At 55.6% G+C, this 91,492-nt stretch carries 85 protein-coding genes; 32 read left to right on the top strand and 53 right to left on the bottom strand.

Annotated features, from left to right (window positions below; translation table 11 throughout):
* From tuf to fkpA, 9 genes are all read right to left on the bottom strand, one after another.
* Positions 1-1,157 (bottom strand): elongation factor Tu (gene tuf, locus OGY62_RS02510; protein WP_286458992.1); only part of this gene is annotated, 1,157 nt, incomplete at its 3' end.
* A 70-nt stretch (positions 1,158-1,227) separates the two neighbouring features.
* Positions 1,228-3,342, bottom strand: a complete 2,115-nt coding sequence (gene fusA, locus OGY62_RS02505; RefSeq protein ID WP_012135435.1) for an elongation factor G — start codon at positions 3,340-3,342, stop codon at positions 1,228-1,230.
* Between the two features lie 97 nt (positions 3,343-3,439).
* Positions 3,440-3,910 carry a 30S ribosomal protein S7 gene (gene rpsG, locus OGY62_RS02500; RefSeq protein ID WP_002920113.1) on the bottom strand — a complete coding sequence of 157 codons (471 nt, stop codon included), beginning with the start codon at positions 3,908-3,910 and terminating at the stop codon, positions 3,440-3,442.
* A 96-nt stretch (positions 3,911-4,006) separates the two neighbouring features.
* Positions 4,007-4,381 carry a 30S ribosomal protein S12 gene (rpsL, locus tag OGY62_RS02495; RefSeq protein ID WP_000246815.1) on the bottom strand — a complete coding sequence of 125 codons (375 nt, stop codon included), beginning with the start codon at positions 4,379-4,381 and terminating at the stop codon, positions 4,007-4,009.
* A 125-nt stretch (positions 4,382-4,506) separates the two neighbouring features.
* The gene (gene tusB, locus OGY62_RS02490; protein WP_024131005.1) at positions 4,507-4,794 is read right to left on the bottom strand and encodes a sulfurtransferase complex subunit TusB; all 288 of its coding nucleotides are present in this window, start codon (positions 4,792-4,794) and stop codon (positions 4,507-4,509) included.
* A gap of 7 nt (positions 4,795-4,801) precedes the next feature.
* Positions 4,802-5,161, bottom strand: a complete 360-nt coding sequence (gene tusC / locus OGY62_RS02485; RefSeq protein ID WP_283316500.1) for a sulfurtransferase complex subunit TusC — start codon at positions 5,159-5,161, stop codon at positions 4,802-4,804.
* A complete protein-coding gene (gene tusD, locus OGY62_RS02480) occupies positions 5,161-5,547 on the bottom strand; it encodes a sulfurtransferase complex subunit TusD (protein WP_012135438.1) in 387 nt (128 codons plus the stop codon). The genes tusC and tusD overlap by 1 nt, the downstream gene beginning before the upstream one ends.
* Entirely contained in the window at positions 5,547-6,269 is a 723-nt protein-coding gene (locus OGY62_RS02475; RefSeq protein ID WP_003023643.1) for a helix-turn-helix transcriptional regulator, read from the bottom strand. Before OGY62_RS02475 ends, tusD begins: the two co-directional genes overlap by 1 nt.
* Before the next feature lie 166 nt (positions 6,270-6,435).
* On the bottom strand, positions 6,436-7,254 hold the full coding sequence (gene fkpA / locus OGY62_RS02470) for an FKBP-type peptidyl-prolyl cis-trans isomerase (RefSeq protein WP_012135440.1): 819 nt from the start codon (positions 7,252-7,254) through the stop codon (positions 6,436-6,438).
* 232 nt (positions 7,255-7,486) lie between these two features.
* Between fkpA and OGY62_RS02465 the strand changes: the two genes are divergently transcribed.
* Positions 7,487-7,705, top strand: a complete 219-nt coding sequence (locus tag OGY62_RS02465; RefSeq protein ID WP_012135441.1) for a protein SlyX — start codon at positions 7,487-7,489, stop codon at positions 7,703-7,705.
* A 112-nt stretch (positions 7,706-7,817) separates the two neighbouring features.
* On the opposite strand, the gene slyD is transcribed toward OGY62_RS02465, so the two are convergent.
* From slyD to kefG, 4 genes are all read right to left on the bottom strand, one after another.
* On the bottom strand, positions 7,818-8,411 hold the full coding sequence (slyD, locus tag OGY62_RS02460) for a peptidylprolyl isomerase (RefSeq protein ID WP_041851431.1): 594 nt from the start codon (positions 8,409-8,411) through the stop codon (positions 7,818-7,820).
* Between the two features lie 94 nt (positions 8,412-8,505).
* Positions 8,506-8,706 (bottom strand): YheV family putative zinc ribbon protein, encoded by a 201-nt coding sequence (locus OGY62_RS02455; protein WP_047460809.1) that lies wholly within the window; start codon positions 8,704-8,706, stop codon positions 8,506-8,508.
* A gap of 9 nt (positions 8,707-8,715) precedes the next feature.
* A complete protein-coding gene (gene kefB / locus OGY62_RS02450) occupies positions 8,716-10,521 on the bottom strand; it encodes a glutathione-regulated potassium-efflux system protein KefB (RefSeq protein WP_047460805.1) in 1,806 nt (601 codons plus the stop codon).
* Positions 10,521-11,072: a glutathione-regulated potassium-efflux system ancillary protein KefG gene (gene kefG / locus OGY62_RS02445; RefSeq protein WP_024131006.1), complete on the bottom strand. Its 552-nt coding sequence runs from the start codon at positions 11,070-11,072 to the stop codon at positions 10,521-10,523. The genes kefB and kefG overlap by 1 nt, the downstream gene beginning before the upstream one ends.
* 128 nt (positions 11,073-11,200) lie before the next feature.
* Here kefG and OGY62_RS02440 point away from each other — a divergent pair, with 128 nt between their 5' ends.
* Positions 11,201-13,102, top strand: a complete 1,902-nt coding sequence (locus OGY62_RS02440; protein WP_012135447.1) for an ABC transporter ATP-binding protein — start codon at positions 11,201-11,203, stop codon at positions 13,100-13,102.
* A 16-nt stretch (positions 13,103-13,118) separates the two neighbouring features.
* Entirely contained in the window at positions 13,119-14,051 is a 933-nt protein-coding gene (locus OGY62_RS02435) for a LysR family transcriptional regulator (protein ID WP_286458991.1), read from the top strand.
* A gap of 117 nt (positions 14,052-14,168) precedes the next feature.
* Here OGY62_RS02435 and mdcH read toward each other — a convergent pair whose 3' ends face one another.
* The 8 genes from mdcH to mdcA all read right to left on the bottom strand — a co-directional run bounded on the left by mdcH (position 14,169) and on the right by mdcA (position 21,218).
* The gene (gene mdcH / locus OGY62_RS02430) at positions 14,169-15,065 is read right to left on the bottom strand and encodes a malonate decarboxylase subunit epsilon (protein ID WP_047460795.1); all 897 of its coding nucleotides are present in this window, start codon (positions 15,063-15,065) and stop codon (positions 14,169-14,171) included.
* Entirely contained in the window at positions 15,066-15,683 is a 618-nt protein-coding gene (locus OGY62_RS02425; RefSeq protein ID WP_286458989.1) for a malonate decarboxylase holo-ACP synthase, read from the bottom strand.
* A gap of 3 nt (positions 15,684-15,686) precedes the next feature.
* Positions 15,687-16,646, bottom strand: a complete 960-nt coding sequence (locus tag OGY62_RS02420; RefSeq protein ID WP_047460789.1) for an AEC family transporter — start codon at positions 16,644-16,646, stop codon at positions 15,687-15,689.
* Positions 16,647-16,770: 124 nt separating this feature from the next.
* The gene (gene mdcE, locus OGY62_RS02415; RefSeq protein ID WP_101744221.1) at positions 16,771-17,571 is read right to left on the bottom strand and encodes a biotin-independent malonate decarboxylase subunit gamma; all 801 of its coding nucleotides are present in this window, start codon (positions 17,569-17,571) and stop codon (positions 16,771-16,773) included.
* A complete protein-coding gene (locus OGY62_RS02410; protein WP_012135453.1) occupies positions 17,571-18,404 on the bottom strand; it encodes a biotin-independent malonate decarboxylase subunit beta in 834 nt (277 codons plus the stop codon). The genes mdcE and OGY62_RS02410 overlap by 1 nt, the downstream gene beginning before the upstream one ends.
* The gene (mdcC, locus tag OGY62_RS02405; protein WP_286458987.1) at positions 18,397-18,696 is read right to left on the bottom strand and encodes a malonate decarboxylase acyl carrier protein; all 300 of its coding nucleotides are present in this window, start codon (positions 18,694-18,696) and stop codon (positions 18,397-18,399) included. The genes OGY62_RS02410 and mdcC overlap by 8 nt, the downstream gene beginning before the upstream one ends.
* Before the next feature lie 9 nt (positions 18,697-18,705).
* On the bottom strand, positions 18,706-19,563 hold the full coding sequence (locus OGY62_RS02400; RefSeq protein WP_286458985.1) for a triphosphoribosyl-dephospho-CoA synthase: 858 nt from the start codon (positions 19,561-19,563) through the stop codon (positions 18,706-18,708).
* The gene (gene mdcA, locus OGY62_RS02395; protein WP_047460778.1) at positions 19,563-21,218 is read right to left on the bottom strand and encodes a malonate decarboxylase subunit alpha; all 1,656 of its coding nucleotides are present in this window, start codon (positions 21,216-21,218) and stop codon (positions 19,563-19,565) included. The genes OGY62_RS02400 and mdcA overlap by 1 nt, the downstream gene beginning before the upstream one ends.
* 249 nt (positions 21,219-21,467) lie before the next feature.
* Here mdcA and OGY62_RS02390 point away from each other — a divergent pair, with 249 nt between their 5' ends.
* From OGY62_RS02390 to OGY62_RS02380, 3 genes are read left to right on the top strand one after another with little or no spacing between them, the layout of a single operon-like run.
* Positions 21,468-22,490 (top strand): hydrolase, encoded by a 1,023-nt coding sequence (locus OGY62_RS02390; protein ID WP_012135458.1) that lies wholly within the window; start codon positions 21,468-21,470, stop codon positions 22,488-22,490.
* Positions 22,487-22,705, top strand: a complete 219-nt coding sequence (locus OGY62_RS02385) for a YheU family protein (protein WP_012135459.1) — start codon at positions 22,487-22,489, stop codon at positions 22,703-22,705. Before OGY62_RS02390 ends, OGY62_RS02385 begins: the two co-directional genes overlap by 4 nt.
* A gap of 53 nt (positions 22,706-22,758) precedes the next feature.
* Positions 22,759-23,628, top strand: a complete 870-nt coding sequence (locus tag OGY62_RS02380; RefSeq protein ID WP_012135460.1) for a phosphoribulokinase — start codon at positions 22,759-22,761, stop codon at positions 23,626-23,628.
* Positions 23,629-23,774: 146 nt separating this feature from the next.
* Here the strand turns inward: OGY62_RS02380 and OGY62_RS02375 are convergent, their stop codons facing one another.
* The gene (locus OGY62_RS02375; RefSeq protein ID WP_012135462.1) at positions 23,775-24,179 is read right to left on the bottom strand and encodes an OsmC family protein; all 405 of its coding nucleotides are present in this window, start codon (positions 24,177-24,179) and stop codon (positions 23,775-23,777) included.
* A gap of 307 nt (positions 24,180-24,486) precedes the next feature.
* On the opposite strand from OGY62_RS02375, the gene crp reads away from it, so the two are divergent.
* Both crp and OGY62_RS02365 read left to right on the top strand, forming a co-directional pair.
* The gene (gene crp / locus OGY62_RS02370) at positions 24,487-25,119 is read left to right on the top strand and encodes a cAMP-activated global transcriptional regulator CRP (RefSeq protein ID WP_000242758.1); all 633 of its coding nucleotides are present in this window, start codon (positions 24,487-24,489) and stop codon (positions 25,117-25,119) included.
* 51 nt (positions 25,120-25,170) lie between these two features.
* Positions 25,171-27,258, top strand: coding sequence for a YccS/YhfK family putative transporter (locus OGY62_RS02365; protein WP_012135464.1), 2,088 nt, complete (start codon positions 25,171-25,173; stop codon positions 27,256-27,258).
* Between the two features lie 105 nt (positions 27,259-27,363).
* Here the strand turns inward: OGY62_RS02365 and argD are convergent, their stop codons facing one another.
* From argD to ppiA, 5 genes are all read right to left on the bottom strand, one after another.
* A complete protein-coding gene (gene argD / locus OGY62_RS02360) occupies positions 27,364-28,581 on the bottom strand; it encodes a bifunctional acetylornithine/succinyldiaminopimelate transaminase (protein ID WP_286458981.1) in 1,218 nt (405 codons plus the stop codon).
* A 73-nt stretch (positions 28,582-28,654) separates the two neighbouring features.
* Positions 28,655-29,218 carry an aminodeoxychorismate synthase component 2 gene (gene pabA, locus OGY62_RS02355; RefSeq protein ID WP_115181045.1) on the bottom strand — a complete coding sequence of 188 codons (564 nt, stop codon included), beginning with the start codon at positions 29,216-29,218 and terminating at the stop codon, positions 28,655-28,657.
* Positions 29,219-29,249: 31 nt separating this feature from the next.
* The gene (locus OGY62_RS02350) at positions 29,250-29,852 is read right to left on the bottom strand and encodes a putative adenosine monophosphate-protein transferase Fic (RefSeq protein WP_153258975.1); all 603 of its coding nucleotides are present in this window, start codon (positions 29,850-29,852) and stop codon (positions 29,250-29,252) included.
* Complete coding sequence (ficA, locus tag OGY62_RS02345) at positions 29,842-30,009, bottom strand: FicA/YhfG family antitoxin (protein ID WP_214143534.1); 168 nt, start codon at positions 30,007-30,009, stop codon at positions 29,842-29,844. The genes OGY62_RS02350 and ficA overlap by 11 nt, the downstream gene beginning before the upstream one ends.
* Before the next feature lie 106 nt (positions 30,010-30,115).
* The gene (ppiA, locus tag OGY62_RS02340; RefSeq protein ID WP_012135471.1) at positions 30,116-30,688 is read right to left on the bottom strand and encodes a peptidylprolyl isomerase A; all 573 of its coding nucleotides are present in this window, start codon (positions 30,686-30,688) and stop codon (positions 30,116-30,118) included.
* Between the two features lie 280 nt (positions 30,689-30,968).
* Here ppiA and tsgA point away from each other — a divergent pair, with 280 nt between their 5' ends.
* The 7 genes from tsgA (at position 30,969) to OGY62_RS02305 (ending at position 44,019) form a co-directional block, all read left to right on the top strand.
* Positions 30,969-32,150, top strand: a complete 1,182-nt coding sequence (tsgA, locus tag OGY62_RS02335) for an MFS transporter TsgA (RefSeq protein WP_286458978.1) — start codon at positions 30,969-30,971, stop codon at positions 32,148-32,150.
* Between the two features lie 390 nt (positions 32,151-32,540).
* Complete coding sequence (nirB, locus tag OGY62_RS02330; protein WP_058668184.1) at positions 32,541-35,084, top strand: NADPH-nitrite reductase large subunit; 2,544 nt, start codon at positions 32,541-32,543, stop codon at positions 35,082-35,084.
* Positions 35,081-35,407 carry a nitrite reductase small subunit NirD gene (nirD, locus tag OGY62_RS02325; RefSeq protein WP_012135476.1) on the top strand — a complete coding sequence of 109 codons (327 nt, stop codon included), beginning with the start codon at positions 35,081-35,083 and terminating at the stop codon, positions 35,405-35,407. The genes nirB and nirD overlap by 4 nt, the downstream gene beginning before the upstream one ends.
* Positions 35,408-35,588: 181 nt before the next feature.
* Positions 35,589-36,398 (top strand): nitrite transporter NirC, encoded by an 810-nt coding sequence (gene nirC, locus OGY62_RS02320; RefSeq protein WP_101744208.1) that lies wholly within the window; start codon positions 35,589-35,591, stop codon positions 36,396-36,398.
* A gap of 11 nt (positions 36,399-36,409) precedes the next feature.
* A complete protein-coding gene (gene cysG / locus OGY62_RS02315) occupies positions 36,410-37,783 on the top strand; it encodes a siroheme synthase CysG (RefSeq protein ID WP_101744207.1) in 1,374 nt (457 codons plus the stop codon).
* 327 nt (positions 37,784-38,110) lie between these two features.
* Positions 38,111-43,639 (top strand): pectate lyase-fold domain-containing protein, encoded by a 5,529-nt coding sequence (locus tag OGY62_RS02310; protein ID WP_286458994.1) that lies wholly within the window; start codon positions 38,111-38,113, stop codon positions 43,637-43,639.
* A 209-nt stretch (positions 43,640-43,848) separates the two neighbouring features.
* A complete protein-coding gene (locus OGY62_RS02305) occupies positions 43,849-44,019 on the top strand; it encodes a YhfL family protein (RefSeq protein WP_012135480.1) in 171 nt (56 codons plus the stop codon).
* Positions 44,020-44,276: 257 nt separating this feature from the next.
* On the opposite strand, the gene OGY62_RS02300 is transcribed toward OGY62_RS02305, so the two are convergent.
* The 20 genes from OGY62_RS02300 to OGY62_RS02205 all read right to left on the bottom strand — a co-directional run bounded on the left by OGY62_RS02300 (position 44,277) and on the right by OGY62_RS02205 (position 61,962).
* Complete coding sequence (locus tag OGY62_RS02300; protein WP_049011735.1) at positions 44,277-45,359, bottom strand: aminotransferase class I/II-fold pyridoxal phosphate-dependent enzyme; 1,083 nt, start codon at positions 45,357-45,359, stop codon at positions 44,277-44,279.
* Between the two features lie 12 nt (positions 45,360-45,371).
* Positions 45,372-46,676: a YhfT family protein gene (locus OGY62_RS02295; RefSeq protein WP_024131010.1), complete on the bottom strand. Its 1,305-nt coding sequence runs from the start codon at positions 46,674-46,676 to the stop codon at positions 45,372-45,374.
* An 11-nt stretch (positions 46,677-46,687) separates the two neighbouring features.
* Complete coding sequence (locus OGY62_RS02290; RefSeq protein WP_012135484.1) at positions 46,688-47,041, bottom strand: DUF2620 domain-containing protein; 354 nt, start codon at positions 47,039-47,041, stop codon at positions 46,688-46,690.
* 10 nt (positions 47,042-47,051) lie between these two features.
* On the bottom strand, positions 47,052-47,930 hold the full coding sequence (locus tag OGY62_RS02285) for a phosphotriesterase-related protein (RefSeq protein ID WP_012135485.1): 879 nt from the start codon (positions 47,928-47,930) through the stop codon (positions 47,052-47,054).
* Positions 47,927-49,153: a phosphopentomutase gene (locus OGY62_RS02280; protein WP_286458976.1), complete on the bottom strand. Its 1,227-nt coding sequence runs from the start codon at positions 49,151-49,153 to the stop codon at positions 47,927-47,929. The genes OGY62_RS02285 and OGY62_RS02280 overlap by 4 nt, the downstream gene beginning before the upstream one ends.
* Positions 49,153-50,316 (bottom strand): YhfX family PLP-dependent enzyme, encoded by a 1,164-nt coding sequence (locus tag OGY62_RS02275; protein WP_286458974.1) that lies wholly within the window; start codon positions 50,314-50,316, stop codon positions 49,153-49,155. Before OGY62_RS02275 ends, OGY62_RS02280 begins: the two co-directional genes overlap by 1 nt.
* A gap of 84 nt (positions 50,317-50,400) precedes the next feature.
* Positions 50,401-50,763 carry a hypothetical protein gene (locus OGY62_RS02270; protein WP_012135488.1) on the bottom strand — a complete coding sequence of 121 codons (363 nt, stop codon included), beginning with the start codon at positions 50,761-50,763 and terminating at the stop codon, positions 50,401-50,403.
* A gap of 20 nt (positions 50,764-50,783) precedes the next feature.
* The gene (gene yhfZ, locus OGY62_RS02265) at positions 50,784-51,689 is read right to left on the bottom strand and encodes a GntR family transcriptional regulator YhfZ (RefSeq protein WP_024131011.1); all 906 of its coding nucleotides are present in this window, start codon (positions 51,687-51,689) and stop codon (positions 50,784-50,786) included.
* A gap of 238 nt (positions 51,690-51,927) precedes the next feature.
* A complete protein-coding gene (gene trpS / locus OGY62_RS02260) occupies positions 51,928-52,932 on the bottom strand; it encodes a tryptophan--tRNA ligase (protein WP_012135491.1) in 1,005 nt (334 codons plus the stop codon).
* Positions 52,925-53,683, bottom strand: a complete 759-nt coding sequence (gene gph / locus OGY62_RS02255) for a phosphoglycolate phosphatase (protein WP_286458970.1) — start codon at positions 53,681-53,683, stop codon at positions 52,925-52,927. Before gph ends, trpS begins: the two co-directional genes overlap by 8 nt.
* Entirely contained in the window at positions 53,676-54,353 is a 678-nt protein-coding gene (gene rpe, locus OGY62_RS02250; RefSeq protein WP_012135493.1) for a ribulose-phosphate 3-epimerase, read from the bottom strand. Before rpe ends, gph begins: the two co-directional genes overlap by 8 nt.
* Before the next feature lie 17 nt (positions 54,354-54,370).
* Entirely contained in the window at positions 54,371-55,207 is an 837-nt protein-coding gene (gene dam / locus OGY62_RS02245) for an adenine-specific DNA-methyltransferase (RefSeq protein ID WP_012135494.1), read from the bottom strand.
* 72 nt (positions 55,208-55,279) lie between these two features.
* Positions 55,280-56,572, bottom strand: a complete 1,293-nt coding sequence (damX, locus tag OGY62_RS02240; protein WP_286458969.1) for a cell division protein DamX — start codon at positions 56,570-56,572, stop codon at positions 55,280-55,282.
* Between the two features lie 96 nt (positions 56,573-56,668).
* Positions 56,669-57,757 carry a 3-dehydroquinate synthase gene (gene aroB, locus OGY62_RS02235; RefSeq protein ID WP_047460717.1) on the bottom strand — a complete coding sequence of 363 codons (1,089 nt, stop codon included), beginning with the start codon at positions 57,755-57,757 and terminating at the stop codon, positions 56,669-56,671.
* Between the two features lie 58 nt (positions 57,758-57,815).
* Positions 57,816-58,337 carry a shikimate kinase AroK gene (aroK, locus tag OGY62_RS02230; protein WP_012135498.1) on the bottom strand — a complete coding sequence of 174 codons (522 nt, stop codon included), beginning with the start codon at positions 58,335-58,337 and terminating at the stop codon, positions 57,816-57,818.
* 308 nt (positions 58,338-58,645) lie between these two features.
* Positions 58,646-59,884: a DNA uptake porin HofQ gene (gene hofQ, locus OGY62_RS02225; RefSeq protein WP_049008094.1), complete on the bottom strand. Its 1,239-nt coding sequence runs from the start codon at positions 59,882-59,884 to the stop codon at positions 58,646-58,648.
* The gene (locus OGY62_RS02220; RefSeq protein WP_373566018.1) at positions 59,796-60,197 is read right to left on the bottom strand and encodes a DUF2531 family protein; all 402 of its coding nucleotides are present in this window, start codon (positions 60,195-60,197) and stop codon (positions 59,796-59,798) included. Before OGY62_RS02220 ends, hofQ begins: the two co-directional genes overlap by 89 nt.
* Positions 60,190-60,660, bottom strand: coding sequence for a HofO family protein (locus tag OGY62_RS02215; protein WP_286458967.1), 471 nt, complete (start codon positions 60,658-60,660; stop codon positions 60,190-60,192). Before OGY62_RS02215 ends, OGY62_RS02220 begins: the two co-directional genes overlap by 8 nt.
* Positions 60,644-61,183, bottom strand: coding sequence for a PilN domain-containing protein (locus OGY62_RS02210; protein WP_286458965.1), 540 nt, complete (start codon positions 61,181-61,183; stop codon positions 60,644-60,646). The genes OGY62_RS02215 and OGY62_RS02210 overlap by 17 nt, the downstream gene beginning before the upstream one ends.
* Positions 61,183-61,962, bottom strand: coding sequence for a type IV pilus biogenesis protein PilM (locus OGY62_RS02205; RefSeq protein ID WP_286458963.1), 780 nt, complete (start codon positions 61,960-61,962; stop codon positions 61,183-61,185). The genes OGY62_RS02210 and OGY62_RS02205 overlap by 1 nt, the downstream gene beginning before the upstream one ends.
* Before the next feature lie 120 nt (positions 61,963-62,082).
* Here OGY62_RS02205 and mrcA point away from each other — a divergent pair, with 120 nt between their 5' ends.
* Positions 62,083-64,635: a peptidoglycan glycosyltransferase/peptidoglycan DD-transpeptidase MrcA gene (gene mrcA, locus OGY62_RS02200; RefSeq protein WP_012135505.1), complete on the top strand. Its 2,553-nt coding sequence runs from the start codon at positions 62,083-62,085 to the stop codon at positions 64,633-64,635.
* 93 nt (positions 64,636-64,728) lie between these two features.
* Here the strand turns inward: mrcA and nudE are convergent, their stop codons facing one another.
* The gene (gene nudE, locus OGY62_RS02195) at positions 64,729-65,289 is read right to left on the bottom strand and encodes an ADP compounds hydrolase NudE (RefSeq protein ID WP_012135506.1); all 561 of its coding nucleotides are present in this window, start codon (positions 65,287-65,289) and stop codon (positions 64,729-64,731) included.
* A gap of 322 nt (positions 65,290-65,611) precedes the next feature.
* Between nudE and igaA the strand changes: the two genes are divergently transcribed.
* The 5 genes from igaA (at position 65,612) to pckA (ending at position 71,846) form a co-directional block, all read left to right on the top strand.
* Positions 65,612-67,744 carry an intracellular growth attenuator protein IgaA gene (gene igaA, locus OGY62_RS02190; protein ID WP_049012024.1) on the top strand — a complete coding sequence of 711 codons (2,133 nt, stop codon included), beginning with the start codon at positions 65,612-65,614 and terminating at the stop codon, positions 67,742-67,744.
* An 81-nt stretch (positions 67,745-67,825) separates the two neighbouring features.
* Positions 67,826-68,494 carry a GMP/IMP nucleotidase gene (yrfG, locus tag OGY62_RS02185; protein WP_012135508.1) on the top strand — a complete coding sequence of 223 codons (669 nt, stop codon included), beginning with the start codon at positions 67,826-67,828 and terminating at the stop codon, positions 68,492-68,494.
* A 10-nt stretch (positions 68,495-68,504) separates the two neighbouring features.
* Positions 68,505-68,906: a ribosome-associated heat shock protein Hsp15 gene (gene hslR / locus OGY62_RS02180; RefSeq protein ID WP_049012025.1), complete on the top strand. Its 402-nt coding sequence runs from the start codon at positions 68,505-68,507 to the stop codon at positions 68,904-68,906.
* A 24-nt stretch (positions 68,907-68,930) separates the two neighbouring features.
* Positions 68,931-69,809 (top strand): Hsp33 family molecular chaperone HslO, encoded by an 879-nt coding sequence (hslO, locus tag OGY62_RS02175; RefSeq protein WP_024131015.1) that lies wholly within the window; start codon positions 68,931-68,933, stop codon positions 69,807-69,809.
* A 417-nt stretch (positions 69,810-70,226) separates the two neighbouring features.
* Positions 70,227-71,846 carry a phosphoenolpyruvate carboxykinase (ATP) gene (gene pckA, locus OGY62_RS02170; protein WP_286458961.1) on the top strand — a complete coding sequence of 540 codons (1,620 nt, stop codon included), beginning with the start codon at positions 70,227-70,229 and terminating at the stop codon, positions 71,844-71,846.
* Positions 71,847-72,052: 206 nt separating this feature from the next.
* On the opposite strand, the gene envZ is transcribed toward pckA, so the two are convergent.
* Together envZ and ompR are read right to left on the bottom strand one after the other, a co-directional pair.
* Positions 72,053-73,405, bottom strand: a complete 1,353-nt coding sequence (gene envZ, locus OGY62_RS02165; RefSeq protein ID WP_012135512.1) for a two-component system sensor histidine kinase EnvZ — start codon at positions 73,403-73,405, stop codon at positions 72,053-72,055.
* Positions 73,402-74,121 (bottom strand): osmolarity response regulator transcription factor OmpR, encoded by a 720-nt coding sequence (ompR, locus tag OGY62_RS02160; protein WP_001157751.1) that lies wholly within the window; start codon positions 74,119-74,121, stop codon positions 73,402-73,404. Before ompR ends, envZ begins: the two co-directional genes overlap by 4 nt.
* A gap of 226 nt (positions 74,122-74,347) precedes the next feature.
* Between ompR and greB the strand changes: the two genes are divergently transcribed.
* From greB to feoC, 5 genes are all read left to right on the top strand, one after another.
* Entirely contained in the window at positions 74,348-74,821 is a 474-nt protein-coding gene (gene greB, locus OGY62_RS02155) for a transcription elongation factor GreB (RefSeq protein ID WP_012135514.1), read from the top strand.
* A gap of 97 nt (positions 74,822-74,918) precedes the next feature.
* Complete coding sequence (locus OGY62_RS02150) at positions 74,919-77,252, top strand: Tex family protein (RefSeq protein ID WP_286458959.1); 2,334 nt, start codon at positions 74,919-74,921, stop codon at positions 77,250-77,252.
* A 425-nt stretch (positions 77,253-77,677) separates the two neighbouring features.
* Positions 77,678-77,905: a ferrous iron transporter A gene (feoA, locus tag OGY62_RS02145; protein WP_012135516.1), complete on the top strand. Its 228-nt coding sequence runs from the start codon at positions 77,678-77,680 to the stop codon at positions 77,903-77,905.
* A gap of 18 nt (positions 77,906-77,923) precedes the next feature.
* Positions 77,924-80,242, top strand: a complete 2,319-nt coding sequence (gene feoB / locus OGY62_RS02140) for a Fe(2+) transporter permease subunit FeoB (protein ID WP_012135517.1) — start codon at positions 77,924-77,926, stop codon at positions 80,240-80,242.
* 11 nt (positions 80,243-80,253) lie between these two features.
* Complete coding sequence (feoC, locus tag OGY62_RS02135; protein WP_012135518.1) at positions 80,254-80,490, top strand: [Fe-S]-dependent transcriptional repressor FeoC; 237 nt, start codon at positions 80,254-80,256, stop codon at positions 80,488-80,490.
* A gap of 83 nt (positions 80,491-80,573) precedes the next feature.
* On the opposite strand, the gene bioH is transcribed toward feoC, so the two are convergent.
* Positions 80,574-81,344: a pimeloyl-ACP methyl ester esterase BioH gene (gene bioH / locus OGY62_RS02130; protein ID WP_047460677.1), complete on the bottom strand. Its 771-nt coding sequence runs from the start codon at positions 81,342-81,344 to the stop codon at positions 80,574-80,576.
* A 37-nt stretch (positions 81,345-81,381) separates the two neighbouring features.
* Between bioH and gntX the strand changes: the two genes are divergently transcribed.
* From gntX to gntT, 3 genes are all read left to right on the top strand, one after another.
* Positions 81,382-82,065 (top strand): DNA utilization protein GntX, encoded by a 684-nt coding sequence (gene gntX, locus OGY62_RS02125; protein WP_101744193.1) that lies wholly within the window; start codon positions 81,382-81,384, stop codon positions 82,063-82,065.
* Positions 82,066-82,123: 58 nt separating this feature from the next.
* On the top strand, positions 82,124-82,699 hold the full coding sequence (gene nfuA / locus OGY62_RS02120; protein WP_012135521.1) for a Fe-S biogenesis protein NfuA: 576 nt from the start codon (positions 82,124-82,126) through the stop codon (positions 82,697-82,699).
* Between the two features lie 513 nt (positions 82,700-83,212).
* Positions 83,213-84,529, top strand: a complete 1,317-nt coding sequence (gene gntT / locus OGY62_RS02115; RefSeq protein ID WP_012135522.1) for a gluconate transporter — start codon at positions 83,213-83,215, stop codon at positions 84,527-84,529.
* 131 nt (positions 84,530-84,660) lie between these two features.
* Here gntT and malQ read toward each other — a convergent pair whose 3' ends face one another.
* Positions 84,661-86,748 (bottom strand): 4-alpha-glucanotransferase, encoded by a 2,088-nt coding sequence (malQ, locus tag OGY62_RS02110; RefSeq protein WP_286458955.1) that lies wholly within the window; start codon positions 86,746-86,748, stop codon positions 84,661-84,663.
* A gap of 9 nt (positions 86,749-86,757) precedes the next feature.
* Entirely contained in the window at positions 86,758-89,151 is a 2,394-nt protein-coding gene (malP, locus tag OGY62_RS02105; RefSeq protein ID WP_058668199.1) for a maltodextrin phosphorylase, read from the bottom strand.
* 393 nt (positions 89,152-89,544) lie between these two features.
* Between malP and OGY62_RS02100 the strand changes: the two genes are divergently transcribed.
* The 3 genes from OGY62_RS02100 to OGY62_RS02090 are packed head-to-tail and all read left to right on the top strand — an operon-like array spanning position 89,545 to position 91,340.
* Positions 89,545-90,024: an Hcp family type VI secretion system effector gene (locus OGY62_RS02100; protein WP_058668200.1), complete on the top strand. Its 480-nt coding sequence runs from the start codon at positions 89,545-89,547 to the stop codon at positions 90,022-90,024.
* Between the two features lie 29 nt (positions 90,025-90,053).
* Positions 90,054-90,920: a hypothetical protein gene (locus OGY62_RS02095; protein ID WP_058668201.1), complete on the top strand. Its 867-nt coding sequence runs from the start codon at positions 90,054-90,056 to the stop codon at positions 90,918-90,920.
* A 9-nt stretch (positions 90,921-90,929) separates the two neighbouring features.
* Positions 90,930-91,340 (top strand): hypothetical protein, encoded by a 411-nt coding sequence (locus tag OGY62_RS02090; RefSeq protein WP_058668202.1) that lies wholly within the window; start codon positions 90,930-90,932, stop codon positions 91,338-91,340.
* Positions 91,341-91,492 lie beyond the last annotated feature (152 nt).

Genomic DNA, 91,492 nt, shown 5'->3' with positions numbered 1-91,492 from the left:
GCGCCAACAGTACGGCCGCCTTCACGGATTGCGAAACGCAGACCGTCGTCCATCGCGATCGGGTGGATCAGGGTAACAACCATTTTGATGTTGTCGCCCGGCATTACCATCTCTACGCCTTCCGGCAGTTCGATGGTGCCAGTCACGTCAGTTGTACGGAAGTAGAACTGCGGACGGTAGCCTTTGAAGAACGGAGTATGACGGCCGCCTTCGTCTTTGGACAGAATGTACACTTCAGATTCGAACTTGGTGTGCGGCTTGATGGAACCCGGCTTAGCCAGTACCTGACCACGTTCGATTTCTTCACGTTTGATACCACGCAGCAGAACACCTACGTTCTCACCAGCACGGCCTTCGTCCAGCAGTTTGCGGAACATTTCAACGCCAGTACAGGTAGACTTCGCAGTCTCTTTGATACCAACGATTTCAACTTCTTCGCCCACTTTGATGATACCGCGCTCTACACGACCGGTAACAACGGTACCACGACCGGAGATGGAGAATACGTCTTCGATCGGCAGCAGGAAAGGCTTGTCAATCGCACGCTCTGGTTCCGGGATGTAGGAATCCAGGTAGCCAGCCAGTTCGATGATTTTCGCTTCCCACTCTGCGTCGCCTTCCAGCGCCTTCAGAGCAGAACCACGAACGATCGGCGTGTCGTCGCCCGGGAAATCGTACTGAGACAGCAGTTCACGCACTTCCATCTCAACCAGTTCCAGCAGCTCTTCGTCATCAACCATGTCGCATTTGTTCAGGAACACGATGATGTACGGAACGCCTACCTGACGACCCAGCAGGATGTGCTCACGGGTCTGCGGCATCGGGCCGTCAGTCGCAGCAACAACCAGGATCGCGCCGTCCATCTGCGCAGCACCGGTGATCATGTTTTTAACATAGTCGGCGTGGCCCGGGCAGTCTACGTGCGCGTAGTGGCGAGTCGGGGTGTCGTATTCAACGTGAGAAGTGTTGATGGTGATACCACGAGCTTTTTCTTCCGGCGCGTTATCGATCTGGTCGAATGCACGAGCAGCACCGCCGTAGGTTTTAGCCAGTACGGTAGTGATTGCAGCAGTCAGAGTAGTTTTACCATGGTCAACGTGGCCGATGGTGCCGACGTTAACGTGCGGTTTTGTACGTTCAAATTTTTCTTTAGACACGGCTATATTCCTTACTATAGTGCTCTCCCCTTCAGGAGAGAGCACGGGACTTAGGTTTTAATCCTGTGGATTATTTACCACGGGCTTCAATAACGGCCTGAGCAACGTTGCTCGGTGCATCATCATACTTCAGGAATTCCATAGTGTATGATGCGCGACCTTTGGTCAGAGAACGCAGCTGAGTTGCATATCCGAACATTTCAGACAGCGGTACTTCAGCGTGGATCTTAACGCCAGTAACTTCGGATTCCTGACCGCGCAGCATACCGCGACGACGGCTCAAGTCACCAATTACGTCACCGGTGTTCTCTTCCGGCGTTTCTACCTCAACCTTCATGATCGGCTCAAGCAGAACAGGTTTCGCTTTCTTAAAGCCTTCTTTAAAGGCAATAGACGCAGCCAGTTTAAACGCCAGTTCAGAGGAGTCAACGTCATGGTAAGAACCGAAGTGCAGACGGATACCGATGTCAACAACCGGATAACCAGCCAGCGGGCCTGCTTTCAGCTGCTCCTGGATACCTTTATCAACGGCCGGGATGTATTCGCCAGGGATTACACCACCCTTGATGTCGTTGATGAACTCGTAGCCTTTCGGGTTGGAACCCGGCTCCAGCGGGTACATGTCGATAACAACATGACCGTACTGACCGCGACCACCAGACTGCTTGGCGTGTTTACCTTCGATATCGGTAACTTTCGAGCGAATCGCTTCGCGGTAAGCAACCTGAGGTTTACCGACGTTCGCTTCAACGTTGAATTCACGCTTCATACGGTCAACGATGATGTCGAGGTGCAGCTCACCCATACCGGCGATAATGGTCTGGTTAGATTCTTCGTCAGTCCATACGCGGAAAGACGGGTCTTCTTTAGCCAGACGGCCCAGAGCCAGACCCATTTTTTCCTGGTCAGCTTTGGTTTTCGGTTCTACTGCGATGGAGATTACCGGCTCAGGGAATTCCATACGTTCCAGAATGATCGGCGCGTCCGGGTCACACAGGGTGTCACCCGTAGTTACGTCTTTCAGACCGATAGCAGCAGCGATGTCGCCCGCGCGAACTTCTTTGATCTCTTCACGTTTGTTAGCGTGCATCTGAACGATACGACCGAAACGCTCACGTGCGGATTTCACAGAGTTCAGTACAGTATCACCAGAGTTAACCACACCAGAGTACACACGGAAGAAGGTCAGGTTACCCACGAACGGGTCGGTAGCGATTTTGAATGCCAGTGCAGAGAAAGGCTCATCATCGCTAGCATGACGCTCAGCCGGCGTATCTTTACCGTCGTCCAGGATACCGTTGATCGCAGGGACGTCAACCGGGGATGGCAGGTAATCAATTACCGCATCCAGCATCGCCTGAACACCTTTGTTCTTAAATGCAGAACCACAGGTTACCAGGATGATTTCGTTGCTCAGAACACGCTGACGCAGAGCTTTTTTGATCTCTTCTTCAGTCAGTTCTTCGCCACCCAGGTATTTCTCCATCAGCTCTTCAGAAGCTTCCGCAGCGGACTCGATCAGGTTCTGGTGCCATTCTTCAGCCAGTTCCTGCATGTCAGCCGGGATATCTTCGTAAGTGAAGGTAACGCCTGCATCTGCTTCGTTCCAGTTGATGGCTTTCATTTTCACCAGGTCAACAACACCGGTGAACGCTTCTTCAGCGCCAATCGCCAGTTGCAGCGGAACAGGGTTCGCGCCCAGACGGCTTTTGATCTGACCAACAACTTTCAGGAAGTTCGCACCCATACGGTCCATTTTGTTAACGAACGCAATGCGCGGAACTTTATATTTGTTTGCCTGACGCCATACGGTTTCAGACTGCGGCTGAACACCACCAACTGCGCAGTAAACCATTACTGCACCATCAAGAACACGCATGGAACGTTCTACTTCGATAGTGAAGTCAACGTGCCCCGGGGTGTCGATGATGTTTACGCGATGCGGTTCATACTGCTTAGCCATACCAGACCAGAATGCAGTAGTCGCTGCGGAGGTGATGGTAATACCACGCTCCTGCTCCTGCTCCATCCAGTCCATGGTAGCTGCGCCGTCATGAACTTCACCGATTTTATGGTTTACACCGGTGTAGAACAGAATACGTTCGGTAGTAGTGGTTTTACCGGCGTCGATGTGCGCACTGATACCGATGTTACGGTAGCGTGCGATGGGTGTTGTACGAGCCATTTGATTCCTCGTTTTATCTTCTAGGCGTTCAATTTAAGTAGCCCAAAGCGGGCTGCTTGCTGGAAGCGCCCGCCTGGTGACTAAAATTCCGAAGGGATTACCAACGGTAGTGTGCGAACGCCTTGTTGGCTTCTGCCATACGGTGAACGTCTTCACGTTTCTTAACTGCAGTACCTTTGTTGTCTGCAGCATCAGTGAGTTCGTTCGCCAGGCGCAGAGCCATGGATTTATCACCGCGTTTACGAGCAGCTTCAACGATCCAACGCATTGCCAGAGCATTACGACGAACCGGACGGACTTCAACTGGTACCTGATAAGTAGAACCACCAACGCGGCGAGACTTAACTTCGACAGTCGGGCGCACGTTTTCGAGAGCTACTTCGAAAGCTTCCAGTTCAGATTTACCAGAACGCTGAGCCAGGGTCTCCAGCGCGCTGTATACGATAGTTTCGGCAGTAGATTTTTTACCATCTACCATCAGGATATTTACAAATTTAGCCAGCAGTTCTGATCCGAACTTCGGATCCGGAAGAATTTTACGCTGACCAATGACGCGACGACGTGGCATGGAAATACTCCGTTGTTAATTCAGGATTGTCCAAAACTCTACGAGTTTAGTTTGACATTTAAGTTAAAACGTTTGGCCTTACTTAACGGAGAACCATTAAGCCTTAGGACGCTTCACGCCATACTTGGAGCGAGCTTGCTTACGGTCTTTAACGCCGGAGCAGTCAAGCGCACCACGTACGGTGTGGTAACGAACACCCGGGAGGTCTTTTACACGACCGCCACGGATCAGGATCACGGAGTGCTCCTGCAGGTTGTGACCTTCACCACCGATGTAGGAAGTCACTTCAAAACCGTTAGTCAGACGAACACGGCATACTTTACGCAGCGCGGAGTTCGGTTTTTTAGGGGTGGTAGTATATACACGAGTACATACGCCACGTTTTTGCGGGCATGCTTCCAGCGCAGGCACGTTGCTTTTCGCAACTTTGCGAGCACGTGGTTTGCGTACCAGCTGGTTAACTGTTGCCATTAAATAGCTCCTGGTTTTAGCTTTTGCTTCGTAAACACGTAATAAAACGGCCTCACACAATATGAGGACGCCGAATTTTAGGGCGGTGTCGAAAAGGTGTCAAGAAATATACAACGATCCCACAATCACCAGGCCATCTGGCTGGGATGCTTAACCGCAAGTCTGACGAAGTCAGTATAGTCAACCCTGACGACACTGTCTGAAATTTGACCGCTCAAACCGCGAGCATCGATATCTTCTTTCAGTGCGTAAACCGTTATGGGGGCGTTACGCAAACTTTCAAGGAAACGGCTACCTTCGATGGCCGCCGTAACGCCATCCTGTAGCAATAAAAGCGCATCGCCTTCTTTGCACACGCGAAGAAGCGCGGAAACGTCACTGAGCCATGCGGAACGATGTAATGTATGCAGGATAGTCACGTCAGAACCTCAGGATAACATCATAATTGTCCAGTTCACCGCGCAACGCTTCAGGTTCAAGCGGCGTCGCATCCACAATGAAACTCGCCCCCGTCTCCAGACCGCGCTCACGCAACGAAGCGGCGCACAGCCAGCATTGCTCGATATCGTACAGCCCCAGCAGTTTGAAGGTGGCGATGTAATCCCGCGCCAGCACGACGTCAGGCGTTTGTCCCGAAAGAATCTGAAAAACGCCGTCGCTGATAAAAAAGACGCCAATCTCTTCCGTCAGCGCCGACGTCGCCAGTAACGCATCCAGTCCTTCGCGGCCCGACGCGCTGCCGTGCGGCGTGGTGGAGAATACAAAAGCAATACGTTTCATCAAAACTGCACCACGCGATCGCAGGTCAAGGAGGCTTCCGCCAGCGCGCCAAGCCCGCTCAACGAAAACCCTGGCTGTAAGTTGGCTGATGCCAGCGCCAGCCTTTTTGCTTCGGTCTCATCCACAATGCCGCGACGCAGCGCCGCCGCAACGCAGATATTCAACGCGACGCCATGCTGCGCGCCCAACTGCTGCCATGCGCGCACCAGGTCGAATTCATCGCTGGCCGGAGAGGTCAACTGGTTGGCGTTATACACGCCTTCCCGGTAGAAAAAGACGCTGCTCAGCTCATGCCCTTCGTTAACTAAGGCATGTGCAAACTGCAACGCGCTGCTCGCTTGCTGCGTTCCGTACGCAGGCCCCGTCACCACAATGGCAAAACGCATTACTTATCTTGCCCCTGGAAGTCGCCGCTTTTGAACTGACGAATATAGAGGTAGACCGTATGTTTGGAGATGTTCAGGCGGTCAGCCACCTGGTTAATCGCATCTTTAATATCGAAGATCCCCTTCTCATACAGATTCAGCACAATCTGACGATTCTTCGCGTTATTAGAGACATTGCGATCGGCATTCACCTCTTCAATGGTGAATTCCAGCGTCTGAGTGACCAGATCCTCCACCGAGGAGGCAAAGTTCACGGCGGAACCCACTTCCGGCGTTTCCGGCGGAATAAAGGTATTCATAATCTGCGAGAACGGCACATCAAGGTTCATGTTGATGCACAGCAGACCAATTACGCGATGCTCGCGGTTGCGAATGGCAATCGTCACTGACTTCATCAGGACACCGCTTTTCGCGCGTGTGAAGTAACACTTCGATACGCTGCTATCCGCACCCGTCATATCATGCAGCATGCGCAATGCAAGGTCAGTGATCGGCGAGCCAATTTTGCGCCCCGTGTGTTCACCGTTGGCAATGCGAATGGCTGAGCATTTCAAATCCTGCAAAGAGTGCAATACGATTTCACAATGGGAACCAATGAGCATCGCTAACCCGTCCACCACCGCTTCGTAGGATTTCAGAATATCAAAGTCGGTTTGATCGAAAGGACGTTGATCCAGTAAGTCAAGCTCACTGGTTTCGTTGGTTAAAAGCGACCTGGACATGAAAAAAAACACTCCTTTTCAGGAGCCTGTCGTTATGTTTTCAGGGCAGGCTCATTATTTACGCGGATGATTAAATTAATACAGCGGGGGTTCCGCTTTCCAGTATTAATTATATCCGGCCTGCAATAAAAAAACCGCCGCCATGACAGGCGGCGGTTCTCAGTTTTTATTTTTTAGCAGCATCTGTCGATTTGGCGTCGGCCGCTGCGTCTGGTTTCGCATCGGCTTTCGGCGCCGGTTTGATGTCCAGCAGCTCTACATCGAATACCAGCGTGGAGTTAGCCGGAATACCCGGAACGCCCGTTTTACCGTAGGCCAGATCCGGTGGGATAACCATCTGGATCTTACCGCCTTTCTTAATGTTCTTCAGGCCTTCAGTCCAGCCCGGGATCACGCCGTCCAGACGGAAAGAGAGCGGTTCGCCACGGGTGTAGGAGTTATCGAACTCTTTACCGTCGATCAGCGTACCTTTGTAGTTAACCACAACGGTGTCGCTGTCTTTTGGCGCTTCGCCAGTACCGGCTTTCTCTACTTTATAAACCAGACCTGTTGAAGAGGTTTTCGCCCCTTTCTCTTTAGCAAATTTCTCGCGGAACGCTTTACCTTTCGCTTCGTTGTCAGCGGCGTCTTTTTCCATCTTCGCCTGAGCGGAGGTCTTCACGCGCGCTTCAAATGCCTGCAAGGTCTGCTCGATTTCCTGGTCAGACAGTTTGCTCTTGTCTGCAAATGCATCCTGGACACCCGCGATCAGCTGATCTTTATCCAGTTTGATCCCCAGTTTTTCTTGTTCCTTCAGGGAGTTTTCCATGTAACGACCCAGCGAAGCGCCCAGCGCATAAGCAGATTTCTGGTCGTCATTCTTGAACGCGGCTTTGCTGTCAGCAGTTGCAGCTGGTTTCGCGGCGTCCGCAGCGAAAGTGAGCGGTGCATGCAGAGCAACGGCCATCGTGGTCGCCAGCAGCGTTACTTTAAACAGTGATTTCATCCATATCTCCAGGGCCGGGGCATCTCACCCCAGGGTTAACTTACATGAGAAGCGTACTATAAAACGTTGTAGAACAAATCAACATACGGACACGCCCTATTATCACCCCTTTTCAGACTCTTTTTGTTTAAATTAGTTTCGTAGAGGGCGAATGAGTGCTGTGTAATCCGATAAAGTTCAGTAGAATCCGCCGCGACCCAAGAAGTGCCGGAGACAACAAGAGAGGTGAATCATGCAAGATATAACGATGGAAGCTCGCCTGGCTGAACTGGAGAGCCGTCTGGCGTTTCAGGAGATCACCATTGAAGAACTCAACGTAACGGTGACCGCGCACGAGATGGAGATGGCGAAACTACGCGATCATCTGCGTCTGCTGACGGAGAAGCTTAAAGCCAGCCAACCGTCGAATATCGCCTCGCAGGCCGAAGAGACACCGCCACCGCATTATTGAGACGTAAAAAAAGCGGGATATTCCCGCTTTTTTGTGCCAGATGGCGGCGTAAACGCCTTATCCGGCCTACTGTAGCCCTGATAAGCGCAGCGCCATCAGGCATTACAGACGATTAATGGCAACCACAGCCGCCGTTACCGCCACAACCACCTTTGCCATGCTCATGACCGTGGTCATGATCGTGGCCGTGGCCGCCGCAGCAACCGTCGTGACCGTGGTCGTGGTCATGGTCGTGACCGTGCGCGCCGTGAACGTGGCCATGAGCCAGTTCTTCTTCGGTCGCTTCGCGGATCGCCACAACTTCCACGTTAAATTTCAGGTTCTGGCCAGCCAGCATGTGGTTACCGTCAACCACAACGTGGTCGTCTTCCACTTCGGTAATTTCTACCGGTACCGGGCCCTGGTCAGTTTCCGCCAGGAAACGCATGCCAACCTGCAACTCGTCAACGCCCATGAAGACGTCTTTAGGCACGCGCTGCACCAGGTTTTCGTCATACTGACCGTAAGCGTCGTTCGCGCCAACAGCCACATCGAATTTGTCGCCAACGTCGTGACCTTCCAGCGCTGTTTCCAGGCCAGAGATCAGGGAACCGTGACCATGCAGGTAGTCCAGCGGCGCACTCACCGGAGACTCATCAACCAACACACCGTCTTCTGTACGTACCTGATAGGCCAGGCTGACCACCAGGTCTTTTGCTACTTTCATGATATCTCCTGAGCATGGGAAGAATAGTGGCGCAGATTGTAGCGGAATTCTGCACCCGTGTACCCACTAGCTTAAAAAAACCTGCGGCATATCGCTAGTCTGGATGAAAAATCCCGATCACTTGCTCTTCTTTGCGAACGTGCTCGCGGGCCGCTTTATCGGCTTCACGCATCTGATGACCGCACTTAACACACTCAACAATATCGACATTATTTTCGCGCCACATCGCCATTGAATCCTGCGCCTGGCAGGCCGGACACGTCGCCCCTGCAATAAAACGTTTACGAATCGCCATACCTACCCTCTACTCAAACTCATCCCAGCCATCCAACTGGCGCCGCTCTTGCTGCATCTCTCGCTGGAAAATCTCCTCCAGTTCGCGTCTGGCCTCTCTGGCACGAGAAATTTGCACCATGTCGGTATGCATCGGAATAAGCTCCCGTAGCATACGCATATCCAGCCGACGGAAATGCAGTTGCGCACGCTGCGCCTGGTGTGGGTGCATCCCTAACGACACCAGCGTCTTACGCCCCAGCTCCAGCGCGCTGGAAAACGTCTCGCGGGAAAACTGCGTGACACCCGCCTGTAATAACTCATGCGCTTCCACACGTCCGCGCGCTCGCGCAAGAATATGCAAATGCGGGAAATGCTGCCGGCATATCTCCACCAGCTTCATGGTGTCTTCCGGCTCATTACAGGTAATGACGATAGACTCCGCCGCTTCCGCTCCCGCCGAACGCAGTAGCTCCACCTGAGTCGCATCGCCGTAATACACTTTGTAGCCGTATTTTCGCATCAGGTTAACGGCGCTGATATCGCGCTCCAGTACAGTGATGCGCATTTTATTCGCCATCAACAAACGGCCAATTACCTGACCAAAACGCCCGAATCCCACGACAATCACCTGCGGTTTATCATCATCCACCCAGGGCTTTTCATCTTCCTCTTCCGGGCCGTTAAGCTGTCTGGAGAGCCATTTATCGACGAGCTTCATCAGCAGCGGCGTGGTCATCATCGACAGCGTTACGGTGACCAGCAGCAGCGACATCTGGTCGCCCTGAAACAGCCGCTGGGACGAGGCGGTGGAAAAGAGCACAAACGCGAACTCGCCCCCCTGACTCAGCACGCCCGCAAACTGCATCCGCTCCGAACTCCGAATCCCGTACAGACGCGCCAGCAGATAAAGCACCAGCGTTTTCACCGCCACCAGCACGACGACGCTCACCGCCACCCACAGCAGGTGGGTATAGAGCACGCCAAGGTTTAACGACATCCCCACGGAGATAAAGAACAACCCCAGCAGCAGCCCTTTGAACGGATCGATGGCCGTTTCCAGCTCATGACGGTATTCGCTTTCCGCCAGCAGTACGCCTGCGATAAACGTACCGAGCGCCATCGACAGCCCCAGCGCATCCATAAATAAAGCAGACCCCAGCACCAGCAACAGCGTGGCGGCGGTAAACACCTCGCGCACGCCGGAATCGGCGATAAAGCGGAACACCGGGCGCAGCAAATAGCGACCGCCAATCAGCATCCCGGCAAAGGCCAGCACCTTCATGCCAACTTTAATCCAGTCGAAATGTTCATCTGCCGAGCCAGCCAGCAGCGGCACCAGCGCCAGTGCGGGGATCACCGCCAGATCCTGGAACAGCAGCACCGAAAAACCCAACTGGCCGGATTCGCTGCGGTTCATCCCCTTTTCCCGCATCAGTTGCAGCGCCATCGCGGTCGACGACATCGCCAGACCAATCCCGCCGATCACCGCCGCCTGCCACGAGAAATCGGTAAGCATCAGCAGCCCGGCCAGCACGACAGCGCTCAGCATCACCTGGGCCGCCCCGACGCCAAAGATAGAGCGACGCAGTTGCCAGAGTTTGGAAGGGTTGAGCTCCAGGCCGATGATAAACATCAGAAAGACAACGCCCAGCTCAGAAAAGTGGAGGATTTCATCAACGTCGCTGATAAATCCCAGCCCCCAGGGGCCAATCGCAATCCCTGCCAGCAAATATCCCAGTACCGCGCCAATACCCAGCCGCGATGCCAGTGGCACCGCAGCGACCGCCGCGAAGAGGAACATCACCCCCGCCGTCAATAAATCAGAACCTTCCATTAGCGACCTCCCGCCAGAACAGGGTTTGCCAGCCATTCGCCGTAGGCTTTCGCGTGGCTGGCCAGTTCCTGCTCACTTTGTCGCCTGGCCCAGTAGATAATAATCGGACTCATCCAGTGCATCCGGCACATCGCCGCCGTCAGCTCAAACGGCCGCAGCACATCGGTCATCGGATAGCGGTTCAGCGCATCGTAGCGATACGCGCTTTCCGGCTCGCCGGTGGTAATCACGCTCCGCCAGTACTTTCCCGCCAGTTGGTTCCCCCCTGGGCCACTGGCGAAACCACGGCTGAGCACGCGGTCTAACCACTCTTTAAGCAGCGCCGGACAGCTATAGGTATACAGCGGATGCTGGAAAACAATTACGTCATGTTCACGCAATAGCGCCTGCTCATGCGCGATATCGATAAAAAAATCAGGGTAGTGCGCGTAGAGATCGTGCACCGTCACATTACTGAGTTGCATGGCCGGTTTAAGCAGCACCCGGTTCGCGACCGAGTCCTGAGATTCTGGATGGGCATACAGCAGCAGTACCTTTGCTGGCTGGGACATCATCCCCCTCCCGGTTATTTTGTGTATCGTTATTGTTTTGGGCTACCATTGCGCTCCGGCGCGGCAGAATGCCCGCATATTACATTATCATAATGATAAATTAACATAGTCTGAACATACGGCGCCTTATGATTGTTTTCTCCTCGTTACAAATTCGTCGCGGCGTGCGCGTCTTGCTGGACAATGCCACCGCCACCATCAACCCAGGACAGAAGGTCGGCCTGGTGGGTAAGAATGGCTGCGGTAAATCTACCCTGCTGGCATTGCTGAAAAATGAAATCAGCGCCGATGCAGGCGGCGTGACCTTTCCCGGTAACTGGCAGCTGGCGTGGGTGAATCAGGAAACACCCGCGCTTGCACAACCTGCGCTGGAGTACGTGATTGATGGCGACCGCGAATACCGCCAGCTGGAAGCGCAGTTGCACGACGCCAACGAACGTAACGACGGGCACGCCATCGCCACCGTACACGGCAAGCTCGACGCCATCGACGCCTGGACCGTGCGCTCACGCGCCGCCAGCCTGCTCCACGGCCTCGGTTTTAGCAACGAACAGCTTGAACGTCCGGTCAGCGACTTCTCCGGTGGCTGGCGCATGCGCCTTAACCTGGCCCAGGCGCTGATTTGCCGTTCTGACCTGCTGCTGCTCGATGAACCGACCAACCACCTCGATCTTGATGCCGTTATCTGGCTGGAAAAATGGCTGAAGAGCTATCAGGGCACTCTGATTCTGATTTCGCACGACCGCGACTTCCTCGATCCGGTGGTAGACAAAATCATTCATATCGAACAGCAAACCCTGTTCGAATACACCGGCAACTACAGCGCATTTGAAGTGCAGCGCGCGACCCGGCTGGCCCAGCAGCAGGCGATGTATGAGAGCCAGCAGGAGCGCGTGGCGCATCTGCAAAGTTATATCGACCGTTTCCGCGCCAAAGCGACAAAAGCGAAGCAGGCGCAGAGCCGTATCAAAATGCTGGAGCGTATGGAGCTTATCGCCCCCGCGCATGTCGATAACCCGTTCCACTTCAGCTTCCGCGCGCCGGAAAGCCTGCCCAACCCGCTGCTGAAAATGGAGAAAGTGAGCGCCGGGTATGGCGATCGCATCATTCTGGACTCCATTAAGCTGAATCTGGTGCCCGGTTCACGCATCGGCCTGCTGGGGCGCAACGGCGCCGGTAAATCAACGCTCATCAAGCTGCTGGCGGGCGAGCTTGCGCCTGCCAGCGGTGAAATCGGTCTGGCGAAGGGCATTAAACTCGGTTACTTCGCTCAGCATCAGCTGGAGTATTTGCGAGCGGATGAATCGCCGCTGCAACATCTGGCGCGACTGGCGCCGCAGGAGCTGGAGCAGAAGCTGCGCGATTACCTCGGCGGGTTTGGCTTCCAGGGCGATAAGGTCAGCGAAGAGACCCGTCGCTTCTCCGGTGGTGAAAAAGCGCGCCTGGTGCTGGCATTGATCGTCTGGCAGCGCCCTAATCTGCTGCTGCTTGATGAACCGACCAACCACCTTGACCTCGATATGCGTCAGGCGCTGACCGAAGCGCTCATCGAATTTGAAGGCGCGCTGGTGGTCGTCTCGCACGACCGTCACCTGCTACGCTCCACCACCGACGATCTCTATCTGGTTCACGACCATAAAGTCGAGCCGTTCGATGGCGATCTGGAAGACTATCAGCAGTGGCTGAGCGACGTGCAGAAACAGGAAAACCAGCCTGATGACGCCCCGAAAGAGAACGCCAACAGCGCCCAGGCGCGTAAGGATCAGAAGCGTCGCGAAGCCGAACTGCGTGCCCAGACCCAGCCGCTGCGTAAAGAGATCGCCCGTCTGGAAAAAGAGATGGAGAAGCTGAACGCGAAACTGGCGCAAGCGGAAGAAAAACTGGGCGACAGCGAACTGTACGACCAGAGCCGCAAAGCGGAACTGACGGAATGCCTGCAACAGCAGGCCAGCGCCAAATCCGGGCTGGAAGAGTGCGAGATGGCCTGGCTGGAAGCGCAGGAACAGCTTGAGCAGATGCTGGCCGACTAACTTCGGGAATATGACGATGAATCCGCTGATAACCAACGATATCACCTTTCGCAAGTTAAGCATCTTCATGACGTTTATGGAGAAAGGCAATATTGCCCGGACGGCGGAGGCGCTGGATATCAGCGGGGTCAGCGTTCATCGCGCGCTGCATACGCTGGAAGAGAATGTTCGCTGTCCGCTGTTCGTGCATAAAGGACGTAATCTGCTCCCGCAACCGGCGGCGTGGACGCTGCTGGAGTATTGCCAGGAGGTCAGCCAGTTGATGGCGCGCGGGCTGGAAGAGGCGCGCAAAACGGCAGGGATCGGCCAGGGGCGTCTGCGCGTGGGTACGCTCTACTCTCTGACGCTGGAAACCGTCCCGCATCTGATCATGGGGATGAAACTGCGCCGACCGGATCTCGAACTGGATCTGACAATGGGCTCCAACGAAGCGCTGCTGAGAATGCTGGAAGACGGGATACTGGATGCGATCCTGATCTCCATTTCGGAAAGCGCTATCGATCGCAACAGTCTGGAAGTGCTGCCGCTGTTTCATGACGACATTTATCTCGCCGCACCGGCGACGGCAACGCTTGACACCTCCTCGCCCGCCGATCTGCGTGATTACCGGGATCAGAAGTTTGTCTCACTGGCGGAAGGCTTTGCCACCTATGCGGGCTTCCAGGAAGCCTTTCATATTGCCGGGTTTGAACCAGAGATTGTCACCCGTGTGAACGACATCTTTTCGATGCTCAGTCTGGTGCAGGCGGGCGTCGGTTTCACTCTGATGCCGGGACGCATGAAGAAGATGTACGAGAATTCCGTACAGTTACTGAAGCTGTCGCAGCCGTACCAGATGCAGCAGCTCATCGCCATTGTCTTCGCCCGCAACCGCGAGCGCGACCCTAATCTGCTGGCGCTGGCCGCCGAAGGGCGCATGTACGCGCGTAGCCTTAATCTGGGGGCCTGATCGCCGGATGGCGACGCTACGCGCCTTATCCGGCCTACGAGGTTGCGTGTAGGCCATCCGGCCTACAACGGGTGCGAGCCGTAGGCCCGATAAGCGCAGCGCCATCGGGCAACCGCACTAGCCTCTAAGCCGTTTTGCCAGATGCACCGCGACATCCACCCCGCTGCGCTCCAGCGAGACAGACTCACCTTCCCACTCCGCCTGTCGCGTTAAGCAGGTCAACACGCCGCCGGGCGGCATTTCAATCGCCAGCCGCGCCTCGCGCTCGTTGGCGGAGATCGCCGCGTCCTGCCAGCGCACCGTCCGCGCCATGTTCATCGCCAGATCGTCAGCAATACGTTCCGGCTGCCACAGCACGCGCCCGGTACTACCGCTGAGGTATGCACAGCGCGGACGGGAGAGCGTCACATGACGGAACGCCTCCACCAGCCGCTGCGCCGGTTCCGCCAGCAAAGCACAGTGCGACGGCACGCTCACCGCCAGACGGTGGGCTTTACTCGCGCCTTTATCCAGCGCCCGCTTCGCAACATCCGCCATCGCCTCATCGCTACCGGCAATCACAATCTGGGTTTCCGCATTCAGGTTAGCGATAAAGGTTCCACTGCCTGCAACCAGCGACTCCACCTGCGGCAAGGTCAGCCCCATAATCGCCGTCAGGCCGTAACCGTGCGGATACGCCTGCTCCATCAAATCACCGCGCAGGGCCACCAGCGTCAGCGCGTCGGTAAACTCCAGCGCTCCGGCGATCACCGCCGCTGGATACGCGCCGATGGACAGGCCGCTGACAATATCCGGCGCGACGCCGCGACGTTCCAGCTCGCGCGCCCACGCCACCCCGGCAATCAGCAAAGCAAGCTGTACCGCCCGGGTGTGTTGCAGCGCGTCCGGGGTATCAAGCGTATTCGCCTCCGCCCCCAGCACCTCGCGCGCCAGCGCTAACTCCGTTCCCGGAAGGTTTTGCAGCATACCTGCATGCTGCGTCCCCTGCCCCGGAAAGGTAAACAGGATTTTCATTTACTCCTCCCTGCGCCACGGGTCGCTGACCAGCCGCGGCCCCTGCGACGTTTTTAACAGCGCTTTGCCATCGCGCAGCCATTCGTTCAGCGCAAACGCGCCGTGCGGCGTTTCCACCTGGGTATCCGCACGGCAAAGCCCGCCCGTCAGTTGCTGCCGCCATTTCTCCAGCAGCTCGCGAGAGAGCGGCTGCCAGGCGCGAATCAGCAAATCCAGATCGCTTGCGGCGTGGATCACCGGGAGCCCGGTCGCCAGCGCGTAGCCGGTACTGCCGGTAATCCCCCACGTCCACGGCCATGCCTGTTGCGTCAGTAATAAAGCCACCTGAACCGGTGGCTGCGAGATAAAGGGCGAGCGCAGCAGCATCTGTGGGTCAACCAGCGATTCCGGCGTACAGACGCGGGTAATGGCGTCCGGTTGAGCCCAGCCCGCCGCGCGCTGGTCGCGCTTTATGCCGCGAACGCCGACGGGAATACGCCCCTGCGCATCAACATCACGCCGTACCACCACCGGCAGGCGGGTATGCCAGACGTCATCCACCCAGGACTCCGTGACACCTTCCAGCGCGCTCCGCGCGTTAAGCCAGATAAGATCGTGGGGGCGTAATGCTGTGTTCATGCTTTAGAGTCCTGAAGTCAGCGAGATAAACAACGGCAGCGACAGGATACACAGGACCGAGCTTAACAGCAGCACGGCTTCTGCATCCGGCGACTGCACGCCAAAGCGGTTACCGAACACCACGCCGAAGAAACCGGCAGACAGCGCAATCATCAGGATAGCGGTGATCGCCACCGAGCCATGCAGGCCGAAAATCAGCACGATCCCCCAGGCAATCGCCGGTTGGATCAGCAGCTTGGCAATGGTGGAGGTAATAACCATCGTGTTGATCTGCAACTTACGCGCAGAAAGAATCACCCCGGTCAGGAACAGCGCCGCCGCAGTGGCGGACAGGCCCAGCGGTTTGATCGCCGCCAGCACCAGCTCCGGCATCTTGATACCGATAGCAGAGAGAATAACCCCCAGCAGCGGCCCCATCACGATCGGTTTCTTGATTGAACGCCACATCAGCACCGGCAGCATCGACAGGGTAGAACCTGAGTTGCCGCCTTCCGCACGCGCCTTCTCACGCTCCAGAATCAGCAGGCAGAACGGCGTCATCAGCACGGAACCGCAGGCGATGGAAACCGCGACGGAGAGCGACGTTGACGGCCCTTCGCCCAGCACGCTACCGAGAATCGGCAGGCCAAGCGCGGCGTAGTTTGGCAGAGCGACGGTCAGGGTCAGCACGGCCGCATCCTGCGGTGATTTTTTAAATACCTTCGTTGCCAGAAAATAGATAGCGGCGTAGGTGATCCACATCGCCAGCGTCAGCACCAGAATCAGCGGCGACTGCGCGACAATACCCGTCCAGGGCGTTTGTACCGTGGCGCTAAACAGCGCAGCGGGGAGTGCAAAATCCATGACGAAAATGTTGAGCAGGGAAACATTCTTGTTATCAACCATTTTGGCCTTCCCGGCCCAGAACCCCAGCAACATGATGACAAAAATCGGTGCAAGAGCATGAACAATCACGTAAGTCATAAATCACCTGTAATGAATAAAAGAGTTAGCACGGACGCGATGATTATTATTTTCAGGATGCAGGTCGCCTCACGGACGCAACGGGCGCGCCCGTGGGGTTATGCATCTGGCAGGTCTCTTTTACTTACCAGCTCGCCCGCATGCGTTCGCGTACAAGAGCAGAACTACGACGATTGTCGGCACCCAGACGGTTTTTCAGCGTCGGCTCCTGACGAGCATCGCTGATGGCCTGTTGCAGAGTGGCCGTCACCAACGTCAGATCGTTTGCCGAAGGAGCATCTGGATTACTGATATCCAGCAGACTGGAGAGCAGTCCCAGCGTGGCGTAGTTACTGATGTCGTACGCCATCGGCGGAATAGTGGCCGCCAGTTTTTCCAGCGACTCGACGGTACGCAGGGTGATACGTGCCGCAGACTCTTTGCCCATCGCATGGATCAGCACGCCTTTGTCGTTGAAGGCAATCAGGCGGTTGGCCTGATAACCGTGCGCCAGAAACGCGCCGGACATCGCCTTGCCGACGATAAGGCCAATCACCGGATGGCCCGCCAGACGCGCATTGGCATACGCCGCTGCCGCACCGGCCAGCGCCTGGTGAATACCAAATCCCTCTTCACGGCGACCGTAGGCCTGGCTGGGCACATCAATCACCGCCACGATCGGGCGCTTAACAGTGTTATCTGCATCGGCAGCCACGGTTTCGCTGACCACTTTTGCAAGCGTCCAGCCTTCCAGCAGACCAACCTCGCCTTTTGCGGCGCGTGGGTAATGGTTGTTAGCATCCGGCACTACCGCGATAAAGCGCGCCGTTTCACCGTTCAGCTCACCGTCTGCAGCCTGCACGGAGGGGCACAGCCCTTCGAGCCGTCTGGCGTTCGGTACGAGGGCTTGCAGCCATAACTCGCCACGGCTTATTGCGTTACTCATCATTTCACCTCCCGGGCAAAGAGTGCGTTAATCTGTTCTGAATCGGCCTGTTTGCGGGTGTCGAAATGGCTCAGACGGTTCAGATAATCGTCGTAGTTATCGGTGCGGTGTTTTGCCGGAACGCCTTTCGCCAGCGCATCGTTCATCGCCGCTTTCACCGCGTTGACGCCATCGCCAACCAGCGCATCCACCAGCCCGCTTTGATAGCGCACTTCGCCACCGGTCATGCTCCAGATAAACGGGCGGTCACGGGAGTCATACTCTTCAATCCCGGCTTCCTGTTCGATAACCTGCGGGCCGTTCAGACCCAGACGCGCTTCGCGGGTGACAATCAGATAGCTACACAGCGCAGCGGCGATAGACATCCCGCCGAAGCAGCCGACAGTCCCCGCCACAATGCCGACCACCGGGGTATAACGACGCAGGTCAACAATCGCCGCGTGGATGTCGGCAATCGCCGCCAGGCCGAGGTTGGCTTCCTGCAAACGCACGCCGCCGGTTTCCAGACTCAACACCGCCTGCGTCGGAATGCCGTTACGGTTATCTTCCGCCGCCAGCTCCAGCGCCGCCGCCATTTTAGCGCCGGACACTTCGCCCATGCTGCCGCCCTGGAATGCGCCCTCAATCGCCACAACCACCGCCGGTTTGCCGTTAATAGTGCCTTTCGCCACGACCATGCCGTCATCGGCCTGCGGCACGATGCCCTGCGCGCCCAGCCACGGCGACATCACGCCTTCAAACGGATCGAGCAGTTCGCGGTAGCTGCCTTCATCCAGCAGCGCATGGGCGCGCTGACGCGCTTTTAATTCGATAAAACTGCGGTCATCACGCATAGCTCACCTCTTCAAATACCTGTTCGATACGAATGCGCGCTACGCCCGGCGTCGCGCCGAAGTCGTGGATGGTCAGTTTGCCTGCTGGCAGGCTGCTGACCGTTTGCAGACGGGTAAACAGCGCTTCCCAGCGGCTGCGGCTGTTATCGACGGAAGTGGTGATATCAATGGTTAACGTCTGGCCCTGGTCGGCGGTGAATAACACCTCCATATCCCCGGAGCCGACAACCCCTGCCAGCGCCCTGCCGCATAACGCGCGGCTGGCTGGCACGGTCAATGTGATTTTTTCCATAACATCCTCTTAATGCTTTGAATAAGACGTTTCGACGCGATCGAGAAACAGGGTGGCGGCGAGCAAGTCCGCCGCGCCGCCCGGCGAGGCGTTCAGCGCCAGCATCTGACGGTCTAAACGGGCCAGCGCCTGCTCCCCTGCCGGGTGCGCGCTGCCGCCCGCATGGAGAACGGCACGCGCGCCATGCTGCATGGCATCCAGCCCCTCCATCCCGGCGCGAGAAAGTACGCAGGTGTCGGTCAGCGAGGTCATGATGGCCATCAGCGCATCCAGCCGGGCGTGCATTTCGCTGCTGCCGTTCTGTCGGCTTAGCCGAAGCTGCGGCAGCGCACGCTGCATAATGTGTGGAAACGCCTGCTGTGCCTCTTCTCTGGCGCCCGGTACGCGATAACGGTGGGTGGCGCGCAGCCCTTTACTGAAGACTTTCGGCGCGGCGTCATCCGGCAGTTTTGCCAGTTCAGCGGCGGTTGCCGCCACCTGCTGCGCCCTGCCCGCGCCGCCGTGCATCGCCACGGCGCTCACCAACAGCCCCAGCGCCCAAATCGCGCCACGGTGGGTGTTCACGCCGCCCGTTGCCGCCATCATCAGTTGCTCGCCTTCGCGACCGAGTCGCCCTATGGTTTGTCTGAGCGCAATATCAGCCGGACGCCGCCAGCTTTGTTGCGCCAGCGCCTGAAACGTGGAGGTCAGGCTGTGCGCCGAGCGCTCCATCAGCGCAAGCGATAAATCGTGGTGCGCGCCGTTCCCCCGACTGTCCACCAGACCGGGCTTCGGGCTTAATCGTGCTTCGTCGATCAGACACTGCGTGGCGGTTCGCGCCAGCCATTCGGCACCGCCTTCAACCTGAATCCGGGGCAGAAGTTTCATTACCAGCTCCGAAATTTCGCAGGTGGGTTGTAGAGACCCCCGGACCATTCCACCAGGTCGGCAACGCTACCGGCCGCCAGCAGAGAACGGGTGGCGTCGGTACGACGAATGCCCATATCTTCCGGGTAAACCACCTTGCCGCTCTGACGCAGTTCGGCGACGCGCCGGGCGTCTACGCCCAGACCGATGTCGGTGATACCGGCCACCGCCGCAACCATCGCGCGACGCTCCTCCAGACTTTCCGCCCGGTAGAGATAAGCGATACCTTCTTCGGTCAGAACGTGGGTCACGTCGTCGCCGTAGATCATCACCGGCGCCAGTGGCATACCGGAGGCTTTCGCCACGTCAACCGCATCCAGTTTTTCCACGAAGGTCGGTTTCACGCCCGCCTGGAAAGTTTCCACCATCTGCACCACCAATTTTTTACCGCGCTGCATAGGGTCAGGTTCGGTGATCATGTTCAGCCAGGCCGGGGTAGCATGACGGCGACCGTGCGGGTCGTGGCCCATGTTTGGCGCGCCGCCGAAGCCGGACAGACGACCGCGAGTCACCGTTGAGGAGTTAGCCAGGCCATCAACCTGCAACGTGGAGCCGATAAACATATCGACCGCGTACTGACCCGCCAGCTGACAGAAGGCGCGGTTAGAACGCATGGAGCCGTCGGCGCCGGTAAAGAACACGTCAGGACGGGCGCGGATGTACTCCTCCATCCCCAGCTCGCCGCCGAAGCAGTGCACGCTTTCCACCCAGCCGCTTTCAATCGCCGGGATCAGCGTCGGATGCGGGTTCAGCGTCCAGTGTTTACAGATTTTGCCACGCAGACCGAGTTGCTCGCCCCAGGTCGGCAGCAGCAGTTCAATAGCGGCGGTGTTGAAGCCGATACCGTGGTTCAGCGACTGCACCTGGTGCTCTGCGTAGATGCCTTTAATGGCCATCATCGCCATCAGGATATGTTCCTGTTTGATCAGGCGCGGGTCGCGAGTGAACAGCGGTTCGATAAAGAACGGTTTGTCGGCAACCACCACATAGTCGATCCACGAGCCCGGAATATCGACGCGCGGCAAGTCGCACTCGTCGTCCACCAGCTCATTCACCTGTGCGATAACGATGCCATCGTGGAATGCGGCGGCTTCCACCAGCGCCGGGGTATCTTCGGTACTCGGCCCGGTGTAGAGGTTGCCTTTGCGGTCAGCTTTGTAACCGGCAATCAGCGCCACGTTTGGCGCCAGGTCGACATAAAGACGGGAGTAAAGCTCGATGTAGGTGTGGATGGCGCCAATTTCCAGCAGGCCATCTTCCAGCAGTTGCGAGATGCGCAGACTTTGGGTGCCGGAAAAAGAGAAGTCCAGCTTGCGGGCGATACCCTTTTCGAAGATATCGAGATGCTCGCTGCGCCCAACGCTTGGCATGATCATATGCAGGTCATGCACTATCTGCGGGTTGACCTCCGCCAGCATGCGGGACAGGAAATCTGCCTGCTTCTGGTTATTCCCTTCTAATACCACGCGGTCACCCGGCGCGATCAGTTTTTCCAGCATTGCGGTCAGGTCTGCGGTTGGCAGCACCTTGCCCTGCACCGGAACGGAAGCCAGACGCCGCTGCTTCTCGGTGCGGCGCGTGTTCCAGACTCGTGCTGGCGTTTGCCCAGATAACATTATTAACCTCCTGATTCAGCTAATCATTTTGATTGCTTAACACTGGAAAGAGTGTGCGCCCTGGTGAGAAAGTCATCAATTAAGCGTAGAGAGGAATCATTAGCCTGAGAGTAATAATTTGAGTAATGAATTGTGATTAAGATCAGCGTCAGGAAGGTGTAAATCCGCTCCCCCTGCCTCATTTTCATAAACACCAGGGGAAAGTGACGGTATAGTAGGCGGCAGATTTAAAAAAACATCGCATAATTTATGACTCAAATAACCTCCCCCGACCTTGATATCACCGGTCACGATAGTGCGGAGTTCGTGCCAATGCGCGGTATCCGCAACCGCCACCTGCAAACCATGCTGCCGCGACTCATCCGCCGCAAGGTGAAGTTCGATGCGCACTGGCAACGTCTGGAATTACCGGACGGCGATTTTATCGATCTGGCCTGGAGTGAAGATCCACAGCACGCGAAGCACAAACCGCGTCTGGTGGTTTTTCACGGCCTGGAAGGCAGCCTGAACAGCCCGTACGCTCACGGGCTGATTGAAGCGGCGCAAAAGCGTGGCTGGCTGGGCGTGGTCATGCACTTTCGCGGCTGTAGCGGCGAACCGAACCGGCTGAACCGCATTTATCACTCCGGCGAAACGGAAGACGGCACCTGGTTTTTACACTGGCTACAGCGTGAGTTTGGCGCCGTCCCCACCGCCGCCGTCGGCTATTCGCTCGGCGGAAATATGCTGGCGTGTCTGCTGGCGAAAGAAGGCCGCGAGATCCCGATTGACGCGGCGGTCATCGTTTCCGCCCCCTTCGTGCTGGAAGCGTGCAGCTATCATATGGAAAAAGGGTTTTCCCGCGTTTATCAGCGCTATCTGCTCAATCTGCTGAAGGCCAACGCCGCGCGCAAGCTGGCGGCATACCCCGGCACACTGCCGATTAATCTGGCGCAGCTCAAATCCGTGCGTCGGCTCCGTGAATTTGACGATCTGATCACCGCGAAAATTCACGGCTTTGCCGACGCGATAGACTATTATCGTCAATGTAGCGCCATGCCGATGCTCAACCAGATCGCCAAACCGACGCTCATCATCCACGCGAAAGACGATCCGTTTATGGATCATCATGTGATCCCGAAACCGGAAAATCTGCCGCCGCTGGTGGAGTATCAACTCACCGAGCATGGCGGGCATGTTGGATTTATCGGCGGGACGCTGCGTCGCCCGGAAATGTGGCTGGAGTCGCGGATTCCCGACTGGCTGACAACGTATCTGGAGGCGTCATCATGATGATCCCCTGGCAAGAGCTGTCTTCTGAGACGCTGGACAATTTGATCGAAAGCTTTGTGTTGCGTGAAGGCACCGATTATGGTGAACATGAACGTTCGCTTGAGCAAAAGGTCGCCGACGTCAAACGACAGCTACAGTGCGGAGAAGCTGTTCTGGTGTGGTCTGAACTGCACGAGACGGTCAACATTATGCCGCGTGAACAGTTTCGCGAATAATCCGCCGCTGACGGCCGACTATACTAAAACTTTTGTTGATTCATGGAGTTATTATGTCTGCCAAACATCCGGTGATTGCGGTAACAGGGTCCAGCGGCGCGGGGACCACGACCACCAGCCTCGCGTTTCGAAAAATTTTCGCGCAGTTAAATCTGCGCGCAGCCGAGGTGGAAGGCGACAGTTTTCATCGTTACACACGCCCCGAAATGGACATGGCGATCCGCAAAGCGCGCGACGCCGGGCGGCATATCAGCTATTTCGGCCCTGAAGCCAACGACTTCAGCCTGCTGGAACAAACCTTTATTGAATACGGACAGACGGGCAAAGGCCAGGCGCGTAAGTATCTTCATACCTACGATGAGGCCGTGCCGTGGAATCAGGTGCCGGGGACGTTTACCCCGTGGCAGCCGCTGCCGGAACCCACCGATGTGCTGTTTTACGAAGGGCTGCACGGCGGCGTGGTAACGCCGCAGCATGATGTCGCGCGTCATGTCGATCTGCTGGTTGGCGTGGTGCCGATCGTCAACCTGGAGTGGATTCAAAAGCTGATTCGCGATACCAGCGAGCGCGGCCACTCCCGCGAGGCGGTGATGGATTCCGTTGTCCGCTCAATGGATGACTACATTAATTTCATTACGCCGCAGTTTTCCCGCACCCACATTAACTTCCAGCGCGTGCCCACCGTTGACACTTCCAATCCCTTCGCCGCGAAAGGCATTCCTTCGCTGGACGAAAGTTTTGTGGTCATTCATTTCAGAAATCTGGAAGGGATTGATTTCCCGTGGCTGCTGGCTATGTTGCAGGGGTCGTTTATTTCCCATATCAATACGCTCGTGGTGCCGGGCGGCAAAATGGGGCTGGCGATGGAGCTGATCATGTTGCCGCTGGTTCAGCGACTGATGGAAGGGAAGAAAATCGAATAATCTGTTCGATGTTTGCCGGATGGCGGCTAACGCCTTATCCGGCCTACAGAGTGCGTTTGATATATGCCGGATGGCGCTACGCTTATCCGGCATACAGGGTGCGAATTCGTAGGCCTGATAAGCGTAGCGCCATCAGGCAACCGGCATCACGCCGCAATCACTTCATATGAATGGGTAATATTCACCGCTTTTTCCAGCATCAGCGCCACTGAGCAATACTTCTCAGCCGAAAGATCGACCGCCCGCGCAACCGCCGCGTCTTTCAGATCATTGCCGGTCACAATGAAATGCAGATTGATATGCGTAAACAGGCGCGGCGCTTCTTCACGGCGTTCGGACGTCAGCTTCACTTCGCAATTCGTCACATCCTGACGCCCTTTCTGCAAAATAGAAACCACGTCGATTGCGCTACAACCGCCTGCGGCCATCAGCACCATTTCCATCGGGCTTGGCGCTTTATCACCGGAGTTGCCATCCATTAAAACCTGGTGGCCGGAGGCAGACTCTCCCAGAAAGGTTAACCCTTCAACCCACTTTACACGCGCTTGCATATTCGGAACTCCAATGTGTCAATTTTCCTGACAGATTACGCGCACATAACAAATCTCGCAACGGAAGGCGACCTGCGTCATGCTGAAGCGAGACACCAGGAGACACACGGCGAAAGCTATGCTAAAACAGTCGGGATGCTACAGTAATACATTGACGTACTGCATGTATGCAGAGGACATCACATTCAGGCTGCAGTACATTTTCGACAGCCCCCTTCCCAGGAATTCGGGAAACCTATTTTTGCAAACCCAGAGGCAGTGTCGTGTTCTGGCTCTGGAGACAGCTTATAACAGAGGATAACCGCGCATGGTGCTTGGCAAACCGCAAACAGACCCGACTCTCGAATGGTTCTTGTCTCATTGCCACATTCATAAGTACCCATCGAAGAGCACGCTGATTCACCAGGGTGAAAAAGCGGAAACGTTGTACTACATCGTTAAAGGCTCAGTGGCAGTGTTGATCAAAGATGAAGAAGGGAAAGAAATGATCCTTTCTTATCTGAATCAGGGCGATTTTATTGGCGAACTGGGCCTGTTTGAAGAAGGTCAGGAACGCAGTGCCTGGGTACGTGCCAAAACGGCCTGTGAAGTCGCTGAAATTTCTTACAAGAAATTCCGTCAGTTGATCCAGGTAAACCCGGATATTCTGATGCGCCTGTCTTCCCAGATGGCTCGCCGTCTGCAAGTGACATCTGAGAAAGTCGGTAACCTCGCCTTCCTCGACGTAACGGGCCGTATCGCTCAGACCCTGCTGAACCTGGCGAAACAACCTGACGCAATGACTCACCCGGATGGCATGCAGATCAAAATCACCCGTCAGGAGATCGGCCAGATCGTTGGCTGCTCCCGTGAAACCGTGGGGCGTATTCTGAAAATGCTCGAAGATCAGAATCTGATCTCCGCTCACGGTAAGACCATCGTCGTCTACGGCACACGTTAATCCCGTCGGAATGGCGCATTACCCGGTAATGCGCCATTTTTGTTTGCACCGATGTGGCGAAGACTGATTTACCATCCTGAGATCAACTACGCACTACGGCAAACGCTGGTGCTGTGCCTGCCTGTGGCTATCGGCCTGATCATCGGCCAGTTGCACCTGGGACTGCTGTTCTCGCTCGTTCCCGCCTGCTGCAACATTGCCGGTCTTGATACCCCGCATAAACGCTTTTTCAAACGCTTAATCATCGGCGGATCGCTGTTTGCCGGATGCAGCCTGATTACGCAACTGCTGCTGGCGCGCGACATCCCCCTGCCGCTGATCCTCACCGGGCTGACGCTGCTGCTCGGCGTCACGGCGGAAATCAGCCCGCTGCATGCAAGGCTGCTGCCCGCTTCACTGATCGCCGCCATTTTCACGCTAAGCCTGGCGGGGAACATGCCGGTCTGGGAGCCGCTGCTCATCTACGCGCTCGGCACGCTATGGTACGGGCTGTTTAACTGGTTCTGGTTCTGGCTGTGGCGCGAACAGCCGCTGCGCGAGTCGCTCAGCCTGCTGTATCGCGAGCTGGCCGACTATTGCGAGGCCAAATACAGCCTGCTCACGCAGCATATCGATCCAGAAAAAGCGCTGCCGCCCCTGCTGGTGCGCCAGCAAAAAGCGGTGGATCTCATTACCCAGTGTTACCAGCAGATGCACATGCTGTCGGCCCAGCACAATAATGACTACAAGCGCCTGCTGCGCGCCTTCCAGGAAGCGCTGGACTTACAAGAGCATATCTCCGTCAGTTTGCATCAGCCGGAGGAGGTTCAGAAGCTGGTGGAGCGCAGCCACGCGGAACAGGTTATTCGCTGGAATGCGCAAACCGTCGCCGCCCGCCTGCGCATCATCGCGGATGACATCCTGTATCACCGCTTGCCCAGCCGTTTTTCGATGGAGAAGCAGACTGGCGCGCTGGAAAAAATCGCCAATCAGCACCCGGAAAACCCTGTCGGGCAGTTTTGCTACTGGCACTTTAGCCGTATTGCCCGCGTATTACGCACTCAGCGTCCGCTGTACGCACGCGACCTGATGGCCGATAAACAACGTCGCCTGCCGCTGCTGCCCGCGCTGAAAAGCTATTTATCGTTTAAATCGCCCGCGCTGCGCAACGCCGGGCGAATCAGCGTTATGTTAAGTATCGCCAGCCTGATGGGCAGCGCCTTACATCTGCCCAAGCCGTACTGGATTTTGATGACCATCCTGTTCGTCACGCAAAACGGCTACGGCGCGACGCGCGTGCGCATTCTGCACCGTTCGGCGGGTACGCTGGCCGGTCTGGTGGTGGCGGGCGTCACGTTGCACTTTCGCATTCCTGAAGGCTACACGCTGGCATTAATGCTGATCATTACGCTGGTGAGCTATCTGACCATTCGCAAAAACTACGGCTGGGCGACGGTTGGCTTTACGGTGACGGCGGTCTATACCCTGCAACTGCTGACGCTCAACGGCGAACAGTTCATCGTGCCGCGATTTATTGATACGGTCATTGGTTGCCTGATTGCTTTTGGCGGGATGGTCTGGCTCTGGCCGCAGTGGCAAAGCGGCCTTTTGCGTAAGAATGCCCACGACGCGCTGGAAGCGGACCAGGAGGCCATTCGGCTGATCCTCAGCAACGACCCGCAGCCAACGCCGCTGGCGTATCAGCGAATGCGGGTGAACCAGGCGCACAATACGCTGTTTAACTCGCTGAATCAGGCGATGCAGGAACCGGGGTTTAACACGCACTATCTGGAAGATATGAAACTGTGGGTAACGCACAGCCAGTTTATCGTTGAGCACGTCAACGCCATGACCACGCTGGCGCGCGAGCATACGATGCTGACGCCGGATCTGGCGCAGCGCTACCTGGAATCCTGCGAAATTGCGCTCCAGCGCTGTCAGCAGCGGCTGGAGTATGACGCACCGGGTGGTTCCGGGGATGTGAATATTCTGGAGTCATCGGAGATGCTCTCCCACGGGCCGCTTAGCACGCTGGAACAGCATCTGCAACGCGTGCTGGGGCACCTGAATACCATGCACACCATTTCGTCAGTGGCATGGCGCCAGCGCCCGCATCATGGCATCTGGCTTAGTCGCCGGTTACGGGATATGAAGGGTTGACGTTGTTTGCTGTTTGTTGTTTGCCGGATGGCGGCGCAAGCGCCTTATCCGGCCTACAGGGAAAACGCGATTTGTAGGCCGGATAAGCGTAGCGCCATCCGGCAATCAGCCAGCCACTTTCGCCACCGCCTGCGCAAAACGCTGCATCCCTTCGTCAATATCCGCCTCTTCCACCACCAGCGAAGGGGCAAAGCGCATGACATCCGGCCCGGCATTCAGCACCATAACGCCTTCATGCGCGCCAGCGTAAAGGAAATCCCGCGCCCGGCCTTTGTACTGCGGCTTCAGTTCCGCGCCAATCAACAGCCCCATACCGCGAATATCGCTGAAAATGTCATACTGCTCGTCAATCTTCTGCAAATGCTGAACAAACCGCTCGCGCTTAGTCTGAACGCCATTCAGCACGTCAGACGTATTAATGATATCGAACGCGGCCCCGGCAACGGCGCAGGCCAACGGGTTGCCGCCGTAGGTGGAACCGTGCGACCCAACGTGGAACGCGGACGCAATCTCCTGCGTGGTCAGCATAGCGCTGACCGGGAAGCCGCCGCCCAGCGCTTTCGCACTGGTAAGAATATCCGGCGTCACGCCGTAGTGCATATAGGCGAACAGATCGCCGGTGCGCCCCATACCGCACTGAACTTCATCAAACACCAGCAGCGCCTGATGCCGATCGCACAGCTCGCGCAGGCCTTGCAGAAACGCTGGCGTTGCGGCGGTGACGCCGCCTTCTCCCTGGATCGGCTCCACCACCACCGCGCAGGTATGGTCATCCATCACCGCTTTCACCGCGTGCAGGTCGTTGAAAGGAACATGGATGATATCCGCCGGTTTAGGGCCAAATCCGTCGGAATACTTCGGCTGACCACCAACGGAAACGGTAAACAGCGAGCGGCCATGAAAAGCGTTATGGAAGGCGATGATTTTGGTTTTAAACGGGCTATGACGCACGCAGGCATAGTGGCGCGCCAGTTTGAAGGCGGTTTCGTTGGCTTCGGTGCCGGAGTTCATAAACAGCACGCGCTCGGCGAAGGTCGCGTCGATAAGTTTACGCCCCAGACGCAGCGCAGGTTCGTTAGTAAAAACGTTGCTGGTGTGCCACAGCGTTTCACCCTGCGTTTTCAGCGCGTCCACCAGCGCCGGATGGCAATGCCCTAAGGCGGTAACTGCAATCCCACCCGCGAAATCAACGTACTCTTTACCCTGCTGATCCCAGACCCGGCTGCCCTTGCCTTTTACCGGAATAAACTCTGCCGGTGCATAAATCGGCAGGATAACTTCATCGAAAGTCGCGCGCGTAATTGCAGTTTGTTCAGTTGCCATCTTATGCCCATCCAGCTAAATGAAATTTCAGTCATAAAATATGCATAAAAAATCACTGGATAGCAACCACAAATCAGCGCGACAGGAAATTAGCCAGCAGTTGATGTCCCTGCTCGCTCAGAATACTTTCCGGGTGGAACTGCACCCCTTCCAGATCCCACTCCCGGTGGCGAATCCCCATAATTTCCTGCGTGTCGCTCCAGGCCGTAACGTCAAAGCAGGCGGGAAGCGTCGCAGGATCGATCACCAGCGAGTGATAGCGCGTGACGGTGAGCGGGTTCGATAGCCCCTGAAAAACGCCCTGGCCGCTATGGGTGACGGGAGAGGTTTTACCGTGCATCACTTTAGCCGCCCGCACGATCGTCGCACCAAAGGCCTGCGCCATCGCCTGGTGTCCAAGACAGACGCCGAGCATGGGAAGGCGTCCGGCATAATGGCGGATTACTGCCAGGGAGATGCCCGCGTCATCCGGCGTACAGGGCCCCGGCGAGATCACGATTTTTTGCGGATTCAGCGCGTCAATTTGCGCCAGCGTCAACGCGTCATTTCGCCTGACCAGGACATCAGCGCCCAGTTCGCAGAAATACTGATAAAGGTTCCAGGTAAACGAATCATAGTTGTCGATCAGCAGAATCATGGCGGCTCCGGTACGTAAGAACCGCGCTATTCTACTCAGTTTCCTGGGCTTCGATTACCCCTTTACGAAATATTGCCTGTAATCCCGACAGGTCGCCCATCGCGCCGCTCTGGTTCGCCTGGCTCCATTCGGCCACCTGAATGCCGCTCCAGCTCAGGATATAACCGGCGTGGAGCGCCAGTTGCTCAAAGAAGATGCGCTGCGCCAGTCCGCTGCCGATGCGAAAAGGATGCAGCACATTAATTTCACAGTAGTAGTGCGCCAGACGATCGGCGAATTTCTCTTTCGTCAGCCCGACCAGATACCCCTCTTCTTCCAGATCCTGCATCAAGGCGTTGCCCTCTTTTTCGATGTAGGCAAAATGGCAAAAACGGGTATCTCCCTGATATATATCGACCTCGCGCAGTTGTCCGGCCCAGTCAAAAACATCCTGATACAGCTGACGATGAATGGCGCGAAGGTGAGGCAGTCCGCGCACCAGGGGGCCAGCTTCAATCGTCGCGGCACGCAGTGCGGTCAGTTCATACGCCGCCTGCTCCAGACGCTGAACCTGCCGGATGCCTAAGCGGTTACGCATGATATTCAGGCCAGGATACAGATAGGGGTCGCGTCCATCACCAAACTTATCGCTCATAGTGCCTCCTTAATTCTGCCAGGCGCACCAGTGCTTCTTCGGCGGTCAGGGTAACTACCGGGATGTCCACCCCTTCCAGACGTCGACTCTCCTGGAAATTGATATTTCGTCGTTGTTCCCAGAAGCGAGACTTTTGTTTATCGGTGAGTTTTTTCACGAGACCTCCCTGAATGTGCCTGCACTTGCCACAAGTATAAGCAGCAAATTCAGGTTACGCAGAGGTCAGGAATCGCGCGGGCATTGCTGGCCCGCGCAGAATGCCATTACGGCAGGACTTTGGCGGAAAGGATAACTATCGGTTTTGAAGGAACATTTTGGTAAGGGCCGACATCATGTGTCTGCACCTGGGAGATTTTGTCAGCGACATCCATCCCTTTCACAACTTTACCAAATACGGCGTAGCCAAAATCGCGCTGGCCGTGATCCAGGAAGGCGTTGTCGGCAACGTTGATAAAGAACTGGCTGGTTGCGCTGTCTTTATCTGCGGTACGCGCCATCGCAATGGTGCCACGGGTGTTGCGCAGCCCGTTGTCCGCTTCGTTTTTGATCGGCGGGTTAGGTTTCTTTTGCTGCATCTGCTCGTTAAAACCGCCGCCCTGCACCATAAAGCCGGGGATCACACGGTGGAACGTGGTGTTGTTATAGAAACCGCTGTTGACATAATCGACAAAGTTTTGCACTGAAACTGGCGCTTTCTGGCTATTCAGTTCCAGTTCAATATTTCCGGCGGAGGTCGTCAGCAGAACATGTGGGTCACCTTTCGCTGCCAACGCTACAGGAGAGAGAGCAGAAAGAGCGAGAACAGCTGCAACAGCCGCCAGAGTCGATTTGAGCATGAGATTTCCTTAACGAGAGCAGTAACAAAAGCAAGTAGATTGATTCTAAAGAGCCTTCAAGGAGCAGGCCAGCCCTTTACCTAATTTTACGTATCTGAAACAAATGTAACCTTACGATTTTGTTGTGCTTTTCGGCATATTAATGTGATCACCGTCACGTTAAAAAATGTAACGATTACAGTAATTGCTAATAAACATTTAAATACATCACTAAAACGCCTAAAATCTGCCCGCTCACGGCGCTGTCAACGCGCTTTACACCTCTATACACAGGCCAGTCATGACTAACAGCAATCGCATCAAGCTCACATGGATTAGCTTTCTCTCCTACGCCCTGACAGGCGCGTTGGTAATTGTCACCGGGATGGTGATGGGAAACATTGCAGAGTACTTCAACCTGCCCGTTTCCAGTATGAGTAACACATTCACCTTTCTTAACGCCGGTATCCTGATCTCTATTTTCCTGAATGCCTGGCTGATGGAAATTATCCCGCTGAAAACGCAGCTGCGTTTTGGCTTTGTGTTGATGGTGCTGGCCGTGGCCGGGCTGATGCTCAGCCATAGCCTGGCGCTTTTCTCTGCGGCAATGTTTGTACTGGGTCTGGTGAGCGGTATCACCATGTCGATCGGTACTTTCCTGATCACCCAGATGTATGAAGGCCGTCAGCGTGGTTCTCGCCTGCTGTTCACCGACTCCTTCTTCAGTATGGCCGGGATGATCTTCCCGATGGTCGCCGCTTACCTGCTGGCGCGCAGCATTGAGTGGTACTGGGTATACGCCTGCATCGGTCTGGTCTACGTGGCGATTTTCATCCTGACCTTCGGCTGCGAATTTCCGGCGCTGGGTAAACACGCGCCGAAAACGGAAACGCCGGTGGTAAAAGAGAAATGGGGCATTGGCGTCCTGTTCCTGTCCATCGCCGCGCTGTGCTACATCCTCGGTCAGTTAGGTTTCATCTCCTGGGTGCCGGAATACGCCAAAGGTCTGGGCATGAGCCTGAACGACGCCGGTACGCTGGTCAGCGATTTCTGGATGTCGTACATGTTCGGCATGTGGGCCTTCAGCTTCATTCTGCGCTTCTTTGATCTGCAACGTATCCTGACGGTACTGGCGGGTCTGGCGACGGTGCTGATGTACCTGTTCATTAAGGCCCAGCCGGAGCATATGGCGTGGTTTATTCTGACGCTCGGCTTCTTCTCCAGCGCCATTTACACCTCAATCATTACGCTGGGTTCGCAGCAAACCAAAGTGCCGTCGCCGAAGCTGGTTAACTTTGTGCTGACCTGCGGCACCATTGGCACCATGCTGACCTTCGTGGTGACAGGCCCAATCGTGGCGCACAGCGGCCCGCAGGCCGCGTTGCTCACCGCAAACGGTCTGTATGCCGTAGTGTTTGTGATGTGCTTTATCCTCGGGTTTGTTACCCGTCATCGCCAGCATAACGTGCCAGCAGCGCACTGATGATGATTGCCGGATAAGGCTGGTGATTTGCCCGGTGGCGCAAGCTTACCGGGCCTACGCATGACTTGTAGGCCGGATAAGACGCATAGCGTCGCCATCCGGCTTTTTAGCCCGGCTTTTTAATCCTGCTTTTTCGCGCAATTTCCCCCTCCTCCTGACGGCGTAGACCTCGCATTCTTTAGAGGTAGACCTTCTTACGCTAATAACCCCTCATTTTGTACGTTATTTGCACAGCAACGAAATGTCTGACAATTCCGTGACTTATAAAAATGCTGACAAATCAGCAATATACCTCTTAAGGAGTATATAAGGCCGAATTTGATTTACATCAATAAGCGGGGTTGCTGAATCGTTAAGGTAGGCAGTAATAGAAAAGAAATCGAGGCAAAAATGAGCAAAGTCAGACTCGCTATTATCGGTAATGGTATGGTCGGCCATCGCTTTATTGAGGACCTTCTTGATAAATCCGACGCTGCCAATTTTGACATTACCGTGTTCTGTGAAGAACCCCGCAAAGCATACGACCGTGTCCACCTGTCTTCCTACTTCTCCCACCACACCGCTGAAGAGCTGTCTCTGGTGCGTGAAGGCTTTTATGAGAAGCACGGCGTTAACGTTCTGGTCGGCGAACGCGCCATTACGATCAACCGTCAGGAGAAGGTCATCCACTCCAGCGCGGGTCGTACGGTTTATTACGATAAACTGATCATGGCGACCGGTTCCTACCCGTGGATCCCGCCAATTAAAGGTTCCGAAACCCAGGACTGCTTTGTTTACCGTACCATTGAAGATCTCAACGCCATTGAAGCCTGCGCCCGTCGCAGCAAACGCGGCGCGGTGGTCGGCGGCGGCCTGCTGGGTCTGGAAGCCGCTGGCGCGCTGAAAAACTTAGGCGTCGAAACCCACGTTATCGAATTTGCCCCCATGCTGATGGCAGAACAGCTGGATCAGATGGGCGGCGAGCAGCTACGCCGTAAAATCGAAAGCATGGGCGTGCGCGTACACACCAGCAAAAACACCAAAGAGATCGTTCAGGAAGGCACCGAAGCGCGTAAAACCATGCGTTTTGCCGACGGTAGCGAGCTGGAAGTCGATTTCATCGTTTTCTCTACCGGTATCCGCCCGCGTGACAAACTGGCCACCCAGTGCGGCCTGGACGTCGCTCAGCGCGGTGGTATCGTGATTAACGACGCCTGCCAGACGTCTGACCCGGATATCTACGCGATTGGCGAATGCGCCAGCTGGAACAACCGCGTGTACGGTCTGGTCGCGCCTGGCTACAAAATGGCGCAGGTTGCCGTTGACCACATCCTCGAAACCGAAAACGTGTTTGAAGGCGCAGACCTTAGCGCCAAGCTGAAACTGCTGGGCGTGGACGTCGGCGGCATTGGCGATGCGCATGGCCGCACGCCGGGCGCGCGTAGCTACGTTTACCTCGACGAAAGCAAAGAGGTCTACAAACGCCTCATCGTCAGCGAAGACAACAAAACCCTGCTCGGCGCGGTGCTGGTGGGCGATACCAGCGATTACGGCAACCTGCTGCAACTGGTGCTGAACGCGATTGAACTGCCGGAAAACCCGGACTCGCTGATCCTGCCGGCACATTCTGGCAGCGGTAAGCCTTCCATTGGCGTTGATAAACTGCCGGACAGCGCGCAAATCTGTTCCTGCTTTGACGTCACCAAAGGGATGCTGGTCGCCGCCATCAACAAAGGCTGCCACACCGTTGCGGCGCTGAAAGCGGAAACCAAAGCCGGTACTGGCTGTGGCGGCTGTATTCCGCTGGTTACTCAGGTTCTGAACGCCGAACTGGCGAAACAGGGTATTGAGGTGAACAACAACCTGTGTGAGCACTTTGCGTACTCGCGCCAGGAACTGTTCCACCTCATCCGCGTGGAAGGCATTAAAACCTTTGAAGAACTGCTGGCGAAACACGGTAAAGGCTACGGCTGCGAAGTGTGTAAACCGACCGTCGGTTCTCTGCTGGCCTCCTGCTGGAACGAATACATTCTGAAGCCGCAGCACACCCCGCTACAGGATACCAACGACAACTTCCTGGCGAACATCCAGAAAGACGGCACCTACTCCGTGATCCCGCGTTCTGCGGGCGGCGAAATCACGCCGGAAGGTCTGGTGGCCGTAGGTCGCATCGCACGTGAGTTTAACTTGTACACCAAAATTACCGGTTCTCAGCGTATTGGTCTGTTCGGCGCGCAGAAAGACGATCTGCCGGAAATCTGGCGTCAGCTGATTGAAGCGGGCTTCGAAACCGGTCACGCGTATGCCAAAGCGCTGCGTATGGCGAAAACCTGCGTGGGCAGCACCTGGTGCCGCTACGGCGTGGGCGATAGCGTCGGCTTCGGCGTCGAGCTGGAAAACCGCTACAAAGGCATCCGTACCCCGCACAAAATGAAATTTGGCGTCTCCGGCTGTACCCGTGAATGTGCGGAAGCCCAGGGTAAAGACGTGGGGATTATCGCCACGGAAAAAGGCTGGAACCTGTACGTCTGCGGTAACGGCGGGATGAAACCACGTCATGCAGACCTGCTGGCGGCGGATATCGACCGCGAAACGCTGGTTAAATACCTCGACCGCTTCATGATGTTCTACATCCGTACCGCCGACAAACTGACCCGTACCGCACCGTGGTTAGATAACCTGGAAGGCGGTATCGACTACCTGAAGTCGGTCATCATCGACGACAAACTGGGCCTGAACGCACATCTGGAAGAAGAGATGACCCGCCTGCGTGAAGCGGTGGTGTGCGAGTGGACGGAGACCGTGAATACACCGTCTGCGCAGGTTCGTTTCAGACACTTTATCAACAGCGATAAGCGCGACCCGAATGTTCAGGTGGTTCCTGAGCGTGAACAGCATCGTCCGGCAACGCCGTACGAACGCATTCCGGTAACTCTGGTGGAGGAAAACGCATGAGCCAGTGGAAAAACATCTGCAAAATCGATGACATTCTGCCGGAAACCGGCGTCTGCGCGCTGTTAGGCGAAAAGCAGGTCGCCATTTTCCGTCCATATCACAGCGACCAGGTGTTCGCGATCAGCAATATCGACCCGTTTTTTGAGTCCAGCGTGCTGTCGCGCGGGTTGATTGCCGAGCATCAGGGCGAACTGTGGGTTGCCAGCCCGCTGAAAAAACAGCGTTTCCGTCTGAGCGACGGTCTGTGCATGGAAGATGAAAGCCATTCCGTCGCGCACTACGAAGCTCGCGTGAAAGACGGCGTGGTGCAACTGCGCGGTTGATGAATTTGGGGAGGCGCAACGCCTCCCTTTTTGACGTCTTTGTAGGCCCGATTTTGTAGGCCTGATAAGCACAGCGCCATCAGGCAAACATACCGCCGGATGGCGGCATAAATGCCTTATCCGGCCTACGGTTTTACGATTTCTTTTTTAATTTTATTGTTTTTACTTCAAGGATAATCAAATGTTTACAGACACTATTAACAAGTGTGCGGCTAACGCTGCGCGCATTGCACGCCTGTCGGCAAATAATCCGCTCGGTTTCTGGGTGAGTTCCGCAATGGCCGGCGCCTATGTCGGTCTCGGCATCATTCTTATTTTCACTCTCGGCAACCTGCTTGACCCTTCCGTTCGCCCGCTGGTGATGGGCGCTACCTTCGGCATCGCCTTAACGCTGGTGATCATCGCCGGTTCTGAACTCTTTACCGGCCACACCATGTTCCTGACGCTCGGCGTAAAAGCGGGCACCATCAGCCACGGTCAGATGTGGGCGATTCTGCCGCAAACCTGGCTGGGCAACCTGGTGGGCTCCGTGTTCGTCGCGCTGCTGTATAGCTGGGGCGGCGGCAGTCTGCTGCCGGTCGATACCAGCATCGTTCACACGGTTGCGCTGGCGAAAACCACCGCGCCCGCCACGGTACTGTTCTTTAAAGGCGCGCTGTGCAACTGGCTGGTTTGTCTGGCGATCTGGATGGCGATTCGTACCGAAGGCGCGGCGAAATTCCTCGCTATCTGGTGGTGCCTGCTGGCATTCATCGCGTCCGGCTACGAGCACTCCGTCGCCAACATGACGCTGTTCGCCCTCTCCTGGTTCGGCCATCACGGCGACACCTACACGCTGGCGGGAATTGGTCATAACCTGCTGTGGGTGACTCTCGGCAATACTTTGTCCGGTGTCGTATTCATGGGATTAGGTTATTGGTATGCTACGCCAAAAGCGGAGCGTCCGGCTCCGGCAAAAATCAATCAAACTGAAGCTACTGCCAATAATTAAGAGGTAATGTCGTGGACCATTTGCCTATATTTTGTCAATTACGCAATCGTGACTGTCTGCTCGTCGGCGGTGGCGATGTCGCAGAACGCAAAGCGCGGTTACTGCTGGAAGCAGGCGCTCGATTAACGGTCAACGCGCTGGCGTTTATTCCGCAGTTCACCGTGTGGGCAAATGAAGGCATGTTGACGTTAGTTGAAGGGGCATTCGAAGAATCCCTGCTCGACGGATGCTGGCTGGCGATCGCCGCGACCGATGATGACGCCGTGAACCAGCAGGTGAGCGAAGCCGCTGAATCACGCCGCATTTTCTGCAACGTGGTCGATGCGCCAAAAGCCGCCAGTTTCATCATGCCCTCCATTATCGACCGCTCGCCGCTGATGGTGGCGGTCTCCTCCGGCGGCACCTCGCCCGTTCTCGCACGCTTGCTGCGCGAGAAACTGGAGTCCTTGCTGCCCCAGCACCTCGGCCAGGTCGCGCATTACGCCGGCCAGCTCCGCGCGCGGGTGAAAAAGCAGTTCGCCACAATGGGCGAGCGCCGTCGCTTCTGGGAAAAACTGTTCATCAACGACAGGCTCGCGCAGTCGCTGGCGAATGCCGATGCGAAAGCGGTGTCGGAGATCACCGAGCAGATGCTGAGCGAACCGCTGGATCACCGTGGTGAAGTGGTGCTGGTGGGCGCGGGCCCTGGCGACGCCGGGCTGCTGACGCTGAAAGGGTTACAACAGATCCAACAGGCGGATGTGGTGGTGTATGACCGCCTGGTCTCCGACGACATTATGAATCTGGTACGCCGCGACGCTGACCGCGTGTTCGTTGGCAAACGCGCGGGCTATCACTGCGTTCCGCAGGAAGAGATTAACCAGATCCTGCTGCGAGAAGCGCAGAAAGGCAAACGCGTGGTGCGTCTGAAAGGCGGCGATCCGTTTATCTTCGGTCGCGGCGGCGAAGAGCTGGAAACGCTGTGCCACGCCGGTATTCCGTTCTCGGTTGTTCCCGGTATTACCGCGGCCTCCGGGTGCTCGGCTTATTCCGGCGTTCCGCTGACTCACCGCGACTACGCGCAAAGCGTGCGTCTGGTCACCGGGCACCTGAAAACGGGCGGCGAGCTGGACTGGGAAAACCTGGCGGCGGAGAAACAAACGCTGGTGTTCTATATGGGGCTGAATCAGGCGGCAACCATTCAGGAGAAGCTGATCGCGTTTGGTATGCAGGCCGATATGCCTGTGGCGCTGGTTGAAAACGGTACCGCCGTCAAGCAGCGCGTGGTCAGCGGCGTTCTTGCGCAATTAGGTGAGCTGGCGAAACAGGTCGAAAGCCCGGCGCTGATTATTGTCGGTCGGGTGGTCGCGTTACGCGATAAGCTAAACTGGTTCTCAAACCATTAATAAATATAGATGCCCTATATCAGGGCATCTTTTTTTTAACACTTTAACGATCATTCATTCTTACATTACACTTTAAATAAGCTAAATCCATTCATTGCGTAAATATAAAAAAGAATAACGCAATAAAATACCGCACAAAACAGCCATTATCTCTTTTTTATTCGCTAAATAAATTCACCACACAAATATCAGCAGAATAAAGGCTGGATTGACGCCCCCTGGGTAGTCAGTGGCAAAATAGCGCCATTCATTAATTTTGCAAATAAAGGTTGTCTGTCAGGGCCGCCTTATATTTCTTATTTTATTTACAGGATGGCAACTATGTTTATGCAAAGGAAAAAACTCCTTGCAGTGGGTATTGCGATTGCACTGCAAACATATTACTGCCCGGCAATTGCGGCAGAGAATACAGAAGATGAGAAAGAATGTCCGGTAAATATTTCGTCGTTATCTCAGGCGGAACGCAATAAGTTACCGGCGAAATGTCTGACGGCAGAAGCCGGGCAGGATAACCATTGGGCATGGGTCGCCAGCGGCGTAGCGGCTCTGGCGGCGGGCATCGCCATTGGCAATCACAGCGACGGCGACTCTCACCACCATTCAACAACGCCAGTCCCGCCAGACGACGGGGGCGACGTTACCCCAACGCCGCCGGATGACGGCGGAGATGTCACCCCAACGCCTCCCGATGATGGCGGCGACGTCACACCACCCGATGATGGCGGTGATACGCCAGTACCGCCTGACGACACATCCGTGACGACCTTCAGCAATCAGGTGACGCTGGATAAAGGCACAGACACCCTGCACTTCGACGACATCAAACTGGATAACGGCGAGCACCTCGGAGAAGCCACGCTCAGTTATTCCGAACAAGACGCGCAGTGGCAGTTAACCACCCAGGACGGTAAAACGCTGGCGATTTCCGGCTGGAACGTTACCGACAGCAACGCGGCCGTGATTGAAGGCGCTCAGGCCAACGGCTTTTACTGGAAGTACGACAGCCGGGGCTATCTGATCCTCGCGGATAACAATACCCAGGTTGTCACCGGAGACGGCAATACGCACACCACCGATCGCGAACTGGATATCGGCGGGAAAAATCGTACCGGCGTCATTATCTCGGGCGATAACACCCGTAATACTCTGAACGGGGATTCCACCGTGACCAATGGCGCAGTTGGCCTGGTTATTAGCGGCGACGGCACCACTAACGCTATCTCAGGCAAAAGTACGGTAGATGGCGCTACCGGGGCGTTAATTTCCGGCAATGGCACCTCAACCTCGCTCTCCGGCGATATCACCATCAGCGGCGGCGGTACGGGCATCGTTATCGATGGTGATAACGCCCTCATTAATAATGCGGGAACCTCCAGCATTAGCGGCGCAGGTTCTACCGGTTCCATCATTAACGGCAATGACATTCGCCTCATCAACAAGGGGGAATTAAACGTTTCTGACGGCGGCACCGGGGCCAAAATCACCGGCGACAATGCTATTGTCGATAACAAAGGCCATTCGACAACCCGCGGTACCGGCTCTACGGGGCTATATATTGAGGGCGATCATGCGCTGGTGATTAATGAAGGTAATCAGCTCATCGCCGATGGCGCGACGGGCGTGCGCATTGATGGCGACAACGCCCGCGTACTCAATACCGGCAATATGGCTGTCGACGGCGCTGGCTCAACAATCGCCACCATTACGGGCAATAACGCTGACATGACGCAGAATGGCGATCTGTTGGTTATGAATGGCGCGACGGGCCTGACCATCAACGGCGAAGAAAGCGAACTCACAAACAGCGGCAACACCACCGTGCGTAACGACGGCTCTGTCGGCTTCGTTGTGGCCGGTACACAAAACGCCTTCAACAACAAAGGTGATATCAACGCCAGCCTTAACGGTACAGGAACGCTGATCAGCGGTACTGAATCGCAGGTTAGTCTGACGGGCGATATTAACGTTGTCTCAGTGCAGGACAGCAGCGGCGTATTTCGTGGGGCAACCGGTCTTAACGTTTCTGGCGACACGAATACGACAACCATTCTGGGTAATGTGAACATCGAGGGCAGTTACGCGCAAGACGCTCAAATTAAAAGCGATGAGCAGTTACAAGGCATTATCGTCAACGGCAATCAAAATACGGTCAATCTGGATGGCGCGATGAATATCCATCTTGACAGTTCTGATATCAGCTCTGGGTATGCGAGCGTTGTCGGCCTCGATATCAGCGGCAGCGGTAACGCCGTGAATGTCGCCGGTGGTATAAACATCGACTTTTCCCAAAACGAAGCGGCTGCTGGCTCTGAAGCTATCGGTATCAACATTGATGGTGACAACACGTTAACGCTAAGCGGTAAATCTACCGTGGATATGACCACTATCTCAGGTGGCCAGGCCACGCTGGCAAACGTTAATAATGGCGGCTCCCTGCTCGTTACCGATGACGCCACGATTGAAGTGAACGCCGACTATCTGTACTCATATTACTCCGTCGGAAATAAAGCCCTGCTGTCAGCTCATGGCCAGGGCTCGACGATTGAAAATCAGGGCGATATTACCACCCACGGAACAGCCAACGTTCTCCTTGCCGATCAGGGAGCGGAAGCGAGCAACAGCGGCAATATTCTCGTCTACGGAAGCAGTGACGATACGGGAGATGACCGTTCTGCCATCACCCGTGCAAATCGCGAAGATGCGGTCGTACACAACAAAGCGGGGGCCGATATCACCCTCTTTTCTAACCAAACGCCAGAGTACATTGACGGCATCAATCTCTACCCGGAAAGATGGTATACCCACACGCTTTACGCCATGCTGGCGTCCCAGGGCGGCAGCGTCGTTAATGATAAAGGAGCGACCGTCCATTTACAGGGCGCGGGAGCATATGGCGTCAGTGCCAGTGTAGGGACGGCGTTAAACGAAGGCGATATTTATCTGGACGGTTTTATCCCGACGCTGGACGATGAAAACAATATCATCAGCACAGACTACTGGCAGCCGACACACCTCTATTTGACCAGCTCGGCAATGGTTGCCGGTTCCTCAGACATCGGCTACGGTGACGCCACGGCCATCAACACCGGCACCATCACCGTCAACAACGCCGGGTTCGGTATGATGGCGCTCAGCGGCGGCACGGCCGTTAACCAGGGTACTATTACGCTGACCGCTGATGAAGGTGTGACCGGCGAGGAAAACCAACTGGTGGGGATGGCCGCATTAAACGGCGGCACCGTCGTGAACGACACCACCGGCACCATCAATATTGATGCCGACTACGGCCAGGCGTTCCTTAGCGACAGCAACAGCTACATCATCAATAACGGCGCCATCAACCTGAACGGCAGCCCGATGGACGAAAACGACCCGCATATGGGTTCCACGCCAACCGATAAAATCTGGATACGGTCGCTGCCCGGCAGCGGCGACAGCGATAGCCAAACTTCAGAAGCGGGCTTTTTCACCACCGGAGCGCTGGCGAATTACGGCAATGAAACGCTGAACGGCGATATCGATGTTAACGGCTGGCTGTACAACGAAGCAGGCGCCACGCTGACCATCAACGGCGATATGGCGATAAATGCCGGAGGCGATCTGGAAAACCACGGGACGATGCATGCCGATACGATCAGTACGTATCACAGCCTGTTCAACCGCGCAGACGGCAGCCTGACCACTGACCTCCTGACGCTTAATGGCGATATCACCCTGTTCAACGAGGGCAGCTTTACCGGCTCAATTACAGGAACCTCTTACGCCCAGGAAGTCGTCAATACCGGCAATATGACGGTGGCGGAAGATGGCAAATCGCTCATCAACGGCAGCTTTGCGTTTTATAACCAGGAAGGCGCAACGCTCACCAACAGCGGCAGCGCGGTAGAAGGCGGCGAAAACACCATCATCAACATGACGCGAACCGACAGTTCCATCGCTCAGGTGAACAGCGGCACCATTACCGCCACCAACGGTTACAGCGCCATCACCACCGCGAATGCCAGCAACACCCCGATGTGGATCTGGAACACGGAAACCGGCGTGATTAATGGTATTAACCCGGACGCCCCCCTGATCAACCTCAGCCGTGGCTATAGCTTTGGCAACGAAGGGACCATTAACGTCCAGGGTGACAATGCCGTGGCGATCAGCGGCGGCACCAGCAGTTATATCATCGACCTGGTCAACAGCGGCACCATCAACGTCGGCACCGAACAGGGGCAAATAGACGGAACCAACGGCACCGGACTTATCGGCATCAAAGGCAACGGCAACGCCACCACCATCAACAACACCGCCGATGGCGTGATCAACGTGTACGCGAATGACTCTTACGCGTTTGGCGGCCAGAGCAAAACCATCATCAATAATGGCGAAGTGAATCTGCTGTGCGACACCGGCTGCGGCATCTACGCCCCTGGCACTACGGGTACGCAGAACGATCACAACGGTACGGCAGATATCGTGATCCCGGATGCGATTGTCGCGCCGACGCAGGGTGATATTCCAGCGCCTCCGGCCGATCCGAACGCGCCGCAGATGTTAAGCAACTACATTGTGGGCACCAATGCCGACGGCAGTTCCGGTACGCTGAAAGCGAATAACCTGATGATTGGCGACGACGTGAAGGTGAATACCGGCTTTACCGCAGGTACGGCAGAGACCACCGTCGTGGTCGATAACGCCTTTACCGGCAGTAATATCCAGGGCGCGGACAATATCACCTCCACCAGCGTGGTGTGGAACGCCCAGGGCAGCACCGACGGCGACGGCAACGTTGACATCACCATGACCAAAAACGCCTATGCGGATGTGGCGACGGAGAGTTCCGTCAGCGACGTCGCACAGGCGCTGGACGCCGGGTATACCAACAATGAGTTGTACAACAGCCTGAACGTTGGCACGACCGCAGAGCTGAACAACGCCCTGAAGCAGGTCAGCGGTAGCCAGGCGAACACCGTCTTCCGCGAAGCCCGCGTACTCAGCAATCGCTTTACGATGCTGGCGGACGCCGCGCCGCAGGTGAAAGACGGTCTGGCGTTCAACGTGATGGCGAAAGGCGATCCGCGTGCCGAACTGGGTAACGACACCCAGTACGACATGCTGGCGCTGCGCCAGACGCTGGATCTGACCGCCAGCCAGAACCTGACGCTGGAATACGGTATTGCCCGTCTGGACGGCGACGGTTCGCAGAAAGCGGGCGACAACGGCGTGACCGGCGGCTACAGCCAGTTCTTCGGCCTGAAGCACAGCATGACCTTTAATGAGGGTCTGGCCTGGAACAACAGCCTGCGTTATGACGTGCATAACCTCGACAGCAGCCGCTCTGTCGCCTATGGCGACGTCAATAAAGTGGCGGATTCCGACGCCCGTCAGCAGTACATGGAATTCCGCAGCGAAGGGGCAAAAACCTTTAACCTGATGGACGATGCGCTGAAAATCACGCCGTATGCGGGCGTTAAGCTGCGTCACACACTGGAAGAAGGTTACAAAGAGCGCAGCGCCGGGGACTTCAACCTGTCGATGAACAGCGGCAGCGAAACGGCCGTAGATTCCGTGCTTGGCCTGAAAATGGACTACGCCGGGGAAAACGGCTGGAGCGCAAGCGCCACGCTGGAAGGCGGCCCTAACCTGAGCTACACGAAAAGCCAGCGTAGCGCCACGCTGGCGGGTGCAAGCGACCAGCGCTTTAGCGTTGACGACGGCCAGAAAGGCGGCGGTCTGAACGGTCTGGCAACGATGGGCGTGAAGTACAGCGCCCAGGACAGCAGCCTGCATCTCGACGCTTATCAGTGGAAAGAGGACGGCATCAGCGATAAAGGCTTTATGCTGAACTTTAAGAAAACATTCCGTTAATTAAATAAACGCCACGGCCTGGAGAATATACATCATCTCCAGGCCGTTTTTTATTATGTTGAATCTACGCAAAGCATATTACCCGCAGAATAAGAAGTCCTTATCTGGACTACCTCACTCCCTTATTAATTGATATGGTAACGTCCGCAAAATGGATTTTTCCATTTATCTCATACAATTAGAATTGTTTTATTTACAAGGATTTTGTCATGTTTAAAATTGCAAAGATTGCCGTTGTGGCAGGGATGCTGGCTACGCTCACCGCGTGTACGGGTCATATCGAAAACAAAAAGAATGATTGCAGTTACGATTATTTACTTCACCCGGCAATTTCTATTTCAAAAATTATTGGTGGTTGCGGCCCGGCCGCGGATCAATAATCGAAACCGTTGTCGCACGATACAAAAAAACCGGGGATTCCCCGGTTTTTTCATGTGTGTTTGCCATCACAATGCCGAACCATTGTAGGCCTGATAAGCGTAGCGCCATCAGGCTTCCGCACACACATACGCGCCGGATGGCGGCGTACGGTGCTGTACGCTGTAGGCCTGATAAGCGTAGCGCCATCAGGCTTCCGTGCGCGCATACATGCCGGATGGCGGCGCAAGCGCCTTATCCGGCCTACGGTGCTGTGCCATCAGGCACACAGACTTTCCCGCAAAATACGTAACACCGTTTCTTCGCCGCTGCGGTTGGGATTAATACGAATCGCATAACGCGCCAGACCCGGACGGGCCGCACGAAACGTACCGGAAAGGCGATAAAACAATGGCGGGATTTCATACTTGGACTCCGCGCCCACCGGGTAAGGCAACGCCCCGCGCTTTTGCGCCTCCTCCAGCACCTTTTCGGCAACGGGCTGGTGAAACTCCACAATCAACACTTTCGATTGCGCATTCGCAATCACCGCCTGCTTCACTTCCGGCACGGTTCCACTGTTTAACAAGGCGAGTAAACGTTCCGTCACCCCAGCCTGCACAGCGTGCATCACTGGCGCGAAAACCAGACCACGAAGCACCGCCAGCGCCTGCGCGCCCTGAATCTGGCTGCCGCCGGAATACATCGTCGCACGTATTCTGGCGATGGCTTCCGCCTCCCCCACCACCGCGCCGGTGCCTTCAGGCCCGAAGAGTTTAAAACAGGAAAACGTGGACAGCGTGGCCCCACATTCACAACCAATACGCGCCACTTTCATCACCGCATAATTATCGTCGGTCAGCGTGGGGACGCCGCATCGCGCAAGCTCCGCCAGCACCCCGGCCAGAGAATAGCAATCCTGCGGTTGCTGACGCGTATGTTGCACCAGCGCCGCATGGGGACGATGCTCTGCGATAACCTGCGCTATCGTCGCCAGATCGTTGAAATCCGCTCTGACAAGCACAATCCCCATCTGCTCGACGATCCCCTGCGTTGTGGGATAAACCGGCGCATCATGCACCAGAAGGCGTTGCCCCGGTTTCAGCAGCGCAGCCAGCCCGGCCCGAATCGCGCCGGTTCCCGCGCCCTGCACCAGCACCGCGTCCTCAGCATGAAACGCCTCCGCCAGCACCTTTTCCACTTGCCGGGTGGTTCCCGGCTGGTTAAGCCCCGGACTTAACCCCAGATCGCCACCCTTTAAAAAATCCGCGCCTGGGAAATAACGACACACCGTGTCCACCAGCGCAAACTGCTTCTGCTGCGCCTCGGCGAGCGTCAGGCTTTGCAGGGGGAAGGTTTTCATTTAGACGCCTCCTCAGGCCGGAATAAACAGACCGAACCAGTAGAGAATATTCAACAAGATACCGGTAATCATCACGGCCACGACCGGCGCGGCCATCTTCTGCACCGGGCGCCCCAGCGACTCGTTGAGGAAGTAGATAGCAATCGCAATCGAGAAGCCGGTATAACCCGCCATCTTGATCGCCGCAAAAATAGAGCCGATCAGTAGCGCGGTTTCCATCAGCATATTCATCGCGTTACGGATATTGTCCGACGCATTGCGCACCGACGGGTAGCGTCCAAGCCACTTCCCAATTGAGCGCAACAGCAGCACTTCCGCAGAAATCACGACCGCCCCCAGGATGGCGGCAATCCACGGATTCGGCGCCAGATAGCCCACGGAATACACAAAGGTAAAACCGGCCACCGCATACACGCCCGTCGCCAGCGCCGTTGTGGCGATCATCGGCACGAAGCCGAGCCCGCGCATGAACTCCGCCAGCGCCGCCTGATGAAGCAAGGTCTGCGACTCTTCAGGCGTAACGCCAGCGGAATAGGCTTTCTCAAGGGTAAAGATCGACACCTCGCTGCCGGCAAAAATATTCATACTGGCGACCGCCGCAATCAACGCGCCGACGATCGCGATATACGGTAAATTTTTAATAATACGGGAGGTGCGCTCCTCAAAGACGGATAACCCACTGGTATCCATCTCCTCATCGCCACGGTGGCGCAGGTCGTGCGTAATCGCAATCGCCAGCAGCATCACCATGCCGATAAAAATCTCAATCGATTCCGGGTTCAGGTGCGGGAAGTAGCGCACCACCAGGACACGCGCCATCAGCACCACAACCGCGGCGATAAGACTGTGTTTCCAGCCGAATTGATAAAAAATCGCCACCAGCGGGAACAGCGCAAAACCGGCGACAACCGGGGAACTCAGCTCGCCAAGGCTCCCCAGCACGTCAACCGGCAAGGCGGTAAGCAGATGGTTCACCGGCAGCAAACAGGTCAGAATCAGCACGCCCCAGGCGGCACCAAGCCCAAACGCCAACAGGCTATTGATCGCCAGTACGCCAAGAATATCGGTAGGTAAAAACAGCAACCAGGCGTTAAGCAGCCCCGTTTTGAGGGTAAATGAGATCCCCACCGACGCCACAAAACCGATACTCAAACCAAACGCGATACTCCCCGCCTCCCGGCGGTTCATATAGCCTTCGATCAGCTGCGGTAAGATCGGGCGAATCCCGTCATGGAAAACGGCGGCTGAGCGATGCGCCAGTAGCGACGTCATCCCCGTCAGGCAGGCCACCACCAGAATCTGAATATACAGCTCCATAAGCATGCCTTTTATTTCAAGTGGTTAACCAGCATGGGAATCGCATGCTCAACATGTTCGACGGAGAGGCCAAACGCCACTTTCCCTTCCGCGACCATCTTTGCGATATGCTCGTCTTTCGCTTTAATACCCGGCTTAGCGATGGTGCAGCTTTTGTTGTAGCCAATCACCGCAATCGCTATCGACAACGCCGCGCCAGCGCCGGTATTACACGCGCCGATGTAATAATCCAGTTGCCCGGACTTCACTTTCATCGCCGCTTCCATATCGTTGTGAATGGACACGTCAAAGCAGCCGGGCGCCACGGTCTCGATGGTTTTTTTAATCTGCTCACGCTGTAAGCCAGCAACACCAATCTTTTTCATCTTTCTGTCCTTATTGGAAAAATTGTGAGGGGTTATCACGCAACATCGTGTCCACATCGGCCTGACTGAATCCTGACTGGCGCAACTGTGGGATAAAGGTGGTTAACAGGTAGTCGTAGCCATTGCCGCCATTGGCTTTTAGATGGGAGCGGCGGGTAATATCCATCGAAAGCATCACGCGGTTGAGCAAACCACGCTGGCGCAGCGCATTCAGCATGTCGATGCGCTTTTCATCCGGGTAGTAGTTGTTTTTGCCGATGGTGTCGAACTGCACGTATGCGCCGAGATCGATCATCTGCAAAATGCCGTCGAGGTTATCTTTCAGATCGCAATGACCAATCACCACGCGGGAGAGATCGACGCCCTGCGCCTGCAACAAGGCCAGTTGCTCCAGCCCCATCGTACTGAACGAGGTATGGGTGGAAATGGGGCGTCCGGTTTCATTGTGGGCGCGCGCAGCGGCGATAAACACCTTCTCTTCCAGCGGCGTAATCACCCCTTCACTGGAGCCGATTTCCGCAATAATTCCGGCTTTCAGCGTCGTGTTATCAATACCGATGACAATCTCATCGATCATCTCCTGCGCAAGCTGTTCCACGCTGCGGGTCGCGACATGCTCAGGGAAAAATGCGTCCTGGTAGTAACCCGTACAGGCCACCACGTTTATCCCGCTATCCCGCATCAAATCGAGCATGAATTGCGGGTTGCGCCCCATATAGCGGTTGGTCATTTCAATGATGTTGCGCACGCCCAACGCCCGCAGATCTTTCATCTCCTGACAAATGAGATCGTACTGATCTAACCGGCAGTCGAGGTTATTTTTGAACCCGGAGAGATCGATGTGCAGATGCTCATGGGCCCAGGTGTAGCCTGACGTATCAAAATTCATAAGGCGTCTCCTGTGAGCTGTAATGACGAAAAGAAAGAGGTGCCGTTTTGTGGCGCGGGCGCGCCAAAGAACTCACAAACCGTCGCGCCCACATCCGACAGCGTGGCGCGAAGGCCTAACTGAACAGGCTTCAGCCCCTGCCGGTAGACCAGAATCGGCACTCTTTCACGGGTATGGTGACTGTGACCTATCGTCGGATCGTTGCCGTGGTCGGCCATCACCAGCAGACAATCATCGGGTGTCATCTCGCTTGTCAGCCGCGCAAGATTACGGTCAACCACCTGCAAACGTTCCGCATAACGTGCGACATCCTGGGCGTGTCCCGCCAGATCGGTTTCCTGGATGTTGGTGCAGATAAACGCGTGCCGGGCGGCACTGAATTCATCGCGCGTGATATCCATGATGCGCTGGCTGTCCACCAGGTTTTGCCAGCTACGTCCGTGAGGATTCGCCACGATATCCGCCACTTTGCCGATCAGCACGGTCGGCACGCCAACCTCATGCAGTTTTTGCGGCACCTGAACCCGCTCATCCACGCCATAGCCCATATGAACAACCTGAAAACCGCTCTCATATGCGCCGGATCGCGGCGCATTGATGCCAATAAAACGCCCCTCTTTCGTTTCTGCGGCGTCCAGAATCCGCTGGCTGTCGTGAAGCGTGCCGCCGAATGCAATGACGCGCCCCACCTGCGCGTGTTCACGCACAATGCGGCCAATCTTCAGCACCTCGTCAAAGGCGATGGCGGAAAGGTTGGCGGTAATGTTGTAAACCTGCCCTAAATCCGCTTCGAGGTTATCGCCTATCGCCACTGATTCATTGACCCACAGGAACGCCAGTTCGCCGCCACGTCGCTCTACCTGCCAGCCCGCCGCCTTCAGCGCCAGCTCAACGCGATCAATCACCTCGCTAAACGGCATACGCAGCGGCGCCTGCGGACGCGTGCCTAAAATCTCCTGATGCCCCATGAAGGTATCCCCTCCTTCATGCTGCAATTCCGCGATCCCCCACACTGCCGACGCCGAGGGAGCCATAACGCCTGGCGCATAGCCCAGCGCGTTAATCAGCCCCAGCTTCTCCAGCGTCGGCAGATGTAGCTGCGGGAGCTGACGCAGAATATGTCCGCAGGTATTCGCCCCGACATCCTGCGGGCGAACCTCCGCCACATCCTTCATTGCGCCAACGCCGAAGCTATCAATCACCAGCACCACAAAACGAGCCATTACGCCTCCAGTACGTTTCCGAGACTGTCATAACGGGCGACGATTTCCGCCGCGCCGCGCTGAATGCCAGACACCAGCACCACATCACTGCGCGTCACAAAAATTTGGGTACGAAAACAGAGCACCACGGCGCTGCTCACCGGAAACGTCCCTGCAAGCGGCAGGTAGTAGTCGATACTGCTGTCATCGACGGGTTCCAGCGTCGTCTTCGCGGGAACGTCATTTTCCGGCGTAAAAACGAGCGCGTTGCGCGCATGTCCCCGGCGGTAATAGCCGCCGCCATAGCAGTAGCTGTTGCCACGAAAATGGTGCGAAATTTCACTCAGCCAGAGCATCGCAATACGTTCAGGCTGATCGCCTTGCTGGTTCGACGGAATGGTGCCGGTCAGCGCATGGCCCGGTTCGGCATGGGTGACGCCATACCGCGCCAACAGCGGCAAAGACGCGCAGCTGGTTGCAGAGGGCGCATTAAGCTGCTCAATGGCAATCTCCTGTTCTTCCAGTTGCTGCCTCGCCTTGACCAGGGAATGCAGATTGGGCGTCGGCCTGGTCTCGCCTGATGCGTCATCCCACAGCAGGCAAGGGAAATGCGTTAACCCCGTGATATGGAGCCCCGGCAGACGGCGAATGTCATTCACTGCCTCATCAAGGCGCGCCAGCGGGAAGCCGCTCTCCTGCCCCGGATAAAGAAAATCCTGCTCGCCGTAAATCTTCAGCATTACCGCCTGCACGCGCCCGGCCTTCACCGCCGCCGCCGACACTTCACGCGCCTTCTCCAGCGAAAAGAGCGTAATAACGTCCGTCCCTTGCTCCACTGCTTCGCCAATCTGCCGGGAGGGGATCTGCACTAAATGCCCCTGATGCGCCACCGGCAATCCGGCGCGACGCATGACCCTGGCCTCTTTGTAATCCACCGTGACAATTCCGGCATATCCCAGCGCCAGCAGCTTTTCCGCCAGCCAGGGATTACGCCCAAGCTGTTTTGTCATCAGATACAGCGTGATGCCGTATTGATGAGCCGTATCAACCAGGCGCTTCCCGTTTTCCAGCACCTGATCAACATCAATCACCCAGCTGTCCGGGACGATCCTTCCCTGCTGCCAGAGTCGGATCGCGGCGGTAATCAGCGCCGGATTCTGGCGTTTCAATGCGTGTATAAACATCTTTGTGCCTCGGTTTCTAATCCCTGAATTAAATATTCATTTTTTTGAATATTTAAGGTGTGGTACGTTGATGTACGGTGTTCCTCACGACGCTTCGTGCGCCGCCATCCACAGCCCATATAGATTTGCCAACAAATAGCCTTCCTCATTGGCATGAAGCGAAACCGTAAACTCCGCCAGCAGCGCCTGGTGCGCCAACAAAATCGCGGGCCAGTGGGGAGATTGCGTCAGTTCCGCCAGCAGCTCGTGATCCAGCGCGTCAATCACCTCTCCCCGGCGACTGCGCATTAACGCGCTGGCCATGTGGGTTATCGCCATCGTTCCCTGCTCGGTATGCACCGGCAGCTTCCACTCCTCGTCCAGTCGTCTGACGACCTGCAACATACCGCGGCAAATATCTTCATCGATAACCCCTGCGTCACACAGCAGGCTGAGTCTGTTTTCCATTTACAATGCCTTTGATTAACTTAGTAACTGGGTTCCTGTTCACCGCTGACCACACGTTGCTGATGGGCGAGCAGCGCCTGTTTGTCCACCACGGCGCGCAGCAGTTGCTGCATCGGGTAATCGTCCGACCGGGTCAGCACCACGGCTTCGGTGGCCTGCAAGAATCGAGGATCGCGGGTGAGCGGCGTCGCTTCTAACCCCAGCAATGCCAGCTCCGCTTCCGCCACCACATTCCAGATCACCGCATCCACATCGCCTTTCACAATGCGCTGAAGACTTTCGTGATAAGAGAGGTCTATCAGCTCCACATCACTTTTGCCGAAACAGGCTTCAGTCATGATTTTCTGATCTGCCGAACGGTTATCCAGCCCCACTCGCTTCACCCGGTCGGATTCGCCTTTACGGCAGATCAACTGGTGCTCGCCGACATAGGTGTGGGGCCCCAGTTCCAGCGCGATGCGCAACCCGTTTTGCGCCAGGTAGCTCTCTGCGGCCAGACGCGACACCACGGCCATGTCGTAGACACCATTCAGCAGGCACTCAACCCGGATATCCGCCCCACGCATGTGCGCGTAATAAAATGGAATCCCTTCAAACTGCGCTTTCAGCCCGCTCGCCAGCCCTTCATACAGACGGGTGTACGGCAGCGGCATCGCGCAAACAACGTTGCTGATGTCCACATGCGACAGCAACGTTTTGTTATCCATCTCCACCAGGAAGCTGCCGTTGCGCCCACGACGCTCAATACGGATCGCCCCGGAAGACTCCAGCGTTTTTAATGCGGCCTGCGTTAACCCCACCGATGAGTGGCATTCGTTAGCCAGTTCATCTATCGTTTTCAAACGGTTACCGCATTTCTCACCAAGCAGGTAGCGGGCCAGGGTCGTCAGCACGACCCCCTCTTTTTTGATAAATGTTCGACGCATCATAAATTTTCAGTAAAGTGAATATTTATATATTCATTAAAATGAAGATATCGCGCAATGACGATGTGCGTAAACGGCGAGACGCCTCACAGTTTTTCGTCACGGGTACGCAGAGAGACAAAAAAACCGGGAAATCCCCGGTTTTTTAATGTGTGGTGTCGCATCACACTGTAGGCCTCGCCGTGTTTACGCCGGGTGGCGACGTAAACGCCTTATCTGGCCTATGGCGCGGTGCGCATTACGGCTTCGCGACAAAGCCGATCGCTTCGTAGACCGCTTTCAGCGTTTCGGAAGCACGGGCGCTGGCTTTTTCCGCCCCTTCTTTCATCACTTTCTGCAAGAAGGCTTCGTCGCTGCGGAAGCGATGATAACGCTCCTGCAACTCGGTCAGCATACCGGAAACGGCTTCAGCCACTTCACCTTTCAGATGACCATACATCTTGCCTTCGAAATGCTGCTCCAGCTCAGGGATGCTCTGGCCGGTTACGGCGGAGAGGATATCCAGCAGGTTAGACACCCCCGCTTTATTCTGGATGTCGTAGCGCACTACCGGCGGCTCGTCGGAATCCGTCACCGCACGCTTGATTTTTTTCACCACCGATTTCGGGTCTTCCAGCAGGCCGATGACGTTGTTACGGTTATCGTCCGACTTGGACATCTTTTTGGTCGGTTCCAGCAGTGACATCACGCGCGCGCCGGATTTTGGAATAAACGGCTCAGGAACGTTAAAGATATCGCCATACAGCGCGTTAAAACGCTGCGCGATGTCGCGGCTCAATTCCAGATGCTGTTTCTGATCTTCACCCACCGGCACCTGATTCGTTTGATACAGCAAAATGTCTGCCGCCATCAGAACCGGGTAATCAAACAGACCGGCGTTGATGTTCTCGGCATAGCGCGCGGATTTGTCTTTGAACTGGGTCATCCGGCTCAGTTCGCCGAAATAGGTGTAGCAGTTCAGCGCCCAGCCCAGCTGCGCGTGCTCCGGCACATGGGACTGAACAAAGATGGTGCTTTTCTCAGGATCGATACCACACGCCAGGTAGAGCGCCAGCGTATCCAGCGTCGCCTTACGCAGCTGCTGTGCATCCTGACGCACGGTGATCGCATGCTGGTCAACGATGCAGTAAATGCAATGATAGTCATCCTGCATGTTCACCCACTGACGCAGCGCACCCATATAGTTGCCAATGGTCAATTCACCTGAGGGCTGTGCGCCACTAAAAACGATGGGCTTAGTCATTTTTCGATTCCTGATTTTCGCTATGCGGAAGCCCGAGAGCGGGCAGAAGGTCATTAATAGTGTCGTAAATCACATCCGGCTGGCTAAGAGCGATTGATTCGCCATAGTTGTAGCCGTACGTGAGGCCGACCGACGGGCAGCCAGCCGCTTTTGCAGCCTGAATGTCGTTACGCGAATCGCCCACAAAGAGCATCTGTTCAGGCGCGACGCCCATCCGCTTTGCCACCAGCAGCAGCGGATCGGGATGTGGCTTTTTGTTCTGCACATCGTCGCCGCCAATAACCACGCTAAAGTATTTGGCGATATCCAGCGCTTCAAGCAGCGGCGCCACAAACGGCGTCGGCTTATTGGTCACCAGTCCAAGCGGCAGCCCTTTGGCATGCAGCGCGCCCAGCGTATCGGCTACGTGCGGGAACAGGAACGTCCCCTCTTCCGCCACATCGCCATAGTAGCGGTCGAACAGCTTACGCAAAATACGCACCTGCTCTTCGGCGGGGATCTCATCATCAACAGGCAGTTTGCCCATTGTTTTACGTAACGTAGCGCGTTCCTGGCGAGCCCAGGCGAGCGCACGCTCCATCAATATATCCGCGCCGTTACCAATCCAGGTAATTACGCGATCTTCGCCAGCGGTAGGCAGTTCCAGCGCGTATAACGCCATATCTACCGCAGCGGCTAATCCCGGCGCGCTGTCGACCAGCGTGCCGTCGAGGTCAAAGGCGACACCCCGAATATCCTGCAATTTATCCATGACTTACCTTTGCCAGTTCACTGCGCATTTCATCAATGACTTTTTTGTAGTCTGGTTGGTCGAAAATCGCGGAGCCTGCCACAAACATGTCTGCGCCCGCCGCGGCGATTTCGCCGATGTTGTTCACCTTGACGCCGCCGTCCACTTCCAGGCGAATGTCATAGCCTGACTCATCAATACGACGGCGCACCTCACGCAGCTTTTCCAGCGTGTGCGGAATAAAAGACTGGCCGCCAAAACCCGGGTTGACGGACATCAGCAGGATCACATCCAGCTTATCCATCACGTAATCCAGATAACTCAGCGGCGTGGCCGGGTTAAACACCAGACCCGCTTTACAGCCGTTTTCTTTAATCAGCTGCAAGGTACGATCGACATGCTCGGAGGCTTCGGGATGAAACGTAATGATGCTGGCGCCCGCTGCGGCGAAATCCGGCACGATGCGGTCAACCGGCTTCACCATCAAATGCACGTCGATGGGTGCGGTAATACCGTATTTGCGCAGGGATTTCAGCACCATCGGGCCGATGGTCAGGTTCGGCACATAGTGGTTGTCCATGACGTCAAAATGCACGACATCCGCACCAGCAGCCAGCACTTTCGCGGTGTCCTCACCCAGGCGGGCAAAATCAGCCGACAGAATTGAGGGGGCAATCAAATACTGTTTCATCCGCTTCTCCTTGAGAATTATTTTTTCGCAGGCGTTACGACTCCTGGTTGGTACAGAGCCAGCAGTTCGTCCACCTTTTTACGTGTGCCGCCATTGCTGCTTATACTGCGACGCACTTTGACCTGAAAATGTTTCGCCGCTTTGTACCACTCGCGGGTATCGGGCGTGTCATGGTTCGAAATTAACACCGGGATCCGCTTGCTGACCAGCTTTTCTGCCATCTCCGCCAGGCGCGCCTGCTCTTTTGGGCTGAAGCTATTGGTATGATAAGCGGTGAAATTCGCCGTCGCAGAAAGCGGTGCGTAAGGCGGATCGCAATAGACCACAGAATTGCTATCAGCACGATCCATACACTCTTCATACGAAAGGCAATGAAACTCTGCATTCTGCGCTTTTTTGGCAAAATGGTACAACTCCGTTTCCGGGAAGTAGGGCTTTTTGTAACGGCCAAACGGCACGTTAAACTCCCCACGCAAGTTATAGCGGCACAGGCCGTTGTAACCATAGCGGTTCAGGTATAAGAACAGGACCGCTCGACGGAACGGCTCCCGGCTCGTATTGAACTCTTCACGGAGTTGATAGTAAACCTCGGCCTGATTCGTCTCAGGCGTAAACAGCTCGCGGGAAGCCCGCACATACTCTTCAGTACGCGACTTCACGATGTTATAGAGGCTGATAAGGTCACTATTAATATCGGCAAGAATATAACGAGAAAAGTCGGTGTTAAGAAACACCGACCCGGCCCCCACAAAGGGTTCAACCAGACATTCACCTTTCGGTAAATGCCGTTTGATGTCATCAAGCAGGGGGTATTTCCCCCCTGCCCACTTCAGAAAAGCGCGATTCTTTTTCATGCTGACTAACTAATTACACCTTCTCCGGCTGTGGAGAAAGCTCCGACAGCATCCTGCGCTTTAACATGACTATTACTTCAGATCGGCCTGCACCTGATGCAACGGTTTTGCCCACGGGTTTTTCGCCTGCACATCGGCTGGCAACGTAGACACCGCACGTTTGGCATCATCTTTAGACGCATACACACCCGTTACCAGAACATACCACGGCTGGCCGTTACGCGTCGTCTGATACACCACATAGTTTTTCAGGTTTTCTTTCTTCGCCCAACCGTTCAGGTTGTCGTAGTTAGAAGAACTGCTGAGTTGCAGGGTGTAATGGCTGGAAGGCGCAGACTTCAGTGAACCCACGTTACCTGTGCTTTTCGTACCAGCCGCACTGCCGGCTGCCGCTGTGGTTTGCGCTGGCGCTGCGGTTTGTGCAGGCGCAGTGCTGGCGGTGGCTTTCGGCGCGGTCGTTGCCGTAGGCGCGGAGGTTGCTGGCGCTTTCGTCGTCGCGACCGGCGCGGCAGGTTCGCTACGTTTCGGCTGCGTGGTCGGCTTCGGTTCCGCTGGCGTCGCTTTCGCGGTGGTCTGCGGTTTCTTCGGCTCAATCACAACCTGCTTACGTTCCGGGCGCGTAGTGGCCTGACGCTCGCCCGATTGCGTCGTCGCCGTCTGACGCGGCGCATTGCCGTTGCGGATTGGCGCAACGGTGGCAGGTTCCGTCGGCAGCGTGGAGTTCGCCACCACATTGTTAACCTGTTCCTGGCCCTGCGGCTGAGTCAGCGCATTGTTCAGATCGCCCTGAACTTCCACACGCTGTTGGCCTTCGGTCGCGGCAGGTGCCTGACCCTGCGTTGGCGTTGAGGCGATCGGCGGCAGAGAAACATCCTGCTGCGTGTTTCCGGCGGTCTGTTCAGCGTCTGGCGCAGGCTGCGTGGCGCTCGCCTGATCGGTCGCGTTATTGCCGGAAAGATCGATGCTTTTCTCGGCAGACGCCGTTTGATCGCTGGAAGAGGAGGGTGAAGGAGCTTTCAGCGCGGAGCCAATACCGATGATCAACAGCAGCAACACCAGAACGCCGACACCCATCATGATGTATTGACGGGAAGCGGGTTTGCTGGCGGCTTTCTTACGTTTGCGGGGACGACGCTCTACGCGCTCTTCATCCACTGCATCATCGGATTCATAATCGTCTTCGCTGTACTGCTCTTCCTCACGCGCCTTTCGCGCACGCCCTGGACGACGATCGTCCGTATCCAGGTCGACGTCATCGAAATTGATCTGTGGATCATTATCGCGTTCAGAAGATTGACGAGTACGACCAGTACGACGATCGCTGGGATCGGGTTTCAGCTCGTCTTCTGGTTTGAATTCATCCATTTAACACCCCACTCAAAGGTTAATGCTTACGACGTTGCAGTTAACCTGAATTTAAATGACCAATACCGTGCAGTATCAGTCCGACCTTTCTTGTTGTTACGCCTGCTGACAGTCAGCAATAGCGCTGAGAACGATTTCGTGCGGCACTCCGCCGCGTACTTCACTTTTCCCTATCGCCAGCGGGAGCACTAAGCGCATCTCGCCCGCCAGGACTTTCTTATCGCGCAGCATGTGTGGCAAATACGCCTGAGCAGACATCTCACGCGGCCCGTGAACAGGCAGACCTGCGCGCTGGAGCAGCGTAATAATGCGTTGCGTATCCGCAGCGCTAAACTGACCGAGACGCTCTGACGTACGCGCCGCCATCACCATACCAGCGGCAACGGCTTCACCGTGTAACCAATTGCCATAACCCATTTCAGCTTCAATGGCATGACCAAAGGTATGTCCCAGATTCAGTAAAGCACGTAAGCCCGTTTCACGCTCGTCTGCTGCGACAACTTCGGCTTTCAGCTCACAACAACGGCGGATACAGTACGCCATTGCCGGACCTTCCAGACGTAATAACGCGTCCAGATTGTCCTCAAGCCAGGTGAAAAATTCACCGTCAAGAATGATGCCGTATTTGATCACTTCCGCCAGACCCGATGCCAGCTCACGCGCAGGAAGCGTTTTCAGACAGTCGAGATCCACCACCACAGAAGCAGGCTGGTAGAACGCGCCGATCATGTTCTTGCCGAGGGGATGGTTTACAGCGGTTTTCCCGCCTACGGAGGAGTCGACCTGCGACAGCAATGTCGTCGGGACCTGGATAAAGCGCACGCCACGCTGATAGCTGGCGGCGGCGAAACCGGTAAGGTCGCCAATCACGCCGCCGCCGAGGGCAACCAGCGTGGTATCGCGACCGTGCGGTTTTTGCAGTAACGCGGTGAAAACCGTATCAAGTACCGTCAGGCTTTTATACTTTTCGCCATCGGGCAGGATAACGCTATCTACGTTAACCCCCGCCTGTTCAAGTACGCTACGGATCTTATCAAGGTAAAGGGGAGCCAGGGTTTCGTTGGTCACCAACATAACCTGATCGCCCGATTTCAGCGGTAAGAATGAAGCTGGTTCGTTAAACAAACCAGCCGCGATGGTGATAGGGTAACTACGTTCCCCGAGAGTAACTGTAATCCTCTCCATGACGCGACATCCACCTTAGTTACTTGTACCCGCTTACCGAGTATGTATTAAGCCAGAATCAGTTGCTTTCCAGCATATGAATAATCTGGTTTGCCACGACCTTAGCGCTCTGATCGTCGGTACGAATGGTCACGTCGGCAATCTCTTCATACAGAGGATTGCGTTCGTTGGCCAACGCTTCCAGAACTTCACGAGGCGGAGCTTCTACCTGCAACAGCGGGCGTTTCTTGTCGCGCTGCGTACGCGCAAGTTGTTTTTCGATTGTCGTTTCAAGATACACCACGACGCCACGCGCGGAGAGACGGTTACGCGTTTCACGTGATTTTACAGAGCCACCGCCGGTTGCCAGCACAATACCCTGTTTTTCCGTCAACTCGTTGATGACTTTTTCTTCGCGATCACGGAAGCCGTCTTCACCTTCTACATCGAAGACCCAGCCCACATCAGCTCCGGTTCGTTTCTCAATCTCTTGATCAGAATCGTAAAATTCCATATTGAGTTGTTGAGCTAACTGGCGCCCAATAGTGCTTTTTCCGGCACCCATAGGCCCAACCAGAAAGATATTGCGTTTCTCTGCCATTTTTTCGGTACTACTAAGACAATTCGTTAATGATAAACCCGCGTCGCAGACACCTTGCGCAGCAGGACATGAACTGAAACCTCATAAGATATTGCGAGAGTCAGACTGAAAATTATCTCAATACTCCAACGGGTTTGGCAACTGAATAAATTACCAAGACATATTGTAGACAACCCCGGAGGCAGCGTCGCCGGATAGCGACGAGAAGAACCAACTCTCAAATCGGTACTCCTTGTATGCTAAATACACCCCCACGTCAAATCCCTGAAACGTGTTCAGTGCAAAAACAGCGCGATTTCAGGCATAAATTATTCTGCCGCAACCAGTCTGGGGGTAATGAACACCACCAGTTCGCGCCGCTCGTTCTCTTTTCCATCATGGCTGAAAAGGGAACCAAGCCAGGGGATATCGCCTAACAGCGGGACGCTATCTTTAGCGGATTTGTTCTTGCGCGAAAAGATGCCGCCCAGCGCCAGCGTTTCGCCGCTTTTAACCTCGACCTGCGTGTCGATCTCCTGCTTATCGATCGCCAGCACTTCGCCATCCGCCTGCTGTAGCACCTGACCGGGAACGTTCTGGCTGATGTGAAGTTTCAGGCGAATGCGCCCCTTAGGCAAAACGGTGGGCGTCACCTCCATCCCCAGCACCGCTTCTTTAAACTCCACGGACGTCGCCCCGCTCTCGCCGCTGGAGACCTGATACGGGATTTCGCTCCCCTGCTTAATACTGGCGGGTTGCAGGTGCGAAGCCAGCAGTCGTGGGCTGGCGATAATATCAAGTTGCTGCTTCTGCTCCAGGGCGGAAAGCTCAAGATCCAACAAGCGACCGTTGATGCGCCCGATGTTAAACCCGACGCGAGACGTGGCGGCCGCGACGGACAGATCGCTGGCAAGCGACGTCACCTGCCCTGGCGACCCGGCCTGTTGCGCGTCCGCCAGCGTCCACTTTACCCCCAGCTCACGCAGGCTTTTTTCATTTATGGTGACGATATGCGCCGCCAGTTCAACCTGCTCAACGGGGAGATCCATTTGCGCCGCCCACTTTTCCAGCGCCGCCAGCGCGGCGTTGTTATCCCGAAGCAATAACCGGTTGGTGCGCTTATCTACCGTCATACTGCCTTTGGCGCTCAGCAGCTTTTCTCCCGCTTTTGCCAGTTCGGAGGCATCGGCGTATTGCAGAGAAATACTGCGATCCTCCAGCGGTAAGTTGGCCCGAAGCCTTGCCTGCTCGGCCTCCTGCCGCGCGGCGTTTTCGTTTTGCCAGTGAACCGAGTGAACATGCAGAATATTCCCCTCCTGGCGCAGCACCAGCCCGGCGCTTTTTATGACCGTCTGCACCGCCTGCTTCCACGGCACATCCGTCAGACTCAGCGACAGCGAACCGCTGACGTCAGGCGAGACCACCAGATTCTTCTTCTCCTGCGCAGCAAGCGCCTGCAACACCTGAACAACAGGAACATCATCCACCACCAGCGTCACGTTTTGCGCTTTCCCCGCCTGTACGGCGGGCATCACGGCGATCAACGCTGCGGCTATCCATCGCTTCATTCACTTCTCCTTGTCGTTGCCACCGCCACTGCGATGGTTCACAGCCTTTACCGGTTGCAAGCGTTATACTGTCTGCCGTCAGTCGGGAAATCGTCCAGCCGTTCTCCAGCACCTGATATTGTTCGACGCGCCGCCACTTCTGCTGGCTGTCTTTGAGAATGCCAGTCAGGCGCTCTCCCTGACTCACCACGCCCTGGTAACGCCACATCGGCAGTTCAGCGATCCGGCATCGGTCCTCCGGCGGTTTGAAGGGGTCGCGCATTCCGGTCAGCATCAGCAGGCAGCTACAGACCAACAGCCAGCGCTTAGTCATCAGTCAGCCGCTCCAGCTGTAGCGTCAACAGCAGTTCCGTCTCCTGCGGAACAAGCGAAAAGCGGTTGATGCGCATGCCACGCTCCGCCAGCCGACTGAACAGTTGCGGAACCGCCTCCCAGGTGGATGACAGCGCCAGCTCGCCTCCCTGCGCAGAAGGCTGCCAGTGAAGAAGGCGTACCGGAGAGCGCTGAAAATCCAGAGGGGAAAAAGGCACGCGCTTGCTGGCCGACGCTAAACGAGACATATCCATTGATGCGGCGATCTGGCGCAGACCCCGCCACTGCCGGTCGATAGCCGCCCGCTGTTGCGCCAGCGCCGTTCGTTGCCGCTCCTGTTGCTGCGCGCCCGAAGAAAACGTGCATAAACACGCCAGTAATCCCAGCCCCAGGCTCCAGCCTAACCAGCAGAAGAGGCGGGTTCGCGGCAATAACCCGCACCAGAGGTCAAAAAGCGCGGCCATCTGCGAGGCTCCTTTTTAACGGGTAATGAAATTGCCAGCGTCCCTGCGCATCCTGCTGCGTTGCCCCACTCCCGGCTAACGGGAAATCAGGATGACGACGCAGCGCGGTTTCCAGCGTGTTTAACGCGAGAAATGTCGTCGCGTATCCCTCAAGTTCCAGCGTTCCCTGCTGCCAGGATAACCGGGTTAGCCACGCCTGCTCGGGCAACAGCGCCGCCATCCCTTCCAGCACGCTCTGCCAGCGCCGCGTCTGCTCATATTCCGTTTGCCGCTGCAACGCTTGCTGCCACGCGGTCTGCCGCTGCTGTAAGCGGGGTTGGATCGCCAGCAGCGCGGCGGCACGCTCTTTTTCTGCGATCGGCCACTGCGCATCCGCCCGCTTTTGCGCCGTGAGCGTAACCTCATGGATGCACCCCAGCGCGATGGTCAGCAGCAGTGAACCGCTGAACATAACGCTCCAGAATCGCAGACATTCGCGCCGCCGGGACTGACGCCAGGGCAAAAAGTTGACCGGATGACTCATCAGCGCGGCGCCCCCATTGCTAATCCCAGCGCGATGGCAAAGGTATGGCCTTCCGGCGGAACGGGAGGCTGGCGAATGGCAACCGCGCACCAGGGTTCGAAGCCGCCCGCGCCGCACACCGTCAGACTTTCCGGCGCAATGGACAACGTCGCGGCAAGGCTGTCGGCGCAGGCCGCCTCTTGTAGCGGTTTACGCCCCCACGCATAGCGCGTCGCCCACAGCCACTGTTCTTCGTCACGCCAGGCCAGACACTGCTGGTGCGCCAGCAGATAAGGAATAAAGCGCTGTAATGCGCAGGCATCCGGCGTAATCGCCGTCACCTGCATTTTCAGTTTTTGCGCCAGCGTTAATAAGGTCGCCACCTCCTTGCTTTGGGCGGCGGTCACGTTAAATGCCGGAGTCAGGGTATCTTCGCGATAGTCAAAGCGCAGGGCGTCGGGGGGCATATCCAGCTCACGCGCCATCGCGCCGGTCAGCCACGCCGTTTGTTCACGTTCGCGCAGCGCCATTTCCGGGCGCGGAAAATGCTTTTGCAGCGTCCGGCTGGCAGGGAAAGAGAGATAAATATGATGCCGGTGAGGAAGCGAACGACGCCACGGAAGCAACGCATCGACGAGCTGTTCAGGCTCGCGAAGATGCCCGTCAACGAAGGTGCGTTCCACCAGCGGCACCCGCCACCAACGTTGTAAAGACCAGCCTGACGCGCCGCGAACCACGGCGACAGCCAGCGCCTCATGCTGCTGAATATGAAGGCCAATTTGCCAGAACCTGAAAGCCATTGCTTATGATCTCCTTATCAATGGTCGCTCTTACGGGTATATCAATGCGTCTGGCTTGCCTTTATACTACCGCGCGTTTGTTTATAAACTGCCCAAATGACACTAAATGGGAAATCTCCAGTGAAGTTCGTAAAGTATTTATTGATCCTTGCAGTATGTTGCATCCTGCTGGGAGCAGGCTCGATTTATGGCCTCTACCGCTATATCGAGCCGCAACTACCTGACGTCGCGACCTTAAAAGACGTGCGTTTGCAGATTCCGATGCAGGTTTACAGCGCGGATGGCGAGCTGATCGCGCAGTATGGCGAGAAACGTCGTATCCCGGTCACGCTTGACCAGATGCCGCCGGAAATGGTTAAAGCCTTTATCGCTACGGAAGACAGCCGCTTTTACGAGCATCATGGCGTCGATCCGGTAGGGATCTTCCGTGCGGCCAGCGTCGCGCTGTTCTCAGGCCATGCCTCACAGGGGGCAAGTACCATCACCCAGCAACTGGCGAGAAACTTCTTCCTGAGCCCGGAACGCACGCTGATGCGTAAAATTAAGGAAGCGTTCCTGGCAATCCGCATTGAGCAGATGCTGAGCAAAGATGAGATCCTCGAACTTTACCTGAACAAGATCTACCTCGGCTACCGTGCCTACGGCGTCGGCGCGGCGGCGCAGGTCTATTTCGGTAAGACGGTCGATCAGCTCACCCTGAGCGAAATGGCGGTGATTGCCGGTCTGCCGAAAGCCCCTTCCACATTTAACCCGCTCTACTCGATGGATCGGGCGACGGCGCGTCGTAACGTGGTGCTGTCTCGTATGTTGAGCGAAGGCTACATCACCCAGGCGCAGTACGATCAGGCGCGCGGCGAAGCGATTGACGCCAATTACCATGCGCCGGAAATCGCGTTCTCAGCGCCGTATCTGTCGGAAATGGTGCGCCAGGAAATGTACAGCCGTTATGGCGAAAGCGCCTATGAAGACGGGTATCGCATTTACACCACAATCACCCGCAAAGTACAGCAGGCGGCGCAGCAAGCCGTGCGTAACAACGTGCTGGACTACGACATGCGCCACGGCTATCGCGGGCCGTCGAACGTGCTGTGGAAAGTAGGCGAAACCGCCTGGGACAACAAAAAAATCACCGACACGCTGAAAGCCCTGCCAACCTACGGGCCGTTGCTGCCCGCCGTCATTACCGGCGCGAATCCGCAGGAAGCCACCGCGATGCTCGCTGATGGCACCTCCGTGTCGCTGCGGATGGAAGGCGTACGCTGGGCGCGCCCTTACCGTTCGGATACCCAACAGGGCCCGACGCCGCGTAAAGTGACCGACGCCGTACAGACAGGCCAACAAATCTGGGTTCGCCAGATGGGTGATGCCTGGTGGCTGGCGCAAGTCCCGGATGTGAACTCAGCGCTGGTTTCCATCAACCCGCAAAACGGCGCGGTTCTGGCGCTGGTCGGCGGTTTTGACTTCAACCAGAGTAAATTCAACCGCGCCACGCAGGCGCTGCGTCAGGTCGGGTCGAACATCAAACCGTTCCTCTATACCGCCGCAATGGATAAAGGTCTGACGCTGGCGAGTATGCTGAACGACGTGCCGATTTCCCGCTGGGACGCAGGCGCCGGTTCCGACTGGCGGCCAAAAAACTCCCCGCCGCAGTATGCCGGGCCAATCCGCTTACGTCAGGGTCTGGGTCAGTCGAAAAACGTGGTGATGGTGCGGGCGATGCGCGCGATGGGCGTGGATTACGCCGCAGAGTATCTGCAACGCTTCGGTTTCCCGGCGCAGAACATCGTGCATACCGAATCGCTGGCGCTGGGCTCCGCGTCCTTCACCCCGATGCAGGTGGCGCGCGGTTATGCGGTAATGTCTAACGGCGGCTTCCTGGTAGACCCGTATTTCATCAGCAAGATAGAGACCGACCAGGGCGGCGTGATCTTCGAAGCGAAGCCGAAAATCGCCTGCCCGGATTGCGATATCCCGGTCATTTACGGTGATACCCAGAAATCCAACGTGCTGGAAAACAATAACGTTGAAGATGTCGCCATCTCTCAGGAGCAGCAAAACGCCACCGTGCCAATGCCAAAACTGGAGCAGGCTAACCAGGCGTTAGTGGCGCAAAGCGGAATGCAGGAATATGCTCCGCATGTGATCAACACGCCGCTGGCCTTCCTGATTAAGAGCGCGCTGAACAGCAACATCTTCGGCGAACCCGGATGGATGGGCACCGGCTGGCGCGCGGGTCGCGACCTGCAACGTCATGATATCGGCGGAAAAACCGGGACCACTAACAGCTCGAAAGATGCCTGGTTCTCCGGTTACGGCCCGGGCGTGGTGACTTCCGTGTGGATCGGCTTTGACGATCACCGTCGCGATCTGGGGCGCACTACCGCGTCCGGGGCGATCAAAGACCAGATTTCTGGTTACGAAGGCGGCGCGAAAAGTGCGCAACCCGCATGGGATGCTTACATGAAAACCGTGCTGGAAGGGGTTCCTGAAGAGCCGCTGACGCCGCCTCCGGGCATCGTGACGATCAATATCGACAGAAGCACCGGGCAACTGGCAAACGGCGGTAACAGCCGCGCGGAATACTTTATCGAAGGCACTCAGCCAACGCAGCAGGCGGTGCATGAGGTGGGCACCACCATTATCGATAACGGTGAGACACACGAACTGTTTTGATCTTTTGCCGGATGGCGACGCCTGAGACGTCTTATCCGGCCTACATTTTGTTGTAGGCCAGGTAAAACGTCAGCCGCCATCCGGCAATATAAATTACAACCGCCCCTGCCCCTTCAGCCACTCACGGACCAGGAACAGCGCGCTGACGTTTCGCGCTTCACTGAAATCCGGTTCTTCCAGCAGATCCATTAAATGCGTCAGCGGCCAGCGCACCTGCGGCAGCGGTTCCGGCTCGTCGCCTTCCAGTGATTCAGGATAGAGGTCTTCCGCTATCACAATGTTCATTTTGCTGGAAAAATAGGACGGCGCCATACTGAGCTTTTTGAGGAACGTCAGATCGTTCGCGCCAAACCCAACTTCTTCTTTCAGTTCCCGGTTCGCCGCTTCAAAAACGGTTTCACCAGGGTCGATCAACCCTTTGGAGAACCCCAGCTCATAAGACTCCGTGCCCACGGCATATTCACGGATCAGAATCAGGTGATCGTCTACGATCGGCACAATCATTACCGCTTCACGAGTGGACGGACGCATACGCTCATAGACGCGGCGCACGCCGTTGCTGAATTCGAGATCCACACTTTCGACGTTAAACAGCCGGGATTTCGCGACAGTTTCAACTTTCAAAATGGTGGGTTTTTGTAATGATTTGCTCATCGTGAGAATCTATGCAGTGAAATCTGGTGTCATTGTGCGATATACAGCACGGTTTCGGCAATGTGAATTGCCGTTTATTTACATTTATGTAACGTAGCAAAAATTAATTCCCATTTAAAATTAAAAGTCAATAGGTTGAAATAACTCCAGGAATTTGCTGATATTCCGCTTTTGGTGGGTTTGCTATGATCCGCGTTCACTGGGATGCGCGTAAAAATGCTCAAGTTCAACTCCACGCTTGCCGATAGCCAACCACAGCATCACATTTATTCGACAGGGTGCGACTGACCACGCCTGACAGACTTAGTAAGATGGGGAAAGCATGAGCACCATTTTGATTTTCTTAGCTGCTTTGCTGGCCTGCTCTCTACTGGCAGGATGGCTACTCAGAGTAAGAGCCAGGCGGCAGAATCTGCCCTGGATCAGCGCCTTTTCAGACGCCGCGACGCGCAAGCTAACGCCGGAAGAGCGCAGTGCGGTTGAAAACTATCTCGACAACCTCAGTCAGATTCAGCAGGTGCCGGGGCCGACAGGCGCCAGTACCGCTCCCGTGTCGTTAACGCTGAATGCCCAGAGTAATAACGTCATTATTCTGACCCATTCCATTACGCGTTACGGCATTACGACCGACGATCCCAATAAATGGCGATATTACCTTGATTCCGTTGAGGTTCATTTGCCGCCGTTCTGGGAACAGTACATCAATGACGAAAATAACGTTGAGCTGATCCATACTGATACGCTTCCTTTGGTCATCTCGCTTAACGGCCACACGTTGCAGGAGTACATGCAGGAGACGCGCGGCTATGCGCTACAGCATACCTCCTCCACCCAGGCGTCGATTCGTGGCGAAGAGAGCGAGCAAATTGAACTGCTGAACATTCGTCAGGAAACTCACGAAGAGTATGCGCTCAGCCGCCCCGCGGGGCTGCGCGAAGCATCGCTGATTGTGGCCTCATTCCTGCTGTTCTTCTGTTGCTTAATTACGCCGGATGTCTTCGTGCCGTGGATTGCGGGCGGCGCAATTCTGCTGCTCGCCGCAGGTCTCTGGGGGCTGTTCGCACCGCCATCTAAAACCTCGCTGCGGGAGATTCACTGCCTGCGGGGAACCCCGCGTCGCTGGGGGCTGTTTGGCGAAAACGATCAGGAGCAGATCAACAATATTTCGCTGGGAATTATTGACCTGATTTACCCTGCCCACTGGCAACCCTATATCGCACAGGATCTCGGGCAGCAAACGGATATTGATATCTATCTGGATCGCCACGTCGCGCGGCAAGGGCGTTTTCTCTCCCTGCATGACGAGGTGAAAAATTTCCCGTTGCAACACTGGCTGCGTAGCGCCGTTATTGCGGGCGGATCGCTGCTGGTGCTGTTTATGCTGCTCTTTTGGATCCCGCTGGATATGCCGATCAAATTCACCTTGTCGTGGATGAAAGGTGCGCAAACCATTGAGGCCACCAGCGTTAAACAGCTCCACGACGCCGGAGTTCGCGTGGGCGATACGCTGCATCTGAGCGGCAAAGGCATGTGTAATATCCATCAGTCTGGTAGCTGGACTGCGCAGCCGAACTCCCCTTTTATGCCGTTTGATTGCTCGCAAATCATCTGGAATGACGCGCGGACGCTGCCGCTGCCCGAGTCCGATCTCGTCAACAAAGCCACAGCGCTGACCCAGGCCATCAACCGCCAGCTGCATCCGAAGCCAGAAGATGACTCCCGCGTTAGCGCGTCGCTACGTTCGGCGATTCAAAAGTCCGGGATGGTATTGCTGGATGATTTCGGCGACATCGTATTAAAGACCGCCGATCTGTGCGCCGCCGAAGACGAATGCGTGCGCCTGAAAAACGCGCTGGTGAACCTCGGCAACAGCAAAAACTGGGCCGCGCTGGTCAAACGCGCGAATGCGGGCAAACTTGACGGCGTGAACGTTCTGCTGCGCCCTGTCAGCGCGGAGTCGCTCGATAACCTGGTGACGACCTCAACCGCGCCGTTTATCTCCCGTGAAACCGCGCGCGCCGCACAGGCGCTTAACAGCCCCGCGCCGGGCGGCTTCCTGATTATCAGCGATGAAGGCAGCGATCTGGTTGATCAGCCGTGGCCGTCGATGTCCCTGTACGATTACCCCGCGCAGGAACAGTGGGGCGCATTCCAGCGCCTGGCGCAGATGTTAATGCAAACGCCGTTTAGCGCCGAAGGGATCGTCACCCGTGTCTACACCGACGCCAACGGCACGCAGCACATCGGCCTGCACCGCATCCCGGATCGTTCCGGTTTATGGCGCTACCTTGGCACGACGTTGCTGATGCTCACCATGCTGGGCTGCGCCGCTTACAACGGCATTCAGGCGTTCAGACGTTATCAGCGTAACCGCACCCGTATGGCGGAAATTCAGGAATATTATGAAAACTGCCTGAATCCAAAGCTGATCGCCTCCCCGGAAAGCCTCATCTGACAGCTCACGGTATGCTACCCTGTAGCGCATATCCGGCAAAAGCCGCCAGGATTTGGCGGCAATCTCATCTGGAGAATTCCCATGCATATTGATATTGCCTGGCAGGACGTCGATACCGTTTTGCTGGACATGGACGGCACGCTGCTCGATCTGGCATTCGATAACTATTTCTGGCAGAAACTGGTGCCGGAAACCTATGGCGCACAGCAGGGAATCACTGCACAGGAAGCCCAGGACTATATTCGCCAGCAGTATCATGCCGTGCAGCATACGCTAAACTGGTACTGTCTTGATTACTGGAGCGAGCGGCTGGGTCTGGACATTTGCGCCATGACGACGGCACAGGGGCCGCGCGCCGTGCTGCGCGAAGATACCGTGCCGTTTCTGGATGCGTTAAAAGCCCGCGGTAAACGCCGCATTCTGCTGACCAACGCGCACCCGCATAACCTGGCGGTGAAGCTGGAACATACCGGTCTGGCATCACACCTTGATTTATTACTTTCCACCCACACATTTGGTTATCCCAAAGAGGATCAGCGGTTATGGCACGCAGTGGCTGAAGAAACGGGAATAAGCGCAGAGAAAACGCTGTTTATCGACGACAGCGAACCGATTCTCGACGCCGCCGCCCAATTCGGCATTCGTTACTGCCTCGGCGTGACCAATCCCGACTCCGGCATTGCGGAAAAGCAGTATGCACGCCATCCGTCGTTGAATGATTACCGCCGACTGATCCCCTCACTGATGTGAAGGAGACGCCATGAAAGAAAAGCCCTCTGTTGAGGTCCGACTGGATAAATGGCTGTGGGCCGCACGCTTTTATAAAACCCGTGCATTGGCCCGCGAAATGGTTGAAGGCGGTAAGGTGCACTATAACGGGCAGCGCAGCAAGCCGGGCAAGATTGTCGAGCTGAATGCGACGCTGACCCTGCGCCAGGGCAACGACGAGCGGACGGTAATCATTAAAGGCATTACCGAGCAGCGCCGTCCGGCAAGCGAAGCCGTTACGCTGTATGAAGAAACAGCGGAGAGCGTGGAAAAACGCGAAAAAATGGCGCAGGCACGCAAACTTAACGCATTAACCATGCCGCACCCGGACAGGCGACCGGATAAAAAAGAGCGCCGCGACCTGTTACGATTTAAACACGGCGACAGTGAGTGACTGTCACCCGCAAGAGAGATGATTATGCCGCAACATGACCAATTACATCGTTATCTGTTTGAAAACTTTGCCGTACGCGGCGAACTGGTGACCGTATCGGAAACCCTGCAACAGATCCTCGAAAACCACGCCTATCCGCAGCCGGTAAAAACCGTGCTGGCCGAGCTGCTGGTCGCCACCAGCCTGCTGACCGCCACGCTGAAATTTGCCGGTGACATTACCGTGCAGCTACAGGGCGACGGCCCGCTGAGCCTGGCGGTGATCAACGGCAATAACAACCAGCAGATGCGCGGCGTCGCTCGCGTACAGGGCGAAGTGCCGGAAAACGCGGATCTGAAAACGCTGGTGGGCAACGGCTATCTGGTGATCACTATTACGCCGGAAGAAGGCGAGCGTTATCAGGGCGTGGTCGGTCTGGAAGGCGACACGCTGGCGGCGTGTCTGGAAGATTACTTCCTGCGTTCCGAACAGTTGCCGACACGCCTGTTCATCCGCACTGGCGAGGTGGAAGGCAAACCGGCGGCGGGCGGAATGCTGCTACAGGTAATGCCCGCGCAGAACGCGCAGGCAGACGACTTCGATCACCTGGCGACGCTGACCGGGACCATCAAAACCGAAGAGTTGCTGACCCTTCCGGCTAACGATGTGTTGTGGCGTTTGTACCATGAAGAAGAGGTCACGCTCTACGACCCGCAGGACGTTGAGTTCAAGTGTACCTGTTCTCGTGAACGCTGTGCGGGCGCGCTGAAAACGCTGCCGGATGAAGAAGTGGACAGCATCCTGGCGGAAGAAGGCGAGATCGATATGCACTGCGATTACTGCGGCAGCCACTATCTGTTCAACGCGATGGACATTGCGGAAATCCGCAACAACGCCTCCCCTGCCGACCCGCAGGTGCATTAATCACCAGTAAAAGGCCTGATGGCGAATCGCTCATCAGGCTTACTCATTTACAGGTCGGATAAGACGCATCCGCGTCGTCATCCGGCCTGCCCCGCAAAATTCCGCACTTTTTGTTCATTTTTTCCTTCGTGGTGAATCGATATTTTATATGTAAGGGTTTCGTAAATTTCTTACATGAATGCGATTACACTCACAACATTCCCGCAGAATACACTCATTTTTAACGTTTTAAGAACATTTTCCACAACAAAAAAGGGTTCTCTGCCATAATAAGCGCCGCTTCGTGACAGGAGTCACAGCGTTTTCGGTCAATCGTGATTTTGTCCAGATACGTAAATCTATGAGCCTCGTCGCGGTTAACAAACCCTAAAAAACCCTACAATTTCAGGTAATACATATTGGCTAAGGAGTAGTGACATGCGCGTTAACAGCTTAACCCCGCAAGATCTCAAGGCTTATGGTATCAATGACGTTCAGGATATCGTTTACAACCCCAGCTACGACCTGCTGTACCAGGAGGAACTTGATCCTACTCTGGAAGGTTACGAGCGCGGCGTATTAACGAATCTGGGTGCCGTTGCCGTTGATACTGGTATCTTTACCGGACGTTCGCCGAAGGATAAATACATTGTCCGTGACGACACCACACGTGACACGCTCTGGTGGTCCGACAAAGGCAAAGGCAAGAACGACAACAAACCGCTGTCCCAGGAAACCTGGCAGCACCTGAAAGGGCTGGTAACTCAGCAACTCTCCGGCAAACGCCTGTTCATCGTTGACGCCTTCTGCGGCGCTAACGCGGATACTCGTCTCTCCGTTCGCTTCATCACGGAAGTCGCCTGGCAAGCGCATTTTGTCAAAAACATGTTCATCCGTCCTGCGGGCGAAGAACTGGTGGATTTCAAACCAGACTTTATCGTGATGAACGGCGCGAAATGCACCAACCCGCAGTGGAAAGAACAGGGGCTGAACTCTGAAAACTTCGTGGCCTTCAACCTGACTGAACGCATTCAGTTAATTGGCGGCACCTGGTACGGCGGCGAAATGAAAAAAGGGATGTTCTCCGTCATGAACTACCTGCTGCCGCTGAAAGGCATTGCTTCCATGCACTGCTCCGCCAACGTGGGCGAGAAAGGCGACGTCGCGGTCTTCTTCGGGCTTTCCGGCACCGGGAAAACCACCCTCTCCACCGACCCGAAACGCCGTCTGATCGGCGATGACGAACACGGCTGGGATGACGACGGCGTGTTTAACTTTGAAGGCGGCTGCTACGCGAAAACCATCAAGCTGTCTAAAGAAGCTGAACCGGAAATCTACAACGCTATCCGTCGCGATGCGCTGCTGGAAAACGTCACCGTTCGCGAAGATGGCTCCATCGATTTCGACGATGGTTCCAAAACCGAGAACACCCGCGTCTCCTACCCGATTTATCACATCGATAACATCGTTAAGCCGGTATCAAAAGCGGGCCATGCAACCAAAGTCATCTTCCTGACTGCCGACGCTTTCGGCGTGCTGCCGCCGGTTTCTCGCCTGACGGCTGACCAGACGCAGTACCACTTCCTGTCTGGCTTTACCGCTAAACTGGCCGGTACTGAGCGCGGCGTTACCGAACCGACGCCAACCTTCTCTGCCTGCTTCGGCGCGGCGTTCCTGTCGCTGCACCCGACGCAGTACGCTGAAGTGCTGGTCAAACGCATGCAGGCATCCGGCGCACAGGCGTATCTGGTAAACACCGGCTGGAACGGCACGGGCAAACGTATTTCCATCAAAGATACGCGCGCGATTATCGACGCCATCCTGAACGGCTCTCTGGATAATGCGGAAACCTTTAATCTGCCGATGTTTGACCTGGCGATCCCGACCGAGCTGCCGGGCGTAGAGACACGTATTCTTGACCCGCGTAACACCTACGCGTCACCGGAACAGTGGCAGGAAAAAGCCACCGCGCTGGCGAAACTGTTTGTCGAGAATTTCGAGAAATACACCGATACCCCAGCCGGTGAAGCGCTGGTCAGCGCCGGGCCGAAGCTGTAAAGAAACACGCCGGATGGCGGCTGCGCCTTATCTGGCCTACGGAGCACACGTTGTTGTAGGCCCGGTAAGCGTAGCGCCACCGAGCGCAATACCGGATGGCGGCGGCGCCTTATCCGGCCTACGAAGCACACGTTATTGTAGGCCCGGTAAGCGTAGCGCCACCGGGCGCTGAGAAACAAAAAGGGAGGCATTTCGCCTCCCTTTTCTTATGCGTCTTTCGTCGAACCCGGTACGCGAGCGACCGGAATCGGCAGCCAGGCGCGAATAGAAAGCCCACCGCGCTCACTGGAGCCAATCTCCAGCATACCGTTATGGTTATCCACAATACGCTGCACAATCGCCAGCCCCAACCCGGTGCCGCTGGTGCTGCGCGCGCTGTCGCCACGCACAAACGGCTGGAACAGGTGCTTACGCTGTTCCGGCTTAATGCCTGGCCCATCGTCTTCAACCTGGAACCAGGCGCGATGCGGTTCCGTACCGCTGCTGACCTTGATCCAGCCATTGCCATAACGGGCGGCGTTGACCACCATATTGGCGATCGCGCGTTTAATCGACAACGGATGCATTTTCACCTGAATACTGCCCGGTTGCAGCGCGGTATCAATTTCCCGCTCGTAGCCGCTTTCCGCCGCAATAACCTCACCCAACACGGCATTCAGATCGGCCATCTCCATCGGCATTTCCTGACCGGTACGCAGGTAATCAATGAATTGTTCGATAATGGCATTGCACTCTTCGATGTCCTTATTAATGGACTCCGCGAGATAGCCGTCCTCTTCACCCATCATTTCGGTAGCCAGGCGGATACGCGTCAACGGTGTGCGCAAATCGTGGCTCACGCCCGCCATCAGCAAGGTACGGTCATCAGCCAGTTGCTTCACGCCCGCCGCCATATGGTTGAAGGCGCGGGTTACAGAGCGCACCTCCGACGCGCCATACTCGCGCAGCGGCGGTGGAATCATGCCTTTCCCCACCTGCAACGCGGCATGTTCAAGATCGACCAGCGGTCGGTTCTGGATACGAATAAACAACCATGCGCCGCCTATCGCCAGCAGCATAATCGCCAGCGTATAGCGGAACAGCGGGGAGAAATCGCCCTGATGGATTTCCGTCAGCGGCACGCGCACCCAGATATTGGGCGACAGCCAGGTTTTCAGCCAAACCACCGGCGAACTTTTGTTGACCTCAACGCGCACTTCCGTCGGGCCGCCCAGCTGCTGCGCCATCTGATGGCTTAAGAATTCATAGTGTTGCGCCCAACGCAGCCCGGCCTCTTCGGCAGCCTCGTTGGAATAGAGAGAAATCCCCAGCTCACGATAGATTTCCCGGCGGAACGCAGGCGGCACCACCAGTTGCGTGCCGTCCTCCAGTTGCAGCTTATCGGTCATCAGCATACGAACTTCGTAGGCCAGAACCTTATTAAACTGCTGGAGGCTCGGCAGAATCGCAAAGTTCAGCACCACCAGATAAGTCGTCACCAGGCTGACGAACAGCAAGGTGACGATGAGCAGTAGCGTGCGGGCAAATGAACTTCGCGGAGAGAAGCGCATTCGCCTCATGCTTTAGAACCGTCCGGTACAAAGACGTAGCCCAGGCCCCAGACGGTCTGAATGTAACGCGGATGCGCCGGATCTTCTTCCACCATGCGGCGCAGACGGGAGATCTGCACATCGATGGAGCGTTCCATCGCAGAGTATTCACGACCGCGCGCCAGGTTCATCAGCTTATCGCGGGAGAGCGGTTCGCGCGGGTGGCTGACCAGCGCTTTCAGTACCGCAAATTCACCGCTGGTGAGCGGCATCGGTTCGTCTTCGCGGAACATTTCGCGGGTGCCGAGGTTCAGCTTGAACTTACCGAAGGCGATTACCGCTTCTTCCTGCGAAGGCGCGCCCGGCAGTTCGTTAGCCTGACGGCGCAGCACAGCGCGAATACGCGCCAGCAGTTCACGCGGGTTGAACGGCTTCGGAATGTAGTCGTCAGCACCGATCTCCAGACCCACAATGCGGTCCACTTCTTCGCCCTTCGCCGTCACCATGATGATCGGCATAGGGTTGCTCTGGCTGCGCAGACGGCGGCAAATTGACAGGCCGTCTTCGCCAGGCAGCATGAGGTCCAGTACCATAAGATGGAAGGACTCACGGGTCAGCAGACGATCCATTTGCTCGGCGTTTGCCACGCTTCGAACCTGGAAGCCCTGCTCGGTCAGATAACGTTCCAGTAGCGCGCGCAGGCGCATATCGTCATCCACCACCAGAATCTTATAATTCTCTTGCATTGTTTTACTCCCAAAGGTTCGCAACAATTGAATGTGTGTATTCTTAAAAAAGCTTACGTTCGTCACCAGCGAATTCTGGTATAAATTCCAGGCTAAATTGTTACAAAGCATATTTAACAGCAGCTTAAGTATACAATTAATCTTGCGACACATTATTTATTCTGCTGCGGCGATCACGTAATACGTATTGTGCGCATCGCCAAATAGTCAAAGGTAAATCAACGAGATGAAAACGCCCCTGATTACCCGGGAAGGGTACGAAAAACTCAAACACGAGCTGAATTATCTCTGGCGGGAAGAGCGCCCGGAAGTCACCAAAAAAGTGACCTGGGCTGCGAGTCTTGGGGACCGCAGCGAAAATGCCGACTATCAGTATAATAAAAAGCGCCTGCGTGAGATCGACCGTCGTGTTCGTTATCTGACCAAATGCATGGAAAACCTGAAAATCGTCGATTATTCCCCGCAGCAGGAAGGCAAAGTGTTCTTCGGCGCGTGGGTGGAGATCGAAAACGATGAGGGCGATATCCGCCGCTTTCGCATCGTCGGCTACGATGAAATTTTCGGTCGTAAGGATTACATCTCCATCGACTCGCCTATGGCGCGGGCGTTGCTGAAAAAAGAAGTGGGCGATCTCGCGGTAGTACACACGCCCGCCGGCGAGGCCAGCTGGTACGTTAATGAGATCGAATACGTAAAATAGCGCCGGAACAATCCGAAGCCCCCGCTGATGACTGGCAATTTTGCCAGTCAATCCGTATAACTATCCCCTGATTTTTTACTCAGATGAAACTAAATCCATGATGAATGATTCTTTCTGCCGCATTATCGCAGGTGAAATTCAGGCACGCGCCGAACAGGTAGACGCTGCCGTTCGCCTGCTTGACGAAGGGAATACCGTGCCGTTTATCGCACGTTATCGTAAGGAGATCACCGGCGGGCTGGATGACACGCAGTTGCGTAATCTGGAGACCCGTCTGGGATATCTGCGTGAACTGGAAGACAGACGTCAGGCCATTCTCAAGTCCATTTCCGAGCAAGGCAAGCTGACCGATGAGCTGGCTAACGCCATCAACGGCACGTTAAGTAAGACCGAACTCGAAGACCTCTACCTGCCCTACAAACCCAAGCGTCGCACGCGCGGGCAAATCGCCATCGAAGCCGGACTTGAACCGCTGGCTGACCTGCTGTGGACAGACCCCTCCCACACCCCGGAAACGGAAGCGGCAAAATACATCGACGCTGACAACGGCGTGGCGGACGCCAAAGCGGCCCTTGATGGCGCGCGCTATATTCTGATGGAGCGTTTTGCCGAAGACGCGGCGCTGCTGGCGAAAGTGCGCGATTATCTGTGGAAGAACGCCCATCTGGTCGCGACCGTCGTGAGCGGCAAAGAGGAGGAAGGGGCGAAATTCCGTGATTATTTCGATCATCACGAACCGATCGCCACCGTCCCTTCACACCGTGCGCTGGCGATGTTCCGTGGCCGCAACGAAGGCGTGCTGCAACTGTCGCTGAATGCCGACCCGCAATTCGATGAGCCGCCCAAAGAGAGCCACTGCGAGCAGATCATCCAGGATCACCTCGGCCTGCGTCTGAACAACGCTCCGGCGGATAGCTGGCGCAAAGGCGTGGTGAGCTGGACATGGCGCATCAAAGTCCTGATGCATCTCGAAACCGAACTGATGGGCACCGTGCGTGAACGCGCGGAAGATGAAGCCATTAACGTCTTTGCCCGCAATCTCCACGATCTGCTGATGGCGGCGCCTGCTGGCCTGCGCGCGACTATGGGCCTCGATCCGGGTCTGCGTACCGGCGTGAAGGTCGCCGTAGTGGACGGCACCGGTAAACTGGTCGCCACCGACACTATTTATCCACATACCGGTCAGGCGGCTAAAGCCGCGGTGGCGGTTGCCGCACTGTGCGAAAAACACAACGTTGAGCTGGTGGCGATTGGTAACGGCACGGCATCGCGCGAAACCGAGCGCTTCTTCCTCGACGTGCAGAAACAGTTCCCGAAAGTGACGGCGCAGAAAGTGATCGTCAGCGAAGCCGGAGCATCGGTGTATTCCGCTTCCGAGCTGGCGGCGCTGGAGTTCCCGGATCTGGACGTTTCGCTGCGCGGCGCAGTCTCTATCGCCCGTCGTCTGCAAGACCCGCTGGCGGAGCTGGTGAAAATCGATCCGAAATCCATCGGCGTCGGCCAGTATCAGCACGACGTCAGCCAGACCCAGCTTGCCCGTAAGCTGGATGCCGTTGTGGAAGACTGCGTAAACGCCGTCGGCGTCGATCTCAATACCGCGTCCGTACCGTTGCTGACCCGCGTGGCAGGCTTAACGCGCATGATGGCGCAGAATATCGTCGCCTGGCGTGATGAAAACGGTCAGTTCCAGAACCGCCAGCAGTTGCTGAAAGTGAGCCGTCTGGGGCCGAAAGCCTTTGAACAGTGCGCGGGCTTCCTGCGCATCAACCACGGCGATAACCCGCTGGATGCCTCTACCGTTCACCCGGAAGCCTACCCGGTGGTCGAGCGTATTCTTGCCGCCACCCAACAGGCGCTGAAAGCGCTGATGGGCAACAGCAGCGAGCTACGCAATTTGAAAGCGGTGGATTTCACCGACGACAAATTCGGCGTGCCAACCGTTACCGACATCATCAAAGAGCTGGAAAAACCGGGCCGCGACCCGCGTCCAGAGTTCAAAACCGCGCAGTTTGCTGATGGCGTAGAAACCATGAACGATCTGCAACCGGGCATGATTCTGGAAGGCGCCGTAACCAACGTCACCAACTTTGGCGCGTTTGTGGATATCGGCGTACATCAGGACGGTCTGGTGCACATCTCTTCCCTGTCGAATAAGTTCGTCGAAGATCCACACTCCGTGGTGAAAGCGGGCGACATCGTGAAGGTGAAAGTGCTGGAGGTTGACCTGCAACGTAAGCGCATCGCGCTGACCATGCGTCTGGACGAGCAGCCGGGTGAAACCAACGCCCGTCGCGGCGGCGGCGGCAACGATCGCGCCCAGGGCAACCGCCCGGCGGCAAAAGCGGCGAAGCCGCGTGGTCGTGACGCGCAGCCTGCGGGCAACAGCGCCATGATGGACGCGCTGGCGGCCGCAATGGGTAAAAAACGCTAATCAAGCCTTATGCTTGTAGGCCGGATGAGGTATCTATACCGCCATCCGGCCGTTATATTTGAAATTAACAATTAAATCTTACGAATTAAATTGCTTAATTCATTACCCGCCTGTTGCCAGCACTGGTAATTATCAATTCATTAACAGATGAAACCTTAATTAAACATTAGCAACGCTGAATAATGTTTAAATCAACACGTTCTTTTTAAGACGAATAAATGTTGAGCCATGTCAAAACTGACTCAATTTATTATCCATTTCTACATTCCGTCACATTTTAATCATTGATGATAAAAACCATTCTCATTATCATTGTCTTGTTGATTATTTAATCTTTCTTTCGTTGGCTAATCATCTGGTCTTATGCCGCCTTCTGAGCGCGCATGAGGTATACGTCCAGTTAGCGAGAAACAAGTAGGCCCCCTATGCAATTCATTCCAGACACGGCGTGGAAAATTACCGGCTTTTCCCATGAAATCAGCCCGGCATATCGTCAGAAACTGCTTTCACTCGGCATGTTGCCAGGTTCTTCATTTAACGTAGTGCGCGTCGCCCCATTAGGCGATCCTATTCATATCGAAACTCGCCGCGTGAGCCTGGTATTACGTAAGAAAGATCTGGCGTTATTAGAAGTGGAAGCGGTTTCCTGTTAATTCGGTGAGTCTATAAAAATGAAAAAATTAACCATTGGTTTAATTGGTAATCCAAATTCCGGCAAGACAACATTATTTAACCAGCTCACCGGCGCGCGTCAGCGTGTGGGGAACTGGGCGGGTGTTACCGTTGAACGCAAAGAAGGTCAGTTCGCAACAACCGACCATCAGGTCACGCTGGTCGATTTACCCGGCACCTATTCACTGACCACCATTTCGTCACAAACTTCCCTCGATGAACAAATCGCCTGCCATTACATTCTGAGCGGCGACGCAGACCTGCTGATCAACGTGGTGGATGCCTCTAACCTTGAGCGCAACCTCTACCTGACGCTGCAACTGCTTGAGCTGGGCATTCCCTGCATTGTGGCGCTCAACATGCTCGACATCGCGGAGAAACAGCAGGTTCGCATTGATATCGACGCGCTGTCCGCACGCCTTGGTTGCCCGGTTGTGCCATTGGTTTCCACACGTGGCCGTGGGATTGAAGCCCTGAAACTGGCTATCGATCGCTATAAAGAAAACGAAAACGTTGAGCTGGTACATTATGCCCGGCCGTTGCTGCGCGAGGCCGAATCGCTGGCCGACGTCATGGCGGCGGATATGCCGGCGCAACAGCGCCGCTGGCTGGGCTTGCAGATGCTGGAAGGCGATATCTACAGCCGCGTTTACGCCGGTAATGCCGCGCAAAACCTTGAGGCGTCGCTCACTCGCCTGAGCAAAGAGATGGATGACCCGGCGCTGCACATCGCCGATGCGCGTTATCAGTGCATCGCCGCGATTTGCGACGTGGTCAGCAACACCCTGACGGCGGAACCCAGCCGTTTCACCGCAGCGGTAGATAAGGTCATCCTGAACCGTTTCCTCGGGTTGCCGATTTTCCTGTTCGTCATGTACCTGATGTTCCTGCTCGCCATTAACATTGGCGGCGCGCTGCAACCGCTGTTCGACGTGGGTTCCGTGGCGCTCTTTATTCACGGCATCCAGTGGATCGGCTACACGCTGCACTTCCCGGACTGGCTCACCATTTTCCTCGCGCAGGGGCTGGGCGGCGGTATCAATACCGTTCTGCCGCTGGTGCCGCAGATCGGCATGATGTACCTGTTCCTCTCTTTCCTGGAGGACTCCGGCTACATGGCGCGCGCGGCGTTCGTTATGGACCGTCTGATGCAGGCGCTGGGGCTGCCGGGTAAATCGTTCGTGCCGCTGATTGTCGGCTTTGGCTGTAACGTCCCGTCCGTGATGGGCGCCCGTACCCTGGACGCGCCGCGTGAACGTCTGATGACTATTATGATGGCGCCGTTTATGTCCTGCGGCGCACGTCTGGCGATTTTCGCCGTGTTTGCCGCCGCGTTCTTTGGGCAAAACGGCGCGCTGGCGGTTTTCTCGCTGTATGTATTGGGTATCGTGATGGCGGTACTGACCGGCCTGATGCTTAAACACACGATTATGCGCGGCGAAGCCTCTCCGTTCGTGATGGAACTGCCGGTCTACCATGTGCCGCACATCAAAAGCCTGGTGATCCAGACCTGGCAACGCCTGAAAGGCTTTGTGCTGCGTGCCGGTAAGGTCATCATCATCGTCAGTATTTTCCTCAGCGCGTTTAACAGCTTCTCCCTGAGCGGAAAAATCGTCGATAACATCAACGACTCTGCGCTCGCGTCCATCAGCCGCGTGATTACGCCTGTCTTTAAACCGATTGGCGTTCATGAAGATAACTGGCAGGCGACCGTTGGCCTGTTCACCGGCGCAATGGCGAAAGAGGTGGTGGTAGGGACGCTGAACACCCTCTATACCGCTGAAAATATTCAGGAAGAAGAGTTTAATCCGGCTGACTTCCATCTCGGCGACGAGCTGCTGGGCGCGGTCGATGAAACCTGGCAAAGCCTGAAAGACACCTTCAGCCTTAGCGTACTGGCTAACCCAATCGAAGCCAGCAAAGGCGACGGTGAAATGGCGACCGGGGCGATGGGCGTGATGGATGCGAAGTTTGGCAGCGCCGCTGCCGCATACAGCTATCTGATTTTCGTTCTGCTGTATGTACCGTGCATCTCGGTGATGGGGGCTATCGCGCGTGAGTCCAGCCGCGGCTGGATGAGCTTCTCGATTCTGTGGGGGCTGAATATCGCCTACTCGCTGTCTACCCTGTTCTATCAGGTTGCAAGCTTTAGCCAGCATCCGACCTATAGCCTGGTCTGCATTCTGGCGGTCATCCTGTTTAACATCGTGGTGCTGGGGCTGTTACGGCGCGCTCGCAGCCGGGTGGATATCGAACTGCTGGCGACGCGTAAAACGGCCAGCGCCTGCTGCGCAAGCCCTGCCGGTAACTGTCACTAAGGTTGAGAACAATGGCGTCACTTATTCAGGTTCGTGATTTACTGGCTTTGCAGGGGCGTATGGAGGCAATGCAGATTAGCCGCACGCTGCATACGCCGCAGCCGATGATCGACGCGATGCTGAATCAGCTGGAGAATATGGGCAGGGCCGTGCGGATTCAGGAAGATCCCGACGGCTGTCTGTCCGGTAGCTGCAAAAGCTGCCCGGAAGGAAAAGCCTGTCTCCGGGAGTGGTGGACGCTGCGTTAACGTTCTGCCGGATGGCGAACGGTAGCTAACATGTAGGCCGGATAAGGCATTTACGCCGCTATCCGGCACTGCATAGACAATAATTATATCTTCTGCTTTAACGCCATCAACGCCTGACAAAATTCGCCGGGATGCGAAATAAACGGCGCATGGGCGGCCTTTGCAAACACCTGCGATTCACTCTCAGGCCATGCGGCATCCAGCATCGGCACGACTTTGCGCGGCACCAGACCATCCAGATAACCATACAGACGCAGGAACGGCATGGTCAGCGATTTAAGCGGCTCGCGCAGGTCGGCCGTTTTCAATATCTCCAGCCCACCGTTCAGCACCGCAACCTCCGGCATCGGCAACGCCAGCACGGCACTTTTCAGCGTGCGGGCATCCTGACGCGCGGTTTCGGTGCCCAACGTTTGCAGCGCCAGAAAACGTTCCACCGTACGCTGGAAATCTTCGCTGAGCTGCTGTTGAAATCCCGCCAGGATATCCGGCTTAATACCCGGCCACGCTTCGCGAGCGCTGAAACAGGGCGATGACGCGACGGTCACCAGCGCCTGAACGCGTTCAGGATGAGTTAACGCCACCTGGCTCGCCACCAGCCCTCCCAGACTCCAGCCAAGCCAGACGGCTTTATCAGGCGCCTGTTTCAGCACATGCTCCGCCATCTGCTCCAGCGACATCGCGCCAAAACCCTGGCTGCGGCCAAATCCGGGTAAATCGACAAGATGCAGCGTGAAATGCGCGCTGAGTTCCTCACGAATGCAATTCCACACTTCCGCATTCAGTCCCCATCCGTGCAGCAGCACAAGATGGCAATTTCCCTGACCTTCAGTCTGCCACCAGATGTCATTCATCAGTTACTGTTCTCTTTTGGCTAACAAGGATGAACATATGCTAACAGTACCGGGATTATGCTGGCTATGCCGAATGCCGCTGGCGTTGAGTCACTGGGGGATTTGTTCGGTTTGCACGAGAGCGGCGCGTCGCCGCGTCAGCCTGTGCCCACAGTGTGGATTACCCGCTGCGCACGCCGCCATTCCCTGCGGGCGTTGTCTGCAAAAACCCCCGCCGTGGCAGCGTCTGGTGACGGTCAGCGACTACGTACCGCCGCTGAGTTTACTTATCCACCAGCTAAAATTCTCTCGCCGCAGCGACGTCGCCGCCGCCCTTTCACGCCTGCTGTTGCTGGAAGTCTTACACGCGCACCGCGCATCGACGCTTCCGCTACCGGATCGCTTAGTCAGCGTGCCGCTCTGGCAGCGCCGCCACTGGTGCAGGGGATTTAACCAAAGCGATCTGCTGTGTCGCCCCCTGGCGCGCTGGCTGGGCTGCGGCTGGGACAGCCGAAGCGTCACGCGCCTTCGCGCCACCGCCACTCAGCACCATCTCAGCGCCCGATTGCGCAAACATAACCTGAAAAATGCGTTTCGCCTTGAATTGCCGGTACAGGGACTCCATATGGTCATTGTGGATGATGTCGTCACTACCGGAAGTACCGTCGCGGAGATCGCGCAGCTGCTTTTGCGCAACGGCGCGGCGACTGTCCAGGTATGGTGCCTGTGTCGAACCTTGTAGAGCCTCGATGATGGGCGTATTATAACCAAGTAAAATAGTCAACTATTAGGCCATTACTATGATCCATATTTCCGATGCTGCACAAGCGCACTTTGCCAAACTGCTGGCAAATCAGGAAGAAGGGACACAAATCCGTGTATTTGTGATCAATCCCGGTACGCCTAACGCTGAATGCGGCGTTTCTTATTGTCCGCCGGACGCCGTGGAAGCAAGCGACACTGCCCTGAAATTTGACCTGCTGACCGCTTATGTTGATGAACTGAGCGCGCCGTATCTGGAAGATGCCGAGATCGATTTCGTCACCGATCAGCTGGGTTCTCAGCTGACGCTGAAAGCGCCAAACGCCAAAATGCGTAAGGTTGCTGATGATGCGCCGCTGATGGAACGTGTGGAGTACATGCTGCAATCGCAGATCAACCCGCAGCTTGCCGGTCACGGCGGTCGCGTCTCTCTGATGGAGATCACCGACGAAGGCTACGCCATTTTGCAGTTTGGCGGCGGCTGTAACGGTTGCTCGATGGTCGATGTGACCCTGAAAGAAGGGATCGAGAAGCAGCTGCTGAATGAATTCCCTGAGCTGAAAGGCGTTCGCGATCTGACCGAACACCAGCGCGGCGAGCACTCTTACTACTAAGATTCTGCCCGGTGGCGCGCCGCTTACCGGGCCTGCAATGCGTATCCCGTAGGCCGGATAAGGCGTTTACGCCGCCATCCGGCGTTTTGCCCGGTGGCGCGTCGCTTACCGGGCCTACAATGTGTATCCCGTAGGCCGGATAAGGCGTTTACGCCGCCATCCGGCGTTTTGCCCGGTGGCGCGTCGCTTACCGGGCCTGCAATGTGTATCCCGTAGGCCGGATAAGGCGTTTACGCCGCCATCCGGCGTGATGATATCTTCCGCTTTTCCCCTTCGATAACATGACCTGCCTCTCATAATTTAAATTTTGCCTGCCAGGGTGATTCTCAATCGCTATATGTTACCCGTATCATTCATATGGGCACCAAACATCCCCATAACAGCCGACTAAACCAGATAGTGTTAAAGTCAATCAGTGTTGGTGCCGTTACGCTTCTGTTCCCGGTTGGGACAAGCGGAATTTTTCGTCGACACACCGACGTTACCCATAACAAATGAAAGGCCAGGTAAATCATGCCATTAGTCATCGTCGCTATCGGTGTAATTTTGTTATTACTCCTGATGATCCGCTTCAAAATGAACGGTTTCATCGCTCTCGTCCTGGTGGCACTTGCTGTTGGATTGATGCAAGGAATGCCGCTGGATAAAGTCATTGGCTCTATTAAAGCTGGTGTTGGTGGTACTCTTGGTAGCCTCGCCCTGATTATGGGTTTCGGCGCCATGCTGGGCAAAATGCTGGCAGACTGCGGCGGCGCACAGCGCATCGCGACCACGCTGATTGCCAAATTTGGTAAAAAACACATCCAGTGGGCAGTGGTATTAACCGGCTTCACGGTAGGTTTCGCACTGTTCTATGAAGTGGGCTTCGTGCTGATGCTGCCGCTGGTATTCACCATCGCAGCGGCGGCCAGCATTCCTTTGCTGTATGTCGGCGTACCGATGGCGGCAGCGCTGTCCGTTACCCACGGCTTCCTGCCTCCGCACCCAGGCCCGACCGCCATCGCCACGATCTTCCACGCCGATATGGGTAAAACCCTGCTGTTCGGTACGATTCTGGCTATCCCGACCGTAATTCTCGCAGGCCCGGTATTTGCCCGCTTCCTGAAAGGCATCGATAAGCCGATCCCGGAAGGTCTGTACAGCGCAAAAAACTTTACTGAAGAAGAGATGCCTGGCTTTGGCGTCAGCGTCTGGACTTCTCTGGTGCCGGTTATTTTAATGGCCATGCGCGCCGTTGCAGAAATGGTGCTGCCAAAAGGCCATGCCTTCCTGCCGGTTGCTGAGTTCTTTGGCGACCCGGTAATGGCAACGCTGATTGCGGTACTGATTGCGATGTTCACGTTCGGTCTGAACCGTGGCCGCTCAATGGATCAGATTAACGACACGCTGGGTTCCTCAATCAAAATCATCGCGATGATGCTGCTGATCATCGGCGGCGGCGGCGCATTCAAGCAGGTACTGGTTGATAGCGGCGTAGACAAATACATCGCGTCCATGATGAACGAAACCAACGTTTCTCCGCTGTTCATGGCGTGGTCCATCGCAGCCGTACTGCGTATCGCGCTCGGTTCTGCCACCGTGGCCGCAATTACCGCGGGTGGTATCGTGGCGCCGCTGATTGCGACGACGGGCGTAAGCCCTGAGCTGATGGTTATCGCCGTCGGTTCCGGTAGCGTCATTTTCTCTCACGTAAACGATCCTGGCTTCTGGCTGTTCAAAGAGTATTTCAACCTGACCATCGGCGAAACCATCAAGTCCTGGTCAATGCTGGAAACCATTATCTCCGTCTGCGGCCTGATTGGGTGTCTGCTGCTGGGAATGGTGGTGTAACCGAGACGATTTGTAGGCCGGATAAGGCAAAGCCGCCATCCGGCAATGTGCGCCAGAATCGCCTGATGGCGCAGCGCTTATCAGGCCTACGTGTTGTCACCATAAAAAAGCCGGGAATTTCCCGGCTTTTTTTACTTCTTCTTCGCGGCCGCTTTTCGCCGCTTGTCCAAATCTTTAAGCAGTTTATTCACCTTGTCATCGGCAAACATCTTCTCAAGCGTCGTGGACAGCTTGCGCCGCCAGTTCTTGTACTGGTCGCTGGTGCCTGGAATATTGACCGGCTCCGCCATGTCCAGCCAGTCTTCCGGCTGCAACCCCAGCAATGCGCTATGGCTGTCCGCAATGTAACGCTGCATTCCACGGTTGAGGATCGGCGTCATCGACATCAGCGACGCCTTATGTCCGGCGCGTTTCGGCAGGCAACCGTATTTGTGCAGCGCGTCCAGCAGACCCTGCTTCGCCAGCTCACGATCCTGATACAGCCCACGCAATATCACTTCATCCGGGTAAAGCCCCAGCGTTTTGCCGAGCGTCAGGTCGCCGCTGTCCCAGTAGCCACGCAGCGTAGGAAGGTCATGCGTCGTCGCGACTGCCATTGATTGTTCCGGGTACGCTTTCGGCGCGCGGAAGTTCTTCTCATGATCATTCTCGAAATAGAGCACTTTATACGAGTAAACGCCGCTGTCGCGCAGTTTACCCACGATTTCCACCGGCACCGTCCCCAGATCTTCGCCAATCACCATGCAGCGATGACGTTTACTTTCCAGCGCCAGAATAGAGAGCAGGGCGTCCACCGGGTAATGCACATACGCCCCGTGATCCGCCGTTTCACCGTAAGGAATCCACCACAGACGCAGCATCGACATAACATGATCGATACGCAAAGCGCCGCAGTTCTGCATATTGGCGCGCAGCAGTTCAATAAACGGCTCATAGGCGCGGGCGGCGATGATGTGCGGGTCCATCGGCGGCAGTCCCCAGTTCTGCCCCAGCGGGCCGAGGATATCCGGCGGCGCGCCCACCGACGCTTTCAGGCAATACAGCTCACGGTCGCACCAGGTTTCCGCCCCGCCCTCCGCAACCCCTACTGCCAGATCGCGATACAGGCCAATCGGCATATCATAACCCTGGCATACCGCCCAACAGGCGGCAAACTGGGTATACGCCAGCCACTGTAACCAGAGGTAAAAGTCCACCTCATCGCGGTGATCTTCACAGAACTGTTTCACTTCCGGCGAGTTCACTGACTGATACGCTTCCGGCCAGACCGGCCAGCCCCAGCGCAACTCATCTTCCTTCACCTGATACGCGTGCAGCGCGTCAAATGCCGCCTGCCAGTACAGGCTGTCGCCTTCCTGGGCGACAAAGTGGCGAAACGCCGCCATCTGTTCGTCATCACGAAGCGCAAAACCTTTCCATGCCATCCGCAGGGCGGTCATTTTCAGCGCGGTAACAGCAGAATAATCAACCCATTCGGCGTCCCGTGCGCGCTGCAATGTCTGTTGCGTCGTCGGCATGTTCCACCAGGCCTGCGCCTCTTTGCTCAACCGGAAATCGTCAACGGCATTCACGTCGATATAAATGACATTCACCCAACGGCGGGATGAGGGGCTGTACGGGCTGGCGCTCTCCGGGTTTGCCGGGTAGAGGGCGTGAATCGGGTTCAGGCCAATAAATGCGCCGCCGCGTTTCGCAACATCCGTCAGCATCGACTGGAGATCGCCAAAGTCGCCAATCCCCCAGTTTTTTTCCGAACGCAGGGTATAAAGCTGAACGCACGCTCCCCACAGCTTCTGTCCGGTCAGCAGCGCCTGCGGCTCATAGCAGCGTTTCGGCGCCACGATGATCCGGCAGTGCGTGCGCTGTTCGCCCTGAGTCAGGGTCAGCGTGTGATACCCCTCCGGCAGCTTTGCCGGAAGCGTAAAGGCTTTACCGCCGGTGGCGTGCCCCTTGTGCTGTACGCCCTCCTCGGTGGTCAGCAGCCAGCTAAAATCGCCGCTGCCTTCTACCGCCAGCGGCATCTTCTTGCCTGCGGTATACACCATCACATTCGGCACTGGCGTTACCGCCACCTTCGTGGCGGCGGTGGCGCGGTGCATCGCATCAAGCAAACGCCGTTTGGTTTCGGCGCCAATCGACTGCGGTTTACCGTGGGCATTGATGTAATTGGGGCTGATCCCCGCCGCCAGCGCGGCATTATCCAGACGTTTGCGTTCCATGGCGCTTCCTTAGCGTTTTGCCTGCCAGATACGAGCCTGATAATCGCGGATGGAGCGATCCGAGCTGAACATCCCGCAACGCGCGGTGTTCAGGATCGTCGCCCGGGTCCAGGCATCCTGGTCGCGATACAGCACGTCCACCTGCTTTTGTGCCGCAACGTAGGCGGCAAAGTCCGCCATCACCAGGTACGGATCGCCCCCCTGTTTGCCAATGCTGTGCAGCATCTGATCAAAAGCGTGCTTGTCGCCGTTGCTGTATTTGCCGCTTTCCAGCTCCTTCAGCACCGCGTCCAGCACTTTGTCTTTCTTACGCCATTTCACCGGGTCGTAGCCCTTGGCCTTCAGCCGTTTCACCTCTTCCACGGTATGACCAAAGATAAAGATGTTCTCGTCCCCGACCTGTTCGGCGATCTCAACGTTCGCCCCATCCAGCGTACCGACCGTCAGCGCGCCGTTCAACGCCAGCTTCATATTGCCGGTGCCGGAGGCTTCTTTACCGGCAGTAGAGATCTGCTCAGAGACGTCCGCCGCCGGGATCAGCATTTCCGCCGCCGAAACACAGTAGTCCGGCAGGAAGACCACTTTCAGCTTATCGCCGACTTTCGGGTCGTTGTTGATGGTTTCCGCCACCTTGTTAATGGCGAAGATGATGTTTTTCGCCAGATAGTAGCCCGGCGCCGCTTTTGCGCCAAACAGGAACACGCGCGGCACGCGGTCTGCTTTCGGATTTTCGCGGATCTCTTTGTACAGAGCCAGAATATGCAGCAGGTTCAGGTGCTGGCGCTTATATTCGTGCAGGCGCTTAATCTGGATATCGAAAATCGCCTGCGGGTTGATTTCAATCCCGGTGCGCATTTTCACAAATTCGGCCAGGCGGACTTTATTCGCCTGTTTAATCTCACGATACGTTTTGCGGAACGCCGCGTCGTCGGCGAATTTCTCCAGGTTGATCAGCTGATCGAGGTCGTTAGCCCACTCTTTCTTCAACGACTTATCCAGCAGCGCCGCAAGTGCCGGGTTGCACTGTTTGATCCAGCGACGCGGCGTAATGCCGTTGGTCACGTTGTGGAATTTGTTCGGCCACAGCTGGTGGTATTCCGGGAACAGATCCTTCACCACCAGATCGGAGTGCAGCGCCGCAACGCCGTTGACCGCAAAGCCGCTGACCACGCACATATTGGCCATCCGCACCTGCTTGTCGTGCACTACCGCCAGCTTCGCCCACACCTGCTTATCGCCCGGCCAGGTTTTATCAACCTGTTTCTTAAAGCGGTCATTAATCTCTTTGATGATCTGCATATGGCGCGGCAGCAGCGCTTTCACCAGTTTCTCATCCCAGCACTCCAGCGCTTCCGGCATCAGCGTATGGTTGGTGTAGGCGAACGTTTTACTGGTGATGGCCCAGGCGTCGTCCCAGCTTAGCTGGTGCTCATCGAGCAGCACGCGCAGCAGTTCAGGGATAGCGATGGTCGGGTGAGTATCGTTGAGTTGAATGACCTCATACTCCGCCAGCTCATGCAGTTTGCGCCCCGCCAGGTGGTGACGGCGCAGAATATCCGCTACCGAGCAGGCGCACTGGAAATACTGCTGCATCAGGCGCAGCTTTTTGCCTGCGGTGTGGTTGTCGTTCGGATAGAGGACTTTCGTCAGTTTTTCCGCGTCGATCCCCTGCTGCTCCGCGCGCAGGAAATCGCCGTCGTTGAATTTGGTCAGGTTAAACGGATGCGCATGCGCGGCCTGCCACAAACGCAGCGGCTGTGCGACGCCGTTCCGGTAGCCAAGCACCGGCAAGTCCCACGCCTGCCCGGTGATCACAAAACCCGGTTCCCAACGCCCGTCCTTCGTCACTTTACCGCCAATACCGACCTGAACATCAAGCTGTTCATTGTGACGGAACCACGGGTAGCTACCGCGATGCCAGTCATCCGGCGCTTCCATCTGTTGCCCATCGACAAAAGACTGACGGAACAGCCCATACTGGTAGTTCAGGCCATAGCCCGTTGCGGACTGGCCTACCGTCGCCATAGAGTCCAGGAAACATGCCGCCAGACGCCCTAAACCACCGTTGCCCAGCGCAGGATCAACCTCTTCCTCCAGCAGGTCGGTCAGGTTGACGTCGTGCGTTTTCAGCACATCGCTCACCGCCTGATACCAGCCCAGATTCAACAGGTTGTTCCCGGTCAGGCGGCCAATCAGGAATTCCATCGAGATGTAGTTAACATGACGCTGGTTTTTAGCCGGTTTCGCCGCAGGTTGCGCGCTGAGCAATTCAGCCAGTGCGCCGCTAACGGCCTGCCACCACTGGCGAGATGTCATCTCATGAGCCGACAGTAAACCGAAACGCTGCCACTGACGCATCAGGGCAGCCTGAAAGTGATCTTTGTTGAAGGTAGGCTGTGACATAGAAATTCCGAATCCTCAGGTAATAAAACAACGTTATCGTTAGTTTGCCTGGCTCGATGTTGACCTTCCTCATCCCACCCGGGATTAGGCAGGGAGGAGTAGTGGGGATGAGCATAAAAGTGTGATCGCCGCCACTTTTTATCTTTAATACGGTCTACAGGTTGGTTAACTTCTTAGGTCCTACTTTATCCGATACTCATGATCTTTTATTAAAATATCGTAAATTTAATTTTAGGATGAAAAACCCTGTATCAGGGAAAGTTATTACAGCAATAACTAAAACCATCTCCATTAATAAAAACAAATCTATTGAAATAATAAAAACCCAAGAGCACACTGAAATAATAGCATCTCTAATACATTTACAACACAAATATTTCAAAAGAGAATAATATGTCAAATTTATCGTGGATTATACTTAAAGGCGAACTGCAAGGGGACATATCTACAAGTTGCAGCTCCAGAAACTCTATAGGAAATAAATATCAGACGAATCATATCAATCAAATTATGATTTATGGTCTGGAGCATGAAACAACGCGTCAGCAGAACGTTAATCATCACGAACTTCAGATCATCAAACCCGTTGATCGTTCGTCCCCTTTGCTGAACAAAGCGATCAACGATAACGAAACGCTGGAGTGCGAAATATTCCTCTATCGCACCACCCCTACAGGAATGCAAGAGGTCTATTATAAAATAAAATTATTCAAAGCACATATATCAAACATTAAATTAATAGTTCCTCACAATATTATTGAAAACGGAAACGAAGCACAAGAACGCGTTTCCTTTATTTATGAATCGATTAGTTGGGAACACTGCATGGCAAGTACCAGCGCTTATAGTTTATGGAGTGAACGTACTTTCTGACACCAGACATCTCTTGATAAGGAAAAATCATGCATAAACGTAACTCCATGTTAAATGGCAACTCACTCAGGTTTCGGGACGAACGACCGCAGGCAAGTGATTTTAGTAGCTGGCATACCATGAACCCTGTACAGCGCGATATGGCCTTTATGGACGGCTCATTTATCACACAAAGCCATCACATCTTGCTGCTCACGCCCGAAGAAGCACAGCAGGTGATGGACGATTTAATGGGCGGAGTGGATAAATTTTTTTCCTACCGTGCAGCACCAGGTAATATCAAAGATGGCCTGGATGGCTTCCGCAGTCTCTCTAAGCTCACCACCTATTACAATTCCGCACAAGAGCTGGTCTTTAATTTCAGGGCAATCCGCATTCAAGCCATTGAATACAAAGTCGGCGGTAAAACCTATATCAAAATTACTGGATATCCTGCCCTGCGCCGGATTCTTAACGGAACCCGCTACGGGGCAAGCCATCCACAGATGCTGGAAATGGCATTGGGTAAACGTGGGCTTTATAACAATATCCGAAATGGTGTTAAATATTGCATCTACTTCTCACTTGCCTGGCGGGCAATTGAACTGATTTTTAAGTCCGATTATGATCTGGTGGATTTTTTGGTAGATATCTCAATGGATGCCGCAAAGGCGGTGGTGTCGGGGGTAGTGATTGGGGTAATTGGCGGGATAGCGATATTATTTAGTGCACCAATACTCTTTACTACTGTCTGCATCGTTATATCAGGATTCGTTCTTAATGCAAAATTAAACTCTCTTGATGAAAACGCAGGATTGTCAGATTCATTAAAAGAAAAATTGCGAGATTATATTTTTCATCACAAACATACAATTGAATATTATGATTTCAATTCACCATACCTTTACTCTTTTTAAGGAAATGATATGAATAATATCTATATGCGCTTGATAGCTATTCTTGTCATTGCTTTTTTCCTTTGGATTCTTGACACACAATTCTTTGGATACGTAATGACTGATTTTTTATCTATCATAAAAATGGGTGATATTGTTTCCTATAATCATACATTTGTACTGATAGGCGGAATACCTACGATGATTTTGATGACTATCAGTTTCGTCAGAATACTGTTCAGCAAAAGCTTAAAATATAAAAACTTTCCCAAATCGATTGAGACTTGGGTTACATGTGCCGTCATTATACCTTTTGCAATAGGTTTGATTGCTGACTGTATTGTACCTTTTTTTTTCTGGCATCGTCATACACCCGTTGCCCCCAGGAACATTTGGATGATTATCATGTCGTTGACATTTCACTCTGCGAAACCATCATAGATAACCGTAGATTTTGGTAATAGCCTCATGCAGATGCTTCTTTTGTGCATAACAATACCAATCTTTAAACCTGATTATGATCTGGTGGATTTTTTGGTAGATATCTCAATGGATGCCGCAAAGGCGGTGGTGTCGGGGGTAGTGATTGGGGT

Origin of the sequence: Citrobacter sp. CK198, from assembly GCF_030333295.1 — a bacterium.
GTDB classification, from domain to species: domain Bacteria; phylum Pseudomonadota; class Gammaproteobacteria; order Enterobacterales; family Enterobacteriaceae; genus Citrobacter_B; species Citrobacter_B koseri.
The sequence above is the reverse complement of the archived record's forward strand: the minus strand, read 5'-3'. Positions and strand labels throughout refer to the sequence as shown.

Coding starts and splice junctions, on each gene's coding strand:
- fusA (WP_012135435.1), bottom strand. CDS start 3,342: ATGGCTCGTACAACACCCATCGCACGCTACCGTAACATCGGTATCAGT.
- rpsG (WP_002920113.1), bottom strand. CDS start 3,910: ATGCCACGTCGTCGCGTCATTGGTCAGCGTAAAATTCTTCCGGATCCG.
- rpsL (WP_000246815.1), bottom strand. CDS start 4,381: ATGGCAACAGTTAACCAGCTGGTACGCAAACCACGTGCTCGCAAAGTT.
- tusC (WP_283316500.1), bottom strand. CDS start 5,161: ATGAAACGTATTGCTTTTGTATTCTCCACCACGCCGCACGGCAGCGCG.
- tusD (WP_012135438.1), bottom strand. CDS start 5,547: ATGCGTTTTGCCATTGTGGTGACGGGGCCTGCGTACGGAACGCAGCAA.
- OGY62_RS02475 (WP_003023643.1), bottom strand. CDS start 6,269: ATGTCCAGGTCGCTTTTAACCAACGAAACCAGTGAGCTTGACTTACTG.
- fkpA (WP_012135440.1), bottom strand. CDS start 7,254: ATGAAATCACTGTTTAAAGTAACGCTGCTGGCGACCACGATGGCCGTT.
- OGY62_RS02465 (WP_012135441.1), top strand. CDS start 7,487: ATGCAAGATATAACGATGGAAGCTCGCCTGGCTGAACTGGAGAGCCGT.
- slyD (WP_041851431.1), bottom strand. CDS start 8,411: ATGAAAGTAGCAAAAGACCTGGTGGTCAGCCTGGCCTATCAGGTACGT.
- OGY62_RS02455 (WP_047460809.1), bottom strand. CDS start 8,706: ATGGCGATTCGTAAACGTTTTATTGCAGGGGCGACGTGTCCGGCCTGC.
- kefB (WP_047460805.1), bottom strand. CDS start 10,521: ATGGAAGGTTCTGATTTATTGACGGCGGGGGTGATGTTCCTCTTCGCG.
- kefG (WP_024131006.1), bottom strand. CDS start 11,072: ATGTCCCAGCCAGCAAAGGTACTGCTGCTGTATGCCCATCCAGAATCT.
- OGY62_RS02440 (WP_012135447.1), top strand. CDS start 11,201: ATGATTGTTTTCTCCTCGTTACAAATTCGTCGCGGCGTGCGCGTCTTG.
- OGY62_RS02435 (WP_286458991.1), top strand. CDS start 13,119: ATGAATCCGCTGATAACCAACGATATCACCTTTCGCAAGTTAAGCATC.
- mdcH (WP_047460795.1), bottom strand. CDS start 15,065: ATGAAAATCCTGTTTACCTTTCCGGGGCAGGGGACGCAGCATGCAGGT.
- OGY62_RS02425 (WP_286458989.1), bottom strand. CDS start 15,683: ATGAACACAGCATTACGCCCCCACGATCTTATCTGGCTTAACGCGCGG.
- OGY62_RS02420 (WP_047460789.1), bottom strand. CDS start 16,646: ATGACTTACGTGATTGTTCATGCTCTTGCACCGATTTTTGTCATCATG.
- mdcE (WP_101744221.1), bottom strand. CDS start 17,571: ATGAGTAACGCAATAAGCCGTGGCGAGTTATGGCTGCAAGCCCTCGTA.
- OGY62_RS02410 (WP_012135453.1), bottom strand. CDS start 18,404: ATGCGTGATGACCGCAGTTTTATCGAATTAAAAGCGCGTCAGCGCGCC.
- mdcC (WP_286458987.1), bottom strand. CDS start 18,696: ATGGAAAAAATCACATTGACCGTGCCAGCCAGCCGCGCGTTATGCGGC.
- OGY62_RS02400 (WP_286458985.1), bottom strand. CDS start 19,563: ATGAAACTTCTGCCCCGGATTCAGGTTGAAGGCGGTGCCGAATGGCTG.
- mdcA (WP_047460778.1), bottom strand. CDS start 21,218: ATGTTATCTGGGCAAACGCCAGCACGAGTCTGGAACACGCGCCGCACC.
- OGY62_RS02390 (WP_012135458.1), top strand. CDS start 21,468: ATGACTCAAATAACCTCCCCCGACCTTGATATCACCGGTCACGATAGT.
- OGY62_RS02385 (WP_012135459.1), top strand. CDS start 22,487: ATGATGATCCCCTGGCAAGAGCTGTCTTCTGAGACGCTGGACAATTTG.
- OGY62_RS02380 (WP_012135460.1), top strand. CDS start 22,759: ATGTCTGCCAAACATCCGGTGATTGCGGTAACAGGGTCCAGCGGCGCG.
- OGY62_RS02375 (WP_012135462.1), bottom strand. CDS start 24,179: ATGCAAGCGCGTGTAAAGTGGGTTGAAGGGTTAACCTTTCTGGGAGAG.
- crp (WP_000242758.1), top strand. CDS start 24,487: ATGGTGCTTGGCAAACCGCAAACAGACCCGACTCTCGAATGGTTCTTG.
- OGY62_RS02365 (WP_012135464.1), top strand. CDS start 25,171: ATGTGGCGAAGACTGATTTACCATCCTGAGATCAACTACGCACTACGG.
- argD (WP_286458981.1), bottom strand. CDS start 28,581: ATGGCAACTGAACAAACTGCAATTACGCGCGCGACTTTCGATGAAGTT.
- pabA (WP_115181045.1), bottom strand. CDS start 29,218: ATGATTCTGCTGATCGACAACTATGATTCGTTTACCTGGAACCTTTAT.
- OGY62_RS02350 (WP_153258975.1), bottom strand. CDS start 29,852: ATGAGCGATAAGTTTGGTGATGGACGCGACCCCTATCTGTATCCTGGC.
- ppiA (WP_012135471.1), bottom strand. CDS start 30,688: ATGCTCAAATCGACTCTGGCGGCTGTTGCAGCTGTTCTCGCTCTTTCT.
- tsgA (WP_286458978.1), top strand. CDS start 30,969: ATGACTAACAGCAATCGCATCAAGCTCACATGGATTAGCTTTCTCTCC.
- nirB (WP_058668184.1), top strand. CDS start 32,541: ATGAGCAAAGTCAGACTCGCTATTATCGGTAATGGTATGGTCGGCCAT.
- nirD (WP_012135476.1), top strand. CDS start 35,081: ATGAGCCAGTGGAAAAACATCTGCAAAATCGATGACATTCTGCCGGAA.
- nirC (WP_101744208.1), top strand. CDS start 35,589: ATGTTTACAGACACTATTAACAAGTGTGCGGCTAACGCTGCGCGCATT.
- OGY62_RS02310 (WP_286458994.1), top strand. CDS start 38,111: ATGCAAAGGAAAAAACTCCTTGCAGTGGGTATTGCGATTGCACTGCAA.
- OGY62_RS02305 (WP_012135480.1), top strand. CDS start 43,849: ATGTTTAAAATTGCAAAGATTGCCGTTGTGGCAGGGATGCTGGCTACG.
- OGY62_RS02300 (WP_049011735.1), bottom strand. CDS start 45,359: ATGAAAACCTTCCCCCTGCAAAGCCTGACGCTCGCCGAGGCGCAGCAG.
- OGY62_RS02295 (WP_024131010.1), bottom strand. CDS start 46,676: ATGGAGCTGTATATTCAGATTCTGGTGGTGGCCTGCCTGACGGGGATG.
- OGY62_RS02290 (WP_012135484.1), bottom strand. CDS start 47,041: ATGAAAAAGATTGGTGTTGCTGGCTTACAGCGTGAGCAGATTAAAAAA.
- OGY62_RS02285 (WP_012135485.1), bottom strand. CDS start 47,930: ATGAATTTTGATACGTCAGGCTACACCTGGGCCCATGAGCATCTGCAC.
- OGY62_RS02280 (WP_286458976.1), bottom strand. CDS start 49,153: ATGGCTCGTTTTGTGGTGCTGGTGATTGATAGCTTCGGCGTTGGCGCA.
- OGY62_RS02275 (WP_286458974.1), bottom strand. CDS start 50,316: ATGTTTATACACGCATTGAAACGCCAGAATCCGGCGCTGATTACCGCC.
- OGY62_RS02270 (WP_012135488.1), bottom strand. CDS start 50,763: ATGGAAAACAGACTCAGCCTGCTGTGTGACGCAGGGGTTATCGATGAA.
- yhfZ (WP_024131011.1), bottom strand. CDS start 51,689: ATGCGTCGAACATTTATCAAAAAAGAGGGGGTCGTGCTGACGACCCTG.
- trpS (WP_012135491.1), bottom strand. CDS start 52,932: ATGACTAAGCCCATCGTTTTTAGTGGCGCACAGCCCTCAGGTGAATTG.
- gph (WP_286458970.1), bottom strand. CDS start 53,683: ATGGATAAATTGCAGGATATTCGGGGTGTCGCCTTTGACCTCGACGGC.
- rpe (WP_012135493.1), bottom strand. CDS start 54,353: ATGAAACAGTATTTGATTGCCCCCTCAATTCTGTCGGCTGATTTTGCC.
- dam (WP_012135494.1), bottom strand. CDS start 55,207: ATGAAAAAGAATCGCGCTTTTCTGAAGTGGGCAGGGGGGAAATACCCC.
- damX (WP_286458969.1), bottom strand. CDS start 56,572: ATGGATGAATTCAAACCAGAAGACGAGCTGAAACCCGATCCCAGCGAT.
- aroB (WP_047460717.1), bottom strand. CDS start 57,757: ATGGAGAGGATTACAGTTACTCTCGGGGAACGTAGTTACCCTATCACC.
- aroK (WP_012135498.1), bottom strand. CDS start 58,337: ATGGCAGAGAAACGCAATATCTTTCTGGTTGGGCCTATGGGTGCCGGA.
- hofQ (WP_049008094.1), bottom strand. CDS start 59,884: ATGAAGCGATGGATAGCCGCAGCGTTGATCGCCGTGATGCCCGCCGTA.
- OGY62_RS02220 (WP_373566018.1), bottom strand. CDS start 60,197: ATGACTAAGCGCTGGCTGTTGGTCTGTAGCTGCCTGCTGATGCTGACC.
- OGY62_RS02215 (WP_286458967.1), bottom strand. CDS start 60,660: ATGGCCGCGCTTTTTGACCTCTGGTGCGGGTTATTGCCGCGAACCCGC.
- OGY62_RS02210 (WP_286458965.1), bottom strand. CDS start 61,183: ATGAGTCATCCGGTCAACTTTTTGCCCTGGCGTCAGTCCCGGCGGCGC.
- OGY62_RS02205 (WP_286458963.1), bottom strand. CDS start 61,962: ATGGCTTTCAGGTTCTGGCAAATTGGCCTTCATATTCAGCAGCATGAG.
- nudE (WP_012135506.1), bottom strand. CDS start 65,289: ATGAGCAAATCATTACAAAAACCCACCATTTTGAAAGTTGAAACTGTC.
- igaA (WP_049012024.1), top strand. CDS start 65,612: ATGAGCACCATTTTGATTTTCTTAGCTGCTTTGCTGGCCTGCTCTCTA.
- yrfG (WP_012135508.1), top strand. CDS start 67,826: ATGCATATTGATATTGCCTGGCAGGACGTCGATACCGTTTTGCTGGAC.
- hslR (WP_049012025.1), top strand. CDS start 68,505: ATGAAAGAAAAGCCCTCTGTTGAGGTCCGACTGGATAAATGGCTGTGG.
- hslO (WP_024131015.1), top strand. CDS start 68,931: ATGCCGCAACATGACCAATTACATCGTTATCTGTTTGAAAACTTTGCC.
- pckA (WP_286458961.1), top strand. CDS start 70,227: ATGCGCGTTAACAGCTTAACCCCGCAAGATCTCAAGGCTTATGGTATC.
- envZ (WP_012135512.1), bottom strand. CDS start 73,405: ATGAGGCGAATGCGCTTCTCTCCGCGAAGTTCATTTGCCCGCACGCTA.
- ompR (WP_001157751.1), bottom strand. CDS start 74,121: ATGCAAGAGAATTATAAGATTCTGGTGGTGGATGACGATATGCGCCTG.
- greB (WP_012135514.1), top strand. CDS start 74,348: ATGAAAACGCCCCTGATTACCCGGGAAGGGTACGAAAAACTCAAACAC.
- OGY62_RS02150 (WP_286458959.1), top strand. CDS start 74,919: ATGATGAATGATTCTTTCTGCCGCATTATCGCAGGTGAAATTCAGGCA.
- feoA (WP_012135516.1), top strand. CDS start 77,678: ATGCAATTCATTCCAGACACGGCGTGGAAAATTACCGGCTTTTCCCAT.
- feoB (WP_012135517.1), top strand. CDS start 77,924: ATGAAAAAATTAACCATTGGTTTAATTGGTAATCCAAATTCCGGCAAG.
- feoC (WP_012135518.1), top strand. CDS start 80,254: ATGGCGTCACTTATTCAGGTTCGTGATTTACTGGCTTTGCAGGGGCGT.
- bioH (WP_047460677.1), bottom strand. CDS start 81,344: ATGAATGACATCTGGTGGCAGACTGAAGGTCAGGGAAATTGCCATCTT.
- gntX (WP_101744193.1), top strand. CDS start 81,382: ATGCTAACAGTACCGGGATTATGCTGGCTATGCCGAATGCCGCTGGCG.
- nfuA (WP_012135521.1), top strand. CDS start 82,124: ATGATCCATATTTCCGATGCTGCACAAGCGCACTTTGCCAAACTGCTG.
- gntT (WP_012135522.1), top strand. CDS start 83,213: ATGCCATTAGTCATCGTCGCTATCGGTGTAATTTTGTTATTACTCCTG.
- malQ (WP_286458955.1), bottom strand. CDS start 86,748: ATGGAACGCAAACGTCTGGATAATGCCGCGCTGGCGGCGGGGATCAGC.
- malP (WP_058668199.1), bottom strand. CDS start 89,151: ATGTCACAGCCTACCTTCAACAAAGATCACTTTCAGGCTGCCCTGATG.
- OGY62_RS02100 (WP_058668200.1), top strand. CDS start 89,545: ATGTCAAATTTATCGTGGATTATACTTAAAGGCGAACTGCAAGGGGAC.
- OGY62_RS02095 (WP_058668201.1), top strand. CDS start 90,054: ATGCATAAACGTAACTCCATGTTAAATGGCAACTCACTCAGGTTTCGG.
- OGY62_RS02090 (WP_058668202.1), top strand. CDS start 90,930: ATGAATAATATCTATATGCGCTTGATAGCTATTCTTGTCATTGCTTTT.